This window comes from Oceanobacillus sp. FSL K6-2867, assembly GCF_037963145.1.
In the GTDB taxonomy this organism is placed as follows: Bacteria; Bacillota; Bacilli; order Bacillales; family Amphibacillaceae; genus Oceanobacillus.
The window spans coordinates 2,824,749-2,940,091 of sequence record NZ_CP150144.1 but is presented as its reverse complement, the minus strand read 5'-3'; the positions used below and the strand labels follow the sequence as shown (position 1 = coordinate 2,940,091).

Annotated in this window: 111 protein-coding genes and 1 pseudogene (2 of these 112 cut by a window edge); 19 read left to right on the top strand and 93 right to left on the bottom strand. The window is 37.5% G+C overall.

Going from position 1 to position 115,343, the window contains the following annotated elements:
* From NSQ77_RS14285 to NSQ77_RS14275, 3 genes are all read right to left on the bottom strand, one after another.
* On the bottom strand, positions 1–60 hold the start of the coding sequence (locus tag NSQ77_RS14285) for an SCO family protein (RefSeq protein WP_339226707.1). The gene continues 519 nt to the left of window position 1, outside the view; 60 of the gene's 579 nt are visible here — the first part of the coding sequence; it begins with the start codon at positions 58–60; the stop codon falls past the left edge of the window.
* Between the two features lie 21 nt (positions 61–81).
* Positions 82–675 (bottom strand): DeoR family transcriptional regulator, encoded by a 594-nt coding sequence (locus tag NSQ77_RS14280; RefSeq protein WP_339226706.1) that lies wholly within the window; start codon positions 673–675, stop codon positions 82–84.
* A 176-nt stretch (positions 676–851) separates the two neighbouring features.
* Positions 852–2,279 carry a PepSY domain-containing protein gene (locus tag NSQ77_RS14275; RefSeq protein ID WP_339226705.1) on the bottom strand — a complete coding sequence of 476 codons (1,428 nt, stop codon included), beginning with the start codon at positions 2,277–2,279 and terminating at the stop codon, positions 852–854.
* Between the two features lie 301 nt (positions 2,280–2,580).
* Between NSQ77_RS14275 and NSQ77_RS14270 the strand changes: the two genes are divergently transcribed.
* Positions 2,581–3,408: a cytochrome c oxidase assembly protein gene (locus NSQ77_RS14270; protein WP_339226704.1), complete on the top strand. Its 828-nt coding sequence runs from the start codon at positions 2,581–2,583 to the stop codon at positions 3,406–3,408.
* A gap of 480 nt (positions 3,409–3,888) precedes the next feature.
* On the opposite strand, the gene hxlA is transcribed toward NSQ77_RS14270, so the two are convergent.
* The 25 genes from hxlA to hpaB form a co-directional block, all read right to left on the bottom strand.
* A complete protein-coding gene (gene hxlA, locus NSQ77_RS14265) occupies positions 3,889–4,509 on the bottom strand; it encodes a 3-hexulose-6-phosphate synthase (RefSeq protein ID WP_339226703.1) in 621 nt (206 codons plus the stop codon).
* Between the two features lie 17 nt (positions 4,510–4,526).
* The gene (locus tag NSQ77_RS14260) at positions 4,527–5,477 is read right to left on the bottom strand and encodes a sugar kinase (protein WP_339226702.1); all 951 of its coding nucleotides are present in this window, start codon (positions 5,475–5,477) and stop codon (positions 4,527–4,529) included.
* A 23-nt stretch (positions 5,478–5,500) separates the two neighbouring features.
* Entirely contained in the window at positions 5,501–6,166 is a 666-nt protein-coding gene (rpiA, locus tag NSQ77_RS14255; protein ID WP_339226701.1) for a ribose-5-phosphate isomerase RpiA, read from the bottom strand.
* 31 nt (positions 6,167–6,197) lie between these two features.
* The gene (locus NSQ77_RS14250) at positions 6,198–7,484 is read right to left on the bottom strand and encodes a TRAP transporter large permease (RefSeq protein ID WP_339226700.1); all 1,287 of its coding nucleotides are present in this window, start codon (positions 7,482–7,484) and stop codon (positions 6,198–6,200) included.
* A complete protein-coding gene (locus NSQ77_RS14245) occupies positions 7,484–7,969 on the bottom strand; it encodes a TRAP transporter small permease (RefSeq protein WP_339226699.1) in 486 nt (161 codons plus the stop codon). Before NSQ77_RS14245 ends, NSQ77_RS14250 begins: the two co-directional genes overlap by 1 nt.
* A gap of 21 nt (positions 7,970–7,990) precedes the next feature.
* Positions 7,991–9,016, bottom strand: coding sequence for a TRAP transporter substrate-binding protein (locus NSQ77_RS14240; RefSeq protein ID WP_339226698.1), 1,026 nt, complete (start codon positions 9,014–9,016; stop codon positions 7,991–7,993).
* Positions 9,017–9,045: 29 nt separating this feature from the next.
* Positions 9,046–9,684, bottom strand: coding sequence for a bifunctional 4-hydroxy-2-oxoglutarate aldolase/2-dehydro-3-deoxy-phosphogluconate aldolase (locus tag NSQ77_RS14235; RefSeq protein WP_339226697.1), 639 nt, complete (start codon positions 9,682–9,684; stop codon positions 9,046–9,048).
* Positions 9,685–9,700: 16 nt separating this feature from the next.
* Positions 9,701–10,258, bottom strand: coding sequence for a 6-phospho-3-hexuloisomerase (hxlB, locus tag NSQ77_RS14230; RefSeq protein WP_339226696.1), 558 nt, complete (start codon positions 10,256–10,258; stop codon positions 9,701–9,703).
* Positions 10,259–10,275: 17 nt separating this feature from the next.
* Positions 10,276–11,280, bottom strand: a complete 1,005-nt coding sequence (locus tag NSQ77_RS14225) for a substrate-binding domain-containing protein (protein ID WP_339226695.1) — start codon at positions 11,278–11,280, stop codon at positions 10,276–10,278.
* 294 nt (positions 11,281–11,574) lie between these two features.
* Complete coding sequence (locus NSQ77_RS14220) at positions 11,575–12,879, bottom strand: TRAP transporter large permease (RefSeq protein WP_339226694.1); 1,305 nt, start codon at positions 12,877–12,879, stop codon at positions 11,575–11,577.
* Positions 12,876–13,355 carry a TRAP transporter small permease gene (locus tag NSQ77_RS14215; RefSeq protein WP_339226693.1) on the bottom strand — a complete coding sequence of 160 codons (480 nt, stop codon included), beginning with the start codon at positions 13,353–13,355 and terminating at the stop codon, positions 12,876–12,878. The genes NSQ77_RS14220 and NSQ77_RS14215 overlap by 4 nt, the downstream gene beginning before the upstream one ends.
* A 4-nt stretch (positions 13,356–13,359) precedes the next feature.
* Positions 13,360–14,439, bottom strand: a complete 1,080-nt coding sequence (locus NSQ77_RS14210; protein WP_339226692.1) for a TRAP transporter substrate-binding protein — start codon at positions 14,437–14,439, stop codon at positions 13,360–13,362.
* A 354-nt stretch (positions 14,440–14,793) separates the two neighbouring features.
* The gene (locus NSQ77_RS14205; RefSeq protein WP_339226691.1) at positions 14,794–16,311 is read right to left on the bottom strand and encodes a 4-hydroxyphenylacetate 3-hydroxylase N-terminal domain-containing protein; all 1,518 of its coding nucleotides are present in this window, start codon (positions 16,309–16,311) and stop codon (positions 14,794–14,796) included.
* A 172-nt stretch (positions 16,312–16,483) separates the two neighbouring features.
* Entirely contained in the window at positions 16,484–18,346 is a 1,863-nt protein-coding gene (locus NSQ77_RS14200) for a XylR N-terminal domain-containing protein (RefSeq protein WP_339226690.1), read from the bottom strand.
* 73 nt (positions 18,347–18,419) lie between these two features.
* Positions 18,420–19,838: an NAD-dependent succinate-semialdehyde dehydrogenase gene (locus tag NSQ77_RS14195; protein ID WP_339226689.1), complete on the bottom strand. Its 1,419-nt coding sequence runs from the start codon at positions 19,836–19,838 to the stop codon at positions 18,420–18,422.
* A 50-nt stretch (positions 19,839–19,888) separates the two neighbouring features.
* A complete protein-coding gene (locus tag NSQ77_RS14190; protein WP_339226688.1) occupies positions 19,889–20,272 on the bottom strand; it encodes a 5-carboxymethyl-2-hydroxymuconate Delta-isomerase in 384 nt (127 codons plus the stop codon).
* Between the two features lie 38 nt (positions 20,273–20,310).
* Positions 20,311–21,072: a fumarylacetoacetate hydrolase family protein gene (locus NSQ77_RS14185; protein WP_339226687.1), complete on the bottom strand. Its 762-nt coding sequence runs from the start codon at positions 21,070–21,072 to the stop codon at positions 20,311–20,313.
* Positions 21,069–21,860, bottom strand: coding sequence for a fumarylacetoacetate hydrolase family protein (locus NSQ77_RS14180; RefSeq protein ID WP_339226686.1), 792 nt, complete (start codon positions 21,858–21,860; stop codon positions 21,069–21,071). Before NSQ77_RS14180 ends, NSQ77_RS14185 begins: the two co-directional genes overlap by 4 nt.
* 111 nt (positions 21,861–21,971) lie before the next feature.
* Positions 21,972–22,898, bottom strand: a complete 927-nt coding sequence (hpaI, locus tag NSQ77_RS14175; RefSeq protein WP_339226685.1) for a 2,4-dihydroxyhept-2-ene-1,7-dioic acid aldolase — start codon at positions 22,896–22,898, stop codon at positions 21,972–21,974.
* Between the two features lie 42 nt (positions 22,899–22,940).
* On the bottom strand, positions 22,941–23,924 hold the full coding sequence (gene hpaD, locus NSQ77_RS14170) for a 3,4-dihydroxyphenylacetate 2,3-dioxygenase (RefSeq protein ID WP_339226684.1): 984 nt from the start codon (positions 23,922–23,924) through the stop codon (positions 22,941–22,943).
* Between the two features lie 29 nt (positions 23,925–23,953).
* The gene (gene hpaE, locus NSQ77_RS14165) at positions 23,954–25,465 is read right to left on the bottom strand and encodes a 5-carboxymethyl-2-hydroxymuconate semialdehyde dehydrogenase (RefSeq protein WP_339226683.1); all 1,512 of its coding nucleotides are present in this window, start codon (positions 25,463–25,465) and stop codon (positions 23,954–23,956) included.
* A 173-nt stretch (positions 25,466–25,638) separates the two neighbouring features.
* Complete coding sequence (locus tag NSQ77_RS14160; protein ID WP_339226682.1) at positions 25,639–26,313, bottom strand: GntR family transcriptional regulator; 675 nt, start codon at positions 26,311–26,313, stop codon at positions 25,639–25,641.
* 49 nt (positions 26,314–26,362) lie between these two features.
* Complete coding sequence (locus tag NSQ77_RS14155; protein ID WP_339226681.1) at positions 26,363–26,836, bottom strand: flavin reductase family protein; 474 nt, start codon at positions 26,834–26,836, stop codon at positions 26,363–26,365.
* 20 nt (positions 26,837–26,856) lie between these two features.
* The gene (locus NSQ77_RS14150; protein ID WP_339226680.1) at positions 26,857–27,684 is read right to left on the bottom strand and encodes an FAD synthetase family protein; all 828 of its coding nucleotides are present in this window, start codon (positions 27,682–27,684) and stop codon (positions 26,857–26,859) included.
* A gap of 98 nt (positions 27,685–27,782) precedes the next feature.
* Positions 27,783–29,288: a 4-hydroxyphenylacetate 3-monooxygenase, oxygenase component gene (gene hpaB / locus NSQ77_RS14145; protein WP_339231019.1), complete on the bottom strand. Its 1,506-nt coding sequence runs from the start codon at positions 29,286–29,288 to the stop codon at positions 27,783–27,785.
* Positions 29,289–29,665: 377 nt separating this feature from the next.
* Here hpaB and NSQ77_RS14140 point away from each other — a divergent pair, with 377 nt between their 5' ends.
* The 4 genes from NSQ77_RS14140 to NSQ77_RS14125 all read left to right on the top strand — a co-directional run bounded on the left by NSQ77_RS14140 (position 29,666) and on the right by NSQ77_RS14125 (position 31,721).
* Positions 29,666–30,571, top strand: coding sequence for a LysR family transcriptional regulator (locus NSQ77_RS14140; RefSeq protein WP_339226679.1), 906 nt, complete (start codon positions 29,666–29,668; stop codon positions 30,569–30,571).
* Positions 30,559–30,975 (top strand): transposase, encoded by a 417-nt coding sequence (locus NSQ77_RS14135; protein ID WP_339226678.1) that lies wholly within the window; start codon positions 30,559–30,561, stop codon positions 30,973–30,975. The genes NSQ77_RS14140 and NSQ77_RS14135 overlap by 13 nt, the downstream gene beginning before the upstream one ends.
* Positions 30,939–31,565 carry an IS3 family transposase gene (locus NSQ77_RS14130; protein ID WP_339226677.1) on the top strand — a complete coding sequence of 209 codons (627 nt, stop codon included), beginning with the start codon at positions 30,939–30,941 and terminating at the stop codon, positions 31,563–31,565. The genes NSQ77_RS14135 and NSQ77_RS14130 overlap by 37 nt, the downstream gene beginning before the upstream one ends.
* 66 nt (positions 31,566–31,631) lie before the next feature.
* On the top strand, positions 31,632–31,721 hold the full coding sequence (locus NSQ77_RS14125) for an IS3 family transposase (protein ID WP_339231018.1): 90 nt from the start codon (positions 31,632–31,634) through the stop codon (positions 31,719–31,721).
* Positions 31,722–31,938: 217 nt separating this feature from the next.
* On the opposite strand, the gene NSQ77_RS14120 is transcribed toward NSQ77_RS14125, so the two are convergent.
* On the bottom strand, positions 31,939–32,946 hold the full coding sequence (locus tag NSQ77_RS14120) for a hypothetical protein (RefSeq protein WP_339226676.1): 1,008 nt from the start codon (positions 32,944–32,946) through the stop codon (positions 31,939–31,941).
* Between the two features lie 77 nt (positions 32,947–33,023).
* The gene (locus NSQ77_RS14115) at positions 33,024–33,563 is read right to left on the bottom strand and encodes a hypothetical protein (RefSeq protein WP_339226675.1); all 540 of its coding nucleotides are present in this window, start codon (positions 33,561–33,563) and stop codon (positions 33,024–33,026) included.
* Positions 33,564–34,143: 580 nt separating this feature from the next.
* On the opposite strand from NSQ77_RS14115, the pseudogene NSQ77_RS14110 reads away from it, so the two are divergent.
* Positions 34,144–34,464 (top strand): annotated as a pseudogene (locus tag NSQ77_RS14110) (NADPH-dependent FMN reductase); the annotation flags it as partial.
* 301 nt (positions 34,465–34,765) lie between these two features.
* Here NSQ77_RS14110 and NSQ77_RS14105 read toward each other — a convergent pair.
* From NSQ77_RS14105 to NSQ77_RS14050, 12 genes are all read right to left on the bottom strand, one after another.
* Complete coding sequence (locus tag NSQ77_RS14105) at positions 34,766–36,070, bottom strand: citrate:proton symporter (protein WP_339226674.1); 1,305 nt, start codon at positions 36,068–36,070, stop codon at positions 34,766–34,768.
* Positions 36,071–36,382: 312 nt separating this feature from the next.
* Positions 36,383–37,537 carry a CoA transferase gene (locus tag NSQ77_RS14100; protein WP_339226673.1) on the bottom strand — a complete coding sequence of 385 codons (1,155 nt, stop codon included), beginning with the start codon at positions 37,535–37,537 and terminating at the stop codon, positions 36,383–36,385.
* Between the two features lie 68 nt (positions 37,538–37,605).
* A complete protein-coding gene (locus NSQ77_RS14095) occupies positions 37,606–38,478 on the bottom strand; it encodes a hydroxymethylglutaryl-CoA lyase (RefSeq protein ID WP_339226672.1) in 873 nt (290 codons plus the stop codon).
* 60 nt (positions 38,479–38,538) lie between these two features.
* Positions 38,539–39,198 carry a GntR family transcriptional regulator gene (locus NSQ77_RS14090; RefSeq protein WP_339226671.1) on the bottom strand — a complete coding sequence of 220 codons (660 nt, stop codon included), beginning with the start codon at positions 39,196–39,198 and terminating at the stop codon, positions 38,539–38,541.
* Between the two features lie 217 nt (positions 39,199–39,415).
* The gene (locus tag NSQ77_RS14085; RefSeq protein WP_339226670.1) at positions 39,416–40,453 is read right to left on the bottom strand and encodes a Na+/H+ antiporter NhaC family protein; all 1,038 of its coding nucleotides are present in this window, start codon (positions 40,451–40,453) and stop codon (positions 39,416–39,418) included.
* Between the two features lie 60 nt (positions 40,454–40,513).
* A complete protein-coding gene (locus NSQ77_RS14080; protein ID WP_339226669.1) occupies positions 40,514–40,852 on the bottom strand; it encodes a hypothetical protein in 339 nt (112 codons plus the stop codon).
* A gap of 30 nt (positions 40,853–40,882) precedes the next feature.
* Positions 40,883–42,154 (bottom strand): dihydrolipoamide acetyltransferase family protein, encoded by a 1,272-nt coding sequence (locus tag NSQ77_RS14075; RefSeq protein WP_339226668.1) that lies wholly within the window; start codon positions 42,152–42,154, stop codon positions 40,883–40,885.
* A 14-nt stretch (positions 42,155–42,168) separates the two neighbouring features.
* Positions 42,169–43,164, bottom strand: a complete 996-nt coding sequence (locus tag NSQ77_RS14070; RefSeq protein WP_339226667.1) for an alpha-ketoacid dehydrogenase subunit beta — start codon at positions 43,162–43,164, stop codon at positions 42,169–42,171.
* A 1-nt stretch (position 43,165) separates the two neighbouring features.
* Positions 43,166–44,230 carry a pyruvate dehydrogenase (acetyl-transferring) E1 component subunit alpha gene (gene pdhA, locus NSQ77_RS14065; protein ID WP_339231017.1) on the bottom strand — a complete coding sequence of 355 codons (1,065 nt, stop codon included), beginning with the start codon at positions 44,228–44,230 and terminating at the stop codon, positions 43,166–43,168.
* A gap of 95 nt (positions 44,231–44,325) precedes the next feature.
* Positions 44,326–45,438 (bottom strand): amino acid dehydrogenase, encoded by a 1,113-nt coding sequence (locus NSQ77_RS14060; RefSeq protein WP_339231016.1) that lies wholly within the window; start codon positions 45,436–45,438, stop codon positions 44,326–44,328.
* A 42-nt stretch (positions 45,439–45,480) separates the two neighbouring features.
* Positions 45,481–45,885, bottom strand: coding sequence for a thioesterase (locus tag NSQ77_RS14055; protein ID WP_339226666.1), 405 nt, complete (start codon positions 45,883–45,885; stop codon positions 45,481–45,483).
* Between the two features lie 190 nt (positions 45,886–46,075).
* Positions 46,076–46,717, bottom strand: coding sequence for a GntR family transcriptional regulator (locus tag NSQ77_RS14050; RefSeq protein ID WP_339226665.1), 642 nt, complete (start codon positions 46,715–46,717; stop codon positions 46,076–46,078).
* Positions 46,718–47,378: 661 nt separating this feature from the next.
* On the opposite strand from NSQ77_RS14050, the gene ric reads away from it, so the two are divergent.
* Positions 47,379–48,077, top strand: a complete 699-nt coding sequence (ric, locus tag NSQ77_RS14045; RefSeq protein ID WP_339226664.1) for an iron-sulfur cluster repair di-iron protein — start codon at positions 47,379–47,381, stop codon at positions 48,075–48,077.
* Between the two features lie 59 nt (positions 48,078–48,136).
* On the opposite strand, the gene NSQ77_RS14040 is transcribed toward ric, so the two are convergent.
* The 35 genes from NSQ77_RS14040 to NSQ77_RS13870 all read right to left on the bottom strand — a co-directional run bounded on the left by NSQ77_RS14040 (position 48,137) and on the right by NSQ77_RS13870 (position 81,738).
* Entirely contained in the window at positions 48,137–48,367 is a 231-nt protein-coding gene (locus tag NSQ77_RS14040) for a glutaredoxin domain-containing protein (RefSeq protein WP_339226663.1), read from the bottom strand.
* A 154-nt stretch (positions 48,368–48,521) separates the two neighbouring features.
* Positions 48,522–48,821, bottom strand: coding sequence for a rhodanese-like domain-containing protein (locus NSQ77_RS14035; protein ID WP_339226662.1), 300 nt, complete (start codon positions 48,819–48,821; stop codon positions 48,522–48,524).
* Between the two features lie 16 nt (positions 48,822–48,837).
* Complete coding sequence (locus NSQ77_RS14030; RefSeq protein WP_339226661.1) at positions 48,838–49,197, bottom strand: rhodanese-like domain-containing protein; 360 nt, start codon at positions 49,195–49,197, stop codon at positions 48,838–48,840.
* 131 nt (positions 49,198–49,328) lie between these two features.
* Complete coding sequence (locus NSQ77_RS14025; RefSeq protein ID WP_339226660.1) at positions 49,329–49,589, bottom strand: metal-sensitive transcriptional regulator; 261 nt, start codon at positions 49,587–49,589, stop codon at positions 49,329–49,331.
* An 81-nt stretch (positions 49,590–49,670) separates the two neighbouring features.
* Positions 49,671–50,450, bottom strand: a complete 780-nt coding sequence (locus NSQ77_RS14020) for a sulfite exporter TauE/SafE family protein (RefSeq protein ID WP_339226659.1) — start codon at positions 50,448–50,450, stop codon at positions 49,671–49,673.
* A gap of 63 nt (positions 50,451–50,513) precedes the next feature.
* Positions 50,514–50,741 carry a sulfurtransferase TusA family protein gene (locus NSQ77_RS14015; protein WP_339226658.1) on the bottom strand — a complete coding sequence of 76 codons (228 nt, stop codon included), beginning with the start codon at positions 50,739–50,741 and terminating at the stop codon, positions 50,514–50,516.
* Between the two features lie 126 nt (positions 50,742–50,867).
* Positions 50,868–51,995 (bottom strand): MBL fold metallo-hydrolase, encoded by a 1,128-nt coding sequence (locus NSQ77_RS14010; RefSeq protein ID WP_339226657.1) that lies wholly within the window; start codon positions 51,993–51,995, stop codon positions 50,868–50,870.
* Positions 51,996–52,076: 81 nt separating this feature from the next.
* Positions 52,077–52,472 carry a DsrE/DsrF/DrsH-like family protein gene (locus NSQ77_RS14005; RefSeq protein WP_339226656.1) on the bottom strand — a complete coding sequence of 132 codons (396 nt, stop codon included), beginning with the start codon at positions 52,470–52,472 and terminating at the stop codon, positions 52,077–52,079.
* 14 nt (positions 52,473–52,486) lie between these two features.
* Positions 52,487–53,038: a sulfurtransferase TusA family protein gene (locus tag NSQ77_RS14000; RefSeq protein WP_339226655.1), complete on the bottom strand. Its 552-nt coding sequence runs from the start codon at positions 53,036–53,038 to the stop codon at positions 52,487–52,489.
* 319 nt (positions 53,039–53,357) lie between these two features.
* A complete protein-coding gene (locus NSQ77_RS13995; protein WP_339226654.1) occupies positions 53,358–55,283 on the bottom strand; it encodes a fructose-1,6-bisphosphatase in 1,926 nt (641 codons plus the stop codon).
* 127 nt (positions 55,284–55,410) lie between these two features.
* Positions 55,411–56,790, bottom strand: a complete 1,380-nt coding sequence (gene lpdA, locus NSQ77_RS13990; protein ID WP_339226653.1) for a dihydrolipoyl dehydrogenase — start codon at positions 56,788–56,790, stop codon at positions 55,411–55,413.
* A gap of 13 nt (positions 56,791–56,803) precedes the next feature.
* Positions 56,804–58,126: a 2-oxo acid dehydrogenase subunit E2 gene (locus tag NSQ77_RS13985; protein WP_339226652.1), complete on the bottom strand. Its 1,323-nt coding sequence runs from the start codon at positions 58,124–58,126 to the stop codon at positions 56,804–56,806.
* A 13-nt stretch (positions 58,127–58,139) separates the two neighbouring features.
* Entirely contained in the window at positions 58,140–59,135 is a 996-nt protein-coding gene (locus NSQ77_RS13980; protein ID WP_339226651.1) for an alpha-ketoacid dehydrogenase subunit beta, read from the bottom strand.
* Between the two features lie 12 nt (positions 59,136–59,147).
* Positions 59,148–60,140, bottom strand: a complete 993-nt coding sequence (locus NSQ77_RS13975) for a thiamine pyrophosphate-dependent dehydrogenase E1 component subunit alpha (protein WP_339226650.1) — start codon at positions 60,138–60,140, stop codon at positions 59,148–59,150.
* Between the two features lie 22 nt (positions 60,141–60,162).
* Positions 60,163–60,912, bottom strand: coding sequence for an SDR family NAD(P)-dependent oxidoreductase (locus NSQ77_RS13970; RefSeq protein WP_339226649.1), 750 nt, complete (start codon positions 60,910–60,912; stop codon positions 60,163–60,165).
* Positions 60,913–60,939: 27 nt separating this feature from the next.
* Positions 60,940–61,629 carry an SDR family oxidoreductase gene (locus tag NSQ77_RS13965; protein ID WP_339226648.1) on the bottom strand — a complete coding sequence of 230 codons (690 nt, stop codon included), beginning with the start codon at positions 61,627–61,629 and terminating at the stop codon, positions 60,940–60,942.
* A gap of 194 nt (positions 61,630–61,823) precedes the next feature.
* Positions 61,824–63,086: a PTS galactitol transporter subunit IIC gene (locus NSQ77_RS13960; RefSeq protein ID WP_339226647.1), complete on the bottom strand. Its 1,263-nt coding sequence runs from the start codon at positions 63,084–63,086 to the stop codon at positions 61,824–61,826.
* Between the two features lie 411 nt (positions 63,087–63,497).
* Positions 63,498–64,442, bottom strand: coding sequence for a sugar-binding transcriptional regulator (locus tag NSQ77_RS13955; RefSeq protein WP_339226646.1), 945 nt, complete (start codon positions 64,440–64,442; stop codon positions 63,498–63,500).
* Between the two features lie 250 nt (positions 64,443–64,692).
* Positions 64,693–65,634 (bottom strand): sugar-binding transcriptional regulator, encoded by a 942-nt coding sequence (locus NSQ77_RS13950; protein ID WP_339226645.1) that lies wholly within the window; start codon positions 65,632–65,634, stop codon positions 64,693–64,695.
* Positions 65,635–65,850: 216 nt separating this feature from the next.
* Complete coding sequence (locus NSQ77_RS13945) at positions 65,851–66,234, bottom strand: transcriptional regulator GutM (RefSeq protein ID WP_339226644.1); 384 nt, start codon at positions 66,232–66,234, stop codon at positions 65,851–65,853.
* Between the two features lie 101 nt (positions 66,235–66,335).
* On the bottom strand, positions 66,336–67,343 hold the full coding sequence (locus NSQ77_RS13940; RefSeq protein WP_339226643.1) for a 2-hydroxyacid dehydrogenase: 1,008 nt from the start codon (positions 67,341–67,343) through the stop codon (positions 66,336–66,338).
* Between the two features lie 27 nt (positions 67,344–67,370).
* On the bottom strand, positions 67,371–68,429 hold the full coding sequence (locus tag NSQ77_RS13935) for a zinc-binding dehydrogenase (protein ID WP_339226642.1): 1,059 nt from the start codon (positions 68,427–68,429) through the stop codon (positions 67,371–67,373).
* Between the two features lie 24 nt (positions 68,430–68,453).
* Positions 68,454–69,497, bottom strand: a complete 1,044-nt coding sequence (locus NSQ77_RS13930; RefSeq protein WP_339226641.1) for a PTS glucitol/sorbitol transporter subunit IIB — start codon at positions 69,495–69,497, stop codon at positions 68,454–68,456.
* Positions 69,498–69,523: 26 nt separating this feature from the next.
* Positions 69,524–70,066: a PTS glucitol/sorbitol transporter subunit IIC gene (locus NSQ77_RS13925; RefSeq protein ID WP_339226640.1), complete on the bottom strand. Its 543-nt coding sequence runs from the start codon at positions 70,064–70,066 to the stop codon at positions 69,524–69,526.
* An 88-nt stretch (positions 70,067–70,154) separates the two neighbouring features.
* Positions 70,155–70,511 carry a PTS glucitol/sorbitol transporter subunit IIA gene (locus tag NSQ77_RS13920; RefSeq protein WP_339226639.1) on the bottom strand — a complete coding sequence of 119 codons (357 nt, stop codon included), beginning with the start codon at positions 70,509–70,511 and terminating at the stop codon, positions 70,155–70,157.
* A gap of 90 nt (positions 70,512–70,601) precedes the next feature.
* The gene (locus NSQ77_RS13915) at positions 70,602–71,861 is read right to left on the bottom strand and encodes an SAF domain-containing protein (protein WP_339226638.1); all 1,260 of its coding nucleotides are present in this window, start codon (positions 71,859–71,861) and stop codon (positions 70,602–70,604) included.
* 370 nt (positions 71,862–72,231) lie between these two features.
* Positions 72,232–73,554, bottom strand: a complete 1,323-nt coding sequence (gene fucP / locus NSQ77_RS13910) for an L-fucose:H+ symporter permease (protein ID WP_339226637.1) — start codon at positions 73,552–73,554, stop codon at positions 72,232–72,234.
* A gap of 16 nt (positions 73,555–73,570) precedes the next feature.
* Positions 73,571–74,494, bottom strand: coding sequence for a ribokinase (gene rbsK / locus NSQ77_RS13905; protein ID WP_339226636.1), 924 nt, complete (start codon positions 74,492–74,494; stop codon positions 73,571–73,573).
* Positions 74,495–74,517: 23 nt separating this feature from the next.
* Positions 74,518–75,129, bottom strand: a complete 612-nt coding sequence (locus NSQ77_RS13900) for an SIS domain-containing protein (protein ID WP_339226635.1) — start codon at positions 75,127–75,129, stop codon at positions 74,518–74,520.
* Between the two features lie 353 nt (positions 75,130–75,482).
* The gene (locus NSQ77_RS13895) at positions 75,483–76,493 is read right to left on the bottom strand and encodes a LacI family DNA-binding transcriptional regulator (RefSeq protein ID WP_339226634.1); all 1,011 of its coding nucleotides are present in this window, start codon (positions 76,491–76,493) and stop codon (positions 75,483–75,485) included.
* Between the two features lie 31 nt (positions 76,494–76,524).
* Positions 76,525–76,935 carry an RbsD/FucU family protein gene (locus tag NSQ77_RS13890; RefSeq protein WP_339226633.1) on the bottom strand — a complete coding sequence of 137 codons (411 nt, stop codon included), beginning with the start codon at positions 76,933–76,935 and terminating at the stop codon, positions 76,525–76,527.
* 344 nt (positions 76,936–77,279) lie between these two features.
* On the bottom strand, positions 77,280–78,812 hold the full coding sequence (locus tag NSQ77_RS13885) for a BCCT family transporter (protein ID WP_339226632.1): 1,533 nt from the start codon (positions 78,810–78,812) through the stop codon (positions 77,280–77,282).
* Positions 78,813–79,169: 357 nt separating this feature from the next.
* A complete protein-coding gene (locus NSQ77_RS13880; protein ID WP_339226631.1) occupies positions 79,170–80,162 on the bottom strand; it encodes an NAD(P)/FAD-dependent oxidoreductase in 993 nt (330 codons plus the stop codon).
* Positions 80,163–80,195: 33 nt separating this feature from the next.
* The gene (locus NSQ77_RS13875; RefSeq protein ID WP_339226630.1) at positions 80,196–80,441 is read right to left on the bottom strand and encodes a ferredoxin family protein; all 246 of its coding nucleotides are present in this window, start codon (positions 80,439–80,441) and stop codon (positions 80,196–80,198) included.
* A gap of 148 nt (positions 80,442–80,589) precedes the next feature.
* Entirely contained in the window at positions 80,590–81,738 is a 1,149-nt protein-coding gene (locus NSQ77_RS13870; RefSeq protein ID WP_339226629.1) for an aromatic ring-hydroxylating dioxygenase subunit alpha, read from the bottom strand.
* 716 nt (positions 81,739–82,454) lie between these two features.
* Between NSQ77_RS13870 and NSQ77_RS13865 the strand changes: the two genes are divergently transcribed.
* Positions 82,455–82,817, top strand: coding sequence for a helix-turn-helix domain-containing protein (locus NSQ77_RS13865; protein ID WP_339226628.1), 363 nt, complete (start codon positions 82,455–82,457; stop codon positions 82,815–82,817).
* A gap of 577 nt (positions 82,818–83,394) precedes the next feature.
* Positions 83,395–85,824 (top strand): FAD-dependent oxidoreductase, encoded by a 2,430-nt coding sequence (locus NSQ77_RS13860; protein WP_339226627.1) that lies wholly within the window; start codon positions 83,395–83,397, stop codon positions 85,822–85,824.
* Between the two features lie 227 nt (positions 85,825–86,051).
* Here the strand turns inward: NSQ77_RS13860 and NSQ77_RS13855 are convergent, their stop codons facing one another.
* Both NSQ77_RS13855 and NSQ77_RS13850 read right to left on the bottom strand, forming a co-directional pair.
* Entirely contained in the window at positions 86,052–86,741 is a 690-nt protein-coding gene (locus NSQ77_RS13855; RefSeq protein WP_339226626.1) for a TetR/AcrR family transcriptional regulator, read from the bottom strand.
* Positions 86,742–86,848: 107 nt separating this feature from the next.
* Complete coding sequence (locus NSQ77_RS13850) at positions 86,849–87,766, bottom strand: LysR family transcriptional regulator (protein ID WP_339226625.1); 918 nt, start codon at positions 87,764–87,766, stop codon at positions 86,849–86,851.
* 224 nt (positions 87,767–87,990) lie between these two features.
* Between NSQ77_RS13850 and NSQ77_RS13845 the strand changes: the two genes are divergently transcribed.
* The 8 genes from NSQ77_RS13845 to solA all read left to right on the top strand — a co-directional run bounded on the left by NSQ77_RS13845 (position 87,991) and on the right by solA (position 98,673).
* The gene (locus NSQ77_RS13845; protein ID WP_339226624.1) at positions 87,991–89,349 is read left to right on the top strand and encodes an MFS transporter; all 1,359 of its coding nucleotides are present in this window, start codon (positions 87,991–87,993) and stop codon (positions 89,347–89,349) included.
* An 80-nt stretch (positions 89,350–89,429) separates the two neighbouring features.
* Positions 89,430–90,830 (top strand): MFS transporter, encoded by a 1,401-nt coding sequence (locus NSQ77_RS13840; protein WP_339226623.1) that lies wholly within the window; start codon positions 89,430–89,432, stop codon positions 90,828–90,830.
* 868 nt (positions 90,831–91,698) lie between these two features.
* Entirely contained in the window at positions 91,699–93,021 is a 1,323-nt protein-coding gene (codB, locus tag NSQ77_RS13835) for a cytosine permease (protein WP_339226622.1), read from the top strand.
* 33 nt (positions 93,022–93,054) lie between these two features.
* Positions 93,055–93,858: a creatininase gene (locus NSQ77_RS13830; protein WP_339226621.1), complete on the top strand. Its 804-nt coding sequence runs from the start codon at positions 93,055–93,057 to the stop codon at positions 93,856–93,858.
* A gap of 59 nt (positions 93,859–93,917) precedes the next feature.
* Positions 93,918–94,100: a hypothetical protein gene (locus NSQ77_RS13825; protein ID WP_339226620.1), complete on the top strand. Its 183-nt coding sequence runs from the start codon at positions 93,918–93,920 to the stop codon at positions 94,098–94,100.
* Positions 94,101–94,358: 258 nt separating this feature from the next.
* Positions 94,359–95,588 carry a M24 family metallopeptidase gene (locus NSQ77_RS13820; RefSeq protein WP_339226619.1) on the top strand — a complete coding sequence of 410 codons (1,230 nt, stop codon included), beginning with the start codon at positions 94,359–94,361 and terminating at the stop codon, positions 95,586–95,588.
* Positions 95,589–96,242: 654 nt separating this feature from the next.
* Positions 96,243–97,325: a hypothetical protein gene (locus tag NSQ77_RS13815; protein ID WP_339226618.1), complete on the top strand. Its 1,083-nt coding sequence runs from the start codon at positions 96,243–96,245 to the stop codon at positions 97,323–97,325.
* Between the two features lie 178 nt (positions 97,326–97,503).
* On the top strand, positions 97,504–98,673 hold the full coding sequence (solA, locus tag NSQ77_RS13810; protein ID WP_339226617.1) for an N-methyl-L-tryptophan oxidase: 1,170 nt from the start codon (positions 97,504–97,506) through the stop codon (positions 98,671–98,673).
* A 312-nt stretch (positions 98,674–98,985) separates the two neighbouring features.
* Here the strand turns inward: solA and NSQ77_RS13805 are convergent, their stop codons facing one another.
* From NSQ77_RS13805 to NSQ77_RS13765, 9 genes are all read right to left on the bottom strand, one after another.
* A complete protein-coding gene (locus tag NSQ77_RS13805) occupies positions 98,986–99,942 on the bottom strand; it encodes an ATP-dependent 6-phosphofructokinase (protein ID WP_339226616.1) in 957 nt (318 codons plus the stop codon).
* A gap of 247 nt (positions 99,943–100,189) precedes the next feature.
* Complete coding sequence (locus tag NSQ77_RS13800) at positions 100,190–101,290, bottom strand: galactitol-1-phosphate 5-dehydrogenase (protein WP_339226615.1); 1,101 nt, start codon at positions 101,288–101,290, stop codon at positions 100,190–100,192.
* Positions 101,291–101,309: 19 nt separating this feature from the next.
* Entirely contained in the window at positions 101,310–101,471 is a 162-nt protein-coding gene (locus tag NSQ77_RS13795) for a hypothetical protein (protein ID WP_339226614.1), read from the bottom strand.
* Between the two features lie 276 nt (positions 101,472–101,747).
* Entirely contained in the window at positions 101,748–102,419 is a 672-nt protein-coding gene (gene deoC, locus NSQ77_RS13790) for a deoxyribose-phosphate aldolase (protein WP_339226613.1), read from the bottom strand.
* An 80-nt stretch (positions 102,420–102,499) separates the two neighbouring features.
* Positions 102,500–103,531 carry a zinc-binding dehydrogenase gene (locus tag NSQ77_RS13785; protein ID WP_339226612.1) on the bottom strand — a complete coding sequence of 344 codons (1,032 nt, stop codon included), beginning with the start codon at positions 103,529–103,531 and terminating at the stop codon, positions 102,500–102,502.
* A 115-nt stretch (positions 103,532–103,646) separates the two neighbouring features.
* The gene (locus NSQ77_RS13780) at positions 103,647–104,906 is read right to left on the bottom strand and encodes a PTS galactitol transporter subunit IIC (RefSeq protein ID WP_339226611.1); all 1,260 of its coding nucleotides are present in this window, start codon (positions 104,904–104,906) and stop codon (positions 103,647–103,649) included.
* A gap of 75 nt (positions 104,907–104,981) precedes the next feature.
* On the bottom strand, positions 104,982–105,263 hold the full coding sequence (locus tag NSQ77_RS13775; protein ID WP_339226610.1) for a PTS sugar transporter subunit IIB: 282 nt from the start codon (positions 105,261–105,263) through the stop codon (positions 104,982–104,984).
* Positions 105,263–105,751 carry a PTS sugar transporter subunit IIA gene (locus tag NSQ77_RS13770; protein ID WP_339226609.1) on the bottom strand — a complete coding sequence of 163 codons (489 nt, stop codon included), beginning with the start codon at positions 105,749–105,751 and terminating at the stop codon, positions 105,263–105,265. The genes NSQ77_RS13775 and NSQ77_RS13770 overlap by 1 nt, the downstream gene beginning before the upstream one ends.
* A gap of 32 nt (positions 105,752–105,783) precedes the next feature.
* Positions 105,784–107,844, bottom strand: coding sequence for a BglG family transcription antiterminator (locus NSQ77_RS13765; protein ID WP_339226608.1), 2,061 nt, complete (start codon positions 107,842–107,844; stop codon positions 105,784–105,786).
* Positions 107,845–108,076: 232 nt separating this feature from the next.
* Between NSQ77_RS13765 and tkt the strand changes: the two genes are divergently transcribed.
* On the top strand, positions 108,077–110,095 hold the full coding sequence (gene tkt / locus NSQ77_RS13760; protein ID WP_339226607.1) for a transketolase: 2,019 nt from the start codon (positions 108,077–108,079) through the stop codon (positions 110,093–110,095).
* 28 nt (positions 110,096–110,123) lie between these two features.
* Complete coding sequence (rpiA, locus tag NSQ77_RS13755) at positions 110,124–110,819, top strand: ribose-5-phosphate isomerase RpiA (RefSeq protein ID WP_339226606.1); 696 nt, start codon at positions 110,124–110,126, stop codon at positions 110,817–110,819.
* 178 nt (positions 110,820–110,997) lie between these two features.
* Here the strand turns inward: rpiA (NSQ77_RS13755) and NSQ77_RS13750 are convergent, their stop codons facing one another.
* The 5 genes from NSQ77_RS13750 to NSQ77_RS13730 form a co-directional block, all read right to left on the bottom strand.
* On the bottom strand, positions 110,998–111,417 hold the full coding sequence (locus tag NSQ77_RS13750) for a heme-binding protein (protein WP_339226605.1): 420 nt from the start codon (positions 111,415–111,417) through the stop codon (positions 110,998–111,000).
* 186 nt (positions 111,418–111,603) lie between these two features.
* The gene (locus NSQ77_RS13745) at positions 111,604–112,578 is read right to left on the bottom strand and encodes a BadF/BadG/BcrA/BcrD ATPase family protein (protein WP_339226604.1); all 975 of its coding nucleotides are present in this window, start codon (positions 112,576–112,578) and stop codon (positions 111,604–111,606) included.
* A gap of 279 nt (positions 112,579–112,857) precedes the next feature.
* Positions 112,858–113,352, bottom strand: coding sequence for a GNAT family N-acetyltransferase (locus NSQ77_RS13740; protein WP_339226603.1), 495 nt, complete (start codon positions 113,350–113,352; stop codon positions 112,858–112,860).
* A gap of 46 nt (positions 113,353–113,398) precedes the next feature.
* On the bottom strand, positions 113,399–114,469 hold the full coding sequence (locus tag NSQ77_RS13735; RefSeq protein ID WP_339226602.1) for a MupG family TIM beta-alpha barrel fold protein: 1,071 nt from the start codon (positions 114,467–114,469) through the stop codon (positions 113,399–113,401).
* Positions 114,470–114,810: 341 nt separating this feature from the next.
* Positions 114,811–115,343, bottom strand: partial view of a PTS transporter subunit EIIC gene (locus NSQ77_RS13730; protein ID WP_339226601.1) — the 3' end only. The gene runs 841 nt beyond the window's last position; 533 of the gene's 1,374 nt are visible here — the last part of the coding sequence; its start codon lies off the right edge, out of view; its stop codon occupies positions 114,811–114,813.

Below are 115,343 nucleotides of genomic sequence, written 5' to 3'. Positions count from 1 at the left end.
TTGTCCACAAGCTGCGAGAAAAAGGGTAAGAACAACCGTTAAGGCTGTCAGGCATTTCATACTTTCATCCCCCTTTATTATTTAATGATTTTTACTGCAATTTTGGTTCTTTCCACTCATTACCTGAAATATTGCTTCCATTGCTTCGTTAAACGTATATACTTTTCCACCAAATCCCTTAACAAATTTTTGGGCATGTTCCTGCATCTCAAATGCGAGTAGCTGCGGTTGGCAGCATCCCATATTAATGGATGTATCCATTACATACCAGGCTAAATTAGCACTTATTACGGTTTGCCTGAGAAAATCAGTACAAATTGCTTGGATTACTTCTTCCTCCTGTTGCCGATGACGCAGCAAGCCACAATGACAGCAGCAAGCCATCTCAATTTTATTATTTGGAAAAATAAGGCGGTAAGATAATCTTTCATATATTTTACGACTGCAATAAGCACATTCTTCTAAGTTAGAAAATGATGCTTTCTCTGGTTTATCCTGAACAAGAGAAATGCCGCCGAAAGTCTTCACAATCAAGCCTTCCTCAATTAATGGCTTTAAATCACGGTGAATAGTCATTTCTGAAACCTCAAGTTCATTACTTAAATCGGATATTTTCATGTTACGTTTTTCTTTAATTAATTCTTTAATATGATTTCTTCGTTCTACTGGTAACATATTTTCACACTCTCCGATCGCAATTATTATTTTTAACAAAGCAGAACATTATCTAACGAAAAAATGCTTATAATCCGTTTCTATATTGATAGAAGTAGCAGTGTTGGAATTAATAGACTTCTTCTTGTAAACTCCGGTGCATTTTTTTCTATTACACTTTCAATGAAAATACCTTTCTAGCTAAGCCACTGTTTTACTGCTGGAATCCTTTTAATAACGAACCAGTCTAAGACCCATACTAATAGAAGAGACAGTCCAACTAATGGGAAAAAGATACTAAATGAAAGGACAATTATCGTTACCCCCTTCAGCATTTTGAAGTTTTCGGGAAGTGCTGGTGCTCCCAATTTACCGTTTGGCTTTCGCTTCCACCACATGACAAGTCCACTTACAGGGATTAAAATTATCGCAATTACCAGGATAAGACTTAATAGTTGATTAAAGATCCCAAACTCTCCTTGATGGAATGCAATCCCATAGGTAACTAGTTTTCCAATTGAACCATAATCATCCCATCCATAATCTTCAAGAACCTCACCACTGTATTGATCAATATGCAATGTTTGCTGGGCATGAGGACTTGGACGATTTGGATACACCTCTGCCGGGTCTAAATAAACAGTATAAACACCGGTTTCTTCTTTAGGTAATACGATTTGGTAACCTGGATGAATATTTTTTTCTTGTGCAATTTGCATTACTTTCTCAGCAGAAACCGTGGAAACACCATTCGAAGTTGAATTAGGTACTGGCAGGTTTTCTGCAGCCCAAGGGACATCCGCGACTTCTTTTGTTGAAATAGAAGATTCCGGAAAAGCATGTGTTTCCCAAGGCTGGTCTCCGACCGGGCTACCTGCGCCTGTTGTTTCAACCGCACGGTGTGCCATACCGCCCCAGATATCAGACCACATAAGTCCAGAAAATAGTTGGATAATAAGGAATAACGAAAACCAAATAGCTGTTACAGCATGCAGGTCACGCCAAAGTAAACGTTTTCCCTTATATTTGCGAATTCTCGGAATAAATGTACCATAAATAGATTTCCACGTTGTCGGCCACCATAAATAAGCTCCTGTTATAATTAAGATAATCGTCCAGCAGGCGGCAAGCTCTACCAACCTATTTCCAATCGTACCACCCCACAGCTCACCATTATGTAATAATTTAATGAATGCCATAAAACGATCATTCTCATTTAAGCTTCCTGTAATTTCTCCATTGTATGGATTAACATATACCGAAATATTTCCTTCAGCATCTTCTATACTGACTACAGATGATCGATCCGTTTCAAAAGAAGGTGTAAAACTAATTATTTCGGCATTTGGATAGTTCCTTTCGACTTCCGTAATTTGTTCGGTAGGTGTTAATTTTTGTTCCCCTTCTTCTACATAGTAAAGGTCATGGTACATAGAATCTTCAATTTGTGGTTTAAATAGGTAAATACCTCCCGTTATAGACAGAAGGACAATCAACGGAGCGAAAAAAATACCTGCATAGAAGTGCCACCGCCATACAGCTTTGTAGATTTTTTTTCCTTTTTTTGCATTCCTCTGTTGTTTGGGCCATTCAGATTCGGTTTGATGCTCTTTTAAAACTTCCATCTTCCTTTATCCTCCATTTCAATTTCATTACAATTTCTTCAGTATCCTAAGAAGTTTGTATATTCTGATAGGGAGTTTTATATTTTCCACGAAGGATACCTTACCTATTTGTTAGACTTTTTTATAATATAACAAATATAATCATAATATTATCATATCTAAAAATAAAAACAATACAAATTGTTTTGAATTCTTAACAATAACTTGTTATAATTTACATAATTTAAACATTAATAGATTGATAGACTGATATTTAGAAACTTTGTTTTCCTAGGATAAATATAAAGAGGGGGAGGTCTATATGCTTTTCGATGTTTTGCTTGCTGGTGAATTGTTTTGGAGTATCCCATTGTTAATAGGACTTGTATGTATAGTTGGGTTATATACATTCTTGATCAGGCGCTTTACAAATATAAAACTGTTCCACAAACAACCGTTGCTTTTTTTTCTCGGTTTAATTTTATTATACTTTGTTACTGGCAGTCCTTTATATACGATTAGTCATTTATCTTTTAGTACCCATATGCTGCAAATGAGCATACTTTACTTTATTATTCCGCCAATTATATTACTGGGAATCCCAGGTTTATTTTTCCAGCGGATTGAAAATGTTTTCATGATCAAAGGAGTAAGAATTTTACTTGTAACACCAAAAATGGCCTTAATTGTTTTTGCTGTATTATTCTTTCTATATCATCTTCCTTTCGTTTTAAATGTTATTTCTTTAAACTCCTTTTTGCACAATGGATATATTTTAGTATTGTTTGGATTAGCATTCATCATGTGGTGGCCATTAGTAACATCGTACACAGAAAAATATCGATGCGGGAAAGAGAAAAAGCATTATGCATTTTTAAGTGGTCTTATATTAATGCCAGCCTGTCTTATATTTATAGTAAATGCATTGTTTGATGGAGCGCAGAACCCTTTGCTTCATCAGTTTACAGCTCAACTCTGCCTGCCTTCCCAAACGGATTCCTTGAGTTTGTTGCCCTGGCCTTTTAACAGTAAATTTGACCAAGTGATTGCCGGAGCCCTAATGCTGGGAATGCATAAATTTGGATTAATGCTCTCCCTTCGTTTAGGGGACACCAGCAAAATACAAACAGTGCTGGAAAGGAAAATTTAATTCTTCATAGATTTGATTTATTCTAAGCAGGTTAAATATGATACATCCATTTACCTTCTATAAATGACAAAAATGGGCTGGGACAAATGTATTTTTATGAAGTAAAAACCGAACATGATTGGTGCAAACATTTCGCTCCGGAAAGAATATACTCCGCGCACCTTAGGGCTGCTGGTGAGCCCCTTGTGCTATCGCACTATGGTGTCTCACCTATGCCTTTCCTCCCAGGAGTCACTATAACTAAAAAAAGAAATAGTGGGTAAAGTCACCCGTCGATGACCTTACCCACTAATCTTAGTATGTTTTCCCTATCATACTTATTCATTTCATACATTACTCTACTTCGGCTCGTTCCTTTGCTCCAACTAGTAAATCTCTTGCACTGCTAAAAGGTTTTTTCCTGATTAGTTCTGGTAAATGTAATGGAATTATGAATCAATCTGCATCCAAACCCTACCTGTTTTTACTTTCAATTAAAACTTAAAGGCTGATTATCCTTTTCATTTCCGCAGCTGCATGCTTCGGATTATCTGCCGATGTTATCGCACTTCCGACAATAAGGATATCTGGCTTCTCCTGGACAATTTCAGGCAGTGATTCCAAATTGATGCCACCTGCTACTGCTATTTCAAACGATGATTCCTTTACTAAGGAAAACAAATCGGTTGTAAAACCGCCTTCTGCTTGCTTGTCTTTTCCAACATGGAGGCTAACGAGACTTACACCCAGCTGTTCAAGCTCTGTAATTCGGTCCTTTGAACATACTTCGAGCAAATCAACCATTACCTGAGTCCCCATCTCTTCACCTGCCTGCAGCGTATCTTTTATCGTTAAGTCAGAAGCTAATGCCATAACTGTCATTATATCTGAGCCCGCTTTAAAGGCCTGGTATGCTTCATGCCTGCCCGCATCACATGTTTTCATATCGGAAAGAATCAGTTTATCTGGATAACGTGCTCGCATTTCCTTTACAATCGCCATGCCATATTCCTTAATAACGCCTGTTCCTATCTCAATAATATCAATATATTCCTTTACTTCTTCCATCAAATGAAAACATTCATGTCTAGTAAGTCTGTCCAATGCTAATTGCAGCTTCATTTATTTGTACCTCATTTCTATCGCTCAATACGTTCAATTTCACCGAGTTTGCCTTGCACGTCTTCATAATATGGCAGCCCTTCGTTATCGCCAACAACACTGACGACCATCGAACCAATCGTATTCGCAAAGTGCAATGTTTTTTCAAGCGGCCACTTATTTAGAATTCCATAAAGCACACCAGCATTGAATCCATCTCCGGCTCCTACCGTATCAGCAACCTTGCTCGCTTTAACAGGAGGTGCTTCCACAATTTCCCCATTATAATAGCCGACAGATCCATTTTCACCTTGCTTTACAGCTATATAGGATATTCCCATCTCCTTTGTCTTTTCAATAATTGCTTTGGGATCCTTTTCACCAATAATAATATCCATCTCTTCATCCCCTGCTAACAAGATGTCAACATAGGGGAGAATTTCAGCTAACACACGACTTGCTTCTTCCTTGCTCCACATCCGAAGTCTTATATTTGGATCAAAAGAAATTAATAGATTGTTTTTCTTCGCTAGTTCGATTGCTTTATAGATAACGTCAATATGAATTTCGCCAATTGCCGGATAAATCCCTGTTATATGGAGGATCTTTGCCTCTTCAAAATAGCCCTCTTCCAAATCTTCCGGATGCATTGCTAATGTGGGGGATTTATCACGGTAATAAAATGTCCGGACATTTCCATCTTCCATAATTTCTTTAAAATTTAACGATGTGGGATATCCATCCACTAATTTGACCTGTGACATATCTATTCCTTCGCCACGGGCAAAATTATAAATATATTTGCCAAATTCATCATTGCCTAATCTGCTAATATAACCAGCTTTCAGTCCTAAGCGCGAGCAGCCAATTGCTAGGTTCAGCTCTGCTCCACCAACCTTTTTCTCAAACATATTTACGTACTTCATTGGTCCTGTTGATTGCGGGCTAAATGCAATCATTGCTTCACCAATTGTAATCACATCATTCATTTTTAGCTGCCTCCTCCTGACATTTATCTTTCTAAAATGTCAATCCTTCCTTCTCTTGCAATGATCACATTATGAGCCATTTGTGGAAACAAACCTGTTTCGACGACTCCTGTGATGTGTTTCAATTTCTCATGCAGTGCTTGTGGATCTTCAATACTGGCAAACTTACAATCTACAATATAATTTCCGTTATCGGATACGAATGGTTGACCATCTCTTTTTCTCAATACTGGAGTACAGCCAAATGCGGCGATTTGTTCTGTTGTTACCTCAAACCCAAATGGCAATATTTCAACTGGGAGGGGGAATTCTCCTAATTTAGATACAGTCTTTGATGAATCCACAATAATAATAAGCCTATCAGCTGCTTGATCAACAATTTTTTCTCTGACAAGTGACCCGCCACCGCCTTTTAAAAGCTGGAGGTTCGGATCCACTTCATCAGCTCCGTCAATTGCGAGATCAATCTTTGTCGTATTAGAAAAATCAGTCAGTGGAATTCCTAATTGTTTCGCAAATCGTTCTGTTTTTAACGAAGAAGGTATACCTTTGATTGTAAGTCCTTCTTTAATACGTTCAGCAAGCTTTTCAAGCATGAAATTGACGGTGGAGCCGGAACCAAGTCCGACCGTCATCCCATCTTTTATATAATTTATGGATGCTTCAGCAGCCATTTGTTTATCTTCCATCATTATCTCTCCTAACAGGATTTAACTATTGCTAAAATAATCCAGGATTAATCATTTTCGGAATGAAAAATGCGATTTCCGGGAAGAAGGCAATGAACAGTAACACGACCAAAACAATTGCAATGTACGGGATTACTGCTATAAACGACCTTTCAATGGACATGTTTCCAATTTTCGCAGCAAGTAATAAACATAGTCCATATGGTGGTGTAATCAATCCAATTGCAAGTGTAATAACGACAATCAATCCAAGGTGAACCGGCTCAATTCCAAACTGCAATGCTGTCGGAAGAATAACTGGTACAAATAATATCATGGCTGGGATTGCATCCATAAATGTCCCAACAAACAAGAAAAATGCAATCACGATGATAATAAATAACCACTCTGTTCCAACATTATTCGTAAAGAATTCTTGTGCAATCGTTCCCAATTGATAATAACTCATTAATTCCCCAAGTGCACTTGCTGCTGCTAAGGCAAACAAGGACAAAGAACTTAATGCAAGGGTATCCATTAAAATACCTGGTAAATCTTTTACTCGTAACGTCTTATAATAAAACATACATACAAGCAGTGTATATAATGAAGCAACTGCCGCAGCTTCTGTAGCAGTAAAGAAGCCTGTAATAATCCCTCCAATGATAATGATAGGAGTGAGCAGCGCTGGAATGGCCTCTACCAATAATTTCATAAACTTTTTAAACTCAACACGCGCATCCCTTGGGTAATTCCGTTTAATTGCCATGAAGTAAACGAAAACCATCATTCCTAAGCCAATTAAAATTCCTGGTATGATTCCACCAAGGAACAATGCTCCAATTGATGCATTGGTCAGACCTGCAAAAATAATCATTGGGATACTTGGCGGTATAACCACTCCAACTGTTGATGATGCTGCCGTTACCCCAACGGCCGTTTCCTTATCATAGCCTTTTCGGAGCATACTTGGAATCAGTATTTTCCCAACCCCAGCGGTGTCTGCCTGTGCTGCACCAGAAACACCGGCAAACATCATGGATACAAGGATATTCGCATGTGCAAGGCCGCCACGAATTGGTCCAACAATTGCTAAAGCAAGATTGATCAGTTTTTCAGAGATTTTACCGGAGTTCATTAAGTTAGCAGCTAATATAAACAATGGAACAGCAAGCAGCACAAATGAATCCAGCCCATTAACCATGGACATTGGCACGGTAGCTTCAGGTGTGTAAGGGATTCCAAAAATACCTAGCAATGCGACTATCCCGATAACAAACGCTATTGGAACACCGATGAGCATTAATATAAGAAATAAACCAAGCAATAAAAACCCCATTATTCACTTACCTCCTTCACTTTAACTGCCTGGACATGTTTAATTAAATGTGACACGGAATAAATAATCATTGTTCCTGCCATAATCGGAATAGCAATCCAGACATATCCCATTTTCATTTCTGGTATCGTTGCCCATGTATAATTCCAGAATTCAGTTGCAACTTGTAAACCGAGCAATAATATACAACTATTAAAAGCTATTAGAACTAAATCATTGAATATACTTAAGGACATTCTTTTTTTCCCGTTCAATTTTCGGATTAAGAAATCAAAATTAAAATGTTCTCTGCGATTCACCATTACTGCAGCACCCATAAAGATTCCCCAAATAAAGGAATAGTTCGCTACCTCTTCTGTCCAAATAACCGATATACCAAGATGTCTGGTTACGATTTGCAGCATAATAATGAGAAAGAATATACATAGAAATGTGACACCGGTAATAATCTGTACTTTTTCAAGTACGTTTACAAAACGTTTCATGATAGGACCTCCTTCGATTATTTACTCTAGTTCTCTTATCTTTTGCAGTAATTCTTCCGCTTCAATTTCTTTTACAAAGTCATCCAGGATTGGTCTGGCAATTTCGATAAATGGCTCTCTATCAATCTCATTGATAATCGCTCCGTCATCTATAGCCTTTTCCTTATATTCAATATCCTGTGCATTCGTTGCTTCACGTTCAGCAACTACAGATTGTTCAGCAGCATCTAAAATAATTTCTTGATATTCTTCTGGGAAGTTATCAAATTTTTCCCCATTGAATAAGACAAGTCTTGTTGTATAATCATGAGCAGTTTCCGTTATATACTTGCCATTAGAAGTTGTATGATGTGCCTGTTGCACAAAAAACGGGTAAGCGTTTTCGGAAGAGTCAACAACATCCTGTTGCAAGCCTTGATACAACTCTCCCCATGAGATAGATGAAGGAATTGCACCAGTCTTCTGCCAGAAATCAGATATAACTCCAGATGTTTGTGTTCTTAGAGAAACTCCCTTCAGATCATCTACGGATTCCAAAGGAACTTTTCCATAGAAATGTCTAACCCCCGCTGACCAATAGCCTAATAGTTTAAAAGAGTTATTGGATTTTTCATTAATGATAGCTGCCATCTCTTCTCCAACTTCTCCATCTACTGCTCTTAACCAGTGATCATAGCTATTAAACAAATATGGGGCAGAAAAAATATCCACTTCTCGAATTCCAGTTTGTGTCATTAGACCAGGTGAAACAACAACAAGGTCAGCCGCCCCGAGCTGCAGCTTTTCAATTAGCTGTGATTCTTCCGTACCAATTGTACCGGCATGCACTTCTACCTCAATTTTCCCATCTGATTTTTCTTCAACAACCTCTTTAAACTTCAGTAAACCGACCTGGTATGGATTATCAGGGGATGTCTGATTATGAGCCGTAATCAATTTAATTTTCCCATCGTCCTCTGCCTCTACGTCATCCGTATTACAGCCAGCCAATAGAGCAGCAATGGATATAAAAATAATCATAATAAAAGTATAGTTACGATTTCTCATGTGATAAACCTCCTTATAAATATTGATATTTATCTTTCAAGCTCATTTACCTTCTCTACATACGCTCTTGCCGTTTGTATTAAATGGAAGTAATCTTCATCTGTCTTTAGTTGTTTTGCATTTACGAGATTGCTTCCAATTCCAACTGCTGTACTTCCTTTGGAAAGGTATTCATTTATGTTTTCAAGTGTAATTCCACCAGTAACCATCGCCTTTACGTGCGGTAATGGGCCAAGAATATTTTTTACATAATTTGGTCCGAATGCATCTGCCGGGAAAATTTTAACCATTTGGGCACCGCTTTCATAAGCAGTCAAAATTTCTGTTGGCGTCAGGACTCCAGGTATATTTAGAACTCCATAGCGATTTGTTAACTTTAACGTTTCGAGATTCAGTGTTGGAGATACGATAAATTTCGCTCCCGCCATAATGACAGATCTTGCTGTTTCTGGATCCAGTACTGTTCCAGCACCGATATTTATTTTATCCCCTACTTGTTTGACAGCGGTATCAATTACTTGCAAAACATTTGGAGTTTCTGCAGTGATCTCGACAGATTGAACCCCCCCTTCGTGTAATGCATTAAGAATGGGAACGATATTATTTTCATCTGCTTTTCGGATAACAGCTACTATTTTATGTTGTTGAATTTGTTCTGCTAAATTCATTTACGAGCACTCCCTATTATTCTAGATTTGTATGTTTTTGATTCAAGCTTGCATGGCTGTTTCTATCTGGCTGATTTTCCAGAAGGTATACAACGATTGCATCAAGCAGCAAATGTGCCGACTGATCAAATTGATTTCCAAGCGGCTGGATGGTAGCTGGTTCAGATTCCAAGCGTTTCTTTGTTGCTGCTGGAATGGTAACGAGATAATCACTTATACTCCCTATTTTAGAATCTTTATTTGTTGTTACTAATGCAACTGTGGCATCAATCTCTTTTGCTTTCTCAGCATAATTTATAAGTGAACTGGTACTTCCTGATCCCGAGATAATGAGCAGTAAATCATCCGAACTGATACTTGGCGTTATCGTCTCACCAATAACATATACTGGATAGCCGCTATGCATTAATCGCATTGCCATTACTTTGCCAATTAGTCCTGATCGTCCTGTTCCCGCTATAAATATCCGACTGGCACGATCAATTTCCTCTGCAAGTTTCATTGATTCATTGAAATCGGTTTTTTCCAATACTTCCTTCACTTCTAATGCAACAGTGTTAATTATATTTTTCACGGCTGATCAACCTTTCTTTAACAAGATTCTCTTACGATTAGCTCTGGTTTAAAACGATATACTTTCGCATCGGCAGATACATTTTTGTCACGCATTAAATCAAAAAGAACTTCAGCTGCCTTTTTTCCCATTTCAAATGCCGGCTGGGCTATTGTTGTCAGTGCTGGATTATAAATGCCTGCAAAAGATACATCATCGACATTGATTAATGCCAAATCTTCTGGTATCCGCAGCTGTTCTTCTTTTGTGTACGTTAATATTTCAATTAACGTACGATCATTTATTGCAAGTATTGCAGTTGGCGGTATAGGCAAACACATCATTTGCTTTAATTTCCTGTGCATTTCCTCTATCTCTCCACTTAGAATGTAATCTGGATGAAACTGGATGCCATGGTGCTCCAAGGCCTTTTTATAACCTTCCATACGTTCAAATCTTGGTGTAACGTTTTGCGTTAACGGAGGAGAAACCATCCCTATACGTTGATGCCCCTTTTTTACAAACTCATCAACCGCTAAAAATGCTGCCTGTTCATTGTCCAGTAAAATTGTATTAATGGTAATACCAGGAATTAATCTATCCATAAATACTACTGGATAATTTTCTGCAATTATTCCTTTATATAATTCGACGTTTTCCCCAGTAGGAAATGCGATGATTCCATCTACCTGCTTGGCTCGCAGCATATCAATATATCGTTTTTCTTTAACTGGATCATCATCTGCGTTACAAACAATAACGTGGAAATCTTTTTCATTGCAAAAATCTTCAATGGCTCGGATAACCTGAGTGGAAAACACATGTAATATATTTGCTACAATAACGCCAATTGTTGTGGAAGATTTTTGTTTCAATCCCCTTGCCAAAATATTGGGACTGTACTTCAATTCAGCAATTGCCTTTTCAATCCGTTCTTTTGTTTGCTCCCCCATATAGTCGTAACGCTGATTCAGATATTGGGATACTGTACTTTTTGATACGTTTGCATGTTTTGCAACATCAGCTATTGTCGTCTTTTTCATCTGTTTGCTCCTAAAGTTCATTACTAAATCGATTTAGTAAACCGGTTTAGTAAAAGTATATAATAGATGTAAACGTTTTACAAGGGGTTATACTTACAATTTATTTTCCTTAGAGTAATTACCTGTTGAAATAAACTAATAAATATGCAAATTGTAAATAGCTGAAAATCGTTTTAAATATACATATTCCTTAATTTCGGCCTCATTTGGAATTTAAAGCTTTTAGCATATAAAAAACACCCCAAAAGTTTCTGCAACAACCTTTAGGGTGCATGTATAGTCTTTTTAGCAATATCAATTCATTAAATCTGGCAATATAGTAATAATTTGCGGGAAAATAACTAGAATCGCTACACATACAATCATTGCGATAATCATCGGAATAACTCCTCGGAAAATCGTCTGCAGCGGAATATTTCTGGCTACTCCTTTAATTACATACACACTTATTCCAAGCGGTGGTGTTAATGCACCAATATTAATAACCATAATCATAATTACACCAAACCAAATACCGTTAAATCCTAATTCGGTAATGATTGGATAAAGAATAGGCAATGTAATTACAATTAAAGCTAAACTTTCAATAAAACATCCGAGTACAAGCAATACAATAAGAATACCGATTAGAATAATATAGGGGTTCAAATCAAGGTTCCCCACATATGTGGTTAGCATGACAGGAATTCTGCTGATTGCTAAAAACTGCCCAAATAAGTTGGCACCAATTAAAATAAAGAAAATAAACGCAGTTAATCGAACAGATTCATTTAATGAGTCTTTCAAACTTTTCCACGTTAGTTTTCTGGAAATCAAGGCAAACAAAAGCGCACCGCACGCCCCTACTCCAGCTGCTTCAGTCGGAGTAAAAATACCTAAATATATTCCGCCAATACTGACTATAAACAGCCCCATAAATGGCCAAATATTTTTAAGCGTATGTAACCTTTCAGAATTGCTTGCTTTTCCTTCTCTTGGCGGAGCAACAGAAGGATCTCTGCGAACAAGAATATAAATTGTAATGATAAAAATAGTAATCTGCAAAATACCTGGAATGATACCTGAAATTAACAGCGCACCAATTGGCTCTCTTGTCAGGATTCCATATAAAATCAAAATAACACTTGGGGGAATTAAAATGCCAAGTGTTCCGCCTGCAGCAACACTTGAAGTCGATAACCCTGGTTTATATTTATATTTTTCCATTTCCGGCAAGGCGATTTTTGCTACTGTGGCAGTTGTAGCATTTAAAGAACCTGAAATAGAAGAGAATATAGCCGCCGTACCAATTGTTGCCATCGCAAGACCGCCATGTAAATGGCCAATCCAGCTATCCACCATTCTATACAGGTCTTTTCCAATCCCCGTATAGGATAAAATCATACCCATCAAAATAAATAATGGGATAACACTAAGTGAATAATTACTGGACGTATCAAATGGGGTTCTTCCCAATTGTGCAAAAGCTACATCCCAGCCTCTAATTAAAGTTGTTCCCAGCAAACTAACAATGATCAGGGAAATAGCTACCGGGATTTTCAAAAAAAACAAAATCAGAATAGCAATAATTCCCAAGAAGCCAATAAGTTCTGGACTCATTTTTCACCCACCTTTGCAAAGTATTTGATGGCTAACAATATTGCAGTTAAAGCAAATACAATTGATCCAATTCCTGACACTGCAGCGAACAAGTAGATTGGAAGTCCTAAATCCCCTGTTACTGTGCCAGAAGTAAGTAAACGCTCTGCATACCAGAACAAGCTAAAAGCCATTAAGAGCATTACTGTCATAATAATTAAATTAATAAACACCCCTGCAATCCACTGAGCTTTTTCAGGTAATCGTTCTACCAGGAAGTCAATTGAAATATGCTCTTCCTTTAAATGGGTATAGCCAATGCTTAAGAAAATAACCATGGATAATCCGAGTTCTGTAAGTTCTACGGCACCCGTAATTGGCTGATTGAACAGCCAGCGTCCGAGTACATCCGCGGTAACCAGAAATACCATAATCATTAAAACAGCTTGGGCAATATAAAGTAGTCCAGCATTTAGTTTCGTTATAATCCTCTCCACTTTACTACTCCTCTCTCACACTCAGTTCCTCTTTCAATTCCATTGCCCGGTCATAGATTTTCTGAGCAGGATAGCCTTCTTCCGTTCTTTCTTTAATCCACCTCTCGACCATCGGTTCCAATGCCTTTTGCCATGGAATTAATGCATCTCCTTCTAGCTCAATCACTTCTGCTCCACTTTCAATTGCTTTTTCAAGGCCAATATTCCCGTCCACATCATAGACACTTCCAGCTTCTTTAGCCAACTCTTTTCCTACTAAATTATTCAGGACCGACTGATCCTCTTCACTGAAATTATCATATGTTTTCTGACTCATCACACTAAAAAATGGCGTAGCTGAGAAATCACCAATGGTGATATAATTTATTACCTCATGGAAGCTATAATTATAAAGTGTTTCAAAAGGTACAATTGCAGCATCAATTACGCCCCTCTCCAAGGATTCATAAACATCTCCCATTGGCATGGAGACTGGCGTTGCACCTAATGCTTCAATAATTTTATTTGCCATTGGAGATGGGGAACGGACACGTAAGCCCTTCATATCGTCTGGTGTTTCAATCCTAAAGTCTTTGCTAATAATCTGTGCCGGTTCAGCAGAAAATAAAAATAATGGATAAGTATCTGCATGTTCCTCCTGCATTTCTGGAAACTCTTCATATAAGGTCATTAGAATTTCCGAAGCATGTTCCGCAGATTCCGCAAGAAAAGGCAATTCCATAATGGTCACAAGCGGAAATCTTCCTGGTGAGTATCCATAAACACTCAATGCAATATCCGCTTCCCTTGTGACAGCCATATCATATTGTGATCCTGCATCACCCAATGTATTTGATGGATAAAATTCCATCGTTATTCTTCCATCTGTTTGTTCTTTCAAGTCAGAAGCAAGTCCATCAAAAACTTTCGTTTGAATAGGATGGTTTCCAGGCTGAAAGTGAGAAACAATTAAATTATGGGTTTCCTCTGCAGAATTATCTGCCTCTGGTTTGAAAGCCAGTGTATTATTGCAGGCAGTTAAAAGCAAAACGAAAAATAGCAACATGATTAAGGGGACACTAATTCTAATGCAGCTTTTTTTCATAAGTTTTTCTCCTTCCTATTTAATAATAATTAATCTCGTGTTTTTAAAACTCTTTCTTGCTTGCATGCAAGTACCATCTCTCCTTTATAGTAATCGCTTACATTTAATTGATTTATTATAGGATATATTAAATTATATATAATATTATATATAAAAACAATACAAATTTAACAATTATTTGTTTAGTTAAAAAAGACTGAATGTTTATGTGTGCTGATTGTGATTAACATGTTACGTCAAATAATAGGAAGAAGGTTTATATCTCATAGAATGAGAGAAACTAGTGAAAAATACCTCCTTCTAATATGGTGCCCCCATGCTAGAAGGAAGTAGCATTTTAATTTCCTTTATCTATTAAGTAAACAGTTTTTGTATTTCCCTATCCGGATTAACCCACGTATCATTTGTCCAGCCGTGCAGGTCGTAATCATTCATTGCTCTTTCAACGAATGATTTGTATATATCTGTTTGGCCTGCTGTATTAGCCATCTTCAGTGCATCCAAACGAATTCCTTCGTTATTGCCAGCATAGTTTATTTCATATAGTTCATTACGCCCGCCAAATTCAGTTCCTGTTGCATCCCAAACCATTTTCAGAAGCTTTACCCTTTCTTCTGCACTTACACCTGTTCCTTTATAGTATTGGTCAATGTACGGTCTCAGTTCAGGATTTAGGAAATCCTGAGTGCTCGAAGGGAGTGATATCAAGCCACCTGCAACCACTTCGTTAAATGTGTTTTTAATAATCGGCCACACGGTAGGTGCAAATGTACGATATGCAGTTGCATAGGTTGAATTCGGAAGTTTATACCCTTCAGGACCATCTTCTGGATCAAGTGCCATTGCTGTAGAAATAGCCCAAAACATATTGCGATAAGAGATTACTTCACCAATTCTTGCCTGTACACCGCGGAAGTTATTTGTCCCAGCGACTTCAGTTGCTTTAAGCAGCATGCCAACCATAAAGTCAAGCTTTACTGCGAAGCGGGTACACCCTTGGAATGTGTAACGGTTTAACCAGCCTGTCTGCGGTCTGAAACCATTTGCTATTTCCACGTTATTATAAGTTAGGATATCTTCCCAAGGAATCAAAACATTATCCAAAATAATTATGGCATCGTTTTCGTCAAAACGGCTTGATAATGGATAATCGTACGGGCTTCCTTGTACTGCAGCCATTTCTTCATATGATTGACGGCTGATCACTTTGACACCAGGCGCATTCATTGGCACAAAAAAGATTAATGCATGACTTTGATCACCCTCACCTAAATCCTGCGGAGAGTAATTCGCAACAAAATTATAATGGGTAAGAGCTGCCGATGTTCCAACCATTTTGGCACCGCTTACAATAACACCATTATCTCTTTCTTCTACTGCACGCACGAATACATCTTTGTTTTCATGAAGCGGCTTATGTCTGTCCAGTTGCGGATTTACAATCGTATGGTTACAGAAAGGAACTTCTTCCTGCCCTTTTTTATACCACCTTCTAGCATTGTCTTCAAATCCCTTATAGAAATCTGCATACGGTCCAAGCGACCCTAAAAATGCTGCTTTATAATCTGGCGTACGCCCCATGAATCCATAGCTGTATCTTGTCCATTCTGCCATTGCATCGCGTGCTTCTAGCAATTCCTCTGCACTTGTGGATGCTTTAAAAAACTTATGGGTACGAAAATCACCAACATCTGATTTCGTTGTGATAATATCCTTTTTTTCCGGGTCATGCATTGCATCATAGAGCTGGGCTATCGATCTTGCAGCATTGCGATATGCCGGATGGGTTGTTACGTCATCAATTTTTTCACCATTCAGGTATACTTCACGGCCATCTCGCAGACTCTCTAAATATTCCTTACCATTCATCATCGTTATATAACCTCCAAATTAATAGACATCATAAGATAGTAGTAATTAATTCTTATGGTAAGGTTATCAAGAAAGCCAATGGCATACTACAGCAAGTATTGTTTATCATACAGACATAATTTGAACATAATTTGTTCAACTGCAAGCCATCTAAATGAAGCGATAGTGAACTTCAATCTAAAATAATTTCCCCTTCTGCCTCAAGAACTTGTAAAGTGAGTAAAAGTTCATAGGTTACTGTCGGCTTTCGGAGATCCTTTTCAAGCATTTCTTCCAGTCTCCTTATTCGATATCTTAAGCCGCTCATCGAAAGACATAATTCTTTCATGGATTTTTCAAGATTGCCTCCATTTGCAAGAAACACATATAATGTTTTAATTAATTCAGCACTTTCATCTTTCTTTGCATAAATCGGCCCAAGAAGATGTTTTGCTTTTTGTATAATTGCCTGTTTATTTTTGGAATGTATGAGCAGGCCTGCGACACTAATATCTTTAAAAAACATAATCTTGTTTGATGGTTCGGTCATTTTCAGTGCTGTCATCGCTTCTTTGTAATAATGATTTGCCTGTTGAATATTTTCAGACAAGGTGCTTGCCCCCATTCGAAAAACACTGGCTGGAAATTCCTTCTTTAAATAATCAAGCAATGACTGGCAAACTTCTCTCATCGTTTTCTTTTTTTGATCTTTTTGAATGAGAAGAACAAGTACACCTGAACGCTGTCCAATTAACACGTTAGACTTGTTTTTAAAGTAATGCTGGACACTTTCAATCACTTGATCATGTAAAAGCAGCTCATTTTCTGTGTCAGCATTTTCATTAACATATTTCAATGAAGCAATACAATAAGGCTCATTTAAATCCGTTTGTATATATTTCCCCCGCAATAGAATATCTTTTTCAGTGAGAAGGCCTCCGTCGATAATCTGATCGAGAAAGTGCCCTTTTATCCGTTCTACTGCTTCAAATGTTGTTTTCTCATTTAAAATGTAAAGCGAACAGACAGAGGCAACTCTTTCTAAAATCATGAGGTCGACTTTAGTAACCGGTTGATTTACTTCATATATGAACGAACAGAAACCAAAGCACTTTCGCTGCAGCATAATTGGCGTTGTAAGATATTGGTTTACTCCATCAGAAATTTCCCTTGTCTGATAATCCTTTTCCTCTTGTTGAATATGTACTGCTGACTTAAAGTCCAAATAACCATTCGTGAAAAAGTCAGAGGAAAATCCCGAACCTGCTAATGGTGACAGGTCTGCATTCTCTATTAATATTGGTATACCGATCTCTTCATAGATCGCATCTGCAATCGTTTGGAGATCATTCCCATTAGTAAACTCTTGTGTAAGACGCTCATGAATGGTAAACGTTTTTTCAAAATTATTCCGTTCCTCCAGCAATTTTTCATAGGTGATCTCAAGTTCCCGAACAATTGGTTCATCATGATAGTACTTTAATTCTTTTTCAATGGAACCGTTCCACTCAGGTATTGTTTTTCCGACATAATAGCAATTATCAGCGCCTGTCGCTTTGCATGCCACTTCTTTAAATACAACCGTTTTTTTGCATATTTCGGAGTAGTAGCCACTTGCATAACCAACTAGGGTATAGCATACAGCAGCATCTGAATTGCCAAACTGCTCGATAAATTCCTCTGCTTCATATGATCCAGACCAGAATCCCTCTACGTGAACACCTTCTATCTGCCCATCTTCATCATAATCCAGTTGTAAATCGACTCGTTTTACTTTTGTAAAACCTCTCATCATGTGTAATTCAGGTCCCTTTTTTAAGAGCTCTTCAATAGAAGATTGATTCTTTTTAAGCACATTCTTCGCATCGTTTTTTCCAAGGTTCCATCCATAACGAATTAAAAACCCCTTCATCCTCTCTTCTGATATATTATCCATCAGATCTTTGCGAAGAATCCCAAAGACTGCCGACGAGGTTAAAATTACCCGTTCATCATCTAAGTAGATTCTTCCCTCGTTATCTGTTTTATTTCGATCTATTTTCTGATCTAAGCTCATTTTCGACACCTGCCTGATAACCAATATTCGCTAAGACGTTTAGAAACAAAAGGGAGCTACATCAGCCCCCTTATTAAAATGCAAGTGAAATATATTTCGTTTCAAGAAACTCTTCGATGCCATAATAACCACCCTCACGACCAAGCCCGCTTTCTTTAAATCCGCCAAATGGGGCTTGTGGTGTGGACGGTGCTCCGTCATTCAATCCGACAATTCCATATTCGAGTGCTTCACTTATTCGGATAGCACGTCCAATATTCTCTGTAAATACATATGCAGCTAATCCAAATGGTGAATTATTTGCTCGCTCGATTACTTCTGCTTCATCTCTGAATGTTGTAACGGGAAGCAGTGGCCCAAATGTTTCTTCATACATACAAAGCATGTCATCTGTTGCATCCATAACAATTGCTGGTTCCACGTATAATCCTTCTAAATTCTTTCCACCTAGGGTGAGGTTCCCGCCTTTGCTTACTGCGTCTTTAACTTGTACATTTACTTTATCTACTGCGTTCTGATCAATCAATGGGCCAATATCTGTCCCCTTTTCCAGACCATTTCCAATTTTAAGCTTGGACACAGCCTCTGTCAGCTTTGCTTGAAAATTATCTTTAATCGATTCATGTACATATACTCGATTCGTACATACACAAGTTTGACCAGCATTACGGAACTTAGATGCCACTACGCCTGTCACTGCTTTATCCAAATCTGCGTCTTCCATCACAACAAATGGTGCATGACCACCAAGCTCAAGGGAAATCTTTTTCATTGTATCGGCAGCGTCTTTCATCAATATTTTGCCTACCTCTGTTGAGCCAGTAAACGTTAATTTTCTGACACGACTGTCATCGTTCCATGCTTTTCCGATTGCTGCAGAGCTTCCTGTGACAATATTAATAACACCTTTTGGAATACCTGCCTTTTCAGCTAATTCCACCAATTTAAATGCCGTTAATGGAGTTTGATTAGCTGGCTTAATAACTACCGTACACCCTGCTGCAAGTGCTGGTCCAACTTTTCGGGTAATCATTGCTGCAGGGAAGTTCCATGGAGTAATCGCTGCGACGACACCAACCGGCTGTTTCTGCACGAAAATACGTTTATTCGGATGGGATGCAGGAATAATATCGCCATATACCCGTTTTCCTTCTTCGGCATACCATGATATAAATCCATTTGCATAGTCTACTTCACCAACTGCTTCTTTCAGTGGTTTGCCTTGTTCCTCTGTCATGATTTTCCCTATCGTTTCTCTTTCTTCTTTTATCAGCTCATGCCATTTCACAAGGTAGCTGCTTCTGTCCTCTGCAGTTCTTGCAGCCCATTCTTTTAGTGCTGAGTATGCAGCATCAACCGCTTGCTTAGCCTCTTCTCTTCCGCCTTTAGGAACTGTTCCAATTGGTTCATTTGTTGCCGGATTAATTACATCAATCTGTTCTAAATCTTTTCCAAACCATTTCCCACCAACAAACATTTCATATTGCTGCATGTTCTGACACCTCTCTCATTAGGATGATTAGTAGTGCGACTTACCTTATATTACTTTTTATACCGATTATGGATGTTATTTTGCTTATAAGTAGGATTTGTAAATTCATGCAATTCCAATGATAATGCTAAATAACGTTTTTCATACAAATTCGCAAAGTGTTTTTTTATTGTAGCAAACAGATCATCACAAAGTACCTTTTTATCTTCTTCTGTTCGGCCACCGCCAAGCTTCAGGGTGGCATGGACAAATGCATCGTCTTCTGTTCCATCTGCTATGCGATAGTCACTTAATTCGATTGCCCTTGTACGAAGCCCACCAATTGGAATAATAGCAGAATGAGAGAGCAGCGAATCATTAACCTTCTTTAAAAGGTCCGGTATATCTGTTTCTTCCTTTAGATTGGCGGTGTACTCAATAATCAGATGTGGCATTGTTAGTCCCCCCCTTCCTTTAATAAAGCTATCTTCATTTAATTCGTTTGAAAGGTTTCTTCCCCAACGATTGTATTGACAAGTCTGCCAATTCCTTCTACTTCTGTTATGACTTCATCGCCAACCTTTGTATCCACCGATCCTTTTGGCGTTCCAGTCAGAATAATATCTCCTGAATTTAATGTCATAAACCCGCTTAAATATTCAATCAAATGAGGAACAGAAAAGATCATATCCGCAGTACTGCCTCGCTGTGTAATTTCCCCATTTACATAAGTAGTTAATTGCAAGTTCATTGGATCATCAATATCTTCTTTATCGACTAACCATGGCCCTATCGGCGTACACGTGTCACGGTTTTTCACACGAAGGTTAGGTCGATAATAGTTTTCTAAATAATCACGAAGCGCATAGTCATTCGCTACCGTATATCCACGCACATAATCATATGCCTCTTCTTTTGTTACATTTTTCGCTGTTTTACCGATTACAACTGCTAATTCACATTCATAATGCATAAATGTTATATCACTCGGACGAACCGTTTCTCCACGGTGGCCGATGAATGTGTTTGGTCCTTTTAAAAATACTAATGGCTCTTTTGGTGCTTCTTTAAATGAAAGTTCTGCAGCATGATCAGCAAAGTTTAAACCTAATGTAAATACGGTTTTAGGCTCTACTGGCGGGAGCCATGTAACTTGCGACTCCTCTACAATCCGGCCATCTTCTAGTTGAATACCTTTCTCTGTATCAATAGCATGTTGAATTAAGCCTTTATACGCTATACGTGCGTGTCTCATACGATACCTCCTCCTACCACAATCTTCTCTTTTACCACCTTATTTTCTAATGTCCCTATGCCGTCAATTTCGATTTTAACGCTATCGCTTTCTTTTGCAGTCGGTGCGTTTTCAGGTACCCCCACTAGTAATACATCCCCTTCATAAAGGGTCATAAAGTCTGTTACCTCTTCAAGCAATTGTTCAACAGAACGGACTAAATTCGACGTTGTATTTTCCTGTTTTAATTCTCCATTGATAAAAACACGAATTCCAAGATCATTTGAATTTTCCACATCATCACGGTCAACAATCCAAGGTCCTATCGGGCAGAATCCATCCCTTGCTTTTTCTTTATATGCAGGTCGATAAAAGCTCTCATGTGGAATACTTACATCATTTACGATTGTATAACCAGCTACATAATCCAAGGCATTTTCTTTCTTAATTTTTTTTGCTGACTTACCAATTACGACACCTAAAGCTGCTCCAATCGAAACTTCCTCAACCCCTTCTGGCAAAGGAATTGCAGTGCCGTATCCAATATGTGTATTAATAGGTTTAATGTATAGTATAGGAGCTTTCGGTGGAGCTTTGTATGGGTCATCGTTCATCGAAGGCTCTAACTTGGCATACTCACCTTTATAATTTAATAGAGTTCCATAAACTGTTCCGGACACAGGTACATCTAGTGATAATTCATTTAGCGGACACTGTTTTCCATCGAATTCTATTCGATTCTGATCCGCTTGATAGATTCCTTCTTTTATCTGCTGAATCCCTTGATGTTTAAATTTCACCTTATTCATAATAACAGCACTCCTTTAACAATATTGGGTCCATAACGATGTTGCCTATGAAGAAAAAGAGACCAGTAGCTTACTGGTCTTCATTCAATTTCTTCCTATAAAACTATTTATTTAAACCGAAGCTGTTTTTTCCAATTTTCCATATTCAACAAGAGTTTCGCGAATTTCTTCTTGCAATGCCTCTGAAGGCAAGCCCATTGGTCTACGTAATACTGGTTCAATCATGCCCATCATGCCGAGTGCAGCTTTAACTGGTGCAGGGTTTGTATCTTTAAACAGCACATCATTCAGATTCATTAATTCAAAGTGAAGGTCCTGTGCCCGTTTGATATCTCCTTCTTCCCAGGCATTATGCATTTCTGCTATCTTCTTAGGCTCCACGTTTGCTGTGGCACTGATGGATCCTGCCCCACCAATAGCCAGCATTGGGTAGCATAAAAGTTCAATTCCTGAATACAATAGGAAGTCTCTGCCACAATTAAGCAATACTCGATTAACATGTTCAAAGTCTTTATTTGATTCCTTCGCTCCCACAATATTAGGACAATCTTTTACCAAACGTGCCATCGTTCCTACTTCCATGTTTTGTGCAGTACGTCCTGGTATATTGTAAATAATAATCGGAATCTCTACAGAATCAGCTACTGTTTTGAAATGATCGTACAAGGCTTCCTGGTTTGGTTTGTTATAATAAGGTACAATCACCATTGCAGCATCTGCACCCATTTCTTCAGCTTTCTTCGTTAAGTACATGGTTTCATCATGGTTAGTAGATCCAGTTCCCGGAGCAAATGGAATTCTGCCATTAATTGTTTTGACTGCATTTTCCATTACTTGAACACGCTCTTCAGTTGTAAGAGAGCTCGGTTCTCCGGAAGTACCGGTTACAGATATGGCATGTGTTCCATTCTCAATCTGAAATTCGATTAATTCAGACTGCTTTTCGAAATCGATATCTCCATTTGCTTTAAACGGTGTAATTACTGGTGCAATGGACCCTCTTAATCTCTTTTTAATCGTATCGTATTTATTACTCATTTTATAATAACCTCCTGTTAGTTTGCTAAATATATAGATTATTTATATTACTGTAGTTGGCTTTCTTTTTTCTAATGTTGGCTGTTTTGTTTCAACTTTTTCACCTGTATAAACATTCAGGAATGTTGATGCCTCTTCAAACCAGCTATCTGGCGCTTCATGTCCCCAGAAAGTCTGACGCTGCGGATCATCTAAATCCCATTCGATTGGATCAAAATCAGAATCACCAGTATAATAATCGCCATTATACAATTCAATACGGTGTCCATCTGGATCTCTTAAATATAAGAAGAATGCGTTAGACAATCCGTGACGTCCTGGCCCTCGCTCAATTGATGCAGAAAATCCTTTTGCAGCTAAGTAATCACAGCCATCGATCAGACTCATTGGGTCTTTTAACCAGAAACCAATATGGTGAAGCCTTGGTCCAATACTATTCATAAAAGCAGTGTCATGTACTCCAGGTTTACGATGGAGCCATGCTGCCCAAATATTATCTTCACCTTTTGATGTTGTATATTCTGAGCAAGCAAAACCTAGTTCTTTTATATAATAGTCATAAGCTTTTTGTACATCAGGAACTGCACAGTTGAAGTGATCGATTCGCTGTACTTTTGCACCTACATGAATGTCAAAACGCTGCAGCATACGCTCCACTTTATCCATTTCGAAATAAAATTCTACAGGAATTCCTGAAATATCCTGAATCCGAATGGTACGACCAATTCCTTTTTGTGAACCTTTTTCCATCCACTTTACTTCTGTACCTTGGCTTTGAAAGAATAATTCCAGCTTTTCGAGATCATCTTCTGCATTAACGCGATAGCTAACTACTTCAACTGCCGCTTCCGGTTTCTTTTTTAGCCAAAGACAATGGTGGTTATGATCTTCAATTGCCCTGTAGAAAATATTTTCGTCATCTGATTCTGTTTCAATTAAGCCAAGTGCATCATAAAACTCTCTCGATTTATCCAGGTCTGTAACATGAAGCACCGCACGCCCTGTACGTTTAATATCAAAGTTCATATTTAGATTCCCCTCTCTCTGTTTTGATCTTATTTTCCAAATTGCGGTATATGATGATCACCAATAGCTACATGGATAATTTTTTGTTCCGTATAGAATTCAAATGCATAATGTCCGCCTTCGCGTCCGATACCACTGTCTTTCGAACCACCGAATGGAGTTCTTAAATCACGCACATTTTGTGAGTTAACCCATAGCATGCCTGATTCAATGGCATGTGCTACGCGGTGACCGCGTTTGATATCATTTGTCCATACATATCCAGCAAGTCCATATCTAACATCGTTCGCTTTTTCAATTACTTCCGCTTCATCTTTAAATGTCATTACTGCAATAACTGGTCCAAAGATTTCTTCTTGTACAACACGCATTTCGTTGGTTGCATTCAGCAAAATAGTTGGCGCTACATAATTGCCTCGGCTTAATTCTTCAGGTATATCGCCGCTGATTATTTCGCAGCCCTCTTCCTCCGCAATTTTGAGATAGTTTACTACGTTGTTGTAATGCTCCGTTTTAATAAGCGGGCCAACCTGCGTAACATCTTCTAACGGATCACCAACTTTAATATTCCAGACCCGGGTTTTTAATTTTTCGATAAATTCGTCTGCAATATTTTCGTGCAAATACAGTCTTGAGTTTGCCGTGCAGCGTTCCCCATTAAATGAGAAAATCCCCCAAGTGGCTGCATCAAGTGCTCTATCAAGGTCAGCATCTTCAAATACTATAATTGGTGATTTGCCGCCAAGCTCCATGGAAAAACGCTTCAGCGCATCCGCACCATTTTTCATGATTGTAGAACCTGTAGTTGTTTCCCCAGTGAAGGAAATAAGCTGTACATCAGGATGTTTCACTAATGCATCTCCAGCCGTTTCACCAAAGCCATGTACAATATTGAAAACACCATCAGGAAGTCCAGCCTGATCAATAATTTCTGCCATGCGGTTTGCTGTTAATGGAGACCATTCAGCAGGTTTCAAAATGACTGTGTTGCCTGTTGCCAATGCCGGTGCGATTTTCCATGTCTCAAGCATAAATGGAGCATTCCAAGGCGTAATCAATCCCGCTACACCAACTGCAGAACGTACTGTGTAGTTAATGAATTCATCGTCCACTTGATACACTTCTCCATACATTTGGGATTTCACTGTATCCGCATAAAAACGGAAGTTATTCGCAGAACGAGAAACTTGTTTTCTCGTTTGGCTGATCGGAAGACCAGTATCTAAAGATTCCAATAATGCGATCTCATCCGTATGTTGTTCAATGAGGTCTCCAATTTTATATACATATTCCAGACGCTCAGCTTGTTTTAAATTTCCCCACTCACCTTTAAATGCTTTCTTTGCACTTTGAACAGCTTTGTCAATATCTGCTGCTTGACCTGATGCGATGTTATTCATTTTTTCATTTGTAAAAGGACTGATATTGTCAAACGTTCCCTTATCTTCGGCATCCACAAATTCCCCGTTTATATATAGCTTGATATCTTCTAGTTTATTGGCTAATTCTTCGTGTTTGCTAGCTTCATATTTCACAGACACAATATCCTCTCCTTTAATTTAATTTTCTATTTATTATGATTGTATATGAAATAATATATGATTTGAAGTATTATATCTCATTTAATTTTGTTTATTTTATTGCCAGCAAATAAGGGAACGCTTTCAAATCTTTTCATAAAGTGATTTTTGAGAAAAAATGCTAGGATGGCACTTTAGATAAATGTAGTGCCATTTGGCTGTTTTTTTCTTTCATGAAACGATTTAACTGTATTTAATTTATGCGATCTAACTGCTATTTCTATTGCTTGAAAATCTGCTCCCTCACTTAGCAGCTGAATAATATGCTCATGTTCATCAATAGATTCTTTCGCTCTTTTTGGGTTAAATGTTGAGCCAGTCAAACGGATAGAATCAAGCTGCATCCATGTTTTACGGATGGATTCAATCAAATACTGATTCGGACAGCTCTCGTAGGTTAGATCATGAAACTTCCGATTTAGCTCCCCAAATTTCCCGAACTCAAATTCAGCTAAAGCCTCCTTCATCTGTTGGTTTAACTCTTTCAAGATTGTAATTTGCTTATCGGTAAGTGCTGCTTTGCTAAGTGCTGTGGCATATCCCTCCATAACAGCCAACGTAGAAAGCGTATCCGTATATTTGCTTTCATCAATCGGTGTGACAACCGGTCCAATATTTTGCTGGTATTCAATTAAACCCTCTGCCTCTAACTGACGTACGGCTTCCCGAATTGGAATAGCACTTGTTGCTAATTCTTTGACCAGCTGATTAATAACAATCCGCTGTCCAGGTACATAAAAACCTTCCATAATTCTTGATTTCATATAGTCATATGCTTTTTGTTTTTTGCTTACTTTAGTATTATTCATAGTGTCTTCATATTATACGAATTGCAGAATTTGGTCAAAGATTCTTCAATCAAGCGTATTCTTTCTCTCTGTAATTTCCATATTTGCCACAATAGAAGGTTAATGGATTGCCATCCGTTACTTTTACATCTTTTACCCTGCCAATAAACAGCGTATGATCACCAACCACAATTTCCTGATCAACATCACAAACTACTGATGCTAAAGAATCTTTAATTGCTGGTACACCTTGAATATCCTCAAAGTCAACACCATCTTCTTTTTTCTTTTGTCCAGCAAAATTCATCGAAATGTCCTGCTGTTTATCCGAAAGGAAATTGACCGCATATTGACCGGATGCTTTAATTTTCTTCAGCATATTTGCATTGTTATCGATTGAAATCGTTATCAATTTCGGATCCAGTGAAATAGACATAAATGCATTCGCTGTCATTCCATGAGCACTAGTACCATCATTTGTCGTAATTACCGTTACACCTGTTGCAAACCTTCCCATTGCATTTCGAAACTCTCTGCTATCCATAAAAAATTCCTCCTTTAAATTTATACCGAAAGACTTTCTGATACTTGAATCCTGCTTAGAAATTCAATTGAACAGGCATCATCAAACTCGTGCACGGATTCATTTAATTTCAGCACATTGTCCGTCCTCGAATTAGAATACTGGTGGAACTTTCCGTGTAAGATTTTTGTTCCTTGTTTCACTTTCACTAAATAAGTTCCTGGTTTTGGAAAAATTGACTTCTCGCTCGGCCGCACTGCTAAATGACCATTTATTTTATATTCGATAATCTGTGCAGCTGCCTCATAGTTTGCACCTAAATAATAAGGCACCAAATCCACATTTCCTTCCTGGACCAAACTTCTTATAAGAGTAGAGCTTATTTTTTCCTGCAAGTAGGTTTTTTTAGGGATAACGGTTAAACCAAACCCAATTTTACGTGATTCCTTCTGAAGAAGCTGGGTGTTCCCCCGTGCTTTAAATCCAAACGTGAAGTCAAAACCGACAAAGACATGTTTCGTCTTTGAATTCACGATATATTTCTGGATGAAATCAGCAGGAAGGAGGGAAGCAAAGGTGCGATCAAACTTCATGACAAATAACTTATCAACTCCCATGGCTTCCATCTTTTTAATCTTTTCAGGCAATGTCATCAAGTACTTATGATTCTTATCTCCTTTTAACACTTCATTAGGGTGTGGACTGAATGTCATAACACTGAATAAGACATTTTGTTTTCTTGCAAGTTCCTTAGCTTGATTTAATAATTCCTGGTGCCCTAAATGGACCCCGTCGAAAAATCCGATTGCCATAATGTGAGGTTTCCGAGATATTTGTTCATCCAAATGAGTCAGGTTTATTACTTCCATATAAAGAGCCTCCCTCCCGCAATGATTGTTGTGTTGCTTACGTTCATCTTATTCCATTCAATTAATTGCTTCTATAACATTTTTTGTTTAAAATATTATTATTTTAAAACACTTTCTGTTTGTGTTCCTGATTTTGTTAATATGGATGGTTTCTTAATGTTTTGGCTTTCTAAAAACTCATCTACCATTGCTTTGTATGGTTCTTTATTATAATTGTCAAAGTAAGCCATACCCATTTTTACTGGGTCTCCAAAGAAGTAGTACTCATAATGTGTCTGGCGGCTTCCAAATGAACTCATCGTCATGTCCCATGCAAGACGGAATAATTGAACACGTTCGAAACCTTCCACGTTTTTACCTTGCATTGCTCTGTTTAAGATTGGTCCAAGTTCTGCGCTAGCAAAATCATCATACGTCGGAATCCCCATTAATCCGGATGCACCTAGAATTCTTAAGATTTCTGCTAAACGTGGATATACACGCGGGAACCAGTTTCTTGCTGCATTCAATGCTTCAAAATCTGGAGTCATCATGCCCCATTTGTCAATTTTTGCATTGTGTTCAGCCCTGTACAGATGAGACTTCATATTTTCTAAAGTGAGCATGATTTCTGTACCCTTGTCTTTCACATGCTGGAATCCGTCAATACCGATTGAATCCATCAGCTTAAGCACGACACCGAGCAAAAATTCCACTTTTGCAACATCCTTTGCGATAACCTGATGGGACATGTGCACAACAGCATTTGTTTCAGCAAAAGCACCATTACAAATCTCGGAATCTTCCAGAATGAAGATACGATCCCAAGGAACAAGTACATTATCAAAGGAAACAATTGCATCTCCTTCTTCAAACTGGGAGGCTACTGGATGATCATAACCATTTTTGCCATAATCAAATGATTCTCGACTCAGGTATTTTAATCCTGGTGTATTATTTGGTATTGCAAAAGCAAGTGAATAAGGATCATCTTTTGCCCCTGTTCTTACTACCGTGGATGGGAAAACAAAAATTTCATCTGTGATACCAGCTTGTGTTGCAAGTAAGCGAATACCGTCAACAATAACTCCATCATCATTCTTCTCTACTACATGCAGAGCAACATTAGCATCTTTTTGTTCGGCTTGAATTTTTGCACGGTTTACTTGCGGGTGGATCAATGTATGTGTAAGACTGATGTCATTTTCCCTAGCGTATTCTGCATATTTTCTAGCGTTCTCAGCAAATTGCGGATTGTCTTTGCCGTAATAGTCATATGCTTTTTCCATTGTCATAACTTCTGAATTTAAATAGTCTGGAGAACGTCCCATTAAACCTTTTGTGATGCCCTGCCACTCCATCATCGCTTCTCGGCGTTCGATTAAGTCTTCGATTGTTTCTGGTGCCATAAAGGTCTTCCCTACTTTGTCACCGGTTGTTGGAGATGTATAAAGCATTTTTTCTGGTTTTTCATATTGTAAATCATACAATTTTGCCATGGATTGGACGGCACCCTTAAACGCTGGATGTGTTGTCACATCTTCTACTCGCTCCCCATGGATATATACGTTGTTATTTGATTTCTTTAAATTTTCAATATACTGCTGTCCTGTTTTAGCTGGCATTACTTTATCCTCCTTTAGTCCATCTGTTTTTTTCCATTTTTTCAAGTTGTTTCAAGACCACCTGATTGTATTCGCTTTCATTCAGCGATAAAAAATAAATCCATTACATAGTGCTGCAGCCAATGAAAAACTGCGCATATGCTTTTAAAATATTTTAATAATTCAACCTTGTTTGTATAGTAACATGGAACTCAGTATATGAAAAATATCTAAAATATATAATTATCATACATTTTAGATATACTATTATATATAATTTGCAACAAGATTAATCTGGGATTAGATGAATTAATTTTTTGACTTTTTCGTTATTTGATACTATTATTTCTTTATACATACTTGGTTTACTATCATAAGAGATATCGGGGTGGAGAAAGATGGATATGAGACAACTGCGTTATTTCTATACAATTGCAACAGAGGGACAAATTACACGGGCAGCTAAAATACTTCATATGGCACAGCCTCCCCTTAGTCAAAGTTTAAAAGCATTAGAAAGTGAAATAGGTGTCCCGCTGTTTGAAAGAAATGGCAAGAAAATGGAACTTACTGATGCTGGTGAGGTTTTATACAAGAAAGCAGATTATTTTTTTAAGTTTTTTGATGAAGCGCTTACAGAGGTAAAAGAAACAGGGGAAGGCCTAAAGGGACAATTGACTGTTGGCTGTGTAAAAACACTTTTTTCTCATGTACCACAAAAAATAAAATCTTTTCGTGAAAAATATCCAAACGTCACCTTTGAATTAAGGGAAGGTGATTCCTATCTTCTTGCAGAACAGCTTAATAATCGAAACATTGATTTGGCAATCGTTCGGCTCCCTTTAGATATGGAACCTTATTCAAGCCTATTTCTGCCAGAAGAAAACTATGTAGCTATTATGCCTGAGCAATGGGCAAAATCCTATGAATCCGAAACCATTACCATGAACGAACTTGCCAATTTACCTTTACTATTATTAAGAAGAATTAGTGGTGTTGGTCAATATGAGCTGATTATGGATAAATTTGAAAAACGAGGACTTACTCCCAATATCGTGACAGTTTGTCCAGATGTGGATATGATTCTCGAATTGGTCAATGTGGAAGTCGGAGCTTCGATTTTACCAGCATCCATACTAAAGAAACATTTTAATGCTGGAATAAAAGGATTTTCCATTGAAGACGAGACGATTATTTCCAAGTCCGCAATCATTTGGCTAAAGGATCGTTATCTTTCCAAAAGCAAGCAGCGCTTTATCGAATACTTTGAGGAGTCAATAAAGTACAGGGCATGGAAGGATTAAAACGAAGAAAGACGAAGAAGGAGTATTCTGTTCAATTTAAATTAGATGCTGTACAATTTATGTTGGAGACAGGTGCTTCTTATCAAGAAACTGCTGTTCAATTTCATTTGAACAACCCTTCCTTAATTGTGCGCTGGTTGAAAGCATGTCGCGAACAAGGAATAGAAGGCCTGAAAACAAAACCAAAGGGGCGACCTTCTATGTCTAAGAAAACCAATAAGCAAAAGGAAAAAGAAGAAAAGAAGTTAACACGTGAAGAAGAATTAGAACGCGAGAATGAATTATTGCGACTAGAAAATGCGTACCTAAAAAAGTTGAGAGCTTTTCGTGAGGATCCGAATGCCTTCCACGAAAAGCACAAGCAAAGGTGGCATTCGAACTCAAAGAAGAAGGATTTCGATTAAATGATATTCTCTATGTCATAGGTATTCCTGAAGCAACCTACCACTACCATGTAAAGAGTTTTGGCAGAGAAGATACGGATACAGAATTAAAAGAACTCATTACACGCCTATTTAAAAAGTTTCATGAACGCTATGGCTATAAACGTATCACGAAAGAATTAAAGAAATTAGGACATCAAATTAATCATAAAAAGGTGTATCGTATTATGCGAGAATTGGGATTAAAATGTGTGAAATTTATGCGGAAATCCCGTAAATACAATTCCTACAAAGGGAAGGTTGGAAAAGTAGTTAAAAACCGATTATCTCGCCGCTTTTACACACCTATTCCTCTTCAAAAACTAGTAACGGACATTACAGAATTCAAATGTCTTGGTGAAGAGAAGTTATATTTAAATCCGATTCTTGATCTTTATAATGGAGAAATTATTGCGTATGAAATCAAGAAACGTCCAACGTTAGATCTTGTCATGGAACCTTTACAAGAGGCAATAGAGATAATAAAGAATCGTGCAACCTATCGATGGAGCCTTTATTCATTCGGATCAAGGATTCTATTATACAAATCCAATCTTTCAAAAATTGGTTAAGAAATATGGTCTAGGTCAATCCATGTCAAGACGAGGAAATTGTTGGGATAACGCACCACAAGAGTCATTTTTGGGCACTTCAAAGATGAGGCATATATTAAGCAGTGTGAAACCTTGAATGAGCTAAAACGGGAAATTAAGAGTTACATGACTTAGTACAATAACTATAGATCTCAATAGGATTTAAAGAAGATGACTCCTGTTCAATACAGGAACCATCTTCGCAATGTTGCGTAGTCCTTTTTTAAAATGTCCTTTACAAGGGTACACTTTATTACCTTTCCTTTTTTTTATATTTCTTTATTTTTATTACTAATCTTATTTTTTTCAGTATCAAATCACCAAAAAACTGAGTGGAATCCTTAGAAAACTCTTAAGGATAAAAAGTTACAATATTAGAAGGCTGAATATATGGTTGTATATTTTCATTTAATTTCCCATTTGGATAAACTTGTAAGTCCAGAGGATTTTCAATTATAAATGCAACAAAGTTTTCAATCTCATCATACTGCTTAATCTCTGAAGATATCTCTAGAGAGGCTAACCCATCTTCATTTACTTTATAATATGAATCCTTTAGTTCTACAAGTTCACTACCTACAAACAAGGCTATGTAGTATAAACAATCTTTTTTTGCGTTAAAATTCAACCATATTAGTTCTTCATTATTATCAAACTTACCTATAGTTTCAGTTATACCATCATAAGCATTATGGGTTATATAAGGATATGTATTTTTTTCTGTTTTCTTAGTATCAATAACTTTAGAATCAATATCCCTAGGGGTATACTCTGCATCATCCCCAACAAATAATGTAGCTTTCTCAATCATTATCATCTCATTACCCTGAACATACTCATTTTTAGTTTCTATTTTTTGATTAGGTTCACGAAATAAGACAATTAATAGATTATTAACCCCACTCGGTATCTCATCAAAAGATAATTTGGAGAGATTTATTTTACTAAATTCTGGAACCTCTAAATTTATTACTTTTCGTTCTTCTCCTTCATACTGGAATGATATTGGTTCATCATTTAAAAAAAACTTAATTTGGTAGTCAAGTTCCTTTTCATGATCGTTGGTTATAGAGATATTAGGTTTGAATTCTTCATTTTTTGATAGCGAAAAAGTATACTGGTATTGGTCATTTACACTGGTTTCATCTGTAAATGTAATACTGTACCCTTTAAAATCATCTGTTATTTGCTGTTCTGGTAGCTTTTCTACTGAAAATTTTTTAGAATCATTTTCTGCGCTTTCAACGGGTATTCCCTCTCCATCCCCTTCAAGAACTGTTTCTGTCTTTTCTCCATTAGTACAACCTGTCATTAAAATACTCAACAGAAATAACAATGATATACATAACATCCCTTTCATGTAATTCCTCCCTAGATTCAAATATAGTTATTTACAGAAATAAAATAGGGAGAGCGAGACCCCCTATTTTATATTATTCACACCCAATTATCATGTGTATAGCTGTATTTATGGTCATAACCATTAGTCATATAGTGAGTTGATTCTGCTCTGTAGTTCTGCCAACGTATATGTTTCGTACTTGTACCAGTATCTACTCTTCGCGAATAAGGAGAAGCACTAAAGTTAGAATCCATAATGCTGCCGTTCTTCTGTAGATTTTGACTTATAGTCAATTGTAAAATAGATACGTTACATTCTGTTCCTCCAGCAGCCAGTATATGACTTCCACCGTCTAACATATTTGTAAAACTAGCACAGGTAGCCCAGTTTATTTGATTATCTCCTGAGGTTGATAACAAAGGTATTGAAGTATACTTAATTTGTTCTTTTTCAATTTGTTCTAGACCTTCTAATATCTCGGGAAATTCAATTCCTTTTTCATTCATTTCCTTTTTGACAGTCTGCACCGAGATAGTACTTTGATTATTATATTGTTCAGATTGAGCAAATACGTTAGTAGTTGAGAAAAAAAGCGAAAATGCCACGACAACAAACATGAATAGCCCTTTTTTCATTCTTTCCCTCCTCATATAATTTTAAAAATTCAAACATATTAAAGAACAATGATTATATTTCTATTGAATCATTGAACCCTCCCCCATTTCATACAAAAAGTCAAACCAGATCTGTTATTTACATTATATACCATCTTAAAATGTTCGTAAATTAAAAATATTTATGCTATTATAATTGATATAATTTAAAAAAGCAGAATTTCTATTTTGTTTATGAATAAATATTCTAATCAAAATAGTTATAATTATATTTTAGGAAGGAATTTTCTAATGAGCGCCTCTTTGAATAACATACCAGATGGACTCTTTGTTCCTATAATGATATTGATATTCATCCTTCTCATCATTCTTTCTGAATGGTGGTTAAGGAGGTAGTTGATAGCTCTATACACAAAATAAACTGCAATTAGTTATGAATTTAATTGCTTTATATCTAAGTGTAACTGCTAAACTAAAATGGACAGTTTTTGCTCGATAAAACTGGACACTTTCTGCTCAAAACAACTCCAGTCAGTTATTATGAGAAAGTATGAAATTAACTGAGAGTTAGAGGACTAGGAAGGTGTTGAAATTAGAAGTGATTGTGGAAGTACATCAATTAAAAAGACAAGGTTTTAAAGGTGGTGCCATTGCCTGTAATCCCCCTTTCACTGTAAAGGAATTTAAACAAAGGGTTGCAGAGGCGGATGCTGTCCTTTGGGTAACTCCAGAATACAATTACTCTATTCCTGGTGTTTTAAAAAATGCAATTGACTGGTTATCTCGCGTAGACAAAGTATCGATTGGTAAACCATCATGGATTATAGGTGTTAGTATGGGGAATCTAGGTTCAGTTCGGGCTCAACAACATTTGCAGGATATTTTATTTTCTCCCGGTGTTTCTTCTCCGTTCCTTCCAGGAAAAATCCTATTGGATGGATAATGTCTAGAAAATAAATTTATCACAATAGTAACGATTCTCCTTCCTTTTTATTTTAAGTTTGTTTAAAAAAAGACTCAATTCCTTTTGTAAAAGATTATAACCTTGTAATATTACTTGAATTAGATTTTTCTTTTTTCTGAAAAAAACCATTCATGTTACTCCATTAAAGAGCGTTTTAATAGAGTAACAATCACAGTAATAATCAAATTTTATTATAATAGAATAATCTACAATTACAGTAAATATAGAGCTTAATTTAACACCCATTATTGGCATAAACTCATAATAAAAAATGCCCCAATGCTACCCCTATAATAATATATATGAGAAAAACACCTATTGCCCACTTAGCAGAATATTTTTGGACATCCCCTAAATTAACCTTTGTCATCTCAGTTAACAAGTACATTGCCCCAACCAGTGGACCAATGAAACCAAAAGAGGTTCCATATAACGATGCAATGGCAATCTCCATTTCACTAACCCCATATATGGAAGCAGTCTCCGCTAGTACAGGAATTATACCAAAATAAAAAGCATCGGGACCTATTAAAAAGAGTCCTGGAATACTAAGAACGGCGATAACAATCGGAAGAAAGGATCCAATTCCGTCGGGGATTATAGTAATTAAACTCTGCGCCATAGCCGCTGACATTTGTGTCTCTTTCAAAATACCTGCAAAAACCCCTGCAGCAAGCATGATACTCGTAACAGATAATGCATTGGGAGCATGTTTCTGAACGCGTTCTCGTTGATCAATAATGGATGGATAGTTTATTAATAATGCGATAGCGGTCCCAAGAATAAATAACACTACTGGTGGCAGCCATTCCAAAAGCAATGCTGCCATGATAACAATAGTTAGAATAAAATTTAGCCATCTTAGTTTGGGACGCTTTATTACCACATTTTCTACAGCAGCAGACATCATACTTTCGGTTTGATCGTTCATGTTCAAATAAGGATTGTGTATTCCGAGTCGAGCCCTTTCTTTCCGGCCAATAATGTATGCAACCAAAACAATATATATCAGGCTAACAATCATCCCAGGTACCATTGTCCTAAATAGACTTGTAGGATCTAAGTTCAAAACACTTGCAACCCGACCGACTGGGCCACCCCAAGGAACTAGTGTTGTAATACCAATTTGCAATACCGTTATAGATGCTAAAATAATAGGTTTTATCCCCAGTTTTATATAAATTGGAAGAAAGGCGCTCACAACTATAATAATCGTAGTGGAACCATCACCATCTAAGCCTACTATACCTGCTAATATAGCTGTCCCTACAATAACTTTTAATGGATCACCTTTTGCTATCTTTATAATTTTGTTTGTGAGTGGCTCAAACAATCCCGTGTCAATCATGATACCGAAATATAGAATTGCAAACAGGATCAGGAGTGCTGTTGGTGCTGTATTTAAAACACCATCCATCATCATCGGACCCAGTTGAAAACCAAAGCCTCCAATAATCCCGTAGATTACCGGTACGATAATCAGACCAGTAAAAGGTGTCACACGTTTTGACATAATAAGATACAAAAATGTGATTACCATCAGAAAACCTAAAACAGCTAACATAATTGCCCATCCCCCTTATAAAAAAACTATTGAAATCGTTTACAAATCAGTGGAATCTAACTTTCTCATTTTTGTTTTCAATATAGGTTCATATCCTAACAGCAGCAATCAATTACTCATTATCAATCGATTAATAAAGTCATATATAGATACGTGGGATTATTCAGAAATATGGAGTTAGATTAAATGTAATGACTTATAATTTCCTCTCTAAAAAAAGTCAATTGAATGAAGTGGCGGATTGGCTGTTAATATCCACCACTTCTGCAGATGTTTAAGCTAAAATAATATCCATATAATTTGTTTATAAGCTTATTGCTTACTTTTTTTCGGTAGATATTCTGAATTATGTTCACCTAATTTAGGCCCAATTGTTCCAATATCCCCAGGTGTTTCGGATAACTTTGGCACAACCCCCGGTACTCTGACACTCTTCCCACCCGGCAATTCAACTGTTTGGAGCATGTCGCGTGCCTGGTATTGTTCATCATTTACGATATCTTCTATACTATAAATTGGTCCAACTGGTACACGAGCTTCATCAAGAATTTGCTGTACCTCTTTCTGGGTATGCTGCTTTGTCCACTCCTCTATAATCTCATCAAGATAATCAACATTTTCTGCCCTGCCTTGATTAATCGCGTACACGGGATCTTCCGCAAGCTCAGGTCGTCCCATTGCATTCGCAAAACGTTTAAATATACCGTCACTGTTTGCTGCAATCACAATATATTTTCCATCTGCACAAAGATACGTATTCGATGGAGCTATTCCTTCCAAAGTAGCTCCAGTTCGCTCCCGAATGATCCCTTTCAGGTCATATTCAGGGAGCACACCTTCCAGTAAAGAAAATACAGATTCAGTAAGGGCTACATCGACGTATTGGCCTTTTTTCGTTGGATCGTTATCCCTGACCCTAAGTGCCATCAGTGTACCGAGTGCTGCGTATAAAGCAGCGATAGAATCACCGATAGCTAAACCAACACGAACCGGTGGACGATCAGGAAAACCTGTTAGATAACGGAGGCCGCCCATTGACTCTGCAACACTGCCAAACCCTACTTTATCCCGATATGGACCGGTTTGACCATAACCGGATATTCGAGTCATAATAATGCTTGGATTCACCTGTTTTAAATCTTCATATCCAATTCCCCACCTTTCAAGTGTACCAGGGCGGAAATTTTCAATTACCACATCCACCTCTTTTGCTAATTCCCTTATCATTTCCTGTCCTTCTTCTTCACGAAGATTAATCGTAATGGATTTTTTATTTCTTGCATGCACATACCACCATACAGATGTATCATGGTGCATAACTCGCCAGTTTCTTAAAGAGTCACCTTTTCCTGGATCCTCTACTTTTATCACTTCAGCACCAAATTCACCAAAGATCTTTCCGACAAAAGGAGCAGCTACAAAGTTTCCTAATTCTAATACTTTGATTCCTTCTAGTGGTTTTTTCATTATGCCCATCCTCTCTCAAATCGTTTAACTCCCTGAACACTTAATATTCAGATATTGTATACAAATAATTACACACTAGTTTGCTTTTTTACCATATCCTGAAACATCTGATCCATATTGTTTAACTTATCTATATTTATTCCAGTCTCTATTCTCTGATTTTCCAAAAAGTTCACTACTTGGCTTGCCTGCACATTCCCTGGTGATCCTGGCGCATATGGGCACCCACCTAATCCTGCCTGTGCTACATCATAGATAGAAACGCCTGATTGAATACCTGCTATAATATTGGCGAGCGCATACCCATAAGTGTCGTGAAGATGCAGACTTAATGTCAGGTCAGGATACTTATCTTTAATACGACTACAATATTCATATATCATTTTTGGCGTTGCTTTCCCTATGGTATCTCCCAAACCAACTTCATCTACACCATTTTCAACCATTGTCGTAACGATTCGTTCAACTTCTTGATAAGGAACCTCTCCCGCATATGGACAAACAAAAGCTGTAGCAACTGCCCCCATTGTTTTTCGGCTATGACTTTTTATTTCACTTATTAAATCACTTACGTTTACCAACGATTCATTTGTCGTCCGGTTCAAATTAGCTTCATTATGTCTCGTACTGGCTGAAAGGAAGAAAACGGCAGTATCAATATTGGTTTTCAAAAACCGTTCGAGCCCCCTTCTATTAGGAACCAAAGCATCATACTGAATACCTTGAATTTTAGGCAGTCCCTTCGCCAGCTCATCAGCATCGCTAAGGGCCGGTACCCACTTTGGATGGACAAAGGAAGTAACTTCAATCCGTCTGAACCCAGCATCAATCAACACATCCAAGCCAATAAGCTTATTCTCCGTCCCAATGAAAACGGCTTCATTTTGAAACCCGTCTCTTAACGTAACATCGCGAATGCTTACTTTTTCAGGAAAATTCACGTGTAAATTCACTCCTTATGATTTATGATAATGAAGTAAATGAATCATTTACCAATTCATTTATTTATACCCATATTGTTCCAGATAATAATTATAATCCTTTTGAATATGGTCTCTCATATGTTTCTCTGCAGATTTTGCATCTCTGTTTAAAATATCTAAGCAAATTGCTTCATGTTCAAAGAAGCCCTCTGCCATCCTATTTGTTTTTGTAAGAATAATGTTTCGGTAAAATAGAATTAAAGAATGAAGCTGATTCATCATTTTGATGAGGAAAGGATTTCCACTGCATTCCAAGATTAAATCATGGAATTTTCGACTTAGTTTCTTCATATGCTCAAAATCTTCTGCTATCATAATGCCCTTCATTTTCCTGAGCAGTTCATTAATTTCTGTTAACTGTATATTATTGCTGCGCTCAGCTGCAAGTGATGCAGCCAGAGGCTCTAAACTTAAACGGCACTCATATAAATATTTAAAATCATCACTTGAAGGCCTGAAAACTCTCACTCCACCACGGGGATGACTTGCTACAAGCCCCTCACTTTTCAATTGCTTTATGGCCTCGCGTATAGGACTCCTGCTTACCCCTGTTTCTTCTGCAATTTGTTGCTCCACAACCCTTGCCCCAGGTTCCAATTTTCCATTTACAATTTTATCGTGCATATATTCATGCACTTGAACTTGAAGTGTCTTGGATGTATCTAGAATGAACGTCAATTACCTCACCTTTTCTCATAAAATTCAAATAATGTATACAATCAATTGCAAAGTAGTAAATTAACGCTTCTGTATAGATTGAGTTGAGTTTTATTATAATCATGGAATAATCTGCAGTCAATATTTTTTGAATATTTAGCTAGTATTTTTACATATACTGCAGAGATGGGAGGAAGCATCAGCTCCTCCCTTCTATTTATTATCTGCCTGAAACGTATTATCCCATCTTACTTTCTTCAACTGATTCAAACTGAACAGGATCCACTGCAGCAGCTTCCGTATAGGTCAGCGTTTTCCCAGTAATTCCAAAAATAATCGTCAAAATTGGGCATAACAAGCAAAAGAAAGCAAATGGCAAATACGATAAAGTCGGTACACCTAAAACGCTTGCTATAAATACACCGCATACACTCCATGGAACAAGTGGGTTAACTACCGTACCGGCATCCTCTGCCACTCTTGATAGATTTTTATTTGCTAAACCGAGTTTTTGATATTGCGACTGGAACGTTTCTGTTGTTAATAGAATAGATAGATATTGTTCCCCTACCAGCACATTGACTCCGATGGCATTTAGAGCAGAGCCAATGATTACGGACTTAGCAGATTGCAAAATTCTTTCCACGGTTTCAAATAGTCTTGGGACAATCCCTAACTTAAACAATAATCCTCCCATTCCTAATGCAAGTAAAATAATCGCAATCGTAAAAAACATGCTTTCCATTCCGCCCCGTGTCAGCAAGGAATCGATTTGTTCAATACCTGTCTCTGAGACGTAGCCTCCATATAAGATTCCAAGTAGGCCACCAATTGAAGGAATCGTATGGAAAATCGAGACAAGGATAGCACTAATCGTACCAGCTGTGAGCGATAATAATGCAGGTGCCTTAAAGATAGAAAAAATAACTAAGACAGCAAGTGGAATGACCGCATTATACCAGTGAATCAGCCCTGTATCCAAAAGCCCTTGCTGATATAACTCCATTTCACTGAAGTTCGCAGTTGAAATACTCGGTGATATAATTCCGAAAATCACCAATCCAATCAGGAATGCAGGAACAGTTGTCCACATCATATTTCGTATATGCTCAAACAAATCGACCTTCAGAATACTGGAAGCCATGTTCGTTGTATCCGAAATCGGAGACATTTTATCACCGAAAAATGCACCAGATACAATCGCTCCAGCTGTGATTGCCAGTGAAATATCAAGAGCCTGGGATATTCCAATAAAAGCTAATCCGACTGTTGCCACTGTTGTTAAGGAACTGCCAACACAAATACCAACGACAGAGGTTACGATTAAAACAATGGCTTAATAAAAACTTGGTGTCACTAATTCGAATCCAGCATAAATCAAAGTCGGAATGGTCCCACTATAAATCCAGGCAGCGATTAAAATACCGATCATAAAGAAGAGAAAGACGGCACCCATTCCGGATGCAGCACCTTCTGAAAAGCCTTCCTGCAATTTTTCATAAGGGATTTTTTTCATAACTCCATAAATGATCAGCAATAATAATGAAATCGTCAATGGGATATGAGGTGGAGCTTCATAATAGATAATACTGACACTCATAATAGCGATGATAGCTGAGAGTACTAGAAGAGCCTCAGGCAAAGACGGCATTTGCTCAGGTTTAATTCGAAACATAATGAATCCCCTTCATTTTAATTTGTTAGATCAACTGAGTTCCACTATTAGCAGCTTTGGCTTTTCGAGTAACGCTTTAAGCCTGTTTGTAAAGGCTATTGCGTTTCCTCCATCTGTTACACGATGGTCGAATGTTAGGGTCACATTCATCATCGACCTGATAACTATCTCATCATTATCGCCTACAACCGGAACTTTTTTCGTTTTATGAAAAGCCATTAATCCAACCTCCGGATAATTGATGATTGGCGTAGCACCAATACTTCCCATTGGCCCAACATTGCTGATCGTAAAGGTGCTTCCGGTCATCTCTTTCAATGTCAGTGTATTTTCTTTTGCTTTGCTCATTAGTTCTTTCATTTCTTTGTGAATTATGAGGATTGATTTTTCATCTGCGTTTTTAATGACTGGAACAATTAACCCCTCTTTCGTGTCCGTTGCGATTCCCATATGAACACTTTTTTCCAATCTGATTTCTTCTTTTTCCTCATGAAGCTTAGCATTAAAGATTGGATGTTCTCTCAATGATATTGTAAGTGCCTTTATAAAAAACGCTGCAACAGATACATCGGCATCAGGCTTAATCTCTTTTCTAAACTGCAGTAACTCGGTCATATCAATCTCTTCCATATGATGAACATGTGGGATCGTAAAAATGGATGTTGTCATTTTTTTAGCAATTTGTTTGCGTCTGCCTTTAAATGGAATAATATCTGCTTCCTCTTTTTCACTGGCCGACTGTTTTTCTGTTGTCCCTTGAAAAAATTGGTGTTGTAATTGTTTAACAGCGGGCTTGACTTTTGTTGCAGCACTCTCTCTGTTCTGAGCATACTGCTGAACATCTTCAATCGTAATGCGTCCAGCTTTACCGGTTCCTTCCACCAATTCAATATCCACATCAAGTTCTCTGGCAATCTTCCTCGTGTATGGTGCTGCTTTTATTCGTTTAGGTCCATTTGTTTTTGCCAGCTTTGTTTGTGTTTTGTAGCCATCACTCACTGCTGATTGTACAGAATGGCTGGATTCTTCTTTTTGTGTTGCTGAAGACTCTGTTTTCTTAATAGAATCCTCTGCTTCAATCGTCAAAATCGTTGTTCCTACAGGGATAGTTGTCCCCTCAGCAATATAAATTTCTTTAACAATCCCTTTAGCTGGTGCTGTTAATTCGGCAACCATTTTTTCCGTCTGCAGTTCCACAATTGGCTGATCTTCCTCAACCTGATCTCCTTCTTGAATAAAATAAGTCAGTACATCCCCCTCTGTCATTCCTTCTCCAATATCATGTAATTTTACCTCAACCATTCGCTCCACCTCCCTTAAAAATGAATCACTTTATAAATTGCATCCGTTACACGTGCTGGTGTCGGAATATTATGTTCTTCCAGAGCCCAAAAAGGCACATGAACATCTGCACCGGTAACACGTTCAATTGGTGATTTCATATATAAAAATGAAGTATCATTAACAATTGAAATAATATCATTTCCTAATCCTCCGGTTGCTGGAGCTTCATGAACAACGACACAGCGTCCGGTTTTCTTTACGGATTCGGCGATAATGGCTTTATCAATCGGGTATAAAGTACGTAAATCAATGACGTCACAGCTAATCCCTTTATCTGCTGCCTGTTCGGCTGCCTTCATTGCAACGGGTACCATTGCCCCCCAGGCAATCACCGTTGCATCGTCCCCTTCTCGCAAATATTTCCCTTTCCCGATTTCAATTTCATATTTTTCTTCTGGAACTTCTCCTCTAACAGCACGGTATAATCTTAGTGGTTCCAGAAATAGTACCGGATCTGGATCCTCTATTGCCGAAATAAGAAGTCCTTTTGCATCATATGGATTAGATGGGCAGACAACTTTTATCCCCGGCATATGGGTAAATAATGCTTCCATACTATCCGAGTGGATTTCTGGAGCCCTTACTCCAGCTCCATATGGTGCACGAATCACAAGTGGTACGGTAAAGGAACCTTTCGTACGGTAACGCATTCTCGTCGCATGGGTCATAATTTGTTCATATGCAGGATAAATAAATCCTAAAAATTGAATTTCTGCTACTGGAAGCAGTCCGTTCATTGCCATCCCAATTGAAGACCCGATGATTCCTGCTTCACTCAATGGTGTATCAAACACCCTCTTTTCACCAAACTCCTCCTGCAAGCCATCGGTTGCCCGAAAGACGCCTCCATTTTTTCCAACATCTTCCCCTAATACAACAACTTCTTCTTTTTCTTCAAGCATCGTTCGCATTCCATCAGTAATGGCCTGAATAAGCGTCAATTGTTTCGTTTTCGATATGGTTATCATGTCATCTTTCACCCCGCAAATGATTGATATATTCTTCCTTTTGCTGTTCAAGCGTCCATGTCGGTTTTTCGAACATATAATCATAAATATCATTTACATTCGCTGGTGGCATCGTCTCCAAAACTTTTACCGCTCCATCAATTTCTTCTTTAATTTCCCCTTTTATTTGTTCTGCGAGTTTTTCATCCCAAAATCCGTAAGCTTTCATAAATCGTTCCAATCTGGTAACCGGGTCATTCTGACGGCGCTTTTCATTTTCCTCTTTTTGATTGCGATACTTCGTAGGGTCGTCTGCAGTTGTATGTGCACCATACCGCCATGTTACAGCTTCAATTAAACTTGGGCCCTCTCCATTTCTCGCTCGTTCTAATGCTTTTTTTGTTTCAAAATAAGCTGCAAATATATCATTCCCGTCAATTCGAATACCTGGGATTTCATATGCAATTGACTTCTGTGCAATCGTCTCAGAATGCATCTGTTTCCAGATTGGTGTTGAAATAGCATATTGATTATTCTGATTAAAGAAGACGACAGGTGCTTGGAAAACACTAGCAAAGTTTAAACCCTCATGAAAATCTCCTTCAGATGTCGCTCCGTCTCCAAAATAGGCAATAACAGCTTGTGATGAATTTTTATATTTATTTGCCATGGCTATACCAGCTGCAATCGGAAGCTGTGTTGCGATTGGAACGGAAGGCGGCAATATATTTTTCCCTTTAGGCGGCAGGTTCCCCTCCACTCGGCCATTCCATGAAGATAAAATATTATAAGATTTTCCAAACGTAATACTTGCCGCATGATCCCGATATGTTGGCAGCATCCAATCATCTTCCTCGAGTGCTAGAGCACTTCCCACCTGTGCTGCTTCCTGTCCTTCAAAACCTGGATACGTACCGAGCCTGCCTTGGCGCTGCAAGTTGATTGCCTTTTGATCAAATGCCCGCATACAAATCAGCTGCCGGTAAAATTGCTGGACTAATGATTTATCAATTTGATCTATATAAGATGTATCAGTAATTTTTCCATTTTGGTCCATGATTTGTATCATTGGAAATTCTTCCTGCATATCTCGTTTCATGGCCATCACCTCTTTAACTCTTCATTTTTTTCTTATAAGTAATTTTTCCTATATAATATTACTAATCTAAAAAGTTCAGGGAATTACTCTCTTATATTCCATTTCGGTCTGCGCTTGCGAGCATAAAAGTTATTTCGATTTTTCTGTTCATTCAATACGGTGCGTACTTTTCTATTTGCTGCTTCTACCGTTGTAATCGCATCCATTTCTGCTTGCTGATAGATATCATAAAGCGAATGGTAGATTGCTTTTGTCTTTACAAGTACCCGTTTAGAATTAGGACCATATAATTCATCCGCAACTTGGATTAGACCCCCGGCATTAACAATATAATCCGGAGCGTATAAAATCCCCTTTTCTTGAAGTGTTTTTGCGTGATTTAGAGTTTGCAGCTGATTGTTTGCTGAACCAACAATAGCTCTTACTTGCAGCTGTTCGACGGTTTGGTCATTGATAATTGCCCCCATTGCACAAGGGATAAAGATATCTGCATTTGTACGATAAATGGCGTCACTATCTACCACATGGACTTCTCCATTTGTCTCTTCTGCTTTTGTTTTTATCTGACTAAGTACATCCCGATTAAGATCAGTGACATAAATTTCGGCTCCAGCCGCTAATAATTGTTCGGCTACCTTATAACCGACTTTTCCTAATCCTTGAATCGCATATGTTCTGTTTCCCAAATCTTTATGTTTAAACAGGTATTCATTCGTTGCTTTTAACGCGTAAACCACTCCATGTGCGGTTGAAATAGAGGAATCACCGCTTCCTCCATATGCCTCAGGAATTCCATTAATAAAATTGGTTTCCTTAAATGCCTCCACAAAATCATCGGTTGTTGTTCCCATATCTGTACCTGTATAAAAACGGCCATTCAAGGAATCAACAAATTGTCCAAATGACCGAAATAATGCTGGTGATTTATCTTTTTCGGGATCGCCAATAATGACTGCCTTTCCCCCACCAAAATCCAGACCGGAAGCTGCACATTTATAGGTCATCCCTTCTGACAGTCGCAGGACATCCTCCAATGCCTCATCAACACTTTTATAAGGGTACATCCTTGTTCCGCCCAATGCAGGTCCGAGGGTAGTGTCATGAATGGCTATAATTGCCTGAAGTCCAGTTGCCGGGTCATTACAGAACATCACTTGTTCATGATTTGCTATTTTTTCAAATGTATTTTTCTCCATTGGTTTGACTAGTTCAAGCTGTTTCAAAAAAACTACCTCCACTTATTTATTTAGCTGCAATTGTTCATCTAATTTGCTTTGCATCGTATTTTTTGGCAGAATTGCCTGTTTCACTTCTCCTTCCCCGATGATACCGTTTTCATTTTTAGCAGTAACTTTTGTTATTACTTGCTTTTCGGTAATACTTGTTACGACAGCTTCCACCTTAACTTTCGTTCCTAATGCTGATGGGGCGATGTGCTTGAGTTTTACAGCGGCTCCTGCGCTTTCCTCATGTTCTCTCAGAAAAGGAAGTAACAGGTCCCTTGATACCCATTCCATGTGATAGACCATGGAAGCGGTGGAATAAGCAGGATGTACTAATTCGTCGCCAAATTGAGCAAACATATCTTCCGTCACTTCTATTTCGAGAATGGCCGAGTCCCCGACTTTCAATTCTCCCTTCATTTCTTTCACCCTTTCCCTGAATCAAGTATATTTGTTTAAGTGCATCCATATAAGATTTAAAAATAGCAACTAACTTTTTACTATCTTTATTATTTTCAAAATATTACAGCTCTAATTATATTCACCCAACAGTTAACTGTCAACCAAAAATTAAAAACAAATAAAAAATCTTAATCCATTTTTAATCGGATTAAGATTTAATATGCATTAACACACCTTCCAGAGCTTTTTTAATATGGATGCTCATTAAATTGGCTGCTTCTTCTTCATTCCCGCTAAGCATCAATTCATAAATTTGTTCATGGTCTTCTATAAAAGAAGGGTAAAACGATCCACCAACCATACTCTTTCGCATATAATGCGTTTTAACTTTGATAACTTCAAGCAATTTAATCAGTTGCCCATTGTTGGAAGCTTCGGTAATGATTGTATGGAATTGCTGATCCAGCTGACCAAGTTCTGGGGAATCCGGTTTCACTTTTTTCGTTTCCTGTAAATTATGAGCTAAACTTTCCTTTACTTCGTCAGTCAGATTCTTAATAGCAAGGCGAACGGCTAACACTTCAAGACTTTCCCTGCACTCAAATATATCCACAACATCTTCTACTGTTGGCTCATACACCTTTACGAAACCATCGTTATAGATTAGCAGGCCATCCTGCGTTAACATCCGAATCGCTTCTCTTACTGTTCCCCTGCTAGTCCCAAGCTTACTTGCGACCTTAGCTTCTACGACACGTTCAGCAGGCTTTAAGTTTCCTTCCATAATTGCTTCTTTAATCAAATGATAGGCTTGTAAATGCAAGGATTCTGACTTAATAATTTTCCCCATCATAACAGCTCCTTCTGCTAAACTAATCTGCGTATATTAAATAACTAATTTATCTTTTTAACTTGTTAGAGGTTGTTGAAAAAGTCCGGTAAAAATGACACATCAAAAGCAGTAGACCTTCAACTAAGTACCGACACGTCCTATGACGAACGTCGAAGTCACCACATCCTGTGGAAGCTCGTTGGCTTGGCTTTTCCGTTCCTTGCGTATTAATTGCATACGCTCCGGTACGGGGAGCTACGCCGCCTCGAACTTCGACGCATAGGACGTGCTAGTGTCGGCGTTGCAACAAATCTTTTCGGTGGGACGAGTAATCGCAGTCCCAGGACGTTGCGACCTTAGCCGACCTCAGTCCTTTTTATCCTCCTTTTTGAACCCACACTTGTTAGATAATCCTTCAGTTGGCTTTTGAAATACCCTAAGATTCAAAACCACTTTTAATATATAACCCATAACGGTTTATGCTTACTAATATAGCATAAAAAATACACAAGAGGGAAAAGAAGATTGATAAATAGATAAATTCAATTGATACTGCTGTATAAAGATTTGTTACTTCTAGCAACTCTATAAAAAAATTGTTTCTATGTGATTTCCATCACAGAAAAATCGAACAACCTCCATTATCATGAAGATAGATAAATAAATTGGAGGTCATAATATGAATACATTTACAGTTAAGCATACACCAGCAGAAATCGTGAAGGTTTTTCCAAAAGCGAGTGATCTGTTCAAGAAAAGACGTATCGACTTTTGCTGTGGGGGAGATCGCCCATTGGGTACCGTTTTCACTGAAAAAAGTATGGATGAAGCCGCTGTTCTGTCAGAATTGAATACTGCATACGATAGCTGGAGAAAAGAAGACCATGAGGTTATCGATTGGGACGGGATCCCACTTTCCGAATTAGTGGATCATATTGTCGACAAACATCACGCTTATTTAAACGAGGAGCTTGCTCCATTAGGACAATTTGTAACGAAAGTTTTCCGTGTACATGGAGCCGCACATCCCCATCTTCAGGAACTGCACAAATTATATAATAATTTTAAAGTGGACATGGAAGCACATATGATTAAAGAAGAGACTGAAGTATTTCCATTGATTAAGGAATACGAAAAAAATCCAAGTCAGGAACTTGCAGAGAGGATTCATGAAGCAAATGGCGGATTAGAGGATGAACACGAGTCACAAGGGGATATTTTAAAAAGAATACGAGAAATTACAAATGATTTCATCCCGCCAGCTGGAGCTTGCAATTCCTATCAAATAACGTATGCAAGATTAGCAGGGTTAGAAACAGATACGTTCCAGCACGTTCACTTAGAAAATAATGTGCTGTTTAAACGGATTAAATCATAAGATTGGAGATCGGAAGTTACTCCCTTCCGATCTCTCTTTTTTCTTGTATACTCCAGGCTTTATCTTAACGCCATCATAATCTTATTTGGATCAAAGCCTACAATCCATTGACCATTGACCTCTGTTTGAGGAACTCCCATTTGTCCTGTTGTTTTTACAAGCTTTTGCATAATTTCAGGATTTGTTTCCACATTCACTTCTTTAAATGGAATGTTTTTTTCTGATAAAAAGTTCTTTACCATAACACAATATGGACATGTTGTTGTTGTATAAACAGTTACTGTATTCATTTTCAAATCTCTCCTTATTTATTTACTTAAACAGTATAGTTTTTTGAATAAATATTTTATATCACACTTCCCGCATACCTATACAGGTATTTATAAAGCTAAAAAAGTGTGGCAACTATCATTTTTTACAAGCAATCCGACAGCCTTCTTATTCTCACTCTGTTTTGCCATCCCAGTTATTCATTCCGTCAATCATATCCTCTACTTTAAAGCCTAATGCTTCCAGAATCCCGCAAGCAGCTTTACTGCGATTACCTGATCGGCAAACAATCACATAGTTTTTTTCCTTATCTAATTCACCTTTGCGCAGAGCGAGTTGACCTAAAGGAATATGATTTGCACCAGGTATTTTGCCGGCAGCTACTTCACTGCTTTCCCGAACATCAATTACAGATACTTCTTCACCATTTTGAAATCGGTTCGCTACTTCTTCTGGTGTTACTTGCTTTACCATGATTCAACCTCTTTTCCTAAATCCAGGCACCCATACCGCCCTTAACATTGTATATCCTTTGAAAGCCTTGTTTCTTCAGCATTTTTGCTGCTCTTTGACTTCTCATACCACTTTGACAAATAACAACGACTTCTTTTTCTTTATCTAAAGTATTCATTTTGCCAGGTAAATTGGATAAGGGAATATTTTTAAATGGTTTCCGGTGGTTTGCTTTATATTCACCAGGCGTACGAACATCAATAAATTGTACTTCATTATCCTTAAATTTACTTTTAGCCTCCTGAACACTAATACTCGTAATACCTTTTGCTGGCATAAAACGATTAATAAGAAATGCTGCAATTATTATTACAATAATCCATTGTATAATATCCATAAAATACTTAACTCTCCTAATGGGTATATTTTAGCTATTTAGTTCGGGAAAACGATCTACCCTATACCTAAACGGGTATATTAATATTTTTAAAAAATTCATTGACTCTCCCTATAACTGAACAGCTGAACTTATCTGCTTTTAACTAATAAACTTACTGCTTCTTTCACCACTTGATTTGTATTTTCACCATTTGCTATATTTTCCCGAACACATTGTTCTAAGTTCATACTTACAATCAAACCGATGGTACGATCGACTGCACTTCGTGAAGCAGATAACTGAGTAATGACATCTTTACAGTCTTCGTTCTTCTCAACCATACTTAAAACGCCTCTGATCTGTCCTTCAATTCGTTTTAATCGATTGACAACCGCTTTATCATATTCCATTTATTATCACTCCTTACCGATGCTTGTCACGGTACCCGCTCCTTCAAGCTTTAGATCTAACCTGCCATAGCATTAATTCCATTACACCAAAATATCGAACCATATTTTCACAGCAGTACCTGCAATCATTATTGCTAAAATAACTTGTAAAATGCTTGTATTCATATTCTTGCCAGCTTTTGCCCCAAGTGGTGCTGCTAGCAGACTCGCCACAATCATAATAATTGCTGGCCAATAATCTACTTGGCCGGTAATAAGTTTACCTGCACTGCCTCCGATGGAAGAAATAAACGTAACGGCCAGACTTGTTGCAATTGTCATTCGTGTTGGTATGTGCAACACAGTTAACATGATAGGTACAAGAAGAAATCCTCCTGCGGCACCAACTATTCCAGATGCTATTCCAACTATTAAAGCTAATATTGCTGCTAACAGCTTATTAAATGTTACTTCATTTAGCGGTTTATCATCTACTGGCTTTTTCGGTACAAACATCATCACAGCAGCAATTGCAGCAAGAATACCATACACGACATTTACTGCTTGTTCTGATAAGTAGCTTGAGCCGTAACTGCCAATCAGGCTGCCAATTAAGATTGCTCCACCCATATAAATGATGAGTTGTCTGTTCAGGTAACCGCCTTTTCGGTACGCCCATACTCCCGCAATAGATGCAAACAGCACTTGCACAGCACTTATTCCAGAAACCTCATGAGCTGTAAAAGCAACTAGACCGAATAATGGCGGAATATACAATAACATTGGATACTTAATAATTGAACCACCGACACCTAACATACCAGATAAAAAGGAGCCAATAAATCCAATTGCAAATACTACGATGAGAAATGTTAAATCCATGCATCACCCTTCTTTCTATTTAAGAAAAGCGAGTAGTGGTTTCTACTCGCTATTTAGTTTTCATTATGCTTTTTGAATATAGAAATATAGAACGTCTTCTTCTGTCTTTTGTTCCAATAGGCTATGACCACCTGAGTTTGCCCATGCTGGGATATCACTTAGGGCTCCCTTGTCTGTTGCAAGCACTTCAAGCACTTCACCAGAGTTAATCGTATCAATTGCCTTTTTTGTTCTAACAACAGGCATTGGACATGCCAAACCCTTTGCATCTAATGTTTTGGTAATGTTCATATGAATTACTCCTTTACTATTTTTTGGTTGGTTCAGGTTAAATATTGCATGGAAAATCAATCCCAAATTTGATATAAGATAACAGCCATTTTTTTTAAAACATCAAACCGGTTTATTAAAAATAAATTATCGAACGGCACATCGGTTTGGACCGATTTCCATTTCAGTTTGTTCCTCATTGTCAGGCGTGATTTTACCCATGTTTACTTGGCGAATTTGTTCGTATGCATTTGGTTGCGGTGGTAGATTATCAGTAACTGTAAGCCGGAATTCTTCCTCGTCTTCGATATTCAAGCCATGGTTGTCACTGTAGAGATCACCAAGTCGTCTTGCTACTGTACCATCTTCATTTAATTCCTCTATAATCATGAAATGTGCAGGTAAAACGACTAAGTCTTCTGCTAGTTCACGATACCGAGAATATAATGTTTCACGTAAATCCCCTACCCAATCTTCTGCAAGTCCTGCTAAGTCCGGCCGACCAATCGAGTCGATAAATAAAATATCTCCTGTCAATAAGAACTGATTATCAATGACAAAAGAAGTAGAGCCAATCGTATGACCTGGTGAGTATAGTGCATTCACATCAATTTCAGAGACACCGATTTTCACGTTTAGACCATCTGTAAGTGGTGTATAATCAAATACCACTTCTGTTGCATCTTTTGGAGGCAGGTAGTAAGCTGCACCTGTTTCAACTGCGATGTGACGTCCACCTGAAATATGATCCGCGTGTAAGTGTGTGTCAAACACATGCTTGATCTCTGCACCTTTTTCTTTTGCGAAATTTGTAAAAACATCTGTAAATCGTACCGCATCAATAATCGCTGCTTCTCCTTCTGAAATTATCATATAAGAAAGACAGCCTTTTCCCAAGCGCACAAACTGGTATAGCTCACCGCCATTTTCTAAGTCTGATACTTTTACAGGTTCTAAATAGCTGCTCCAAGATTTCATTCCACCTTCAAGGTAAGCTACTTCCAGGCCAGCTTCAGATAGCATTTCCGCTACCATGACAGAAGAACCTTCCTTAGCACATACCACTAATATTTCTTTATCCGTCGGAAGCTTTGGCAGGATTTCCTCCACTCCATCTAATAATTCAAAGTAAGGGACATTTAAATATTCGAACTTATGTCCTTCAATTTTCCAATCTTCAAATGCATCTGCATTACGTACATCCAAAATAAAAAGGTTTTCATTGTCAATTACTTTCCGAGCAATTTTTGCTGCTGTCCATTTGTTTACAGTCATCTCATTTTACCCCCCTAGGTATAATATCGTTATTTTTTTGCAGTGGGAAAAGTCCCACTGCATTTATTTTTGTTTATAGAATTAGAAAGTTAATGTCGGTGCTGCATCTTTTGCAAATTCTAAGAATGTTACCGCTCCACCAACTTCGATTCCATTAACGAAATCTTCTTTTGTAAGACCCATAACATCCATTGTCATTTGACAAGCAATAAATTTCACACCAAGTTCTTGCGCCATCTCTACTAGCTGTGGAATACTAGGAATATTTGCTTTTTCGAATCCTTCAGCGAAATGCTCTTTGCCAGCTGGCATCTCTAATTGATGCATAGCTTGCTTGTGAATCAAGTTAAGTCCTTCAAACGTAAAGAAGATCTGTACCTCTTTTTCTGAAGCTGCTGCCGCAGTTGCGATATTAAATACTTTGTATGCATCAAACAATCCACCATTTGCTGCAATGATAGCTACTTTTTCTGACATAATAAAAATTCCTCCTAGATTTCTTTTGTTAGGTTACCGTTCCACTCATTCATACCTGGCAGAACATTATATACTTTTGTAAAGCCATTATTTCCTAATAGTTGAGCTGCCAAGTCAGAGCGTTTCCCTGTACGGCAGATTACATAAATTTCTTGTTCTTTATCCAATTCTGCAATGCGTGATTCCAATTCCCCCATCGGAATGGATTTAGCACCTTCAATATGTCCAAATGCATATTCCGCTGCTTCACGCACGTCTAAAATTAAACCGTCACGTGATTCGACTTTTTCAAGCGGTACAGTGTGTTCAAATGTTTTTTCCACTTCTGGCTCATTTGATCCTTTGCGAATGTAATGATAAAGAACATCATCTCTTTCCGCTGTACCTAAATATTGATGGCCTACAGTACTTGACCAAGCAGCTAAATCTGCTTTCGAGCCTCTGTCTGTTGCTTGTACTTCCAATACTTGACCTTCTTCAAGATCGTTGATTGCTTTTTTTGTTTTCACAACCGGCATTGGACATGCTAAACCTTTAGCATCTAACTGCTTATTTGCTTGAATCATTCTGCTGCCTCCTTAGATTATTATTACGATTATTTCATACACATACGGGCATGGGTATAAAATAAGAGAAATAAAATAGTCGTTCTATTAACGACCGATAACTCATCAAAATCAATTACATGTAATACATTATACCCTTAGGGGTAATTTGTCAACCCGATAATTTATATTTTTAAAATAAACCTTTTTATAGTTGTTCAATACCTGGTATTCGCCATGCTTTGAATGAATACCAAGTATTGAACTTATACTGATCAGATATTTTATACTTTTCTATCCGACTAGAAAGTATCGCGTCGTTATATATGCAGTACTAATCTTACTTCATATACCTATATTTCAACAAACTGTTCAACATATTAATTTCCTGTATCAGTTTTTCTCCGACATTCGTTTCAGACACCTTTTTTCTCTCCAGCTCCTTGTCTACTAATCGTCTTACAGACAGCACATCATTACCATTTCGCAAAACATCTTCCTTTGAGCTAAAATGCTGATGGGCAACCAATTGCATGCCGAATGAATTATATAATAACGTATAGCCGGCAATTCCTGTTGTTGACTGATAAGCCTTCGAAAAACCGCCATCAATGACAATCATCTTGCCATTTGCTTTGATTGGGTTTTCACCATCAATCTCTTTGACTGGTGTATGTCCATTGATAATATGACCCTGGTCTGGATCCAAATTAAATTCTTCTAAAATCTTTCTGCAAATCTCTTCTTTTTCCCGCAAATAATAATATGGATTCTTTCTCTCTTTGTGTGTTGCCTTATCATTTATAAAATACCTTTCAAAGGTGGTCATTTCCCTTTTCCCAAAAAGGGAGGAATATTCCCCGGTCCATAAATACCAAACCATATCTGTTGCAAGATCATCGGTTTCTTCACGATTGGCAAAAGCGTGGCGTAAATATTGCTCGAAAATATCAAGCAGCTCCCGTCCTTCATATGCTTTATTTTCAATAACCAGCTTTTCCATCTTTCCATTTTCATCTATTGGAATGCAGCCATGCAGCAGTAAATTCCCATTATATCTCAAATAAAGTGTTCCTTTTTTCATTAAAAATTTCATATGCCTCGCAAGCTTTTCTGAATGCTGAACAGAAAATAGTAATTTATCCATTACTTGTTTTTCTTCTTCCAGCAATTCATCAGGCCGGTCCGGATTAACGGTAGCAAAGCAGGTGTTTTCCAGTTGATATGTTTTTTCATGGATCGTAATTTCATTCTTTTCATAATCGATTTTCTCAAGTAAAAGCCGCTTCTCCATATTAAAGTATGGTCGCCGTTTTATAATTGGCATTTCAAGCTTGAACTGAATCATCGCAATTGCTTGATGTATTTTAGTGATTTGTAATTTTTCCAGTTCGCTTATACGGGAATGTTTTTTTGGTCTAAATGCAGGGTTGTCCTTATAATACTTTTCTGCAAGATTCAAAAGCGGTCTAAGATTAATGCCATACACATCTTCAATAATGTCCAAATTGTCATATCGTGCACAGATTCGGATGATATTCGCCAGACAAACCTTTGATCCTGAAAAAGCACCAATCCATAATACGTCATGATTCCCCCACTGAATATCCAGGGAATGATAATCGATAAGTGCTTCCATAATTTTATCCGGCTCAGGACCCCGATCATAAATATCACCAACCACATGAAGGTGGTCAACAACCAGACGCTGCACTGTGTACACAAGGCCTATAATGAGTTTATCCGCCTGACCAAGTGAAATTACTTTTTGGACTATCTTAGAATAGTAATGTTTTTTATTTGTATATTCGTCTGTTTTATAGAGCAGCTCTTCTATGATATATACAAATTGCTTCGGCAATGCTTTGCGTAACTTGGACCGTGTATATTTAGAAGACGCATAAGGGATCAGCCGGATCATCCGGTCAATCGTTTTTGTATACCATTCATTTAATTCCTGGTTATTATCAAATTGATCCCGAATTAATTTCAGCTTTTCTTCCGGATAATAAACTAATGTCGCGAATTCATTAATTTCTGCACCCGATAGTTCATGCTTAAAAATATCCCTGATTTTTTCCTTCACTTTTCCCGAGCCATTTCTTAACACATGCTGAAAGGCTTGGTACTCTCCATGCAGATCACTTACAAAGTGTTCTGTTCCTTTTGGTAAATCGAGGATGGCCTCCAGATTAATAATCTCCGTAACTACTTTTTCTTCACTATCATATTTCTGCGCCAATAAGTCTAAGTATTTCTCCTTCAACAAATCCATCCCCTTTTTTGACGATCATTCATTTTTATGCAGAAATCCTATTGCAACTACTATAACAAAAAGACTAGCAGAAATGAATTGCTAGTCTTTATTCTATCAGTTTTATTTCGTTTATCTATTAATTATAATGAATTCCCTTTTCCATCCATGCTGCAGCATTTTCAAACAATGCTTCCGAAACCGTTGGATGCGGAAAAACCATGCTTTCAATTTCCTCAACAGTTCCCTCCAGATGCATGAATGCAGTGCCAGTACTAATCATTTCTGTTACATGAGCACCTACCATTACAACACCAAGAATTTCACCATATTTTTCATCAGCAATTATTTTTACGAAGCCGCTGTTTTCATTAGCGGTAATTGCTTTGCCATTAGCAGCAAGGTCGACCTTTTTCACTTTAACCTTGTACCCTGCTTTTTTTGCTTCTGTCTCCGTTAAACCAGCACTCGCAATTTCCGGAAACGAATAAACACAACGCGGAATAATGGATTCCCTGGAAACAACTTGTCCTAGAATATGCTGAACAGCCCTGATTCCTTCTGCACTTGCAGCGTGAGCTAGCTGGTATCCACCTGCTAAATCACCAATTGCATATATTCCAGGTATGGAGGTTTCCATTGACTGGTTTACGTTTACAAATTTCCCTTCAAACTTAACTGGAAGATCTTCTATCCCTGTTATGTTTGGTGTTCTGCCAACGGCAACTAAAACACTGTCTGTTTCAATTGTTTGCTGCTCCTGATTTTTTTCCATTTCCACAACTGTTTTTCCGTTATCCGATTTAAACCCGGTAATCTTTGTTCCTGTATGAATGGAGATGCCGTTTTTTTTCAATTGCTTTGTTAGAAATTTCGTTGCATCTTCGTCTTCGTTCGGGATAATACGTTCAGCCATTTCTACAACTTCTACTTCCGTGCCTAATCGATTAAAGATACATCCAATTTCTAATCCAATTACACCACCACCAACAATGACCAGCTTGGATGGAACCTCTTCTATATCAAAAATCGTATCACTTGTATAATAAGAAACGTCATCTAATCCAGGTAATGGAGGTACAAATGGCTTGGAACCAGTTGCCAGTATAACCTTTTCTGCTTGAATAGTCATATTTTCTTTATCCGATGAAATTGCTATTGTTTTGTTTTCCGATACGGTACCATAGCCTGAAAAAACGGTAATTTTATTTTGCTTCAGCAAGCCTTTTATTCCGCTTTTTAATGTGTTTACAACTGTGTTTTTCCTTTCGACCATTGCTTCAATCGAATAGGAAACGTCATTTACGGTAATGCCAAACGCTTGTGCATTCTTAATTTGATCCAGTACTTCCGCATGTTTTAAGAGTGTTTTAGATGGGATGCAGCCTCTATTCAAGCATGTCCCACCTAAATCTCTCCCCTCAATTAATGCTACAGTCAGTCCTTCTTTTGCTGCACGAACGGCTGCCACATATCCGCCTGGTCCACCACCAACGATTGCTATATCAAACTTTTGCATTGCTAACCGCCTCCTACACCAATAATGTCCATGGATTTTCTAAACGTTCTTTTAGCTCTGTTAAGAAGGCTGCAGCAGGTGCACCATCAATTGCCCGATGATCAAATGAAAGACTTAATACCATCATTGGCCGCACTTCAACAACATGATCGATAACTACTGGTTTCTCAACGATTCTGCCAACACCTAAAATTGCCGTTTCTGGTGCATTTATAATCGGTGTAAAGCCATCAATTGCATACATTCCTAAGTTACTGATTGTAAATGTGCTTCCCCGCATTTCATCTGGTGTTAGCCTATTATTTCTCGCTTTTGCACCAAGCTCTTTACTAACCGTTGTTAGTTCTGCCAAGCCTGCTTTGTCTACGTTTGGTACAGAAGGAACAATCAATCCATCTTCAACGGCAACTGCCAGCCCTAAATTAATTGCTTGATTCATAACAATTTCATTATCAATAAGGGATGCATTCACCTTCGGATGATTTTTCAGCACACTTGCAGTAGCTTTCATAATAATTTCTGTATAGGATACACGGTAGCCAGTTTGCGCTTCGATTGTTGGCAGTAATGCCTTACGTACCTCGATGGCTTTTGACATATCAACATCTGTTGTTAACGTTACATGCGGAATAGAACGTGCACTTTGCAGCATCTTATCTGCCACAGCTTTACGAAGACCTTTTAGCTTGATTCGTTCCAGCTCTCCTGTTTCTTGAGCTGAGGTATTTTGCTGACCTAACACATCCTGTTTAACCACTTTTCCTCGTGCCCCTGTTCCCTGAACAGAATCAGTATCAATGCCTTGGTCCGCTGCAATTTTCGCTGCTAAAGGTGTTACGAGTTTACTAGATTCTTTGTTAAGCGCATCTACAACATCCTGTTCATGGATGCGACCATTCGGTCCTGTTCCTTGGATATTTTCAATGGACAGATTATTCTCTCGAGCTGCCCTTCTTGCTGCTGGGGTTGCACGTACTTTACTGGTTGATGCTCCACTAGTTGCAGCTTCCTTTTGTGAAACTGCGTCTTCTGGTGCAGCCTCTTTTTCCGTTTGTTCCTCATTCCCAGCTGCCGGTGGAGTATCTGGTGCCTTATCATTTGCTTCTCCGATGAATGCGACAATTTCATTTACTGGAACTTCATCTTCCACATCATAATATTTTTTCAGCAAAATTCCTTCTTCATAGGACTCTACTTCTATATTAATTTTGTCCGTCATGATTTCAAATAAAGGTTCTCCTACTTCAACGGACTCTCCCTCTTCTTTAAACCATTCAAGCAAGGTACCAACTTCCATCGTACTGCTTAACTTCGGCATAAATACTTCTTTTAACATGGCCCGTTCCCCCTTACTTGGCTACAGCTTTTTTCGTCAATGTTTCTTTTACAGCATTCACAATATCCGGCACCTGCGGAATGGCTGCTTTTTCTAATTCAGGATTGTATGGAATTGGTGTTTCTACCCCGCCTAATCGCTTGATTGGTGCATCCAAATAATCAAATGCTTCGCTTTCAGCAATCATACTGGCAATTTCTCCGCCAAATCCCCCGCGTTTTACCGCTTCATGCACGACAACGAGATGCCCTGTTTTTGCAACTGATTCGATAATCGTTTCTGTATCTAATGGAACAAGAGTACGCGGATCAACAACTTCGACACTGATTCCTTCCTTCTCCAGCTCTGCTGCCGCTTCCAGTGCTTTATGAACCATAATCGCAGTAGCAACAATTGTAATGTCTGTTCCTTCACGTTTCACATCCGCCTCGCCTAATGGAATGCTGTATTCCTCTTCCGGCACTTCCGAATTTGTTTTGTATAATAATTTATGCTCGTAGAAAATGACCGGGTTATCATCATCAATCGCAGCTTTCAGCAAGCCTTTCGCATCATATGCAGTTGACGGCTGCACCACCTTTAATCCTGGAATATGCGTAACCCAAGCTTCTAAGCTTTGTGAATGCTGTGCTGCAGCTCCAGTACCAGAACCACTTGGAGTTCTGACAACCATCGGAACTTTGCCTTTTCCACCATACATATAACGTAATTTGGCAGCTTGGTTCACAATTTGATCCAGCGCAATTGTGATAAAATCGGAGAACTGCAATTCCATTATCGGGCGCATTCCTGTTAATGCAGATCCGACTGCCGCACCTGCAATTCCCGCTTCACTAATCGGTGTGTTACGGATACGCTCTGGGCCAAATTCTTCAATCATCCCTCGTGATACACCAAATGCACCACCATATACTCCAATATCCTCACCCATTAAAAATACGTCTTCGTTTTTACGCATTTCGATACTCATCGCTTCTCTGACAGCTTCTAAATAAGTTATCTCTCTCATTACAATCCCCTCCTATGCATATACATCCGTTAATAATTCATCCAGTGACGGCATTGGACTATTCTGAGCAAATTCAATCGCATCATCCATCTCTTGCTTAGCAGCTTTTTTCATTGTTTCTAATTCATCTTCCGTTGCAATTTCTGCTTCCAGCAAGTCTTCCTTGAATCGTTTGATCGGATCCCGATTATCTCTCCAATCCTTTTCTTCTTCACGTGTACGGTATTTTTTCGCATCACTTTTCGAATGGCCCTTCCAGCGATATGTTTTTGCTTCTATTAATGTTGGCCCTTCACCACGACGAGCACGCTCTGTCGCTTCATAAGTAGCATTGATTACTTCGATGATATCGTTTCCATCAACAACAACTCCTGGAATACCATATGCAGCAGCACGATCTGCAATATGCTCCACATTTGTCATTTCACTTACATTACCTGACATTCCGTACTGGTTATTTTCACAGAAAAATACGACCGGCAAATCCCAAATCGAAGCCATATTGACTGCTTCGTGAAAGCTTCCTTCATTCGATGCACCATCACCAAAGAAACAAACCGTTACATAGTCGAGCTTCTTCATTTGTGCAGTGAGCGCCGAACCAACAGCAAGCGGTATACCGCCACCGACAATCCCCATTGCACCAAGGTTGCCTTTATCCAAATCGGCAATATGCATGGATCCGCCCTTTCCTTTACAATATCCTGTCGTTCTGCCAAATAATTCTGCCATCATTTTATCGACACGGCCGCCTTTTGCGATACTATGACCATGTCCTCTGTGTGTACTTGTAATTTTATCCTCATCGGAAAGCAATGCACAGGCACCTGCTGCAGTTGCTTCCTGCCCAACAGCCAAGTGAGTTGTTCCGTGAATCATTCCTTTTGCGAAGAACTGATCGACTTGTTCATCAAAGTAACGGATTAACCACATTTGCTTGTAAAGCTCTTTTAGTTTTTCATCTGATAGTTCTGGAACGAGTTTTAATGTTTTAGTTTGTTCCATTTTGTTCACTCTCCCTTTGTTTTTATGATAAATATGTTCTTCCGCCATCAACCAGCAGCACCTGTCCCTGTATATAATCGGACTCTTTAGAAGCCAGGAAATTTATCGCATTCGTTGTATCAGACAACGTTCCAATTTTTCTTACGGGTATTTTCTGTACTAATTTCTCCAAACTCTCTTCTGTCGGGTATAGCCGATCAAGCATTTCGGTTTGAATTACCCTAGGTGCAACAAGATTAATTTTTATTCCTAAGTGACTGTACTTGCTGGCAATAGCCCTCATTAAGCCAAACGCTCCACCCTTTGATGCTGCATAATGAACACCGCCGCCAGTTCCAGTAATAGCTGATCCTGATCCGATAATAATGATATTACCGCCTTTATGATGGAGCATCTCGGGGATTACAGCTTTTACAGCGTAGAATAATCCTGTTAAATTTACGGAAAATGTTTTTTTCCAAGTTGGGAAGGTCAATTCTTCAAAAGATTTAGACACCGTAATGCCAGCAGAATGTACAAGCGTATCTATTCTTCCAAACTGTTTGATTACCTTATTTATTATTTCCTTCGTATTCTCCCAATCGGTTACATCATGCTGAAAAAAAGCTGCTTCTTTACCTTCTAAAGCCAATTCATTAACGAATGCTTCCCCAGCCTCTTTGTTCAGATCTGTAACTATTACAGAATCTCCCCTGGCCGCTCTATTTTCCACATAATCTTTTCCAATTCCCGCCGCTCCGCCAATAACCAAGATTGTTTTTTTCTGCTCCATATTTTCACTCCATTTTAATAGCCGTTTTTAAGCTAGTGTTTTTCCACCATCTAATAGAATCGTTTGCCCATTAATATAGCTCGCCATCGGTGTTGTCAGCATAAATATGGTATTGGCAATTTCGCTTGCTGTTACTTTGCGACCCAATGGAATAGAATCACTTGTGTCATATTTCCCAACACTTACAGCATTGACTCTTATGTTACTTGACGCTAATTCTCTGGATAGGGCCTTATTCATAGATTCCAGTGCACTCTTACTAGCAGCATAGGCAATGTCACCATTTCCGCCATCTATCGCACTCGTTGATGATACATTAATGATCACTCCATCGTTTCGCTTTTCCATCAATGGAGTTATCATTTTTATTAACTGAAAAGGTGCATCCAAATTAATGAACATGATATTCTCCCATTCCTCAGGAGTAATATCTATAATTCCCTTACCTGTATCCGTTTCCAAATTATTAATAGCAATATCAATTTGATGTAATTCTTTAAGAAATGAACTGTTTCCAAGATTCAATGGACCTATCTCTTCACTAGCAGATTCATCTTTATATTTCAAAACAAATATACATTTATCTACAGAGTGCGTTCTGCTTAAAAACAATACCTTTGCACCTACTTTTGCATATAAATGAATAATTTCTTTTCCTATTTCACAATCGCCATCAAAAACAAATACGACTTTATTCTGTAAATCAAATTGAATCATCTTCAACCCCCTTTACATTTGTTCCTAATAGTTACATTTGTATAAAATATACATTGTGAAACTTGTTTTGTCAAGATATATATGACATATGTTCCTTATTAAATCAAAAATACACCCCTCCAAAAAAATAGCAGAGAGGGGGTATTGTTTATTTCCTGTATAGAATAATGCTCCTTGAAATCTTTAGCATTTATTTAATGGAAGAGTTCAATAATTTTATAAATGACATAATGGATTAAGTTACCTGCTTGGTCAATACTCGAAACCATCGTAGCTCCCTCAGGCATATTAAACTCCGCTTTTACCGCCATATCAGTATACATTGCCGCTAAGTCTGTCGCCATGTATAGTGACATTGCAATTACAATTGTTCCTGCAATGACGGAATGGACAATATTTCCGCGTGCAGCTCCTACGATAAATGCTACAATAAACGGAATCGTTGCCAAGTCTCCAAATGGAAGTAATGCATTGCCAGGTAAGATTACTGCTAATACAACAGTTATCGGAACAAGAATCAATGCTGTCGAAATAACAGCGGGATTACCTAAAGCTACAGCTGCATCCAGTCCAATATAAATCTCTCTATCTCCAAATCTCTTATTTAACCATTCCCGTGCTGATTCCGATACCGGCATTAACCCTTCCATTAAAATTTTTACCATTCGCGGCATCAAAACCATTACTGCAGCCATGGACATACCAATTTCAATAATCTCACCTACACTATATCCAGCTAATGCACCAATCCCTGCTCCGAGAACAAGTCCAATAAAAATAGATTCTCCTAAAATGCCAAATCTTTTCTGAATTGAATCTGGATCTGCATCCCAATCTTTTAATCCAGGAATCTTTTGAAGCAATTTTACAATCGGAATACCAATTGGCACATAAGAAAGGGTTGTTGCAGTAGTCAGTGACACACCTGGCATTTCATAATAATCAGCAACCATTGGCGCTAAACGGTCTGCCATCACTAGGGTGATAACTTGGAAGATAATCGCAGCGGCAAGGCTTATCCAAATATTTCCCGTTAATGCGTAAACCATTGCTGCCATAAATGCATAGTGCCAGAAATTCCAAATATCCACATTCATTGTTTTGGTTGTTTTTGTAACCAGCATTACAACGTTTACAGCCAATCCTAAAGGAATGATAAATGCTGAAAGCGGTGATGCCCAAGCAATGGATGAAGCCGCCGGCCAACCAATATCAATAACATTTAAGTTAACTCCTAATCGCTCTACCATTCCCTGTGCTGCAGGACCTAAATTTAAAACAAGCAAATCAATAACTAAGAATATCCCTACAAAAGCAACTCCAATAGTTAAACCGGAACGAAATGCTTTTCCAGGCTTTTGTCCAAAGAATAATCCAAGTAAGAAGATTGCTACTGGAAGAATTACTGTTGCACCTAAATCTAAGAAACCTTGTATAAAATCCACAAATCCTTGCATGTTATTGCCCCCTTTAGTATTTACTTACTTACCAATCTTTATATTGATTACTTAATGCTTTTCTTGTATTTTCATCGATACCTCCTTAAATGCGGAATTTCCATTTGTTCGCAATGATTTATTATGTAAGGAAAAAATCTTCTTCAAAACACTCCCCGTTTGATATCGCTTACATTTTTTTACATATTTAATTGATATCACTGTATTATCAGGGTTTACCATTACTTTATAATTCTATCTTATCACCAATTATATTATTTTTGAATTCGCTTTCATCACAATTCATTGTCTCTTATTTGTATAGCACCACAATTAATATTCGTAACTGATTGGAACAATTGTTATATTTTCGTTTAAGAATCGCAAAAATATAAAAATACACCCCTTAACAGGAAGGGATGTATTTTAATCTTAATTATCTACTAATGCTTGAGCGGTACGATCATCTGTTATAAGTACATTTAAACATCCACCAATAAGTGCTGCTTCTATACTTTCCAGTTTATGTGAACCTTCAACAATTCCAATTACTTCAGGTATCTCCTTTATTTCTTCAATATTTAAACCGATAAAACGATCATTTAAGGGGTGATCTATTTCCATTCCAACTTCATTAAAAAAGCAAGATCCGATATTGCCTACTGCTCCTGCCTTTTTTAAGGAAGCTAGGTCACTTTCCTTTAAATAGCCCATCAATTCCAAAGTTGAATCTTTAAATGGATTTCCTATCCCGACTACAGCCATGTCAACGCTGCGTCCTTCTTCTAAAACCGCAGCGATATCTTTTGTATGCACAAGCATTTCTTTTAAATTATCACTTTCCACCATTGCTGGGGCATAAAGATACATACAGGATGCATTCATTTTTTGTGCTAGATTAAATGCAAGCTGATTGGAGTGGAAATGAACATAATTATTACCCATTCCACCAATAATTGGTACGATGCGAATATTGTTATTTCGCTCATATGGATATTCCTCAACTAAAGATAGAAGTGTGCTTCCCCAAGAAATGCCTATGCCCTTAACATCTTTTAGATTTTTACTAATATAGGATGCTCCCGTTTTTCCAAGCTGCCGTTTAGCCATCTCCTGTGTAAAACCCGCAGTAGAAACAACAATAACTTCTTTCAGTCCAAACTTTTTCTCTAGCTGCTGTTCTAAATCAATCGTATGAATTGTCTCGTCTTTAATATAGATTTCCACAATCCCTTCTTTTTTCGCCGCATTTAACAGCTTTGAAATAACAGGTCTGGAAACATTATGTTTTTTTGCGATTTGGGCCTGTGTCCAACCTTCAAAATAATATAACTTAGCTATTTTCACCATTAAACGTCGTTCTTCCCAATCTAACATACAACCGCTCTTTTCTTTGAAAAAATTATATTTGTTCTATCATATTACGTTTGTACATTATCATATAAAACAGATGAAACGCTGTCAATTTTGTCAATGTTTGAAATAGAGGTGAACTGAAAACGCGTGCATATAAAGCAAGCCTTACTAACAGATTTATAAAAATAACCTTATGATGCAGAATGTATAAAACTTTATCTCTTAATAAGTGCGTGAATGGCATACGAAAGAGGTTAGCATCTTCATCATACTAACCTTCTAATAGTAATTTAGCAGTTTTTTCATCGGTTATTAATACATCAATTAAATCTTTTTTTAATGCCGCCTTAATAGCATTCACTTTTTCATTTCCCGCAGCTACTCCAACAACTAAAGGGATTTGCTTTAACTTATTCAGTTCAAGCGTAATCGTCTTTTCATTCCAGGAATTATTTACAGCTTCTCCATTCTCATCAATAAAGTTATAGCAAATATCACCAGTAATTTCCGCAAAGTTTAGATCATCTGTTATACCAGAATTAATATAGGAACGGACCATTGTCGAGTGTTCTGGTGTTCCGCCTATTCCTACAATCGCGATATCCGCCCTGCTTCCCAATTCCAAGGTATTCCTTATAGATGGCTGTTTCAGCATCATTTCTCTTGTCTCTTTAGAATCAACGACAACCGGAGCATGTAAAAGGTGGTAAGTTGCTTTTAATGCCTCTGCAAGCTTTGCAACAATATGGTTTGCATGTATATCTACACGTTCATCTCCCATTCCCCCAACTATAGGAACAAAGCAAACATTTGGGAAATGCAGATTGGATGAAATTGCCGCGGCAATTTCATAGAGGGTTGTACCCGATGATACCCCAATAACCTGATTATCATTAATCATTCTTAACAAGTATTTGCTTGCTGCCGCTCCAAGTTGCATTTTAGTATTGCTTTGCTCCGTATCAGGCACACAAATTGCCTCGCGTAATCCGTATCTATTTTCCAGCTTTGTCTCTAAACTTGATACGGTACTATAATCCTCATCATGAATAATAATTTCAACAATACCTAACTCCTTTGATTTTGATAAGTACTTTGATATTAATGATCTACTTACCCCAATTTTTTTGGCAATCGTTGACTGCGTTTCACCAGCTTCATAATATAAATTAGCAATCTTAATCATTAATCTCCGATCGTCTAGATAGGACATTTTCTTACACCCTGTTCTCATTAAAAATTATTTAGTTTACTATTTTAATTACTTTCAAGCGTAATTCGGCAAAACAAAATCGCTCTATATTTATTTAGCTGAGAGCGTTACTCAAATTACTCCTTTTACTAAAATCCAGTTTACATGTTTTTTACAAAAATTTCTAATTTTAACACTTACTATAAACCATTTGTGATTTATTTGTTAATAATTGCCTTAACTTGCCTTTGCTTCTCGCTTCATTTGCTCTTCTACCCGTTTAACAGCATCTTGGACGACTAACTTATGCTTTTTCTTTTCCCAATCAATGACCTTTATATTTTCGCCAATATACTCTTTATACTTTGCAAATCTCGAAAGAACTGTTAGTCCTGACAAAATATTACATTCCTGAATGGTTCCTTTTTTATCTGTAACGACAATAGCTACCTTTCCAACACGGAACATTTTTTTCGTCATCCCTACACCAAGATAGCCTTCACTATATTGCTGGGTAATTTTCTTTACCTTTTTCTGATAATATTTCACGTGTAAAATTCCCGTAAATGCTTGAATAATAAGAACAACGACTAACAACATTAAAAATGCTAAAGGATCCATCTATTTTCCTCCCGCTCTGAATGATGTTATTTATTTGATAGAATTAACTGGGAATGAAGCTCAATGGATGAAAAACTTTACATTTCATCCATTGTTTTGGATTAATGAACTTTCAATCCTAAAACTTCGATAATATGTTCACTTAATATCATTGGTGAATTAGCAAAGTTACCTATTGTTGAGCCTGCGATATGTGGTGTAATCGTAATGTTATCCAAGCTGTTGTATGGATGTTCGCTTGGCAATGGTTCAACATTATAAACGTCTACGGCAGCGCCAGCAATCTTTTTCTCGCGTAAAGCTTCCGCTAAATCCTGTTCATTAACTAATCCAGAACGTGCCGTATTAATAAACACCGCATTATTTTTCATGATGCTAAAATGTTTTTTGTTAATCATATTCTTCGTTTTTTCGGTTAAACGATAGTGCATCGAAAGGATGTCCGCTTTCTTTACTAATTCTTCCAGTGTTTCAACTTGTGTATCTGGGGTATCACCTTGATAATATTCATCAAAGAATAGAATTTTACTGCCAAAAGGGCGAAGTAATTCGGCAACTCGACGACCGATTGCACCATATCCAATCAAACCGACTGTTGATTCTTTTAGTTCAGGGGCAAGCACACCATTTGGATAATACTTTTCCCATACACCGTTCCTTAATTTATAGTTAGCTCTAGCAATATTACGGATTTCACTTAGAATCATACCTACAGCAAACTCGGATACACTTGTAGTGCTGCGCCCTGGTGTATTCAAAACCGTAATGCCTTTTGATTCAGCATATTCCCTATTCACATTTTCAATGCCCGCCCGAAGGACACCTAATACTTTTAAGTTTTTGCTTTGATCAATGACTGCTTTTCCAATTGGTGCAAACTGAGTTATGATAATATCATAATCTCCTAACCCTTCTGTAAGTTCAGCCGGAAGTGCAATTGCTTCACTGCCTTCATATTCTAATTTAATATTATCCTTTTGCAATGCTTCCAAATCTTTATGCTTCCATTCTTTGACGGTAATATCAATACCTAACTCTTTTAAACTAATAAGACCGTCTTCCATCATTTGTTTATCTATAAATAAATCGGCTATTGCTAAACACTTCATTTTTTCACCCTCCGATTATCTTTTTGGTTATGCATGCAGCAAAACAGAAATACGATAATTCCCACTTGTACTTGCTTTTTCATAGGCCTCTTGAATTCTGGATAATGGAACCTCTTCTTCTATTAAAGGACTTACATCAATTCGGCGTTCACTTAGCATTTTAGCTGCATTATTGAAATCCTCGAGACTTGATCCATACGTACCAATAAGCTCACATTGCTTATAATGAATTTCATTGGAATCTACATTTAATTCCGGTGCTGGATAACCCGCTGCAAACAAAAGAACCTTCCCTTCATCATCTTTGATCATATTCAAAGCTTGTTCATTTGCAGAAGAAGTGCCGACTGCAACAATCACGATATCTGCACCACTGCCATTTGTTCTTTTTCTTACTTCCTCCACGGGATCTGTTTTACCAGCATCGATTAATTCCAAGTCCATTTGTTTAATTTTCTCTACTTTTTTTGGATTACGTTCAGATACAATAACCTTTGCCCCCATTGCTTGAGCAGCTGCTGCGTTAAGCAGCCCCATTGTACCGCCACCAATAACTACGACAGTATCAAATCCGGAGTTGATCCGGAGTTTGCGTATTCCTTTTAATACCGAGGACAATGGTTCAACAAATCCTGCCTCAGATGCAGATAAATCATCACTGACTTTCACAACGCTTTTTGATTTTCGAATAAAATAATTTGCAAACCCAAAAACACCAAAGTATTGATCAGAATAGTTTTTCCCAAATTGTTTTATGTTTTGGCAGGAAGTGATATCACCTTTCTTACATTTTTCACAATCCCCGCAGTAGTCATATAACACACTGACACGCTCTCCAATCTCTAAAGAGCTGCTTACTTTTTCTCCCTTAGCAATAATTATCCCTGAGCATTCATGACCACCAGCCATGGGGTATCCTTGATGTTCACGCTTTCCTTGCCACTGTTGATAATCGGTTGTACAAATATTACATGCTTCCTGTTTAATCAGCACTTCATCGTCCTTTAAATCAGACAGCCTTCCTTCTCTTACTTCCGCTTTTCCTGATTCTAGAAGAACTCCAAATCGGAATGAGTCTGGCAGCATTTTATTTCTCCTTTCATTACTTTTCTATAATGCAAACGACATAAAGTAAGCAATTACAACTGCGAGTGGTCCAGTAATTACTCTGGAGAAAAGAATCGCTGGTGCTCCAACACTGATTGTTTCAGGCTTTGCTTCACCTAACGTTAATCCAACCGGAATAAAGTCTGTACCAACCTGCGCATTAATTGCAAATAATGCAGGAAGAGCAATACTCATATCAATGTTACCGTTTGCAATTTCATTCCCAACTAATGTACCGATAATCGCACCAATAACAGCCCCTGGCGCAAGCAGTGGTGACAGGAATGGGAGAGCCGTGATAACACCTAAGATAATTAGTCCACCAATATTATTAGAAAGTGGCACAAATACATTTGCTAATAATTCTCCAATACCTGTATAGTTGATAATCCCGATTAAAGTCGCAACGAACGCCATAAATGGGATTATGTTTTTAATGATTGTATCGATGGTATCACGACCTGCCTGGTACATAATATTCATAAAGCTCCCTGCACCCTTGGCTATCTTGTCGATTATCCCCATGACACCTTTATTTTTCTCATTTTCATTGTTTGCACTGTTATCTTCTGCTGGTTCAGCTGCAGCTGCTGCAGATTCTTTAATTTTTTCGACATTTTTTGTTTCGGCTTCATCCGCTTCTGTTTTTATTGCTGCAGCAATGGTAGTTTCACTATCTAGAAGCTTAACATCACCTACAGTTACACCAGAGGCAAAAATATCCTCCGTCATAAATTTTGCAAGTGGTCCAGATGGACTCATTACTTTAACGTTAACAGTAGGTATTCTTAGCCTTGGATACGTCCCACACCGTGCTGTCCCACCACAATCAATAACTGCCACCAATGTTTGCTCTTTGGCCACTGGATTTTTAAATGAGTCAACTACCTCAGCACCTGCAACTCTTGCAATCTCTCTTGCAACCGGATGGATCCCTCCTCCAGTAACACTGATGACATATTTTTTTTCATCGGTCGGTGTTAATTCTAATGGTCCACCCCAGCCATTTTTTCCTTTGGACACTATTACCGTCTTATGGTTTGCCATAAGATTTCCCCCTCTGCGTTTCTACTTTATTTCTCGTTAAGGATCCGCTCATAACCTTGTTTTTTAAACATATAAGCACTGATTCGTTCAGTTACAAGACCTCTCATTAAAATAACAAGTAAACCAGTTAGTAAAAACATAAGCCCTAATTGCGCCTGACTGCCTCCTGCCGTTGCATATCCTGTTGCTACTCCAAGCCAGATAAATAGTTCGGCGGAGTTTGCATGTGGGAAAAGGCCGGTAATTGGATGCACGAATGATACCGCAGAATCATAGAATGCTGGTTTATATTTTTCTGGCATGAAACGTCCAACTGTATAACACATTGGATTTGTGAAGAAGAAAACAGCGATAAGCGGAACAATGGTGTAGCGCAATAAAGCATACTTCGTAATCCTTTGCAGGAACCGATTTATTTTCTCTTCCCCAATCATTTTTGTTACCGCATTAACTGCTGTGATTAATGTGACTAACAATGGTATAATCCCCGTCATATAACCCATGAATACTTCTGCACCCGCCTGGAACATTCCAATAAAGCCATCAGCAATAGCTATCATAAAATCCATATTAATTCCATCCTCTCTTAATAACGTAATATAGAGGGAAATGCCTTTTAAGAGGTTGTTAAACCCGCACTATAAGGGCGTATCCGCATTATTTCACTTCAATTGAATCACCAATATTTAACTCTGGAAAATCACTTGGTGTTACTAATACAGCCCCTGGTAAGATTTCTTCCGTTTCATCGTCTTTAAAATAGATTGAAACGTGACCAAGGCTTTCAAAGTTGGGATTTGCTTCCTCCCCGACTTTTTGTATCGTATATTCTTTGTCGCCAATTACAAGTGTTGTACCTTGCTGCAGTGCATTTTCAGGTTGTTCTTCAAAACGGTGGATTACTGAAATATCTTTCAATTCAAGGGGTGCTGTTTCATTAAAAAGCACTAATAAGCTTTCTTCTTTAAAATCTGGTACAAGTGCTCCAATTTCAAGTACTTTTGTTTTCATCATAGATTTCTCCTCCTATTATCTGTTGACTTGTTATTTAATCATTTCCTGACATCGACTAGCCAATATTGAGTTCATCCAGGCAATCGCAATCTATTTAACTCGAAACATATGATCCTGCAAAGCTCTTAATTTCCAAACTGTTGTTGAAGGGTCAAGCTCTACATCATCATGTGTTAAAAATTGCCCTTCTTTAATATCCTTTTTAACTACAACTTTACCGCTAATTAGACCAATAGGGATATGACCATTCACCTCCATATCCTGATGTGTTTCCAGGACTCCTCTAACAGAATAACCACCAATGCCATCCAGAGTTTCGCCTGCTTTAATATCTCGTTTTGCAACCGTTACAGTTTCAGAGATTGGTGCTCCTAGCGGATGAATAGAAGTATCATGATGCAGGACAGCTTTCGCAATTGTAACTGGTGTTTCTAAACTAGCTAAATGATATGGACGATATAATGTATAATGATTTCCATGACTTTTATCTACTTTTAATAAATAGCGAAGTTCTTCATCAACAGGCTCTAAGTCACTTTTTACGATTACGAACACACCTGGTGCTAAACCGTTAACATATTCTACTACACCTAAGCTGTTCAAAACGCCGCCGTTTTCCTTTAAGTCCAGTTTTTGTGCAACATCGTCCAGCGTAGCGTCCACACCATGCATTCCTACTTTATCTGGCACTAAACCGATTGCATTACTTAATAAGTTCATTTCAGCCATCGTTTTGGTTCCATCCTGGAATGCCGCTAACATATGCGGACTCATGTTTTTAGCCTTTGCCTCTGCTGCTGCAGTATCTGGGTTAGCAGTTGTCTTCAATGCATTGTTTTTCCCCTTACCAGCAACAACAACTTCCATTCCCATCGTTTTGGCAAATTCATATAATTCAACGATTGCAGCTGGCTCATCTCCAGCAGATCCTGAATATACTAATCCAGCATTTTTAAATAATGAATTCATATAGGAACCTATTGTTATATCAACCTCTACATTCAGTAATACAAGATGTTTTCTTGAGTTTAATGCTTCTAATGAAATGTTTGCTCCAACTTCAGGTACTCCAGTAGCATCTACAACTACTTCCACATTCGAGGACTGGATTACTTCTCGGTAATCAGTAGATACCAATGTATTCACTTTTTTATTTTCCTGAGATTGATAATAATCAACCGCTTTTTGAGCTCTTTCAACGTTAACGTCTGAAACGCCACCAACAATCATTCCTGGAATACGGGATATTTGTGTGATAAGACCAAATCCCATTTGGCCGGCACCTATAACCCCTACTTTGATTGGATTATTTTCTCGTTCTCTTAATTGAAGTTCATGATAAATTGACATTATAAATCCTCCTCGGAATCTTCTGAAATAAAAGCGCATACAAGATAAGTTTGCTTAAATAATAGATTATTTCTTATTAACAATTGTTACAGATTGTAAATAAAGTTAAATTTTATAACATATGTTACAATATGTGTCGTTTGTTAGAATACGCTTTCATTATAGAGTGGAAAAATTAGATTGTCAACTACATATTATGTTGATTTTTGCAGATAATTGTAAGTTTATACAAAATTGACTGTGATAAAGATTAAATTAAAATATAATAAATTCACTATTCTTGGTTAATGAATTACGTGTCATTGACTATTTAATGTAACTGAAAAAAGAGCTGTCAGTATGTCATACTAACAGCTCAAACCCATTATAATTAAGCAATTTTAGACTCTTCTTTTACATGACTATCATTTTTATTTTCACTCAAGAAATAAATGGCCAGATATAGGAAGAATAGCATCGGGATAATAAATGATAACTGTAAGGAACCAAACATGTCAGAGAAAAATCCTTGAACTACCGGACCTACAGCTCCGCCGATAATCGCCATAACCAGTATTGCACCTGCTGTTTCACGGTATTTGTCATCAACTGTTTCCAACGTTCTGCCATAAATCGTTGGCCAGCAAGGCCCAAATAAAACGCTTACAAAGATAGCACCGTACACAGCAGTCATATTCGGTACAAACGCTGTATAAGTTAATGCAGCTACCCCAATAATACCGTATATTGTTAACACAAATGTAGGTTTGAATTTAGTCATTAGAACATTTGCGATTAATCTGCCAACAAAAAATGCGACAAAGCTATATATCATAAAATTAGAAGCAAAGCGTTCATTAATATTTGGGTTAATTTCCAGTGCTAACCGAATAGTGAAAGACCATACAGTTGTTTGTAATGCCATATAAATAAATTGTGCCAGAATCCCTTTTTTGAATGGGTTGTTCTTCGAAAGATACTTTAAAGTTTCCCCTAGATTAACTTTGTTTTTTACATTTTTTGATGTTTCAGGTTTTGTTTTTGGAAATTTAACAAAAAGGAACATGAGCAGCACAACCAGTAAAATAATCAAAATAAATTGATAAGGGACTAATGTACGCTGCAGCATCTCCTGACTGAATACCTCAGCTTCTGCTGGAGTCATCCCTGCTAGTTGTGATTCGAGACTAGCTCCGTCTGTGAACACAAAATACTTACCAAGTATGATTCCAACGATATTACCAATTGGGTTAAATAATTGAGATAAGTTGATGCGTCTTGTAGCACTTTCTTTTGGCCCCAACATAGTGGCGTACGTATTAGCAGACGTTTCTAAGAAACTCAAACCAATTGCAATACCAAATATAGCTACTAGAAACATTCCGTAGGTTGCCATATTTGAAGCAGGAAAGAATAAATAACATCCTATAATGTAAAGCAGCAGCCCAATGATGATTGCCACACGATAGCTTGTCTTTTTAATAACCGTTGCAGCTGGGATTGCTATTAAAAAATATCCCCCGTAAAAAGCACTTTGTACAAATGCTGTAGCAAAATCACTTAATTCAAAGACTACTTTAAACTGAGTTATTAAAATTTCATTTAAGCTTGCGGCTGCACCCCAAAGTGGAAATAGCAAGGTGACTAATATAAACTGTAAAATCGGTACGCGGTTTAAATATCCATCAGAGTACTGAATTAGTTTCTTTTTCATTATATTTCCCTCCCGCTTATTGTTGTGGAACTAACAATTGTTCATTTACTTCTTTAATCTCTGGCAAAGAAGGCTGTGCACCAAGTTTTGTAACTGTTATTGCTGAGGCAGCAACTGCTATATTTAAGGTTTGTTCAATCTCCATACCTTTTGATAAGCCGTAAGCGAAGCTGCCAATAAATGAATCACCAGCTGCAGTAGTGTCGACTGCTTTCACACGATGTGCTTCCACATATTTGAATTGGTCTTGATTTTTAAAAATAACCCCTTTATCTCCCAACGTGATAATGACATTCTTATAACCTTGCTCAAGCAATATCTCTGCAGCTTGTTCTGCTGTTTCCAGACCATTTACCTCAATATTGCTTAAAAGGCTTGCTTCTGTTTCATTAGGAACAAAGTAATCAATTTTGCTTCTATATTCAGGTTTTATTAATTGAGCTGGTGCTGGGTTTAGAATAATTGTTTTTCCATGTTTATTTGCAAGATCAATAGACTTATAAACTGTTTTCATTGGAATTTCCAATTGCAAGACTATAATATCTGAATCCATGATTACGTTTTCATTTTTTTCAATATCTCGCTCTGAAAGTTTTAAATTAGCTCCAGGTACTACAACAATACGATTGTTTCCGTTATAATCAATTTGGATATTGCCGACTCCGCTGCTTGTTTGAGAATCGAATAATACTGACTGATGATTAACATTATTTTTATCCAATGATTCAATATGTTCTTTGCCGAAGTCATCCTCCCCTAACTTACCTATCATTGTCACATCTCCACCTAGTCTTGCCGCAGCTACCGCCTGGTTTGCTCCTTTACCACCCGTAAAGCGATTAAACGATTTTCCAATTACTGTTTCACCTTCCACTGGAACTTTTAATGTCTGCACTACTAAATCTGTCATAAAGCTGCCGATAATTAGTATCTTTTTCATATGTCATGTCCCTCTCGCTTCTATTATTGTCGGATTAAACCTGCTTGCATTAATTGTTTTCCTAAACTTCCGCCTGGATGAAATAATCCGAAATCCTCTTTATTAAAGCCTTTCATTTGTGAAACTGTAATCGCTAAAGCATCTCCAACTACTAATGTTGCCGTTGAACTATTTGTAGGTGCAAGATTGTGTGGATCCGCTTCGCCTTTTACATTAACTTCTATAGCCACATCACTAGCTTCTGCTAAGGTAGATTCGTTATTTCCAGTAATTGATATTAAGCTTGCACCAATCATTTTTATAGAAGGAAGTGTACTTAATACTTCCTTTGTTTCTCCACTATTTGAAATAGCTATCACAACATCATTTTTTTCGATCATTCCCAGATCCCCATGAATAGCTTCTGTTGCTTGAACAAAAAACGATGGTGTCCCAGTACTTGCAAATGTCGCTGCTAACTTTCTTCCTATATGTCCGGATTTTCCAACACCAAGGAATATTATTTTTCCTTTACAATAAAATATTTTTTCTACTGCTTTCACATATGCATAATCAATATTATCTTTTATTTCGATTATGGATTTAATTTCTGACTCCATTACTTCACTAAGCATATCGGTAATATTTATATTCATGATCATTCTCCTCTTTAGTTATAAATTATTATAGTAATCGATTACTGCTAAATGATAATTAACATTTAATTACTTAAAAATAGTTTTTCTTAAAGTGATCATTTTCTATATTGAAGGCTCACTAGAACTGTATAGTATGCTTTTCCACTTTATAGTAATCGATTACTATTATATTAAACCATTCTAACTTTCCAGCCTGCCTGAAATGGATTTTACTTTGTTATAGTAATCGATTTCTATAACCTTGGATTTAACCTTTAGCTACTAAAATAGAATGACTTTTATTGTAGCAAAGGAGGCAACCGCTTACACTTTTTGTTGGAAAAGGTTACAGTAATAACCTTTAAATCAAATTAGATTTCTCTTACCGAGTTTCCTTCTATGAGTATACTATCAACAATCACATTTTTTGATTCTTGTTTGTTTATTAGTTGTGATAATAATATTTCAGCAACTTTTTCACCTATATAACTAGTATCCTGTTCAATACAAGTGATCTGTGTATCGAAAAATTCGTGATTTTCCATTTCGCCAAAAGATACTAATGAGATATCTTCTGGAATCTTAATACTATGCTCTTTGAATGCAAACATAGCACCTTTTGTCATTAAGTTATTACAGCTAAACAAAGCGGTCGGTAATTCATTATTATTTTCTAGAAAATGGGTAAATATTTCATATGCTTGCTTTTCTTCAAAATCACCGTTTAATATCCATTTCTTTTCAGTGGTTATACCATGATCATTCATAGCTCTTTTAAAACCTTCAAGTCGCTCTTTACCAGTGCTGGTATTTAATTTCCCAGTAATAATTCCTATATTTCTATGGCCTTTTTTAATTAAGTACTCTGTTAAATTGTACGCTTCTTTAAAGTTATTTGTTCCAACATACGAAATAGGCACATTACTTACTTTTCTATCAACTAATACTATTGGTACATTTTTCTCGATAAGCTCATTTAAATTTGTTTTTTCACTATCACTTGGAGATATTGCAATCGCATCAATTTGTTGACTGAGCAGCAACCGAATAATTTCTTCTTCTTTCTCAACAGATTCATCTGTACTGCAAGTTATTAAGCTGTATCCTTCTTTAAAAAGATGATTATCAATTTCCTTGGCTATACTAACATAGTATGAATTTTTAATATCTGCCACAATAATTGCAACCAAATTTGATTTGTTTGACCTTAAACTTTTGGCAACTAAATTTGGTTCATAATTTAATTCTTCAATTGCATTTAATACCTTCTTTTTAGTTTCAATGTTTACAGGATAGTTATCATTCAGTACCCTGGAAACAGTTGCAGTTGAAACCCCAGTATATTTAGCAATATCTTTCATTGTGACATTTTTAGACTCCACCAAAATCATCCTTTACAAATCATAAAAGTTACTATCTTACTCCTACAGTAAGAAGAATGTTTGCAAAAGTACGAATTTCTCCTGTGTTAATTCCAAGAATTATATTCTTTGCCTGAGCTGCTTCATAAAACTCGTAACGATTCAACTTCTGCAATTCATCAACATTCAGTATATCATGAAACTCTTTAAATATCCCAGGTTCTTCACCTTTTTCTGGATCCATTACTTCTGCCTTCTCGAAATTTACCGTACTATTTAAAGTATTTAGTACATCCGTTGCTGTTGGTAAATTTGGTTTTAAACCAAGAAAGACTTTTGTTGTATTGTCGTTTGTACAAGAATTCAGTGGATAATTTCCATCTGCTATTAGGATTTTATCTCCATGTCCACAAGAAGCCAAAACTTCCAATATTTTAGGATGGATGCAATCTGTAATTAACAATATCTATTTCCTCCTTTATATAGTAATCGATTACTATCATTATCATAAACCGCTTACATAAATTAGTCAAGATTGGTCTTGACTTAAAATGCTTGGACTTTTAATACGTATTTGGTGTTGCAGAAATGCCAATTATCCTCCCCTTTTCAGCGCAAAAAAAACTCCCCCTTAAGCAACTTTCTACCTTTGCTCAAGAGGAGTATATCAGCAAAACTTTTATGCATTCCCTTAATATTATTCTATATATATACCGGAAACACCGACTAATAATTGCTCTCATCTGAAAGCGCTTCCAATAATGGTGATAACGTTACTTGCAGCCTTTTGTACGGATACCAAATATGTTAGATAACCTTATTCTTTCTTTTTTGTATTTTTTTCACCTTTGTACTTTTATGTTCTTCTTTTAGTGATTTCGTTAGTGATATTGCCATGAAAATAATAATAAATATGAACGGGAAAGCAGCAATAATGGATGCCATTTGCAGCGCTTCTAACCCGCCTGACCATAATAAAATGGCAGCAATAGCTGATTGAATGACTCCCCAAGTAATTTTAATTGTATTTGGAGGGTTTAACATTCCATTGGTTGTTTGCATCGCAAGTACAAAGGTTGCTGAATCAGCTGATGTGATAAAAAATGTTCCAATTAAAATAATTGCGATGACTGACAGAAATGTACTCCATGGAAAGTGTGATAACATGGAAAACAATGCAACTTCATAGCCATTTTGTTCTATAACTTGGCTTAAACCAATATTCTTAAACTCTTCTAAATAAATACCTGAGCCGCCTAGGATTGATATCCATAATGCAGAAAAAATAGTTGGAACAGCTAGTACACCGATAATAAATTCACGTATGGTTCTTCCTCGGGACACACGAGCAATAAATGTTCCCACAAAAGGCGCCCATGCAATCCACCATCCCCAATAAAAAATGGTCCATCCTTGGATCCAAGAGCTGCCATCATTATTAAATGGCGACAATCTCAAACTCATTTCTGGAAGGTTTTGGACATAAGAACCTAATGTAGTGGTGAAAAGGTTAAGTAAAAAATTAGTTGGGCCTGCAAAGAGCAGAAAAGTCATTAATAAGACTGCTATTATAATATTGGTGTTACTCAAATATTGAATACCACGGTTAATGCCCGAAGCAGCCGAAGCTACAAATAATAAGGTGACAACTGCAATTATGATAAATTGAACTGCGAAAGTATTGGGAATGTTGCTGTTTAATTGGGATATGCCACCGTTAATTTGAATAGCGCCAAGCCCTAAAGAAGTAGCCACACCAAAAATTGTTGCAAAGACAGCGGTTATATCAATTGTTTTTCCTATGGGGCCTTTTACTTTATCTCCTAATATAGGATAGAAAGTAGCACTGATCGTTCCTGGAGCATCTTTTCGGAATTTAAAATATGCTAGTGCTAAAGCGATGATAGTAAAAACTCCCCAGGGATGCAATCCCCAATGAAACGTTGAATACTGGAGTGCAAGACTGGCCGAAGTATCGGTTCCTCCCTCTCCGATTGGAGGATTTATATAATGTGAGACAGGTTCGGCTACTCCCCAGAAAACAAGTCCAATCCCCATTCCTGCACTAAATAACATAGCAAACCAGCTGATTATATTATACTCCGGTTCTTCATCGTCTTTACCAAGCTTGATATCACCATACCGGGAAAATATTAGATAGATCGCAAGAATCAGAAAGAGGCTCGTTGAAATAAGGTAAAACCACCCAAATTGAGTTTGAAGAAATCCTTGTATTACGTTTGTTATGAATGCGAGGCTTTCAGGTGCAAAGCCTCCCCATATAACAAATAGAACAGCAATTATAACCGAAACTGTAAAAACACTTGTAACCTTTCTCATTAAATTCACCTTCTTTAAATTTTTTGTAAAATGGAGTGCAATCTTAAAGCGGGCATAAGCGAATTGGAAATAATCATTCTAATATATCATCATAGATATTTTCCGTTTTGGGGAAGGGTACGGATATCGCCAGTTCAAATGCTTAGAATTATTTTGCCATTTCATCCATTTATTGCAGGTAAGCTACTTGGCCTTATTTTTAACTTACCTGCAATAATTCCACTACAAGTACAAAATTATTTCATTAAGTGGCTAACACGGGATAATTCTCTTACTAGATTGTTAATCAAATTGCTGATGACACTCTATGCTAATCGGACTGGTTATGAAGCAATTTAATGTTAGCATTTTCATTAATTAAGCAAATAAGCTTGTACTATGAAGTGGTTGGACGCGGACCCTCGGATCTATATATGCTTTTGCGTTATTAATTGCGGTTGGGCCTTCACCGAATCCAACTGCGATTAATTTTACTTTACCTGGATAGGTGGTAATATCACCTGCTGCATAGATGCCAGGTATATTTGTTTCCATTTTTGTATTAACAACAATGCTGTTTTTTTCAATTTGCAATCCCCAATTTTTGATTGGACCTAGTGTAGATACGAAACCATAGTTACATAATAATGAATCAATTTCTAATTCCATTTCCTTTTCACCTTTAACTTCTTGCAATAATACTTTTTCTGCTTTCTTTTCTCCAATTATTTTTGTTGGGACATATGGTGTTAAAATTTCAACACTGGAAGACATTAATAATTGGACACTGTGCTCATGCGCTCTAAATGTGTCACGGCGATGGACAAGAGTAACTTTTTTTGCAATTGGCTCAAGCATAAGTGCCCAGTCAACCGCTGAATCTCCACCACCAAACAACATTACATGCTGATCTTTAAATCGATTCATATCGTTTACATAATAATGCAAGTTCTCACCTTCAAATTGATCGCATTTTCCAACGTTTAATCGACGCGGTTGAAACGCTCCATTTCCAGCTGTAATAATAATGGTTTTTGTATAATGAACTTCTTTATTAGAAGTTAACTTAAAGGTTTGGTCTTCCAGCCGTTCAAGTTTGACAATTTCTTGATCTAAAGCAATTGTTGGCTCGAACATTTTTGCTTGCTCTGCCAAATTGTCCACTAATTCTTGAGCACGTACTTTTGGAAAGCCTGCAATATCATATATATATTTTTCAGGATACAATGTGGAAAGCTGCCCACCAAGTTGTGGCAGGCTTTCGATTATTTTTACACTAGCTTGGCGCAATCCGCCATAGAAAGCAGTAAACAAACCTACCGGACCGCCACCTAGGATTGTTATATCATATATTTCTGTGTCTCCCTTCAACCAAATCCCTCCTCCAATTGACCTGCTAATCTATTATATATCTACCTTTTCAAAGAATTTTCGATTCAATTGAATGTATTCATTTTCTTCCTCTGGAACTTCATCCTCCATATATATTGCCTCTGCTGGACATACTGTTTGACAGGCACCGCAATCAATACATATATTCGGATCGATATAAAACATAGCTTCTCCCTCTTCTATACAATCGACCGGGCAAACTTCTATGCATTCTCCTGCTTTTTCATTTTGGCAAGGTGACGTAATTACATAAGCCAAGTTAATGTCTCCTCTCCTTTTCATAAAATAAAAACTTTCTTTCACTTAACGTTAGTTAGAAATTCCCTGATGTTTTATGGTGGCAGAAGATGGTCCTGCCACCATAAAAGTCCCAAGTTCTCCATGGAGAGTAAAGTAAAATAATATATTATGAAGATGACATGCCAATTGAATCCAGTACGAAATTATAAAATTTGGTAACGTGATTTTCTAGAGGAACTAAAACTCCTCCATTTTTAAATGCCTTTGAGTTCATATTTTCGTGACACCACCTGCAAGCAGCGAAATCCTGTTCATTTACACGATGGAATAGTTCAACTGCATCCATTGGATCAAAGTCGGATTTTGCCATTTCTTCTGGGTCGAACAGCCAATCGCAAATAACAATAGATCTATCTGCACTTACTGGATAAATTCGATGTGTGATCACATGATCTGGCGTTAAATTAATGAATACATGCGGGACAATTGTCATGCCATAGTATAAACGGTCATCCTCCGGAAGCAAGCCTTTTAGCATTGGCCTGCTGCCTTTGCCGCTTATTGAGAAATACTCTACCCCATCTTTAAAAGAGGCCCCTGCCCCGACTGTATTTTGTGTACCAACCCCTGAACGAAATTCAGGTAAAGCTTCTGTTAATTCAGGGTGAATGGAGGAACAATGGTAACATTCCTGAAAATTTTCCACAATAATCTTCCAGTTTGCCTTTACATCATACGTTTTAGAATGGGCAACCCTTAGATCAGGAATTTGATATCTGCCAAATGTTTCGAGGTTACCTAATCTCTCCATTATTTGTTGATTCAGCAATGGTTCTGCTGGTTCTGGATTTTCTGAGAAGTTTATCCAAATCAGTCCATTCCATACCTCGAGATTAACCTTTTCTAAACCATAGTCATCATTGTTAATTAATTGTTCACGGCATTCATTTGCATTTGGCACCCCAGCCAAGGAGCCATTTAGTCCATAAGTCCAGGAATGATATGGACAACGCAAGGCCTTCGTTGTACCAGATGCTTCACTGCAAAGCGTTGCGCCGCGGTGTCGGCAAACATTTAAAAATGCACGCAGCACATTGTCTTTCCCCCTAATAATCAGGACATTTTCATCATTGATTCTGGTTGTGATGTACTGTCCATGCTCTGCAACGTCATATTCATACCCAACAAAAAGCCATGATTCTGAGAAAATATTCTTTTTTTCCAATTCAAAAACATCCGGGGACGTATATAATTCTCCTTTTAACGTAGGTTGCAGCTCCCCTTTATTCTTTAAAACATTTTGATTCGCAGCCATCTATTACTCCTCCTTTATGAGCTTTTATATATTTATAAAGTCAAACCTTACTTCTTCCCGCCTTTACGCGTTATAGCCCATCTCATAATTAAAAAGCGGGGGTAAAATAGTCCTTGAACGCTTATAAAACCCGTTGATTAAAAAAATTGAATAGACATATAAATTGCTAAGGTGCTGCATATTCCCTGTAATACCTAATAACAGCTAATGCAGTAAATTTCTTGTCAAGTATTGTGGGCTAATGTAATTATTTGCTGTTTTACATAACCCATTAATGAAAGCGAATACATTTTGTGTAACAAGTCCAACTTCATCCATCAATTCCAGCACTGATACAGATAAATTTCTTTTTCTTTAGCTCCCCGCATCACACCCTTCTGCTATTTTTCCAAATTATAAGATACAAATTTCTAAAAAAAAAGAAGGGATTTTTTATACAGAATTTGCTAAATGTAATAGTATCAAAAATTGCACTATTAAAGAAAACCATTATTATTTTGCTGGTACGTCCACTTTAGAAGTGCCGAATCTTTACGGTTTTCTCTTTTTCGGACACTCATCCACTTTATGATTAGGTATGACAATGAAAGCCTTAAAGTTTACACAATTCGCATCCCTGTTTCTGAATATTCCATTTTTTTAAATTGCAACTGGATAATTTTTGTTATATATTGAAAATGCTTACAATAAAATTATGAAGGAGAAGATTAAACAAAATGGGGAAGCTAAGTAATAGGAAATTTAGTCGGGGCAAAGAATTGACTATCTCTATCATTAGCGGCAAATGGAAAATGCTTATCATGTGGTATCTTGATAAAGAAGGTACCAAAAGGTTTGGCGAACTTAAAAACCTGATCCCTGAAATAACGCCAAGAATGCTCGCTAGTCAATTGAGAGAGCTTGAAGAAGACCTTATCGTCTATCGTGAAGTCCATCCTGTTTCTCCCCCAAAAGTAGAATATTCACTAACCGAAATTGGGGAAAGCCTCATGCCAATCGTTGACTCAATGTATGAATGGAGTGAAAAGCATATGGGGAATTTTATGGAAAGGCTGGAAGGATCAAAATCCTCTAAGTAAACAAATGGGATCCCACTTGCTTTTGAACAAAAATTGACTCATCTCTCTGTTATGTTTTTTGAAAATTTAAATAATATTCTTAGAATTATGTGCTTCTCTTACCATATGCTAAATCTAATTCTAAGTATACCTTGCTTGCATAAGTTTACTTGATCTCCATATATCCTCGAATAAGTTAGATTCTTTTCTCTAACTTATTCGAGGATTTTTCTATGCTGTTTTTAAGTGCTTTAGTTTTAACAGCCCGTCCACAGATAATCATCAAATATTCTTTACATTAGGAAAAATAGTAAAATTATCAAAAATACTATTTACAATAGCTGATGTTGGTGTTATCGTAATTAATAAATAATCATGATTATTTACATGACGAATGTTGCATAAATCTTAAAAGAGTTACTGACTATTGTAAACGTATTGAGATTTGCTATGTCATAATTGACAGCGATTACAATCCATATATCTAAAAGATTTAATGCTCCTAACAAAACAACAGTGGATATGAACATAGAACATCGAAAATTTTGGTACACAAGAATAGGTTAAATTATTATCTAGAGAAATGGGGATGATGACTATGGATCAAAAAAAGATTGTGATCATAGGTGCCGGTGTCGTTGGATGCAGTACTGCATATTACTTAAACAAAATGGGGCAACAAGATATAACAGTCATTGAACAAGGGCCACTATTCGAAACAGGAGGATCAACCTCTCACGCTCCTGGTCTTGTGGCACAGCTTAATTCTTCAAAATTGCTTACGGAGTTAGCTTCACAAACAGTTGAGGCCTTTACAAAATTAAGTGACAAAGAACAGCCTTCTTATTATCCAGTGGGCAGTTTAGAGCTGGCTAATACACAAGAACGTCTGGATGAATTAAAACGAAAGGCAGGATTAGGGAAATCATGGGGAATGGAAGCTCAAATTCTTTCACCAGAGGAATCTAAGGAGAAGTGTTCCTTCATAAATCCAGATGCTATTTTAGGCTCACTGCATGTACCAACAGATGGAATTGCTAAGCCTCTGAGAGCCATAAACATAATGACTGATTTTTCTAAATCCTGCGGCACCAACTTTCATGGTAACACTGAGGTAACTGGGATTAATGTGGTAGATGGTCAGGTCAAAGCAGTAGAGACAAGCATTGGAAATTTTGAAGCAGACTTGGTAATTTGCTGTGCTGGGTTTTGGGGACCACGAATTGGAGAAATGGTAGGACATACTATCCCACTTCAGCCTATTGCACATCAGTATATATTTTCAAATGATTTACTTGAATTAGCTGGAGAATCTGAGGAAGTAACCGCTCCAATTATCAGAGATTCAGATAATGCAATGTATTACCGTCAATTGTTTAACAGTGTAGGTATTGGTTCTTATCAGCATGAAACATTGCCTGTTGAGGTAGATGAGATTGCGAGATTTGGAGAAACGAAGGAAATGCCATCTATTAAGCCATTTACACCCGAGCATTTTTATGGTAAGCCATGGCAAGATGCGCAAAACCTAGTGCCTGGACTAAAACAAGCTGGAGTAAAAAGAGGAATAAACGGAATCTTCTCGTTTACACCAGATGGAATGCCTATATTAGGGGAGTCAGAAAAAGTACGCGGGTTTTGGACAGCAGAAGCGGTTTGGGTAACACACTCTGCGGGGGTCGGTAAACAAATGGCTGAGTGGATTGTAAATGGTGCACCAACCCTTGATCTGGAGCTGTGTGATATGAATCGTTTTGAGTCATATGCTTTAAGCCCTGCTTATTATAAAAAACGCTCATTGGAAACTTATGAAAAGGTTTACGCCATTCATCACCCATTTATGCCGCCAGAAACATCACGTAATATGCGTGTAAGTCCATACTACGCGCGCCAAACTACCTTAGGTGCTTATTTTAACGAAAAGTCAGGCTGGGAACAAGCACAATGGTATGATGCAAATCAATCATTAGTTGCAGACTATGAAGATACCATCCTGCAACGCCATGGCTGGGCAGCTCAATATTGGTCCCCAATAGTTGAGGCGGAACAATTGCATGCACGTCAATATGCGGGATTATTTGATGTGACATCAACGAAAAATCGTTTAGAGATTAGTGGTGAAGGTGCAATTGACTTTTTACAATCTCTAACAACCAGCAATATTGATGTTCCAGTAGGACAAGTAATCAGCACTTTAATGCTGCACGAGCTAGCGGGTGTTAAAGATGAGATAAAAATAATTCGTACTGGAAACTCAAAATTCTTTGTTCTATGTACAGGTGCAGTCGAGGCAAACTGGATAAAGAAACATTTATCAGCAACAGATCATGTGTTTATTCAGGATGTAACAGCAGGAACCTGTGGTCTTAGTGTGGTTGGTGCTAAGTCGGTTGAAATTATGAAATCGGTTGACCCTCATACATTCAATAGAATCAATTGGGAAATAGGCCAAGCTAAAGAGGTTTTTGTCAAAAATGTTCCTGTTCTCGCCCTATACGATTCTTATGCTGGAATTGAGGGCTGGGAGTTTTTCACTACATTAGACCTAGGGTTACAGTTATGGGATGTTATCATGGAATCCGGCAGTCCAAATAAGTTAATTGCTGCAGGAGACCGTGCTTTGGAAGGTCTTCGACTAGAATCTCATTCTTTAAGATATGGTGCGGATTACTGGAGTGAGCATGACCCTTATGAGGTAGGTATTGAACAATTAGTAGATCTGAATAAATCATATTTTATTGGTAAGGAATCTCTTCTTAATCGTAAAAAAAGGGGACCAAAACTGGTGTTAAAAAAGTTAGTTCTGGATAATCCGTCGATCGTTATGACGGGGCATGAGCCGGTATTGCATGAAAGTAAAGCAGTTGGGTTTGTAACCAGCGCAGGTTATGACTACAGTAAAGGAAGAGGAATATTATATGCATTTTTAAATCCGGATATAAATGATAAAACGCAATTAAGTATTGAATACTTTGGCCAGCCATACACAGCCAGTGTAATTAATAAATCCAGTGTATTAACAAAATAAGTTCAGGAAAATATTTATCTTAAAAAATAGCATTGCTACTGTTTAGGTTTTGGAGAATTGTAACTAGGTGAAAATGTGTGGCGGGCTGAGCTTTCAGCTCTGCACACCGCCTAGTTTCTCAATACGAAGTTTCCTGAATCATGTCAGACCTGTTTCTGGTACCACCTATATAACTGCAAAAGTTGGGCTTACCCTTAAATGAAAATTTTCTGTGCATGAAGTCAACATTACATGGAATATCCATTTATAGGTGTAGTATTGCGTATATGTTTAACAGTTATTTCAGTTGCTTGGCTGGCTGTATAAGTAGTCCGATTATTAATAAAAAGTGTTATCATTCCATGCCATATTAAACTATGGATCTCGGCAAGCTGTTCTGCTTGTACACCTTGAATATAGCCATCCCTTACACACTGATCAAGTGAGATTAATGTTCTTTTTGATTTATCAGGTTCTAAAAGCATAAGTTTAATATCATCATCACTTTCTAAGAATTGTACGATATCTGATGGTGAATAATCATAATATTTTTCCATGTTAATTGGATGTGTTCCAAGATTAGAAGAAAATACTGCATAATAGATTTTAGGCGACTCAAAAGAATATTTACAAAAGCATTCCCAAATAACAAAATATCTTTCCAAAGGATTTGTCGCTTTTTTAAGATATTCAGGCAAAGCAGTTGTATACCTTTTGACAATACTCATAGATGCAAAGAAAATTAAATGAGATAAGTCTTCAAAATAGTTATATATTGTTGCACTATTATATCCAGCTAAATCAGCGATTTTCCTTATCGTTACTTGATCAAAGCCTTCTTCTTCAATTATTTCAGCCGTAGCAGTAATAAAATAGTTCATCATTCGAGTGGTTTGCTTATCTTTGTTTATTTCTATCTGACTTTTCAAAAACAACACCTCTAGGTCATAATAATACAAGTGAATTGTGATAAGAGCTTATTACTCCGAAATTTGTTTGGCATTTATTTTGCTTTCTATATTATAACCCATATTCCGTATCGATTCTATACGGGGTACTTTTCATTATTGGAAACATTTAAAAATGGTTTCAATGTTATTAGAGAAGATTCACTACTGACTTGATTGATCGTATCAATAAATTTTTTCATTGTACTTGTTAAATAAGTATCTGCCTGTCTAATAAAAACGGTTGATATGTCACTATATTTTTTAGGTATAGGGTAACATTGAATAACTTCAGCCTCCTCTAAATGACTGACCGTTGAATGTGGAACTAGACTAATTCCCAGTCCAGCTGTAACACTTCCCAAGATGGTTTCCAATGTACCGAATTCCATAACCTTTGCATTTACTATCCCACCATCATATAACCAGTTTTCTAATCGCGCACGGTAACTGCACCCGGAATTAAAAACAAGCAGTGGTTTATGTTTTAAACTGTCATAGCTAATTCTTTTGCTGCCTGATATTAAAACTAATTCTTCTTGAAAAACCTCAATTTTTTCAATTTCAGGATGATTGCCGAATCCTGTAACAAAAGCACCATCCAGCTCACGTTTTAATACCTGATTAAGAAGGTCTTTAGAAACCCCGGTTTTCAAAGTTAAATCCACATTTGGATGATTGCTATGATAGGTAGATAAAATCATTGGCAGTTTCATGATGGTTTCCACTGTTCCAATCTCGAGAGTGCCGGAAGGATTGGCAGAATCCTGAAATTCCTTATTCATTTTTTCGATCAAGAATAATATTTTTTCGGTATAGACTAAAAGCCTTTTCCCTTCCGTATTTAATGTTGTTCCCCTACTATGACGATCGAATAATTGCGTTTTTAATTTTGATTCTAATGATTTAATTCTAGCTGTAACATGCGATTGAACATAACAAAGTTCATCTGCAGCTTTACTGATACTTCCATTTCGAGCAACACTTTGAAATATTAACAGATCTTTAATTTCCATGAGTGGCCTCCTCGATTTTTATTCCTTCAGTAGTAGAGATGGGAGCTATCTTTTTTAATCATTATACATGATTACGCTTTCATTTTATAATAAATTCTAATATTAAACAAGGTTTAAATAATTCTAAATTAATCAACAGAAAAGAGATCATACTTTCCTTAACAGAAATTTGAGTTACGGGTAAATTCTTAACTTTTTTAAAGTAAAAGTAAGGAGTTGAAAAGATGGCATCTGCAATAATAGAAAAAAACAAACAAACAGGGTTGAAAAAAATCATAGGTGGCTCTGCCTATGGAAATATGATTGAGTGGTTTGACTATGCCACATATGGTTATTTAGCTACAATCATTGCTTCTGTTTTCTTTGCACCTGGAAATGAATCTGCAGCTTTACTCAACACATTCGCAATATTTGCATTATCCTTCATTGTTAGACCAATTGGTGGTGTAGTCTGGGGATATTACGGTGACCGGATTGGAAGAAGAAAAGTATTAATTCTAACCATGTGTATGATGTCACTAGCAACTTTTACAATCGGGATTATTCCAAACTATGAAACTATCGGTGTGTTCGCCCCTGTTTTATTATTGTTATGTCGTATCATACAAGGTTTTTCTGCTTCAGGAGAATATGCAGGTGCTGCCCTCATGATTGCTGAGCATGCACCAGCGAAAAAAAGAGGACTAATGGTTAGTATGATACCAGCAAGTACTGCAGTAGGAATGCTTTTAGGAGCCGGTGTTGCTGCCATTTTGGAGTTCAGCTTGAATACCCAAGCTTTATACAGCTGGGGCTGGAGAATCCCTTTTTTAATGTCCTTGCCATTAGGATTAATTGGCTTATATATTCGCTTGAAAATGGAAGACTCACCTGTTTATAACGAAATGATAGAAAAGAAAGAAAAACTGGAGATTAAACAGCTTGGTATTATCGAAGGAATTCAAAAGAACTTTAAAAAAATATTAATTGCTATGGGTGTCATCTCTCTAAACGCTGTTGGCTTCTATATCATATTATCCTACATGCCAACCTACCTTACAACAGCCTTGGGTTTCGATCATTTGCAAAGCACGTTAACGACGATCGTTACTTTGCTCACATACATCTTCTTCTTACCAATTGTTGGTAGCCTAACCGATAGAGTTGGCAGAAAACCAGTCTTAATAACTGCTTGTATCTTCTTTATATTATTTACGTATTCGATTTTTTATTTAATGTCTATGGGAGGTATTTACACCATATTGTCATTAATTATTTTAGGTGCTATTCTTGCCTGCAATGATGGTGTATTAGCAACATTTTTATCTGAAATGTTCCCAACAGAAGTCCGGTACAGTGGATTTGCATTATCTTTTAATACTGGAAATGCACTTTTTGGTGGGACGGCACCCTATATCGCAACCTTTCTAATCGCTGCCACTGGTAACAACTTCGCCCCTGCTTTTTATTTGATGGCAGGCGCAATCATTGCATTGATCGCACTATTCAACACAACCGAAACGACCAACATTTCACTTTCCGATGTAAAAGGTGGCGAAGTGATGCTGGATGAATCTTCGGTGGATAAAAAGTCAGCTCGGTAAACGACCTTTGTGAAAGCGCATTCAAACAGGATGAGAATATTTTACTTGAGTTCATGCATTCCAAAAAGGAGAGTTTTACCATGGAAACAAGCTATAAAGGTAATAACAGAATGTTGACGGGGATTGTGTTTGGGGTTCTGACTTATTGGCTTTTCTCACAATCATTAATAAATGTAATGCCGGAAGTTCAGTTAGATATGGGAATTTCAATGGGACTTTTGAATACAGCAATTAGTTTATCCGGCTTATTTTCAGGCATGTTTATTGTAGCAGCTGGAGGAATTTCTGATCGAATTGGGCGAAAGAGGATTGCAAATATTGGGTTATTACTAAATATAATTGGTTCACTTTGTCTTGTGTTTGCACAGGAGGCGGTTCTCTTAATTATTGGGCGTGTGGTTCAAGGGTTCTCAGCTGCATGTATTTTGCCTGCGACGATTGCTTTGATAAAGGCCTATTTTGCCGGTCCTAATCGACAAAGAGCTTTGAGTTACTGGTCTTTTGGATCTTGGGGTGGCATAGGTGTTTGTTCATTTGCTGCCGGTTTAATTGCTACGTATTTGGGATGGCGTTGGATCTTTATTTTTTCCATCATTTTTACTTTGGTATCCATGCTTTTGATTAAAAATGTACCAGAGAGTAAGGCAGAACAAAGCAATTCATCAAAATTTGATTTTACTGGCTTTGTTATTTTTCTCCTAGTGATGGTCGCTTTAAATGTTGTCATTACACACGGAGATGGCTTCGGATGGACAAGTCCGATTTCTTTAACGTTGATGGCTGTCACTATCATAGGTGGTTGGATATTTATAAAAGTTGTAAAAGGAAAATCTAATGGATTTATCGATCTTTCTTTATTTGAAAATAAATATTTTACTGGGGCTACTGTGTCAAACTTTTTAATAAGTGCTGTAGCAGGAGCACTTATTGTTGCGAATACCTATGTCCAAATGGCAAGAGGATACAGTTCTTTTCAATCTGGGTTACTATCTGTTGGCTATTTAGTTGCTACATTAGTGACGATTCGTATCGGTGAAAAAGTATTACAACGAAGTGGTCCAAGAAAGCCAATGGTCTTAGCTTGCCTTTTAGTAATAGTTGGAATTATGTTAATGACCTTAACAATCTTACCAAATTCCATTTACTCCATAATTGTTTTTATTGGCTTTACCATGTATGGGATTGGACTTGGCCTTTACGCAACACCATCTACAGATACAGCAGTAGACAATGTTCCGGAGGCAAAGGCAGGAGAGGCAGCAGGTATTTATAAAATGTCTAGTACCCTTGGAAACTCATTCGGATTAGCGATATCTGTTACTGTTTATAGTGTTATTGAACAGTCTGTAAATATGGACTTAGCTGCAAGTATGGGATTGCTGACAAATGTTATTTTTGCTTTACTGGCTTTACTAGCTATAGTAGCTGCGATTCCAAAAAAGGTTGTCAAGAAATCCATAAAAGAGAGGAAGGCTTCTTGACCTGCACCTGAGTCGTGCACTTTAAAGGAAGATAATCGGAGAGTTAAGTGGAAAACGTCAACTAAATAACCTATGAGAAAAAGTCTTATTATAGGAAGAATCCATCTCCAATAAGTGCCCCCTCGTTTCCTTTTATTCATATTCATTATTAGCGATAGGTGCTATCTTTTTTAGTTATTATACTTGATGGCACTTTCACTTTATAATATAGCCTAACATCAATTATTTTTTAATTATTCTGAATTAACCTTTACATTTGTTAAGTTTTAGTAAGTGCCTTAGTTGTATTTTTACAAAAAAGGGAGTCTGTTATTGATCAAGCTATTACACGATTTATATTATTTTTAACATGAAATATCCTGCAATAAAGTAAACTTTATTCAGTTGGGTGATTCCCTTCCTCTCCCACTGAATGTTGGCACCACAAGGGTATGACACAATGTCCTCCCCCATCTCCACACATATTGTTTCCCTCTCGTTTAGAGGCTGGGGGTATTACAGACCAGACCGTTAATGTGTAATAAAAATGGCTGTTTGATTGTGTGTGACATCCTTACTTGATTATTTCATCCACAATTAATAGTCTTTTTTTAAATAAAAAGCCCATGAAAGGAGGAATACATGGTTTACCTCACTATTAGTTGGAAAAGGAGGCTAAGAATGACAGAATAACCTTTAACGGAAAAAAACAATTCAGGGAACGACACTCTATAACAGCGCGCATTCCATCGTGTCGAAGACCTTTGACTTGAGCTATATATTAAAGGTCGTTTTATGTGTATTTGTAATCAAATACGATTACAATTCCAAAAATATTTAAACAGGATTCATGGAACAAGCCAATCATATTGTGAAGGGTGTGTTAATATTGAGCCAGAAAGTATCAAAGGAATATGTTGATGTTGATTATACGTTAACCCATGTGCCGAAAAATGCAAGAAAAGGCTGGGTACCCATTTTTGCTGTTCTACTTGGATTTACGTTCATCGTTACAACGATGGCAGCTGGAGCAAATCTCGGAACGTCTATGCCACTTGGTGATTTAATTACAGTATTATTGATAGGGAACTTAATTCTCTCAACCTATGTTGGTGTATTATGTTGGATTTCAGCAAAAACAGGTTTAAATACGATCCTTTTGGCTCGATACACACTAGGGAAATTTGGTTCAAAGTGGACAAGTATCATTTTGGGCGGGACACAGGTCTTCTGGTATGCCTTTCAGGCTGCCTATATGGGAAAAGTATTTACCGCAGCTCTCGGTTGGGAAGCTTATTTTGTTCCGGTAACCATATTTTGGTCACTCTTCATGGGCGCTTTTGCCATCTGGGGAACGAAAGGAATGGAAATAGTAGCTTACTTATCCATTCCACCATTTCTCTTTTTAGCTTACAAGATTCCTCAAATTAGCATAGAAACTGTTGGAGGTGTTCGTGAACTTTTTGCAATCGAACCTACTACCACGATAACTTTTGCTGCAGCTATTACAATAATTATAGGCGCTTTCATCTCCGGAGGAACGCAGGCTCCTAACTGGGCTCGTTTTGCCAAAACTCCCAAAACAGCATTTTCAGTGGGATTTTTAGCCTTCTTAATAGGAAATGTTGTAATGGCTATTTCCGGTATGCTAGGTGGATTAGTTATGCAAGAAGATGATATGGTTAATGTTTTATTACAAATGGGAATTATTGTATGGGCCATGTTCATATTAATCTTTAATATTTGGACAACGAACACGACTGCAGCCTATTCCTTCGGCGTTGCTGGTGCTGAATTTTTCAATAAACCGAATAAAGTTCCTTTTGTAATTGGAGGACTTATCATCGCTACCATTATGGCTGTAACCGGAATCTATGAGGTGTTCATTTCATTCTTAACGTTTTTAGGTATTTTTGTTCCATCTCTTGGTGGTTTGATTATCGGTGATTATCTATTTAACTGGAGAAAGTCAATGCCAAGAATTGAAGAAATGAAATTTAAAATAGTTCGATCTTCGAATTTAATTGCTTATGTACTGGCTACATTAGGTGCATATTTAACTTCTGTTTTTGAGATAGGACTTCCACCGCTTAATGGAATACTGCTTGGAATTGGATTGGTTTATGTGATGAAAAACATTTATAAATTATTGGGAATAGATGATCGCCATCAGACTCCAAGGGAAACAGAAGTTGTTGAGATTTCTAGTTGAACATAAAAATAATAAATAGAGAGGATGATTCAAATGAGTCAACTTTTTGCAAAAAACATGACATGGCAGGAATATCAATCTAAAGTGGAGGATTATATTCTTATTTTACCAGTTGGATCTACGGAACAACATGGCCCTCATCTGCCATTAGGTGTTGATTGTATCATATCGGAAAAATACAGTGAGTCTATTGCAGAAAAAGTAAAAGCAGTTATTGCACCAACAATTACTTACGGCTACAAGTCACAGCCAGCAAGTGGTGGTGGCCCCTTATTTCCTGGTACAGTTGACTTAAACGGCTCTACTTTAACCTCCCTGCTTTATGATGTATTGAAAGAATTTATTGCTGATGGCTGGAAAAAGATATTAATTATGAGCGGCCATTATGAAAATGATGCCTTTTTAGCAGAAGCTTGTGATCTTTTATTAAGAAATCAAAAAGAGGACTTCCCTAAAATCCTTTTATCAAATTGGTGGGATAATATATCACCAGAACTTATGCCAACAATTTTTGATGAAGTAGAATTTAAAGGATGGGGAATGGAACATGCTGCTATTACAGAAACATCCATGATGATGTACTTCACTCCTGACCTTGTTCATGAAGATTTGATTACAGATGATGGAATAGATAGCCCACCAACCTATCAGCGATTTCCTGCTTCAAAAGATTTAATACCAGCTTCTGGATCTCTTTATACTGGAAAATCTAGTACAGCTGAAAAAGGCCGTTTCATAGTTGAGGATGTAACAACTAATATAATTTCGTTTTTACGGAAGGAATTTGCTGTTGACCTGAGTGAAAACTATATCACTAATGCGAGTGCCAAGAACTAAAGCGCAAGCGCCCGGTTAGCGACATACGGACTGCGCCCCGTACTGTGGGGTGGTTCGGCTTGTCGAACATTCTTACGAAGGAGATAAAGGAAACACGGCGACCGCAGGGAGTCGATGTTGACTTATCGTACGGAGGTGAGGGAAGTCTCGCTAGTCGCTGGGCGCTGGAGCTGGACGTGGCTGTCCCAGTAACTAAGTTATCCACAGCACTCAAATTTTATAGTTTCCTAAGCAATAAATAAATTCCTTTTGTTAGTTATTTAAATGGCTAGTAACCATTTGAAAAGCAATCTGTAAAAATGATATACACATCATTTTTAACTATTATACAAAAGCTGCCCTACCTAATATAATAATGTTATAGAATTTACCCAACTAATTGAAAGCGTATTCAGTTGTATGTAAGAACAATTAGGTTTAGATTATTATGCATATTGGCAACGACTTTTATGCGTAATTCTAAATAAATAATTTTGAATACCAGAAAGGGGAAATTGTACATGCAAAAAGTAACCGAATTGGAAAGAACTAAAATCCTAGAAAATGGTGGTAAAGTAACATCTACCTTTTCTAGGCAGGAGATGGAAAACCGCAATTCAATTTTACGCCGAAACATAGCTGAGCTCGATATCGATGCTGTATTATTCACATCCTATCACAATATTAATTATTATAGCGATTTCCTCTATACATCATTTGGTAGATCTTATGCACTTGTTGTAACTCAAGATAAACATTATACAGTTAGTGCAAATATTGATGGTGGTCAACCATGGCGCCGCAGTTTTGGTGACAACATTGTGTATACCGATTGGAAAAGAGATAATTACTTATACGCAGTGAAGAAAGTGTTAAACGGAGCTTCTATTAAGCGTCTTGGTGTGGAAGATGATCATTTGACACTTGAAATGCGTCAGAAAGTAAAAGAAGCTTTCCCAGATGCTGAACTTGTAGACGTTTCTAAAGTAACAATGAAACAACGTATGATTAAATCTCAGGAAGAAATTGAGTTAATTAAAAATGGAGCTAGAATTGCTGATATCGGCGGCGCTGCAGTAGTTGAAGCAATTGCTGAAGGTGTACCAGAATATGAAGTGGCCTTACACGGTACGCAAGCAATGACTCGGGAAATAGCTCGTACTTACCCACACGCTGAGCTAAGAGATTCATGGATCTGGTTCCAATCTGGAATTAATACAGATGGTGCGCATAACTGGGCAACAAGCAGAAAAGTAAAACGTGGAGAGATTTTAAGTCTAAACGCCTTCCCGATGATTGCAGGTTACTATACTGCATTGGAGCGTACGTTATTCTTAGAAGAGGTTCCAGAACGTCATCTTGAATTATGGGAGATTAATGTGAAAGTACATGAAAGAGGTCTTGAGTTAATCAAGCCTGGTGTGAGATGTATGGATATTGCTGCTGAATTGAATGAAATTTATATAGAACATAATCTTTTACCGAATCGGACTTTCGGTTATGGACATTCATTTGGGGTTCTTTCACATTATTACGGGCGTGAAGCTGGGCTGGAACTTCGTGAAGATATTGAAACTGTTTTAGAACCTGGAATGGTCGTTTCCATGGAGCCAATGATTATGATTCCAGAAGGTCAACCTGGTGCTGGTGGATATCGTGAGCATGATATTCTCGTTATTGGTGAAGATGGAGTGGTAGAAAATATCACGAAGTTCCCTTACGGACCAGAGCACAACATTATCAAAAAATAATTTATTCCGCTTTCACATATGGGTGTTCAGTTATCTATATGAACACCCATTTTTATTACTACCAAGGTTTTCATTTTAATAGTTTTATGAATTTTTTATGGCAATTATATCACTAAAAGAGATGGATTACTTATTTTACCATCATTATTATTGAAATCTTTAGAAACTCCGGTTTTCAAGGGTAAATCCATTTTTTAATTCCTTGCCTGCCACCTTGATCTTTTATGCCTTCACTAGTAGAGATGGGAGCTATCTTTTTTTATCACTATACATGATTACGCTTTCATTTTATAATAAATTCTAACCTTAAACAAATTTCAGAATAGTGCCAGTTTGAATTTTAACTGAGGCTTGAAAAACCTAATTACGAATCATCTGTCTTGTTCTCGATGAGCAGCTAAGATTTGTAGGCGACATGTCCTGTGGCTCTGAGTGGTCCCCTATCTATCAAAACATAAATTGCGAAAGGAGGCATAGAGAGAAAATTAAATCGCCTTATTAACTGGAATATTTGTTTTTGGATCCAATGATGAAGCTTCTCGCGAACAATTTGATGCAGATGGATATATGAATATTTTCTTGTCTCAATAAAGATGATACTAAAGATCTGACTAGGAATTAGCATAGTCTATAAAAATAAAAAGGAGACAATTTATGTTTAGAATACTAAAGATTTCTGGTGCTATTATTGGAGTTATAATCGGGGCTGGCTATGCCTCAGGTCAAGAGGTATTACAGTATTTTACTAGTTTCGGGCACGGAGGTACTTATGCAGGCATTTTGGTTACTGCTTTATTAGCTTATATGGGAATGATTATGACATATATAGGAAGCCGTCTTAATGCTAAATCACATAAGAAAGCTATCTATCAAATCAGCGGGCGTTATTTAGGACTGATTTTAGACGGCATTCTTATATTCACCTTATTTGGTACAGGGGTTCTTATGATGGCTGGTGCCGGCTCCACCCTTAATCAGCAGTTTGGTTTACCGGTTTTCATTGGCAGTTTGCTTATGGCTGTTATTGTGGCAATTTCTATGATGCTGAAAGTCGAGAAAATAATTTCTGTCATTGCAAGTGTTACACCATTTTTATTAGTATTTGTTATATTTATGTTTATTTATAGTTTGAGCACAATGGACATGTCATTTGCAGAACTAAGGCCAATTGCAGAAAGTCAAGACAAACCATTCGATAACTGGATCGTAGCTTCCATAAACTATGCTTCCTTATGTATTGCATTGGGGGTTTCAATGTCACTTGTTATTGGTGGGGAAGAAAAAGACTCACGTATTGCAGGTATTAGTGGGTTAATCGGGGGACTTGGTATAGGAATCATGGTTCTCTTTGCTCACTTAGCAATTTTCTCCAAAGTTGATACCGTTGCATCATACGATGTGCCATTATTACAGATTGTTGAAGAATTCTCACCTGCACTTGCCATTATATATGCTGTTGTTTTGTTTGGAATGATCTTCAATTCAGCTCTTGGGATGTTCTATAGTTTTGTTGCCAGGTTTTTTAAAATGGGAACAAGGAGAGCGAATATTGCAACAATCATTACATTAGCGATTGGGTTTGCTTTAAGTTTTGTTGGCTTTACTACTTTAGTATCTAAGTTTTATACGCTTGTAGGTTACCTAGGTTTATTACTAATGTTAATCCTTATCTATGCTCCTTTTAAATTAAAAAGATCAGAACAAAAAGGTGAATTAAAAAGGGATAAAATAAGTTAAAGAAGAAAATCCTCGATGGTTCCTTGCAAGATAAATATTATGATAATTCTAAATATAATTATTAACATTTCTCTAATAAACAAGTGAAATTAATTTTATGAAACTATGAGTCAAATAAGGAACTCTTACTAAAAGTAGGAGATCAATAATATCCATTAATTATTAAGGGGGATTTTATATGACAAAACATTATGAAGTTATTGTTGCAGGTGCTGGTTCTATGGGAATGGCTGCTGGTTATTATTTAGCGAGACAGGGAGTGAAGGTTTTACTCATAGACTCCTACAACCCGCCACATGATCAAGGGAGCCATTTTGGTGAAACTCGAATCATTCGACATGCTTATGGAGAAGGCAGAGAATATGTTCCACTCGCTTTAAGAGCACAAGAACTTTGGAATGAATTAGAAAAGAAGTCACATCTTAAAATATTCTCACAAGTTGGTGCAATGGGATTTGGACCTAAAGGTAATGCACCATTTATCGATGAAGCAATCGATAGTGGAAAAGAGTATAATTTAAATGTGGAAGAGCTTAGTGGTGCAGAGATGAAAGAGCGCTTCCCAGGACTGAATGTTCCAGATGATTATAATGCATTTTTTGAGCCTGATTCAGGGTTCTTATTTAGCGAAAATGCTATCCAATCATACAAGGAACTGGCTCTGCACCATGGAGCAGAGGTTTCATTTAACAATCCAGTTACAGATATAGAGGCATATGAAGATTCAGTAAAAGTGATAACAGAAAACGCAGAATTTACTTCGGATAAGTTAATTCTTAGTGCTGGATCTTGGAATGGAAAGTTAACTGAAAAATTAGGCTTGGATCTACCACTTTACCCAACACGTCAGCCTGTCGCTTGGTTCGAAGCTAATGATGAATTATTTAATACAAATGCATTTCCAACATTTATGGTTGAGGTTCCAAATGGTGATTCAAGAGCAATTTACTATGGATTCCCAACTTTTGATGGTTGCGGGTTAAAAATTGGCCGACATGATTATGAGGATCATATTGATCCAGATACAATGAACCGCGAGTTCGGATCAGACGAAAACGATGAAGGTCATATCCGTGAGTTTTTGGATCAATTCATGCCAGAAGCATCTGGTGCATTAAAGAAAGGGGTCATTTGCATGTATACAAGAACCCCAGATGGCCACTTTATCATTGACAAGCATCCAGAGCATCCTCACATCTCAATTGCTGCTGCATGTTCAGGACACGGATACAAATTTGCTAGTGTCATTGGGGAAATTTTATCTCAATTAGCATTAACTGGTGAAACCGATCATGATATCTCGATCTTTAAATTGGATCGACCAAGTTTAAAGAATTTAGTAAAATAATATATTTGGTTTCTCCAGAATAAAGCATCTGAAATACTTGATAAAAATCAAGTATAGCCTAGTGGACAAAGCTAAGTCTGTCCTCCTAGGCTTTTTTAATTTAAAATGCGATTGCAAATTCCTTTTCTGGTTCATTTAATCGATACACAGCTTGAAGCATTGAGCATACAATAAATTATTTTAACTTATGGACATTCGCAGATGAACAAGCCGCCAGATATGTTAAAGAACATAAAACTTTATGCTTTATTTTTTATCAAACGACATAAAGGAGATATCAGCCTTGTAATTTAAGCGCTGCGCATTAAACGGTCAAGCATTCTGAAGTATTTCTAATAAACGATAGCCTTCCAGTTTACTTTCCTTGTCAATATCTATCCTATCAAAATCAACATCTATAATTCTATTTTCTTTAATACCTACAGCCTTGCCAGTTTGCTCATTCATTATTAATTCTATTGCCGCAATGCCCATTCTGCTTGCAAGTATTCTATCAAATGCAGATGGGTTTCCTCCCCACTGTAAAAACCCTAATGTAGAAGTTCTTACAGAAATATTCAGTTTTTCCTGTATATCTTTTTGTAATTCCTGTATATCATATAACCCTTCTGTTATAACAACAATATTGTCTCTTTTTCCATTATTTATTCTCATATCTAATGTGGAACAGATTTTATCTAAATTTAATTTCCGTTCCGGAGTAGAAATGATTTCCCCTCCACCTGCTAGAGCTGAAAATAAAGCCAAATCCCCGCAGTTTTTCCCCATTACCTCTACGATCGTTGTTTTATCATGGGAAAGGCTGGTATCTTTAATTTTATGAATACAGTCTAAAATCGTATTTACAGTCGTGTCAAAACCGATCGAATAATCTGTATAGGCCATATCATTTTCAATTGTGGCAGGTATACCAACCGCTTTTATACCAAGCTGTTGAATTTTTTCTGCCGCAGCAAAGGATTTTTTATCACCAATTATAACGAGAGCATGTATTTCGAACTTTTCCAATGTATCCTGAATTTTTATTTCCTCAATTTCTCTTAATTCAGGACTTCTGGATGTTTTTAAAACTGTCCCGCCTGTATCCGTAAAGTTTTCCAAATCAGACGATGTTAATGGATAAATGGCCCCTTCTATTAAGCCTTGGTATCCATAATTTATACCCACGACATCAATATTATAATAATTTGCTGCTTTAACGACATCACCAATCGCCGTATTCATTCCAGGAGCATCTTCACCGCTTGTTAAAATCCCTATTCTCATCATTTGTAAACACATCCAAGTTATATATTCTAAGTAATTCTATTATTTATATATAAACAAATATTTTGTTTGTTGTCTAATTAAATTAATATATCATATCTCGTTACTTCATACGATAATTTGGCCCAATTTAACAGAAAATACTATACAAGATTCCTTTTAGGACCCTGTATAGTAGTAATATCAGATTTAATTCAATCAAAGTTGTTTTTAATTAACATACAGAAACTTCTTTAAATTACCTCAATATTTATTTTCCAGCTATTGCTTCCTCAATATTTAATTCACTGGATACTTCCATTTTTTCTGGATTAAAAATAACTTTAACTGAATCTATCTCTCTATTAATAACTTTTTGGAATGCCCCCGGGCCCTCTTGCAATGATAACTTATGAGAAATCATTGGTTTAACATTGATTTGGCCAGTACTCATATAATGTACTGTCGATGACCATTCCTTTCCTGGAAAAGGTGCTGAGATTGCATTCCATGAACCGTAAATGGTTAATTCATTACGAACAATTTTTTCAAAATAGAAACGTTCAATGTTAATATCTGCATATGGAATTCCCATAAATACTACTTCCCCACCCTTTTTGGGTAAGGCAAATACTTGTGCAGATGTAATTGGAGAACCTGCAGACTCAACAGCCAGATCAACACCTCGCCCGTTTGTATACTCCATAATTTGCTCATGGGCGGGTTTTTCCAATGAGTTAACTGCTACATCAGCACCAAGCTTCTTAGCAATTTGCAGTTTCTTATCATCAATATCAATTGCATATACTTTTTTCGCACCGAAAATTTTTGCCCATTGTACTGCTAGAAGTCCGATACTTCCTACTCCCATAATTGCAACCTCTGCCCCCGGCTGAATTTTCGTACGATAAAATCCGTGTGCAACTACTGCAGAAGGTTCTACCAATGCAGCTGTATCATAATCAACATTATCTGGAAGGGGAACGATGTGGGTTGCAGGTAATTTTGTATATTCAGCATAGGCGCCAGGGTGACGCGCACCAATTACACTAAGGTTTTCACAGCGTGCTGGTTCGCCGCTCAAGCAATTTTCACATTCTCCGCAAATAAACGCAGGGCATCCTGCAACACGATCACCAGCTTTAATTCCTTTAACTGCTGGTCCAACCTCTGTTACTTCACCAGCAAACTCATGACCAAACGTCATGCCCTCTACATACGGTCCGAGTTTTTTGTATCTGGAGGTATCGGATCCGCAAATCCCAACTGATTTCACTTTAATAATAACATCATTATCATTTTCGATTACTGGAACTGGTGTATCCTCTTCAAAACGAATATCTTGCACACCATAAAGATTTAACGCTTTCATCTCAGCCACCTCATTCTATCTAGTTTGCAGACTCATTTTTTGCTTCTTTTTTTTTGCTGAAAAACAGTTTATATGCTGCGAATCCAACAATAATCGTGTTAAAAATTAATTGGTATTCAAAATAGAATTCACTTATTCCTCTCAAAGGTCCCAACATAAAGTCTAAAAGTGTATCTACCATTTTAACCCTCTTTTCTATGAAAAGTGATAAAGTAAAACTTCATTCAGTGGGATTCCCTTCCTCCCCCACTGAATGTTAGTACCTCAAGGGTATGACCTAAAGGCCCTTGAACAGAATCAGGAATTTACGGGATGTTTATACCACGTGGGTATGACACAAGGCCCTCCCACAACCTTCACGTTTTAGTTTTCTCAAGCTTTAAGGTGGGATATTACAACCCGTTAATGCGTGATAAAACGATTAAGTAGTATACTTAACCGCTTCGACACGATATTCTTAATATGAAGCCTCTGAAACACCGCCACTGATAATTGCTACTGCACCACTTGCCCCAATGCGATTTGCCCCAGCAGCGACAATGTTTACTGCATCTTCAAACGTTTTAACTCCGCCAGCAGCTTTTACGCCAATTTTGTCACCTGCTACAGAACGAAGTAATTTAACATCTTCAACTGTTGCTCCGCCGCCGTTAAAGCCAGTTGCTGTTTTTACAAAGTCAGCGTCAGCTTCGATGATTAATTCCGTAACTTTTACTTTCTCTTCATCTGTTAATAACGCTGTTTCAATAATAACTTTTGTTGTTAATCCTTGAGACGCTTTAACAACTTCAGCAATATCATTTCTTACTACGTCATATTCACCTGATTTAAGAGCTCCCAGATTAACTAGCATATCGATTTCTTCAGCACCATTTTTAATAGCTTCTTTTGTTTCTTCGACTTTTACATGTGTTGTTGCACCACCAAGTGAAAATCCTATTGGAACTCCGACTTTAATATTGTGCGGAGATAATAGACTATGTGCATATGACACATAATATGGATTCACAAAAACAGTTTTAAAACCATATTCGATCGTTTCTTCACAGAATGCTTTAATATCCTCTTTACTTGCAGTTGGAGTTAATAGTGTATAATCAATCATGTCAATAAGTTGTTGTTTATTCAATTTCTTTCTCCCCCTCACCTTTGTAACAAGGTATAATGTAATTCAGACGTTCGCTCTGAAAAGTTTTACTAAATTTTTGATCACTCCACAGGTGTTAACAAAACTTTAATTGCTTCCCCACTTTTTATCGCTTGATATGCTTCATCCCATTGGGTAATGTTGAACTCATGTGTTACTAAAGCCTTTGCATTCACTTTCCCATCATTCATTAAGGCAAGTGATGGTTCCCAATCAGCTGATTTTTGACTTCTGCTGCCCACTACGCGAATTTCTTTTTGGATAATTTTTTCAAGATCAAATTGAATTTCATGTTGAGCAAAAATACCAACTTGTGCATATTGTCCTTTTTTGCGAAGTATATCCAGGCCTTGTTTCGCAGCCGGGACCGCTCCAGAGCATTCCAATACTACATCGGCGCCATAACCATTGGTTAATTTATTGACAAACTCTTTTAGATCTTCTTCCTGTGTATTAACGGTATAATCAATACCTACTTCAATTGCTTTATCCAGACGAACCTTATCATTTGTCAGTCCTGTAATGATTACTGTAGCACCATGACTTTTCGCTACCTGAGCCGCTAACAATCCAATGGGACCAGGACCAATCACAACTACAAGATCATCTGGATTAATTTCTGTTTTTTCAATTGCATGATGTGTACATGCTAGTGGTTCTGTCATTGCCGCTGACTGATAGTCAACATTTTCTGGCAAATGATGGACACTTTCTTTATGGGCTACTAAATATTTGGCAAAACCACCATCTTGCTGTGAACCAAGGCCTTTTCGGTGGTTACAAAGGTTATAGTCACCTGATTTACAGTATTCACATTCACCACAAATATAGAAAGTGGTTTCTGAAGTAACACGATCACCTGGTTTAAATTCCGTTACTCCTTCTCCTACCTCAACAACCTCTCCAGAAAATTCATGTCCAAGTGTTACAGGAGCTGCAACCTTATAATGTCCTTCATACGTATGAATATCAGATCCACAGATACCCGCATATTTCACTTCAATTTTCACTTGGTCTTTTCCAGCTTGTGGTTCTTGTTTATCTTGAATTTCCAGGTTACCGAATCCGAGTTCTGTTTTAACTAATGCTTTCACTATGAATTCCTCCTGTTGCTTTTGTTTAACTCGATCAATTAATTAATTGTATATAGCTTTTTGGTGAAAGTTTTCACAATTAGACACGGTTTAACGTTATAAAGAATGAAGCCTTCTAGTTAAAAATCTCAAAGACTCTCCAGATTATCCAGTTTACTAAGTTACCACCCTGGTCGATACTTGAAACCATTGCTGAGCCTTCAGGTAAATTAATGCTTGCAGTTGAAGCCATTTCAGAGAAGAGTGGCGCAATGTCTGTTGCCATATAAAGTGAAAGTGCAATCATAACCGAACCAACAATAACCGAGTGGATAATGTTCCCTCTAGCTGCACCTACTACGAATGCAACCACAAACGGAATTGTAGCTAAGTCACCAAATGGCAGTACAGCGTTACCAGGTAATACAACTGCTATAAGAACTGTAATTGGTGTTAAAATAAGAGCGGTTGCAATTACAGATGGATGTCCTAACAGTACTGCTGCATCCAGCCCGATATTAATTTCTCTATCGCCAAAACGTTTGTTTAACCATTCACGAGCTGATTCTGAAACAGGCATTAACCCTTCCATCAAAATCTTAACCATACGTGGCATCAGGACCATTACAGCAGCCATTGAAATACCAATGTTAATAACATCTCCAACACTGTATCCTGCTAATGCACCAATTGCTGCACCTAAAATCAAACCAATTACCATGGAATCCCCAAAGATACCAAAACGTTTTTGAATGGAATCTGGGTCTGCGTGTAAATTTTTCAATCCAGGAATTTTTTGTACTACTTTTACTAAATAAATGAAAGGTGCATAGGAAATTGTACTTCCTGTTGCAACGGAAACACCTGGCAACTCATAAAAATCACTAACCATCGGCTGTGTCCAGTCTGCAACTTTCAGACAAACAATCTGGAATATAACTGCCGCAATTAAACCTTGGACAATACTGCCTGACACCGTATACACAACTGCTGCCATAAATGTATAATGCCAGTAGTTCCAAATATCAACGTTCATTGTTTTCGTTGTCTTCGTTAATAGCATAATAACGTTTACAACTAATCCCAGTGGAATAATAAATGCTGCTACAACAGATGCCCAAGCAATTGATGATGTTGCTGGCCATCCCACATCGATCACATTCAGGTCTACTCCTAAACGCTCAACCATTCCTTGTGCTGCTGGACCTAAGTTGAGTGTTAGCAAATCAATAACTAAGAAAATACCAACAAAAGCAACCCCGATTGTTAAACCTGAACGAATCGCTTTACCGAGCTTCTGACCAAACACAAGTCCTAAAATCATGATTGCTACCGGTAGAATAACAGTCGCTCCTAAACCTAAAAAGCCTTGAATAAAATCTACGAATGCTTGCATCCTGATACCCCCTAACAAATTCAACATAAATCTCGATATTACGCTAAGTGCTTATCGAGATTTATGTTTGGCTGCTTATTTTTGAAGTTCGTCTAAAATTTGTTTTTTTGTATCTTCAACACCAATACCAGTTAAAAATGTACGTGCATTAATTACTGGGAATGGGTATTCTGTTTTCGTCATTGCAGTTGTAACCAATAGATCTGCTGTATCTACATATGCACCAACTTCAGCAATTTTGATTTGTTTTAAATCAACTTTAATGTTGTTTTCTTTTGCTAATTCTTCAATTGCACTGTTTACAACAGTTGATGTTGCAATACCTGCTCCACATGCTACTAATACTTGCTTCGCCATTATCTCTCACCTCCTTCAAGTGCTACAAAATCCAGCTTTTCCTCCAAAAGACTTTTAATCTTTGATTTGTCTGTTTGCCTTACAAGGTACTTCAATGTATCCTCTTCTTGAAAAACTTGCATTAACTTTTGGAGTAAAGAAAGCTGTGAATGCGCTTCATCCATTGCTAACATAAAAACTAGCTGTACAGGTGTAGTTTCACTATCGTCTCCCATGATTACAAAATCAACTGGGTTCTTTAAAACAGCAATACTAATCGTTTTTTTGTTGACATGCTCCACATCTGTGTGCGGAATTGCTACAGATACTCCTGCTGTTGGAAGCCCTGTCGCAAACTCACCTTCTCGTTTAATAATCGCAGGAACAAAGCTTTCTTTCACTAAACCTCTATCCACTAGATTATTGCCAATTGCTGCTAATACCTCTTCTTTACTATTGCCTTCCACATCTAGTAGAATGACAGATTCATTGAAAAATAACTCACTCATTCTTTGCACTCCTATTCTTTACTTCTGTCTTACTAACTTCTGTCAGAACTATAAAATTTTATAATTTCATGAACCTCTTCAATAGAACTCGCATTGATTATTTTGTTCGTATCTTCTTCAGATCCTGCCAAATTCATTAATTGCATCAAAGCATGTATATGCTGTTTTTTATCCACTGCAGCAATTACAAAAATTAAATGAATCGTATAATCCTGGCTGTACTGTACACCTTCTTTTAATCGTAAGAGGGTCATGCCAACCTCATTAACACCGTCTTCCGGTGCAGCGTGCGGGATTGCTATATTTGAACCAATTACAATGTACGGATCATCCTTCGAGTGGTGAATCATTGCATGCACATACTCTGGAAGTATTTTGCCTTCTTTTATTAATGGATCGGCACTTATCCGTATCGCTTCTTCCCATGAACCAACCGAATCTCTTAACGTAATATTCTCTGGCACAATTAACTCATCCAAATCGAATTCTCGCTGTGCAGCATTCTGCCTTACCACAGCAGAATCATCATCTCGATTAAAGTATTCCTCTAAATCTTCTATTAAAGCCTTTTCATTATTGATTGCAGAATGCCTTTTAATTATATCTATGACATGATAAACATTAATATCATTGGGAATATACCCATGAATAGCAAGCATCACTTGCTTTCTTAAACGATAACGTTCCTCTTGCCCAAGAAATACTTTTGAGATAAATAATTTTTTCTCTGTTTCCAATTGGGTTGGTGAAAAGACGATATCGTAATCTAACTTATAATCGAGAAATTCCCTTACGGACAAAGAGTCCAAAAATACAAATTCCGGAAATAATTCTTTCAGTTCATTAAACAATAATTTTGAAACGGATACGCCTTGCGGGCAAACGACAACTGCTTTTATTTTTTCTTCAATACTTTCACCTTGCCGATTCATCCACCCACCAATAAGCATCGTTATAAAAGTGGTTTCGCTTTCAGGAATATCATCACCGATTAACTCTGCAAGCGGTCCAATCGAGCGCTTTACGAGATGATGCAATTCCTTAAACTCCTTGCTCAAAGATCCTTGAAAATTGATCGTGTCTGTAAGGTGATATTTTATTCGATAATATGCTGGCTGAAGATGCTGTAAAAGTTTGTCTAATAGCTGATTGCGCTCCTGCAAATAAATACAAGCACTTTTTTCAAATTGTCTGAGCATATCGTTAATAGCTGGTACTAGGTTCGGTATTGCTTCTTCATTGATGTATTCTGACCAATAAACATTTGTCGTCAAAAGATGCAGGGTGATGAACAGGCGCTCAGTCACTGGAATTTCATTGAAATCATATAAAATTTCCTCGGTAGCCTGGTACTCTTTCGTATCCGATAGCTCCTCATAGCGGATGGAAAACGAGTTAATCTCATTGCCCTTTTGTATCCTTCTTAATATCAGAATCAAAATGTATGGCATCGTTACCAATTTTTCATCCGTAAATTTTAAGTTTAACTTATTCTCCACTTTCTCAATACGCCTTTTGAATTCATCCAACAAATCATTTTGAATGCCAGATAAATCTTCTAATCTATTTTTCCCATTACTCATTTGCAGTACTTGATGCGTTATATGGATGAGTAATTTGCGTACCTGAAACTCGTTGCCCTCAATCAAATATCCATGTTTTCGTGAATAACGGATTGTCAAATCGTAATCATCCAGGAATACCTGGGCTTGTTTCATATCATTGAGAACTGTATTCTTGCTAACTTCCAATTCGATTGTAAAATGGTTTAACGACAGCTCTTCTTCGGAACTTAGCAACATCAAAATAATTAATTGAACACGCTGCTCTTCCGTAAATATTGCTGAAGCAACAGCACCTTCATAACTACTATTAAGTTTTGAAAAAACAGCCTGATCAATCACAAATTGACCTTTTCTTGTTCTTTCTATTGCTGGAAGACTATTTATTTTTAACCATTCATTAATCTTCGTAAAGCTATAACCAAGCTGTCTTCTTGTTAATGCATGTTTCTCTTCTAATGTCATACTTGTTACACTTGGATTACTCATCAAATCATTTAAGATCCTCTTATCGCGATCGCTTAGTACCACTCGTAATCCTCCTTTAGCTCTATATTAACACCTATTATACATTATTTGAATTCGTTTTCATCCCAAAAAGCAGGACATCAATTGTACAATGTTGTGATTTACACAGAAAATACAAATTTGTACATATATTCTTCACAATTGCGTACAATAAAATGCTTGTTTTTGAAAACGGTTCATTATACGATAGGTATGTAATACATATAACATTTATAAAATAAAGGAGCATTTACTAATGTCAACAAGCATCGAGAACTTATCCATTAACACCATTCGTACATTATCAATCGACGCAATCGAAAAGGCGAATTCCGGGCATCCCGGCTTGCCAATGGGGGCTGCTCCAATGGCTTACACACTATGGACGGATTTTATGAACCATAATCCAAAGAACTCAAAATGGTTTAACCGTGACCGTTTTGTCCTCTCAGCAGGTCATGGATCAATGCTTTTATACAGCCTGCTTCATTTAGCCGGTTATAACCTTTCAATAGATGATTTGAAAGCGTTTCGCCAATGGGACTCAAAAACTCCAGGTCACCCGGAAGTACATCATACAGATGGAGTGGAAGCAACAACGGGTCCACTTGGCCAGGGCATCGCAATGTCTGTTGGTATGGCAATGGCCGAAGCACATTTAGCTGCTAAATTTAATAAAGAAGATCTCTCTGTCGTGGATCATTATACGTATGCACTTGTAAGTGATGGGGATTTAATGGAAGGAATATCCCATGAGGCTGCTTCATTAGCCGGCCATTTAGGGTTAGGCAAATTAATCGCACTCTATGATTCTAACGATATTTCTTTAGATGGTGATTTAAATAAATCTTTCTCTGAAAATACCGAGCAACGTTTCACAGCATATGGATGGCAAGTTCTCCGTGTTGAATATGGAAACGATGTCAATGAAATCAGAAAGGCGATTAAGGAAGCACAAGCAAATAAAACCCAGCCAACTTTAATTGAAATTAAAACGGTAATTGGTTATGGTTCACCAAATAAATCTGCATCCGCTGCATCACATGGTTCACCGCTTGGTTTGGAAGAAACAAAGCTAACAAAAGAATTTTACCGTTGGGAACACGAACCCTTCCATGTACCAGAAGAGGTTTATGCTGATTTCAACGAAAAAATTGGCAGAAACGGAGAAAAAAAGGAAGCAGCATGGAATCAATTGATTAAAACATATACTGAAAAATATCCAGAACTAGCAAAAGAGCTTCAGCTGGCAATTCATGATGAGCTTCCAGTAGATTGGGAGAAAGCTTTACCAGTCTTTGAGGCTGGACACGATACCCTTGCCACTAGAGCTTCTTCTGGTAAAGTTCTGAATGCTATTGCAAAAGCAGTACCTAACTTCTTTGGCGGGAGTGCTGACCTAGCAGGATCCAATAAGACAATGATAAATGGTGAGGGCGATTATTCCCGGGATAGTTATGAAGAAAGAAATATTTGGTTTGGTGTACGTGAACATGCAATGGGAGCTGCTTTAAATGGAATCGCTCTTCATGGCGGATTAAAAGTATATGGTGGTACATTCTTTGTCTTTAATGACTATTTACGCCCAGCTATTCGTCTGGCATCCATTATGAAAACACCTGTTACTTACGTATTTACCCATGATTCTATTGCTGTTGGAGAAGATGGCCCGACACATGAACCAGTTGAACATTTAGCAGCATTACGTGTCATTCCTGGACTATCCATGATTCGTCCTGCTGATGCCAACGAAACAGCTGCTGCATGGCGACTAGCACTGGAATCCAAAGATCAGCCTACAGCACTTGTTTTAACAAGACAAGATTTACCAACATTGGAATCAACAAAAGAAAATGCCTATGAAGGTGTTAAAAAAGGTGCCTATATCGTAAGCAACTCCGAAAAAGAGACACCTGATGCACTATTATTAGCAACCGGATCAGAGGTTCAACTGGCGATTGCTTCCAAGATAGCATTGAAAGAAAAAGGTATTGATGTGCGCGTTGTCAGCATGCCATCATGGGATCGATTCAATCAACAAGATGCAGCATATAAAAATGAAGTAATTCCTCCTCATGTGAAGGCACGTGTGGCAATCGAAATGGGATCCACTTTTGGCTGGGAGCGCTATACAGGTGAACAAGGCACAGTTCTCGGAATTGACACTTTTGGTGCATCTGCACCAGGTAATCAAGTGATCGAAGCGTACGGATTTACAGTTGAAAATGTTGTTAAGCATGTTGAATCTGTATTGAACGTGGAAGTTATTTCATAATTATTTCACGAATAGGAGATGTTACACGATGCAAAATGCAGACTCATTAAAAAAGTTAGTTGGAGAAGAGGCAGCGAATTTAGTTAAAGACGGCATGAAAGTCGGCCTGGGATCTGGATCTACCATATACTGGATGGTGAAAAGACTAGGCGAACGTGTACATGAAGGGCTTAATATTACAGCTATTCCTACTTCCAACATAACAGCCAAATGGGCAGACGAATTCGGTGTACCACTTACTGATTTTTCAAAGGTACAGCAATTGGACATAGCAATTGATGGTGCTGATGAAGTAGATGAAAACCTGCAGCTTATCAAAGGCGGTGGCGGTGCATTACTGCGCGAAAAAGTTGTCGCAGCTGCTGCAAAAGAGTTTATTGTTATTGTTGATGAGTCTAAGCTTGTAGCCCATCTGGGAGCATTTCCGCTAGCTGTAGAGGTAACGCCTTTCGGTTGGGAACGAACATCAACAACCATTGAAAAATTAGGCGGCAAACCAGCATTGCGCCATAAAGATGAAGAAGTGTTTATTACCGATAATGGCAACTACATTTTGGACTGCTCCTTTGATGAAATTCTAGAACCAGAAGCATTGCAAAGGGATTTAAAAATGCTTGTCGGTGTTGTTGAAACAGGGCTGTTTGTAGGGATGGCTGATAAAGTTATTGTTGGAAAAGCGGACGGTGTTTTTAGTATAGCTAAGCAACCGTTCAGGAACTTTTAATCTGTTTATTTTATTAATAGCAATATATTGCTCGCTATATATATTAAATTAGCAGATTATAATTTTGCTGCATGAAGTTATGTTTCAGTTTATAAATTTGCAATAAGGAAAAGCAGTGAACGGTTTTCAATCGTTCACTGCTTTTTAATGTCTATTAAGCATCAATTATTCGATTAAACTATACATATTTTATATTCTCAAAAACATCTACAGCTGCCTCAGCTACTTGAACATCATGGTCTACAGAGCTGCCGCTCACGCCTACGCCACCTATAATCTGATCATTTTCCACTAATGGTATTCCTCCACCGAAGAGAACGATTCTCCCGTTATTAGTGGTGTTTACACCATAAAGTTCAGCGTTTGGAACAGCAGCTTCAGCTAAATCTGACGTTGGCATTTTTAATGCAACAGATGTCCAAGCCTTATTCTGCGCTATGTCGACACTAGCTAGCCATGCATCATCCATGCGATGTACTGCGGTTAAATTTCCACCTTCGTCTACAACGGATATAACCATTGCAACTCCCATATTTGTCGCTTCTTGCTCAGCACCTTCAATAAGTTTTTTTGCTAATTCTAGATTCATTTTGGTCAACTTCAATTCCTCCTTCGATTTCTTGCTGTTGATTACTCACGATAGTAACTAGCTTTTTGGCAGTACACCTGATTACATGTTACATTCTATAATAATCGATATTATTAGACAAATTAAAAATATTTAAAGAATAATAAATGAATCAAACGGTGCATTTATTATTCTTTAATAAAGCTTTTGATTCAGTTAATGTAACCTATCATAAATAAAAGACTCAACAAAATCAGAACAAACCACGATATTTTCTTCAATCAAGGCAGCTACAACTGCTCCACCAACAGGCTCCATTTTAGGCACAATTAGCAATGGATTTAATTGTTGCTGGCGTATTTCCTCTTCGATTATCGTCTGAAAAAGATCGAGTCGATTAAAGATCCCGCCGGTTACCACTATAGGTATCTCTTCTCTTTCATAAAATAACTTTATTAGCAAAAAGGCAATCGATTTCCCCATATATTCAGCATTTTTCCGAATGATTTCCTGAGCAACTTGATCACCATTATCAGCTGCTTTCATTACTATTTTGCTTAAAGATGCTACTCGTTCTTTCTGGTTTTTTTCTTGATATACAAAATGGATAATATCGGACAGTTTAACCGCTTGAAAATGTTCGAGTAGGGATTCACTGATTATTGTAGACTTCCCTAATCCATCATGTGCCAAGAAGGCTGCCTCTAATGCATCACGCCCAAGTGCAAATCCGCTTCCCATCTCACCAATTAAATGTCCCCATCCCCCAATACGAGTTGAGACTCCCTCTTTATTTAAACCAAAGGTAATGGAGCCAGTTCCTGCAATTTGCACAATTCCTGGTTTACCCAGAGTACCTGAATACAGAGCATTAATAGCATCCGTTTCTACTGTTATATTGACATGTTCCGGTAATAAATCAGTAAGAACTTTTTGCACCATATTTTTAGTTGCTGGATGACCGACGCCAGACATTCCTGCAAATACATGTTTTAATTGGAAAAAGCAAGAAGTATTCTGCTGCTTTAATAAAGTGAATAGATTACACAGCTCTTTTTTCAAATCCGATTTCTTTATACTATTTGGATTGGTAGGACCTACTGTTGCTTCAGCAATTTTTTCTCCATTCAGCTTTGTTATAACACCTTTCGTTTTTGTGCCCCCGCCATCAATTCCTAGAACATACATCATAACTAGCCTCCGCCACTATTTATTTGGTTGATTTCTAGTAGATTATATGTAAAGAGAAAAATGATTATTAGTTAGATTAGGGGGATTTTAATATTGAGGAACAAGGTGATAAAGCATCGAATGTTTAATAAGGTTTGTCGTTCAGACACTTATTACAGTCTTCATTATCTATCAGAAAAAGCCATCATAATCCATAAAAAAAAGAAGCTAATAATTTAATCTTAGCTTCTTTCTGCGTACAGATTATAGGTAAAAATTCCGCTTCGAATGATAATGCAATCACACCAATTTATATAAATAATACTCATTAACCGGTTTACCGTCTATCATCAAGGAGTTGACTTTCTCTCCCTCTATAACAAATCCCATTTTTCGGTATAATTGAAATGCTTTTATATTGTCTTTTATAACTGTTAATTCTAATCTTGTAATTCCCGCCTCTTTTGCCCACTCAAAAATTCGCAGAAATAATTTTGTGGCTATTCCTTGTCCTTGATATTCTTCGAGAATGCCTAAGACAAGGTATGCAGAATGCTTGTTTCTATTCACTTTCCCACCGAATGCTGCAATAAAGCCAACCAATTTGTTATCCGCTTCAGCTGCAAAAAAGGCTGTATTTTTTTCGGTCAGGATTCGTCCGATTGATTTTTGCTGCTCATCGACAGTCGTATCTCGTTCACCTGGTTCATACAGCATAAAGCCAGACGCATCAATTTTCTTACTAAGCTTTAAGAAATTTTCTGCATCACTTTCTGCGATTGGTCTAATGATCATCCCTGTTTCCCCCTTTGTTCCTGACATTCCAACACTAATAGTGTAATTACACCCATTTAATCCGAAACTTCTGGTTGCCCTTAATCCATGGAAGCAATGGTAAATCATCATCAATGACTTTTCCAAGCACATTTACTTTTTCATCAGCTGGTAAATCGGCTAATGTGATTTGAATTTCTCCTTGATAACGCATATATTTCTCATTATCTATCGTAATGGAGCCAGCTGATCGTTCGGCACAGTTGCGTGGCTGCACAACCGATTCTCCAAATTGCGCATAGCCTCTCGATTCAACTGCACGGATACAGTCTCTCGCATTATCTGCTCGGTTGGTGAATGGAGCCGCTGATTTATTAAGTATGTCAGAGTCCACCAAATTATCTGGGATAGCTCGGATCACGATTTCATCTTGCTCATAGATACGAAATTGTTCTAATGACGCATTACTTAATTCCACATCACCAACCACAATTTTATCTACCCCAGCCAGTTTGTCTAATTCCAAAAAAGCAGCAAACGGGGAAAGCTTGCGATGCTGTTCCAAGGTTGGCAGTTTTTCGTATAGCGGACCCCTTAATTGCTTGTCTCCAGGAATAAATGCCATTACAGTAATCCCTGCTGATTTTAACAGCCTGTTTTTTTGGATAAAATCACTTAGTCCAAGTCCAGTTTCTGGTCGCGGGTAATAATTATGCCAGGCTTCCACTGCTTCAATGTTAAGCCCTTTTGCTTTCATATCGTTTAACGAGTCCGCTGTAATGGTACTTGCATTTAGTGCGATTCGCATTTTGTGAGACAAATCAATAATTGTTTGTTCGTCCACACCATAATCGATCCGAAGACCTGAAAGTCCCCAACTCAGTAATTCATCCGCATTTTTCCAATTAAACCCTAGTGCCTGCAACGAATTCGGCGAGATATCTGCCATCAATTCCATATCTAATTCAGTAGCTACTCTTCCAAGTGCCTGAAGCTGATCCTTATAGGTCGAATGATCATCCTCAGGAATATGGAGCGATGTAAAAATCGACTGAAATCCACTTTCTTTCATCTTACGAATATAGGGAGTCTGCTGTTCAATTGACCCATTCCCTAGATAAACAGAAATTCCTAACACACTGATTCCCTCCATTTTATGATGATGTACAAAAGCGCAAGCGCCCGGGTAACGACGTACGGACTGGACTGATCCGGAGGAGATAAAGGAAACACGGCGACCGCAGGGAGCCGATGTTGACTTTCACCGCAAGGGTATAAGTGCGACTAAGCCTCTGGCACAGCCAGTCGGCAAGTCTTCTTTATCGTACGGAGGTGAGGGAAGTCTCGCTAGTCGTTGGGCGCTGGAGCTGGACGTGGCTGTTTAGGTAACCACGTTATCCACAGCATTCAAATTTTATTGTTTCCTGATGATGTAAGCAAAGATAGGAGGTTAAAGCAACCTCCTATTCTTAAAGTCTATTAAATTCCATCTGCCATGCTTTCCTTAAAGCCAAATGCATACGTAAACAGGAATCCAAACACATACGAAATGACGAGTCCAAGGAAATAGCTTATATATTGTCCATTTGTTATGAGTGGGATTAGTGACAAACCAGAAACGCCAATTCCTGATGATGCTGTACTCATCACTGCTTGGAATGCTCCACCAACGGAAGCTCCGAGACAAGCTGTTAAAAATGGCCTTCCTAGTGGTAATGTTACTCCATACATGAGTGGTTCGCCAATTCCGAGGAACCCTACTGGAGCACTCCCTTTGATAATATTTCGCAGACGCGTATTCTTTGTTTTTACAAAAATCGCAATCGCTGCACCAACTTGTCCAGCTCCACCCATTGCTAAGATTGTTAAAAGTGCCGTCTCATTATATACATTAATTAACTCAAGGTGAATCGGTGTTAAACCGTGGTGTAAACCAACCATAACTAATGGCAGGAAAAATCCTGCTAGAACTGCTCCTGCTATTGCTCCACCTGTATCAATTAAAGCAGTGA

Coding starts and splice junctions, on each gene's coding strand:
- hpaB (WP_339231019.1), bottom strand. CDS start 29,288: ATGCCAGCTAAAACAGGACAGCAGTATATTGAAAATTTAAAGAAATCA.
- lpdA (WP_339226653.1), bottom strand. CDS start 56,790: ATGCAAAAGTTTGATATAGCAATCGTTGGTGGTGGACCAGGCGGATAT.
- NSQ77_RS13805 (WP_339226616.1), bottom strand. CDS start 99,942: ATGATGAGAATAGGGATTTTAACAAGCGGTGAAGATGCTCCTGGAATG.
- NSQ77_RS14060 (WP_339231016.1), bottom strand. CDS start 45,438: ATGGAGAAAAATACATTTGAAAAAATAGCAAATCATGAACAAGTGATG.
- NSQ77_RS13860 (WP_339226627.1), top strand. CDS start 83,395: ATGGATCAAAAAAAGATTGTGATCATAGGTGCCGGTGTCGTTGGATGC.
- NSQ77_RS14180 (WP_339226686.1), bottom strand. CDS start 21,860: ATGAATAAGGTGAAATTTAAACATCAAGGGATTCAGCAGATAAAAGAA.
- NSQ77_RS13935 (WP_339226642.1), bottom strand. CDS start 68,429: ATGCTGCCAGACTCATTCCGATTTGGAGTTCTTCTAGAATCAGGAAAA.
- NSQ77_RS13885 (WP_339226632.1), bottom strand. CDS start 78,812: ATGAGAAAGGTTACAAGTGTTTTTACAGTTTCGGTTATAATTGCTGTT.
- NSQ77_RS13870 (WP_339226629.1), bottom strand. CDS start 81,738: ATGGCTGCGAATCAAAATGTTTTAAAGAATAAAGGGGAGCTGCAACCT.
- NSQ77_RS13970 (WP_339226649.1), bottom strand. CDS start 60,912: ATGGAGCAGAAAAAAACAATCTTGGTTATTGGCGGAGCGGCGGGAATT.
- NSQ77_RS14205 (WP_339226691.1), bottom strand. CDS start 16,311: ATGATGAATGGTAAGGAATATTTAGAGAGTCTGCGAGATGGCCGTGAA.
- pdhA (WP_339231017.1), bottom strand. CDS start 44,230: ATGCAGGAAGAATTTCCAATGATACAAATCATGGACCAAAATGGAAAA.
- NSQ77_RS14260 (WP_339226702.1), bottom strand. CDS start 5,477: ATGAATGATGTGATTACAATTGGTGAAGCAATGATTGCATTTAGCCCG.
- NSQ77_RS14235 (WP_339226697.1), bottom strand. CDS start 9,684: ATGAATTTAGCAGAACAAATTCAACAACATAAAATAGTAGCTGTTATC.
- NSQ77_RS13815 (WP_339226618.1), top strand. CDS start 96,243: ATGTTTAGAATACTAAAGATTTCTGGTGCTATTATTGGAGTTATAATC.
- NSQ77_RS13840 (WP_339226623.1), top strand. CDS start 89,430: ATGGAAACAAGCTATAAAGGTAATAACAGAATGTTGACGGGGATTGTG.
- NSQ77_RS13865 (WP_339226628.1), top strand. CDS start 82,455: ATGGGGAAGCTAAGTAATAGGAAATTTAGTCGGGGCAAAGAATTGACT.
- NSQ77_RS14150 (WP_339226680.1), bottom strand. CDS start 27,684: ATGGAAGTAATAAACCTGACTCATTTGGATGAACAAATATCTCGGAAA.
- solA (WP_339226617.1), top strand. CDS start 97,504: ATGACAAAACATTATGAAGTTATTGTTGCAGGTGCTGGTTCTATGGGA.
- NSQ77_RS14040 (WP_339226663.1), bottom strand. CDS start 48,367: ATGAATACAGTAACTGTTTATACAACAACAACATGTCCATATTGTGTT.
- NSQ77_RS13745 (WP_339226604.1), bottom strand. CDS start 112,578: ATGATGTATGTTCTAGGAATTGATGGCGGGGGCACAAAAACGAAAGGT.
- NSQ77_RS14100 (WP_339226673.1), bottom strand. CDS start 37,537: ATGAAAAAACCACTAGAAGGAATCAAAGTATTAGAATTAGGAAACTTT.
- NSQ77_RS14185 (WP_339226687.1), bottom strand. CDS start 21,072: ATGAGACACGCACGTATAGCGTATAAAGGCTTAATTCAACATGCTATT.
- NSQ77_RS14010 (WP_339226657.1), bottom strand. CDS start 51,995: ATGACTGTAAACAAATGGACAGCAGCAAAAATTGCTCGGAAAGTAATT.
- NSQ77_RS13850 (WP_339226625.1), bottom strand. CDS start 87,766: ATGGAAATTAAAGATCTGTTAATATTTCAAAGTGTTGCTCGAAATGGA.
- hpaI (WP_339226685.1), bottom strand. CDS start 22,898: ATGAGTAATAAATACGATACGATTAAAAAGAGATTAAGAGGGTCCATT.
- NSQ77_RS14070 (WP_339226667.1), bottom strand. CDS start 43,164: ATGATAACCATATCGAAAACGAAACAATTGACGCTTATTCAGGCCATT.
- NSQ77_RS13920 (WP_339226639.1), bottom strand. CDS start 70,511: ATGATGAAAACAAAAGTACTTGAAATTGGAGCACTTGTACCAGATTTT.
- NSQ77_RS13985 (WP_339226652.1), bottom strand. CDS start 58,126: ATGTTAAAAGAAGTATTTATGCCGAAGTTAAGCAGTACGATGGAAGTT.
- NSQ77_RS14270 (WP_339226704.1), top strand. CDS start 2,581: ATGCTTTTCGATGTTTTGCTTGCTGGTGAATTGTTTTGGAGTATCCCA.
- NSQ77_RS14000 (WP_339226655.1), bottom strand. CDS start 53,038: ATGATTCAAGCAAATAAGCAGTTAGATGCTAAAGGTTTAGCATGTCCA.
- NSQ77_RS13770 (WP_339226609.1), bottom strand. CDS start 105,751: ATGAGTGAGTTATTTTTCAATGAATCTGTCATTCTACTAGATGTGGAA.
- NSQ77_RS14035 (WP_339226662.1), bottom strand. CDS start 48,821: ATGGTAAAGCAAGTAACACCAGAAGAAGTAGCGAACCGATTTCAAAAT.
- NSQ77_RS13955 (WP_339226646.1), bottom strand. CDS start 64,442: ATGTTAGATTGGGAAGAACGACGTTTAATGGTGAAAATAGCTAAGTTA.
- NSQ77_RS14120 (WP_339226676.1), bottom strand. CDS start 32,946: ATGAAAGGGATGTTATGTATATCATTGTTATTTCTGTTGAGTATTTTA.
- NSQ77_RS13780 (WP_339226611.1), bottom strand. CDS start 104,906: ATGCAAGCATTCGTAGATTTTATTCAAGGCTTTTTAGGTTTAGGAGCG.
- NSQ77_RS14225 (WP_339226695.1), bottom strand. CDS start 11,280: ATGAAAAAGACGACAATAGCTGATGTTGCAAAACATGCAAACGTATCA.
- rbsK (WP_339226636.1), bottom strand. CDS start 74,494: ATGAAAAAGATACTAATTATCGGCAGCTTTATGACAGATTTAGTAGTG.
- NSQ77_RS14210 (WP_339226692.1), bottom strand. CDS start 14,439: ATGAAAAAAAGCTGCATTAGAATTAGTGTCCCCTTAATCATGTTGCTA.
- NSQ77_RS13980 (WP_339226651.1), bottom strand. CDS start 59,135: ATGAGAGAGATAACTTATTTAGAAGCTGTCAGAGAAGCGATGAGTATC.
- NSQ77_RS14140 (WP_339226679.1), top strand. CDS start 29,666: ATGGATATGAGACAACTGCGTTATTTCTATACAATTGCAACAGAGGGA.
- NSQ77_RS13945 (WP_339226644.1), bottom strand. CDS start 66,234: ATGGATCCTTTAGCATTTTTAATGTTGTTAGTCGTTGTTCTTATTATT.
- rpiA (WP_339226701.1), bottom strand. CDS start 6,166: ATGGAAGATAAACAAATGGCTGCTGAAGCATCCATAAATTATATAAAA.
- NSQ77_RS13965 (WP_339226648.1), bottom strand. CDS start 61,629: ATGATTCAATTTGATTTACAGAATAAAGTCGTATTTGTTTTTGATGGC.
- NSQ77_RS14250 (WP_339226700.1), bottom strand. CDS start 7,484: ATGGGGTTTTTATTGCTTGGTTTATTTCTTATATTAATGCTCATCGGT.
- hxlA (WP_339226703.1), bottom strand. CDS start 4,509: ATGAAGCTGCAATTAGCATTGGACAGACTTACTAGACATGAATGTTTT.
- NSQ77_RS14030 (WP_339226661.1), bottom strand. CDS start 49,197: ATGGATATTATACAATGGATTATTGTAATAATAATTGCAGCATTTCTT.
- NSQ77_RS13820 (WP_339226619.1), top strand. CDS start 94,359: ATGCAAAAAGTAACCGAATTGGAAAGAACTAAAATCCTAGAAAATGGT.
- NSQ77_RS14135 (WP_339226678.1), top strand. CDS start 30,559: ATGGAAGGATTAAAACGAAGAAAGACGAAGAAGGAGTATTCTGTTCAA.
- NSQ77_RS14025 (WP_339226660.1), bottom strand. CDS start 49,589: ATGGAATATGATAAAGCGGTTGTCAATCGATTAAAACGAATTGAAGGA.
- NSQ77_RS14195 (WP_339226689.1), bottom strand. CDS start 19,838: ATGCAGCAATATGAAATGTTTGTTGGTGGGAAATGGTTTGGAAAAGAT.
- NSQ77_RS14055 (WP_339226666.1), bottom strand. CDS start 45,885: ATGAAGGGAGAATTGAAAGTCGGGGACTCGGCCATTCTCGAAATAGAA.
- NSQ77_RS14115 (WP_339226675.1), bottom strand. CDS start 33,563: ATGAAAAAAGGGCTATTCATGTTTGTTGTCGTGGCATTTTCGCTTTTT.
- NSQ77_RS14200 (WP_339226690.1), bottom strand. CDS start 18,346: ATGAGCTTAGATCAGAAAATAGATCGAAATAAAACAGATAACGAGGGA.
- NSQ77_RS13915 (WP_339226638.1), bottom strand. CDS start 71,861: ATGTCAATTTATCATGAACTTCAATTAAGAGAACGAGAAAATAATCCA.
- NSQ77_RS13795 (WP_339226614.1), bottom strand. CDS start 101,471: ATGGTAGATACACTTTTAGACTTTATGTTGGGACCTTTGAGAGGAATA.
- NSQ77_RS13800 (WP_339226615.1), bottom strand. CDS start 101,290: ATGAAAGCGTTAAATCTTTATGGTGTGCAAGATATTCGTTTTGAAGAG.
- NSQ77_RS13925 (WP_339226640.1), bottom strand. CDS start 70,066: ATGGATTTTATGATAGCTATTGCTGATGGCTTTATTGGAATGTTCCAG.
- rpiA (WP_339226606.1), top strand. CDS start 110,124: ATGCAAAATGCAGACTCATTAAAAAAGTTAGTTGGAGAAGAGGCAGCG.
- NSQ77_RS13960 (WP_339226647.1), bottom strand. CDS start 63,086: ATGCAAGGATTTGTGGATTTTATACAAGGTTTCTTAGATTTAGGTGCA.
- tkt (WP_339226607.1), top strand. CDS start 108,077: ATGTCAACAAGCATCGAGAACTTATCCATTAACACCATTCGTACATTA.
- NSQ77_RS14105 (WP_339226674.1), bottom strand. CDS start 36,070: ATGTTAGCTGTTTTAGGTTTTCTGATGGTAATCACATTTTTGTATCTT.
- NSQ77_RS14275 (WP_339226705.1), bottom strand. CDS start 2,279: ATGGAAGTTTTAAAAGAGCATCAAACCGAATCTGAATGGCCCAAACAA.
- NSQ77_RS14245 (WP_339226699.1), bottom strand. CDS start 7,969: ATGAAACGTTTTGTAAACGTACTTGAAAAAGTACAGATTATTACCGGT.
- NSQ77_RS14155 (WP_339226681.1), bottom strand. CDS start 26,836: ATGGATAGCAGAGAGTTTCGAAATGCAATGGGAAGGTTTGCAACAGGT.
- hpaD (WP_339226684.1), bottom strand. CDS start 23,924: ATGAACTTTGATATTAAACGTACAGGGCGTGCGGTGCTTCATGTTACA.
- NSQ77_RS14280 (WP_339226706.1), bottom strand. CDS start 675: ATGTTACCAGTAGAACGAAGAAATCATATTAAAGAATTAATTAAAGAA.
- NSQ77_RS14190 (WP_339226688.1), bottom strand. CDS start 20,272: ATGCCACATCTGATTATTGAGTACACCGCCAATCTAAAGGAAGAAACA.
- NSQ77_RS13830 (WP_339226621.1), top strand. CDS start 93,055: ATGAGTCAACTTTTTGCAAAAAACATGACATGGCAGGAATATCAATCT.
- NSQ77_RS14050 (WP_339226665.1), bottom strand. CDS start 46,717: ATGGGGAAAATTATTAAGTCAGAATCCTTGCATTTACAAGCCTATCAT.
- NSQ77_RS13775 (WP_339226610.1), bottom strand. CDS start 105,263: ATGGCGAAGCAAGTATTAGTAGCATGTGGAGCAGGTATTGCAACATCA.
- NSQ77_RS13940 (WP_339226643.1), bottom strand. CDS start 67,343: ATGAAGTGTTTAGCAATAGCCGATTTATTTATAGATAAACAAATGATG.
- NSQ77_RS13845 (WP_339226624.1), top strand. CDS start 87,991: ATGGCATCTGCAATAATAGAAAAAAACAAACAAACAGGGTTGAAAAAA.
- NSQ77_RS14160 (WP_339226682.1), bottom strand. CDS start 26,313: ATGAATAATACTAAAGTAAGCAAAAAACAAAAAGCATATGACTATATG.
- NSQ77_RS13900 (WP_339226635.1), bottom strand. CDS start 75,129: ATGAATATAAATATTACCGATATGCTTAGTGAAGTAATGGAGTCAGAA.
- NSQ77_RS14005 (WP_339226656.1), bottom strand. CDS start 52,472: ATGTCAGAAAAAGTAGCTATCATTGCAGCAAATGGTGGATTGTTTGAT.
- NSQ77_RS13975 (WP_339226650.1), bottom strand. CDS start 60,140: ATGGAACAAACTAAAACATTAAAACTCGTTCCAGAACTATCAGATGAA.
- NSQ77_RS14075 (WP_339226668.1), bottom strand. CDS start 42,154: ATGGTTGAGGTAAAATTACATGATATTGGAGAAGGAATGACAGAGGGG.
- ric (WP_339226664.1), top strand. CDS start 47,379: ATGAATACATTTACAGTTAAGCATACACCAGCAGAAATCGTGAAGGTT.
- NSQ77_RS13740 (WP_339226603.1), bottom strand. CDS start 113,352: ATGATCATTAGACCAATCGCAGAAAGTGATGCAGAAAATTTCTTAAAG.
- NSQ77_RS14015 (WP_339226658.1), bottom strand. CDS start 50,741: ATGAACATTACCAAAACATTAGATGCAAAGGGTTTGGCATGTCCAATG.
- NSQ77_RS14080 (WP_339226669.1), bottom strand. CDS start 40,852: ATGTTTCGAATTAAACCTGAGCAAATGCCGTCTTTGCCTGAGGCTCTT.
- NSQ77_RS14020 (WP_339226659.1), bottom strand. CDS start 50,450: ATGGATTTAACATTTCTCATCGTAGTATTTGCAATTGGATTTATTGGC.
- NSQ77_RS13930 (WP_339226641.1), bottom strand. CDS start 69,497: ATGGCAAACCATAAGACGGTAATAGTGTCCAAAGGAAAAAATGGCTGG.
- fucP (WP_339226637.1), bottom strand. CDS start 73,554: ATGAAAAAGAAACTAATTCAGTACTCTGATGGATATTTAAACCGCGTA.
- NSQ77_RS14240 (WP_339226698.1), bottom strand. CDS start 9,016: ATGAGAAATCGTAACTATACTTTTATTATGATTATTTTTATATCCATT.
- NSQ77_RS13950 (WP_339226645.1), bottom strand. CDS start 65,634: ATGTCCTATCTAGACGATCGGAGATTAATGATTAAGATTGCTAATTTA.
- NSQ77_RS14220 (WP_339226694.1), bottom strand. CDS start 12,879: ATGAGTCCAGAACTTATTGGCTTCTTGGGAATTATTGCTATTCTGATT.